At 39.8% G+C, this 115,343-nt stretch carries 96 protein-coding genes, 2 tRNA genes and 1 pseudogene (2 of these 99 cut by a window edge); 16 read left to right on the forward strand and 83 right to left on the reverse strand.

Annotated features, from left to right (window positions below):
* The 6 genes from NFR51_RS00510 to sdaAB all read right to left on the reverse strand — a co-directional run.
* Window positions 1-139, reverse strand: the start of a protein-coding gene (locus tag NFR51_RS00510; protein ID WP_251711822.1) for a heavy metal translocating P-type ATPase. 1,949 nt of this gene lie to the left of the window's left edge; the window shows 139 of its 2,088 coding nt (coding positions 1-139); its start codon is at window positions 137-139; its stop codon lies off the left edge, out of view.
* A gap of 71 nt (window positions 140-210) precedes the next feature.
* The gene (locus NFR51_RS00515; RefSeq protein ID WP_251711823.1) at window positions 211-420 is read right to left on the reverse strand and encodes a heavy-metal-associated domain-containing protein; all 210 of its coding nucleotides are present in this window, start codon (window positions 418-420) and stop codon (window positions 211-213) included.
* A 15-nt stretch (window positions 421-435) separates the two neighbouring features.
* Complete coding sequence (locus tag NFR51_RS00520) at window positions 436-876, reverse strand: CopY/TcrY family copper transport repressor (protein ID WP_251711824.1); 441 nt, start codon at window positions 874-876, stop codon at window positions 436-438.
* A gap of 956 nt (window positions 877-1,832) precedes the next feature.
* Window positions 1,833-2,030 (reverse strand): hypothetical protein, encoded by a 198-nt coding sequence (locus tag NFR51_RS00525; RefSeq protein ID WP_251711825.1) that lies wholly within the window; start codon window positions 2,028-2,030, stop codon window positions 1,833-1,835.
* Between the two features lie 122 nt (window positions 2,031-2,152).
* On the reverse strand, window positions 2,153-3,025 hold the full coding sequence (gene sdaAA / locus NFR51_RS00530) for an L-serine ammonia-lyase, iron-sulfur-dependent, subunit alpha (RefSeq protein WP_251711826.1): 873 nt from the start codon (window positions 3,023-3,025) through the stop codon (window positions 2,153-2,155).
* 9 nt (window positions 3,026-3,034) lie between these two features.
* Window positions 3,035-3,706 carry an L-serine ammonia-lyase, iron-sulfur-dependent subunit beta gene (sdaAB, locus tag NFR51_RS00535; protein ID WP_251711827.1) on the reverse strand — a complete coding sequence of 224 codons (672 nt, stop codon included), beginning with the start codon at window positions 3,704-3,706 and terminating at the stop codon, window positions 3,035-3,037.
* Window positions 3,707-3,984: 278 nt separating this feature from the next.
* Between sdaAB and NFR51_RS00540 the strand changes: the two genes are divergently transcribed.
* A complete protein-coding gene (locus NFR51_RS00540) occupies window positions 3,985-5,517 on the forward strand; it encodes a class I adenylate-forming enzyme family protein (RefSeq protein ID WP_251711828.1) in 1,533 nt (510 codons plus the stop codon).
* Between the two features lie 272 nt (window positions 5,518-5,789).
* Here the strand turns inward: NFR51_RS00540 and NFR51_RS00545 are convergent, their stop codons facing one another.
* The gene (locus tag NFR51_RS00545) at window positions 5,790-6,884 is read right to left on the reverse strand and encodes a low temperature requirement protein A (RefSeq protein WP_251711829.1); all 1,095 of its coding nucleotides are present in this window, start codon (window positions 6,882-6,884) and stop codon (window positions 5,790-5,792) included.
* 478 nt (window positions 6,885-7,362) lie between these two features.
* On the opposite strand from NFR51_RS00545, the gene NFR51_RS00550 reads away from it, so the two are divergent.
* Genes NFR51_RS00550 through NFR51_RS00560 form a run of 3 tightly spaced genes read left to right on the forward strand, consistent with a single transcriptional unit; the run spans window position 7,363 to window position 8,470 of the window.
* On the forward strand, window positions 7,363-8,034 hold the full coding sequence (locus tag NFR51_RS00550) for a hypothetical protein (protein ID WP_251711830.1): 672 nt from the start codon (window positions 7,363-7,365) through the stop codon (window positions 8,032-8,034).
* Complete coding sequence (locus NFR51_RS00555) at window positions 8,034-8,255, forward strand: hypothetical protein (RefSeq protein WP_251711831.1); 222 nt, start codon at window positions 8,034-8,036, stop codon at window positions 8,253-8,255. The genes NFR51_RS00550 and NFR51_RS00555 overlap by 1 nt, the downstream gene beginning before the upstream one ends.
* Window positions 8,252-8,470 carry a hypothetical protein gene (locus NFR51_RS00560; protein WP_251711832.1) on the forward strand — a complete coding sequence of 73 codons (219 nt, stop codon included), beginning with the start codon at window positions 8,252-8,254 and terminating at the stop codon, window positions 8,468-8,470. The genes NFR51_RS00555 and NFR51_RS00560 overlap by 4 nt, the downstream gene beginning before the upstream one ends.
* 48 nt (window positions 8,471-8,518) lie before the next feature.
* On the opposite strand, the gene menA is transcribed toward NFR51_RS00560, so the two are convergent.
* Complete coding sequence (menA, locus tag NFR51_RS00565) at window positions 8,519-9,478, reverse strand: 1,4-dihydroxy-2-naphthoate polyprenyltransferase (protein WP_251711833.1); 960 nt, start codon at window positions 9,476-9,478, stop codon at window positions 8,519-8,521.
* Between the two features lie 172 nt (window positions 9,479-9,650).
* The gene (locus tag NFR51_RS00570) at window positions 9,651-11,633 is read right to left on the reverse strand and encodes an FAD-dependent oxidoreductase (RefSeq protein WP_251711834.1); all 1,983 of its coding nucleotides are present in this window, start codon (window positions 11,631-11,633) and stop codon (window positions 9,651-9,653) included.
* Between the two features lie 233 nt (window positions 11,634-11,866).
* Between NFR51_RS00570 and NFR51_RS00575 the strand changes: the two genes are divergently transcribed.
* The gene (locus NFR51_RS00575; protein ID WP_251711835.1) at window positions 11,867-12,220 is read left to right on the forward strand and encodes an iron-sulfur cluster biosynthesis family protein; all 354 of its coding nucleotides are present in this window, start codon (window positions 11,867-11,869) and stop codon (window positions 12,218-12,220) included.
* A 173-nt stretch (window positions 12,221-12,393) separates the two neighbouring features.
* Window positions 12,394-13,527 carry an AI-2E family transporter gene (locus tag NFR51_RS00580; RefSeq protein ID WP_251711836.1) on the forward strand — a complete coding sequence of 378 codons (1,134 nt, stop codon included), beginning with the start codon at window positions 12,394-12,396 and terminating at the stop codon, window positions 13,525-13,527.
* A gap of 122 nt (window positions 13,528-13,649) precedes the next feature.
* Here NFR51_RS00580 and NFR51_RS00585 read toward each other — a convergent pair whose 3' ends face one another.
* From NFR51_RS00585 to NFR51_RS00635, 11 genes are all read right to left on the reverse strand, one after another.
* Entirely contained in the window at window positions 13,650-14,447 is a 798-nt protein-coding gene (locus NFR51_RS00585; RefSeq protein WP_251711837.1) for an alpha/beta fold hydrolase, read from the reverse strand.
* Window positions 14,448-14,949: 502 nt separating this feature from the next.
* Window positions 14,950-17,430 carry a leucine--tRNA ligase gene (leuS, locus tag NFR51_RS00590; RefSeq protein WP_251711838.1) on the reverse strand — a complete coding sequence of 827 codons (2,481 nt, stop codon included), beginning with the start codon at window positions 17,428-17,430 and terminating at the stop codon, window positions 14,950-14,952.
* A gap of 220 nt (window positions 17,431-17,650) precedes the next feature.
* Window positions 17,651-18,334, reverse strand: a complete 684-nt coding sequence (locus NFR51_RS00595) for a helix-turn-helix domain-containing protein (protein ID WP_251711839.1) — start codon at window positions 18,332-18,334, stop codon at window positions 17,651-17,653.
* Window positions 18,335-18,368: 34 nt separating this feature from the next.
* A complete protein-coding gene (locus tag NFR51_RS00600; protein ID WP_251711840.1) occupies window positions 18,369-19,340 on the reverse strand; it encodes a ribose-phosphate diphosphokinase in 972 nt (323 codons plus the stop codon).
* Between the two features lie 236 nt (window positions 19,341-19,576).
* The gene (gene ftsY / locus NFR51_RS00605; protein WP_251711841.1) at window positions 19,577-20,884 is read right to left on the reverse strand and encodes a signal recognition particle-docking protein FtsY; all 1,308 of its coding nucleotides are present in this window, start codon (window positions 20,882-20,884) and stop codon (window positions 19,577-19,579) included.
* A gap of 8 nt (window positions 20,885-20,892) precedes the next feature.
* Window positions 20,893-21,693 carry a Cof-type HAD-IIB family hydrolase gene (locus tag NFR51_RS00610; protein ID WP_251711842.1) on the reverse strand — a complete coding sequence of 267 codons (801 nt, stop codon included), beginning with the start codon at window positions 21,691-21,693 and terminating at the stop codon, window positions 20,893-20,895.
* Window positions 21,694-21,889: 196 nt separating this feature from the next.
* Window positions 21,890-22,858 carry an AraC family transcriptional regulator gene (locus tag NFR51_RS00615; RefSeq protein WP_251711843.1) on the reverse strand — a complete coding sequence of 323 codons (969 nt, stop codon included), beginning with the start codon at window positions 22,856-22,858 and terminating at the stop codon, window positions 21,890-21,892.
* A 60-nt stretch (window positions 22,859-22,918) separates the two neighbouring features.
* Complete coding sequence (locus NFR51_RS00620) at window positions 22,919-23,737, reverse strand: oxidoreductase (protein WP_251711844.1); 819 nt, start codon at window positions 23,735-23,737, stop codon at window positions 22,919-22,921.
* A gap of 988 nt (window positions 23,738-24,725) precedes the next feature.
* Window positions 24,726-26,240 (reverse strand): hypothetical protein, encoded by a 1,515-nt coding sequence (locus NFR51_RS00625; RefSeq protein ID WP_439108846.1) that lies wholly within the window; start codon window positions 26,238-26,240, stop codon window positions 24,726-24,728.
* Between the two features lie 655 nt (window positions 26,241-26,895).
* Entirely contained in the window at window positions 26,896-30,333 is a 3,438-nt protein-coding gene (locus tag NFR51_RS00630) for an Ig-like domain-containing protein (RefSeq protein WP_251711846.1), read from the reverse strand.
* A 163-nt stretch (window positions 30,334-30,496) separates the two neighbouring features.
* The gene (locus tag NFR51_RS00635; protein ID WP_251711847.1) at window positions 30,497-31,759 is read right to left on the reverse strand and encodes an MFS transporter; all 1,263 of its coding nucleotides are present in this window, start codon (window positions 31,757-31,759) and stop codon (window positions 30,497-30,499) included.
* A 437-nt stretch (window positions 31,760-32,196) separates the two neighbouring features.
* Between NFR51_RS00635 and NFR51_RS00640 the strand changes: the two genes are divergently transcribed.
* Window positions 32,197-33,525, forward strand: coding sequence for a hypothetical protein (locus NFR51_RS00640; RefSeq protein ID WP_251711848.1), 1,329 nt, complete (start codon window positions 32,197-32,199; stop codon window positions 33,523-33,525).
* Window positions 33,526-33,962: 437 nt separating this feature from the next.
* Here NFR51_RS00640 and NFR51_RS00645 read toward each other — a convergent pair whose 3' ends face one another.
* From NFR51_RS00645 to udk, 11 genes are all read right to left on the reverse strand, one after another.
* On the reverse strand, window positions 33,963-34,724 hold the full coding sequence (locus NFR51_RS00645; RefSeq protein ID WP_251711849.1) for a YibE/F family protein: 762 nt from the start codon (window positions 34,722-34,724) through the stop codon (window positions 33,963-33,965).
* Window positions 34,721-35,821 (reverse strand): YibE/F family protein, encoded by a 1,101-nt coding sequence (locus tag NFR51_RS00650; RefSeq protein WP_251711850.1) that lies wholly within the window; start codon window positions 35,819-35,821, stop codon window positions 34,721-34,723. The genes NFR51_RS00645 and NFR51_RS00650 overlap by 4 nt, the downstream gene beginning before the upstream one ends.
* Window positions 35,814-37,907, reverse strand: a complete 2,094-nt coding sequence (locus tag NFR51_RS00655; RefSeq protein WP_251711851.1) for a hypothetical protein — start codon at window positions 37,905-37,907, stop codon at window positions 35,814-35,816. The genes NFR51_RS00650 and NFR51_RS00655 overlap by 8 nt, the downstream gene beginning before the upstream one ends.
* Entirely contained in the window at window positions 37,891-39,462 is a 1,572-nt protein-coding gene (locus tag NFR51_RS00660; protein WP_251711852.1) for an ArnT family glycosyltransferase, read from the reverse strand. The genes NFR51_RS00655 and NFR51_RS00660 overlap by 17 nt, the downstream gene beginning before the upstream one ends.
* Window positions 39,419-39,841 carry an EbsA family protein gene (locus tag NFR51_RS00665; protein ID WP_251711853.1) on the reverse strand — a complete coding sequence of 141 codons (423 nt, stop codon included), beginning with the start codon at window positions 39,839-39,841 and terminating at the stop codon, window positions 39,419-39,421. Before NFR51_RS00665 ends, NFR51_RS00660 begins: the two co-directional genes overlap by 44 nt.
* Before the next feature lie 6 nt (window positions 39,842-39,847).
* Window positions 39,848-42,076: an LTA synthase family protein gene (locus NFR51_RS00670; protein WP_338147360.1), complete on the reverse strand. Its 2,229-nt coding sequence runs from the start codon at window positions 42,074-42,076 to the stop codon at window positions 39,848-39,850.
* Window positions 42,077-42,169: 93 nt separating this feature from the next.
* On the reverse strand, window positions 42,170-45,688 hold the full coding sequence (smc, locus tag NFR51_RS00675; RefSeq protein WP_338147361.1) for a chromosome segregation protein SMC: 3,519 nt from the start codon (window positions 45,686-45,688) through the stop codon (window positions 42,170-42,172).
* Window positions 45,678-46,373, reverse strand: coding sequence for a ribonuclease III (gene rnc, locus NFR51_RS00680; protein ID WP_251711856.1), 696 nt, complete (start codon window positions 46,371-46,373; stop codon window positions 45,678-45,680). The genes smc and rnc overlap by 11 nt, the downstream gene beginning before the upstream one ends.
* A gap of 104 nt (window positions 46,374-46,477) precedes the next feature.
* Window positions 46,478-46,867, reverse strand: a complete 390-nt coding sequence (locus NFR51_RS00685; protein ID WP_251711857.1) for a hypothetical protein — start codon at window positions 46,865-46,867, stop codon at window positions 46,478-46,480.
* A gap of 307 nt (window positions 46,868-47,174) precedes the next feature.
* Window positions 47,175-48,155 (reverse strand): phosphate acetyltransferase, encoded by a 981-nt coding sequence (gene pta, locus NFR51_RS00690; protein ID WP_251711858.1) that lies wholly within the window; start codon window positions 48,153-48,155, stop codon window positions 47,175-47,177.
* Between the two features lie 1,274 nt (window positions 48,156-49,429).
* Complete coding sequence (udk, locus tag NFR51_RS00695) at window positions 49,430-50,059, reverse strand: uridine kinase (RefSeq protein ID WP_369948240.1); 630 nt, start codon at window positions 50,057-50,059, stop codon at window positions 49,430-49,432.
* A 329-nt stretch (window positions 50,060-50,388) separates the two neighbouring features.
* On the opposite strand from udk, the gene NFR51_RS00700 reads away from it, so the two are divergent.
* Both NFR51_RS00700 and NFR51_RS00705 read left to right on the forward strand, forming a co-directional pair.
* Complete coding sequence (locus NFR51_RS00700) at window positions 50,389-51,381, forward strand: Gfo/Idh/MocA family protein (protein WP_251711918.1); 993 nt, start codon at window positions 50,389-50,391, stop codon at window positions 51,379-51,381.
* Between the two features lie 26 nt (window positions 51,382-51,407).
* Window positions 51,408-51,480, forward strand: a tRNA-Arg gene (locus NFR51_RS00705).
* Window positions 51,481-51,647: 167 nt separating this feature from the next.
* Here the strand turns inward: NFR51_RS00705 and NFR51_RS00710 are convergent.
* The 10 genes from NFR51_RS00710 to rimP form a co-directional block, all read right to left on the reverse strand.
* Window positions 51,648-51,735, reverse strand: a tRNA-Ser gene (locus NFR51_RS00710).
* A 584-nt stretch (window positions 51,736-52,319) separates the two neighbouring features.
* Entirely contained in the window at window positions 52,320-52,574 is a 255-nt protein-coding gene (locus NFR51_RS00715) for a hypothetical protein (RefSeq protein WP_251711859.1), read from the reverse strand.
* Between the two features lie 5 nt (window positions 52,575-52,579).
* Window positions 52,580-53,221 (reverse strand): hypothetical protein, encoded by a 642-nt coding sequence (locus NFR51_RS00720; protein WP_251711860.1) that lies wholly within the window; start codon window positions 53,219-53,221, stop codon window positions 52,580-52,582.
* Window positions 53,222-53,479: 258 nt separating this feature from the next.
* Window positions 53,480-54,436: a mannose-6-phosphate isomerase, class I gene (gene manA, locus NFR51_RS00725; RefSeq protein WP_251711861.1), complete on the reverse strand. Its 957-nt coding sequence runs from the start codon at window positions 54,434-54,436 to the stop codon at window positions 53,480-53,482.
* 279 nt (window positions 54,437-54,715) lie between these two features.
* Window positions 54,716-55,072, reverse strand: coding sequence for a 30S ribosome-binding factor RbfA (gene rbfA / locus NFR51_RS00730; protein WP_202230538.1), 357 nt, complete (start codon window positions 55,070-55,072; stop codon window positions 54,716-54,718).
* A 37-nt stretch (window positions 55,073-55,109) separates the two neighbouring features.
* Window positions 55,110-57,809: a translation initiation factor IF-2 gene (gene infB / locus NFR51_RS00735; protein ID WP_251711862.1), complete on the reverse strand. Its 2,700-nt coding sequence runs from the start codon at window positions 57,807-57,809 to the stop codon at window positions 55,110-55,112.
* Between the two features lie 18 nt (window positions 57,810-57,827).
* Entirely contained in the window at window positions 57,828-58,133 is a 306-nt protein-coding gene (locus NFR51_RS00740; protein WP_251711863.1) for a YlxQ-related RNA-binding protein, read from the reverse strand.
* Window position 58,134: 1 nt separating this feature from the next.
* Entirely contained in the window at window positions 58,135-58,461 is a 327-nt protein-coding gene (rnpM, locus tag NFR51_RS00745) for an RNase P modulator RnpM (RefSeq protein WP_202230543.1), read from the reverse strand.
* 4 nt (window positions 58,462-58,465) lie between these two features.
* Window positions 58,466-59,590 (reverse strand): transcription termination factor NusA, encoded by a 1,125-nt coding sequence (gene nusA / locus NFR51_RS00750; RefSeq protein WP_251711864.1) that lies wholly within the window; start codon window positions 59,588-59,590, stop codon window positions 58,466-58,468.
* Between the two features lie 68 nt (window positions 59,591-59,658).
* Window positions 59,659-60,135, reverse strand: a complete 477-nt coding sequence (gene rimP, locus NFR51_RS00755) for a ribosome maturation factor RimP (RefSeq protein ID WP_251711865.1) — start codon at window positions 60,133-60,135, stop codon at window positions 59,659-59,661.
* 264 nt (window positions 60,136-60,399) lie between these two features.
* On the opposite strand from rimP, the gene NFR51_RS00760 reads away from it, so the two are divergent.
* Both NFR51_RS00760 and NFR51_RS00765 read left to right on the forward strand, forming a co-directional pair.
* Window positions 60,400-60,795, forward strand: a complete 396-nt coding sequence (locus NFR51_RS00760) for a CidA/LrgA family protein (protein ID WP_251711866.1) — start codon at window positions 60,400-60,402, stop codon at window positions 60,793-60,795.
* Complete coding sequence (locus tag NFR51_RS00765; RefSeq protein WP_251711867.1) at window positions 60,795-61,493, forward strand: LrgB family protein; 699 nt, start codon at window positions 60,795-60,797, stop codon at window positions 61,491-61,493. The genes NFR51_RS00760 and NFR51_RS00765 overlap by 1 nt, the downstream gene beginning before the upstream one ends.
* Before the next feature lie 169 nt (window positions 61,494-61,662).
* Here the strand turns inward: NFR51_RS00765 and der are convergent, their stop codons facing one another.
* From der to NFR51_RS00860, 18 genes and pseudogenes are all read right to left on the reverse strand, one after another.
* Window positions 61,663-62,973 (reverse strand): ribosome biogenesis GTPase Der, encoded by a 1,311-nt coding sequence (der, locus tag NFR51_RS00770; RefSeq protein WP_251711868.1) that lies wholly within the window; start codon window positions 62,971-62,973, stop codon window positions 61,663-61,665.
* Window positions 62,974-63,144: 171 nt separating this feature from the next.
* A complete protein-coding gene (locus NFR51_RS00775; RefSeq protein ID WP_251711869.1) occupies window positions 63,145-64,170 on the reverse strand; it encodes an AI-2E family transporter in 1,026 nt (341 codons plus the stop codon).
* A 967-nt stretch (window positions 64,171-65,137) separates the two neighbouring features.
* Window positions 65,138-65,758: a hypothetical protein gene (locus tag NFR51_RS00780; protein ID WP_251711870.1), complete on the reverse strand. Its 621-nt coding sequence runs from the start codon at window positions 65,756-65,758 to the stop codon at window positions 65,138-65,140.
* Between the two features lie 576 nt (window positions 65,759-66,334).
* Window positions 66,335-67,891 (reverse strand): signal recognition particle protein, encoded by a 1,557-nt coding sequence (gene ffh, locus NFR51_RS00785; protein WP_251711871.1) that lies wholly within the window; start codon window positions 67,889-67,891, stop codon window positions 66,335-66,337.
* A gap of 111 nt (window positions 67,892-68,002) precedes the next feature.
* The gene (locus NFR51_RS00790; protein WP_251711872.1) at window positions 68,003-68,656 is read right to left on the reverse strand and encodes a potassium channel family protein; all 654 of its coding nucleotides are present in this window, start codon (window positions 68,654-68,656) and stop codon (window positions 68,003-68,005) included.
* A 1-nt stretch (window position 68,657) separates the two neighbouring features.
* Entirely contained in the window at window positions 68,658-69,980 is a 1,323-nt protein-coding gene (locus NFR51_RS00795) for a TrkH family potassium uptake protein (protein ID WP_251711873.1), read from the reverse strand.
* A gap of 141 nt (window positions 69,981-70,121) precedes the next feature.
* Window positions 70,122-71,858: a ribonuclease J gene (locus tag NFR51_RS00800; protein ID WP_251711874.1), complete on the reverse strand. Its 1,737-nt coding sequence runs from the start codon at window positions 71,856-71,858 to the stop codon at window positions 70,122-70,124.
* A gap of 117 nt (window positions 71,859-71,975) precedes the next feature.
* On the reverse strand, window positions 71,976-72,377 hold the full coding sequence (locus NFR51_RS00805) for a DUF1801 domain-containing protein (protein WP_251711875.1): 402 nt from the start codon (window positions 72,375-72,377) through the stop codon (window positions 71,976-71,978).
* Window positions 72,378-72,398: 21 nt separating this feature from the next.
* Window positions 72,399-73,301, reverse strand: a complete 903-nt coding sequence (locus NFR51_RS00810) for an alpha/beta hydrolase (RefSeq protein ID WP_251711876.1) — start codon at window positions 73,299-73,301, stop codon at window positions 72,399-72,401.
* A gap of 144 nt (window positions 73,302-73,445) precedes the next feature.
* Complete coding sequence (locus tag NFR51_RS00815) at window positions 73,446-75,089, reverse strand: DUF6273 domain-containing protein (RefSeq protein WP_251711877.1); 1,644 nt, start codon at window positions 75,087-75,089, stop codon at window positions 73,446-73,448.
* Window positions 75,090-75,393: 304 nt separating this feature from the next.
* Window positions 75,394-76,500, reverse strand: coding sequence for a WxL domain-containing protein (locus tag NFR51_RS00820; RefSeq protein ID WP_251711878.1), 1,107 nt, complete (start codon window positions 76,498-76,500; stop codon window positions 75,394-75,396).
* Window positions 76,501-76,514: 14 nt separating this feature from the next.
* Complete coding sequence (locus tag NFR51_RS00825) at window positions 76,515-78,542, reverse strand: RTX toxin (protein ID WP_251711879.1); 2,028 nt, start codon at window positions 78,540-78,542, stop codon at window positions 76,515-76,517.
* A 12-nt stretch (window positions 78,543-78,554) separates the two neighbouring features.
* Window positions 78,555-79,127 carry a hypothetical protein gene (locus tag NFR51_RS00830; RefSeq protein ID WP_251711880.1) on the reverse strand — a complete coding sequence of 191 codons (573 nt, stop codon included), beginning with the start codon at window positions 79,125-79,127 and terminating at the stop codon, window positions 78,555-78,557.
* Window positions 79,124-80,149: a DUF916 domain-containing protein gene (locus NFR51_RS00835; protein ID WP_251711881.1), complete on the reverse strand. Its 1,026-nt coding sequence runs from the start codon at window positions 80,147-80,149 to the stop codon at window positions 79,124-79,126. Before NFR51_RS00835 ends, NFR51_RS00830 begins: the two co-directional genes overlap by 4 nt.
* 64 nt (window positions 80,150-80,213) lie before the next feature.
* A pseudogene (locus NFR51_RS10785) lies at window positions 80,214-81,351 on the reverse strand (WxLIP family cell surface protein).
* Between the two features lie 196 nt (window positions 81,352-81,547).
* A complete protein-coding gene (locus tag NFR51_RS00850) occupies window positions 81,548-82,267 on the reverse strand; it encodes a WxL domain-containing protein (protein WP_251711883.1) in 720 nt (239 codons plus the stop codon).
* Window positions 82,268-82,293: 26 nt separating this feature from the next.
* Complete coding sequence (locus tag NFR51_RS00855) at window positions 82,294-83,079, reverse strand: WxL domain-containing protein (RefSeq protein WP_251711884.1); 786 nt, start codon at window positions 83,077-83,079, stop codon at window positions 82,294-82,296.
* A 31-nt stretch (window positions 83,080-83,110) separates the two neighbouring features.
* Window positions 83,111-83,932, reverse strand: coding sequence for a WxL domain-containing protein (locus NFR51_RS00860; protein ID WP_251711885.1), 822 nt, complete (start codon window positions 83,930-83,932; stop codon window positions 83,111-83,113).
* A 730-nt stretch (window positions 83,933-84,662) separates the two neighbouring features.
* Between NFR51_RS00860 and NFR51_RS00865 the strand changes: the two genes are divergently transcribed.
* The gene (locus NFR51_RS00865) at window positions 84,663-85,286 is read left to right on the forward strand and encodes a class A sortase (protein ID WP_251711886.1); all 624 of its coding nucleotides are present in this window, start codon (window positions 84,663-84,665) and stop codon (window positions 85,284-85,286) included.
* Between the two features lie 153 nt (window positions 85,287-85,439).
* On the opposite strand, the gene NFR51_RS00870 is transcribed toward NFR51_RS00865, so the two are convergent.
* From NFR51_RS00870 to NFR51_RS00975, 22 genes are all read right to left on the reverse strand, one after another.
* The gene (locus tag NFR51_RS00870) at window positions 85,440-85,898 is read right to left on the reverse strand and encodes a hypothetical protein (protein WP_251711887.1); all 459 of its coding nucleotides are present in this window, start codon (window positions 85,896-85,898) and stop codon (window positions 85,440-85,442) included.
* A gap of 22 nt (window positions 85,899-85,920) precedes the next feature.
* Window positions 85,921-86,697 (reverse strand): WxL domain-containing protein, encoded by a 777-nt coding sequence (locus tag NFR51_RS00875; protein WP_251711888.1) that lies wholly within the window; start codon window positions 86,695-86,697, stop codon window positions 85,921-85,923.
* Between the two features lie 39 nt (window positions 86,698-86,736).
* Window positions 86,737-87,054 (reverse strand): EF2685/EF0750 family sortase-dependent surface protein, encoded by a 318-nt coding sequence (locus NFR51_RS00880; protein ID WP_251711889.1) that lies wholly within the window; start codon window positions 87,052-87,054, stop codon window positions 86,737-86,739.
* A gap of 142 nt (window positions 87,055-87,196) precedes the next feature.
* Entirely contained in the window at window positions 87,197-88,648 is a 1,452-nt protein-coding gene (locus NFR51_RS00885; RefSeq protein ID WP_251711890.1) for a helix-turn-helix domain-containing protein, read from the reverse strand.
* Between the two features lie 197 nt (window positions 88,649-88,845).
* Entirely contained in the window at window positions 88,846-90,183 is a 1,338-nt protein-coding gene (nox, locus tag NFR51_RS00890) for a H2O-forming NADH oxidase (RefSeq protein WP_251711891.1), read from the reverse strand.
* 524 nt (window positions 90,184-90,707) lie between these two features.
* Window positions 90,708-92,711: a transketolase gene (tkt, locus tag NFR51_RS00895; RefSeq protein ID WP_251711892.1), complete on the reverse strand. Its 2,004-nt coding sequence runs from the start codon at window positions 92,709-92,711 to the stop codon at window positions 90,708-90,710.
* 129 nt (window positions 92,712-92,840) lie between these two features.
* A complete protein-coding gene (gene ulaA, locus NFR51_RS00900; RefSeq protein ID WP_251711893.1) occupies window positions 92,841-94,208 on the reverse strand; it encodes a PTS ascorbate transporter subunit IIC in 1,368 nt (455 codons plus the stop codon).
* Window positions 94,209-94,259: 51 nt separating this feature from the next.
* Window positions 94,260-94,559 carry a PTS sugar transporter subunit IIB gene (locus NFR51_RS00905; RefSeq protein WP_251711894.1) on the reverse strand — a complete coding sequence of 100 codons (300 nt, stop codon included), beginning with the start codon at window positions 94,557-94,559 and terminating at the stop codon, window positions 94,260-94,262.
* A 1-nt stretch (window position 94,560) separates the two neighbouring features.
* Window positions 94,561-96,489 carry a BglG family transcription antiterminator gene (locus NFR51_RS00910; protein WP_251711895.1) on the reverse strand — a complete coding sequence of 643 codons (1,929 nt, stop codon included), beginning with the start codon at window positions 96,487-96,489 and terminating at the stop codon, window positions 94,561-94,563.
* A 194-nt stretch (window positions 96,490-96,683) separates the two neighbouring features.
* A complete protein-coding gene (locus NFR51_RS00915; RefSeq protein WP_251711896.1) occupies window positions 96,684-97,304 on the reverse strand; it encodes a pentapeptide repeat-containing protein in 621 nt (206 codons plus the stop codon).
* On the reverse strand, window positions 97,301-98,017 hold the full coding sequence (locus tag NFR51_RS00920; protein WP_251711897.1) for an NADPH-dependent oxidoreductase: 717 nt from the start codon (window positions 98,015-98,017) through the stop codon (window positions 97,301-97,303). Before NFR51_RS00920 ends, NFR51_RS00915 begins: the two co-directional genes overlap by 4 nt.
* Entirely contained in the window at window positions 98,010-98,894 is an 885-nt protein-coding gene (gene dnaI / locus NFR51_RS00925; RefSeq protein ID WP_251711898.1) for a primosomal protein DnaI, read from the reverse strand. The genes NFR51_RS00920 and dnaI overlap by 8 nt, the downstream gene beginning before the upstream one ends.
* Before the next feature lie 2 nt (window positions 98,895-98,896).
* Entirely contained in the window at window positions 98,897-100,060 is a 1,164-nt protein-coding gene (locus NFR51_RS00930) for a DnaD domain protein (protein ID WP_251711899.1), read from the reverse strand.
* Between the two features lie 30 nt (window positions 100,061-100,090).
* A complete protein-coding gene (gene nrdR / locus NFR51_RS00935; protein ID WP_202230941.1) occupies window positions 100,091-100,540 on the reverse strand; it encodes a transcriptional regulator NrdR in 450 nt (149 codons plus the stop codon).
* 3 nt (window positions 100,541-100,543) lie between these two features.
* Window positions 100,544-101,197: a tRNA (guanosine(46)-N7)-methyltransferase TrmB gene (gene trmB / locus NFR51_RS00940; protein WP_251711900.1), complete on the reverse strand. Its 654-nt coding sequence runs from the start codon at window positions 101,195-101,197 to the stop codon at window positions 100,544-100,546.
* 60 nt (window positions 101,198-101,257) lie between these two features.
* On the reverse strand, window positions 101,258-102,031 hold the full coding sequence (locus tag NFR51_RS00945; protein WP_251711901.1) for a phosphotransferase family protein: 774 nt from the start codon (window positions 102,029-102,031) through the stop codon (window positions 101,258-101,260).
* A 305-nt stretch (window positions 102,032-102,336) separates the two neighbouring features.
* Window positions 102,337-102,600 (reverse strand): Veg family protein, encoded by a 264-nt coding sequence (locus NFR51_RS00950; protein WP_251711902.1) that lies wholly within the window; start codon window positions 102,598-102,600, stop codon window positions 102,337-102,339.
* Between the two features lie 108 nt (window positions 102,601-102,708).
* Window positions 102,709-104,082 carry a replicative DNA helicase gene (dnaB, locus tag NFR51_RS00955; RefSeq protein WP_251711903.1) on the reverse strand — a complete coding sequence of 458 codons (1,374 nt, stop codon included), beginning with the start codon at window positions 104,080-104,082 and terminating at the stop codon, window positions 102,709-102,711.
* Window positions 104,083-104,085: 3 nt separating this feature from the next.
* Window positions 104,086-104,538 carry a 50S ribosomal protein L9 gene (gene rplI / locus NFR51_RS00960; RefSeq protein ID WP_251711904.1) on the reverse strand — a complete coding sequence of 151 codons (453 nt, stop codon included), beginning with the start codon at window positions 104,536-104,538 and terminating at the stop codon, window positions 104,086-104,088.
* Window positions 104,535-106,502, reverse strand: a complete 1,968-nt coding sequence (locus NFR51_RS00965; RefSeq protein ID WP_251711905.1) for a DHH family phosphoesterase — start codon at window positions 106,500-106,502, stop codon at window positions 104,535-104,537. The genes rplI and NFR51_RS00965 overlap by 4 nt, the downstream gene beginning before the upstream one ends.
* Before the next feature lie 70 nt (window positions 106,503-106,572).
* On the reverse strand, window positions 106,573-107,226 hold the full coding sequence (locus NFR51_RS00970; protein WP_251711920.1) for an HAD family hydrolase: 654 nt from the start codon (window positions 107,224-107,226) through the stop codon (window positions 106,573-106,575).
* A gap of 102 nt (window positions 107,227-107,328) precedes the next feature.
* Window positions 107,329-108,741: a Cof-type HAD-IIB family hydrolase gene (locus NFR51_RS00975; RefSeq protein WP_251711906.1), complete on the reverse strand. Its 1,413-nt coding sequence runs from the start codon at window positions 108,739-108,741 to the stop codon at window positions 107,329-107,331.
* 267 nt (window positions 108,742-109,008) lie between these two features.
* Between NFR51_RS00975 and NFR51_RS00980 the strand changes: the two genes are divergently transcribed.
* The gene (locus tag NFR51_RS00980; RefSeq protein ID WP_251711907.1) at window positions 109,009-109,974 is read left to right on the forward strand and encodes an asparaginase; all 966 of its coding nucleotides are present in this window, start codon (window positions 109,009-109,011) and stop codon (window positions 109,972-109,974) included.
* A gap of 247 nt (window positions 109,975-110,221) precedes the next feature.
* Window positions 110,222-110,515, forward strand: coding sequence for a hypothetical protein (locus NFR51_RS00985; RefSeq protein WP_251711908.1), 294 nt, complete (start codon window positions 110,222-110,224; stop codon window positions 110,513-110,515).
* Between the two features lie 103 nt (window positions 110,516-110,618).
* Here the strand turns inward: NFR51_RS00985 and scrK are convergent, their stop codons facing one another.
* Together scrK and NFR51_RS00995 are read right to left on the reverse strand one after the other, a co-directional pair.
* Window positions 110,619-111,494, reverse strand: a complete 876-nt coding sequence (gene scrK, locus NFR51_RS00990; RefSeq protein ID WP_251711909.1) for a fructokinase ScrK — start codon at window positions 111,492-111,494, stop codon at window positions 110,619-110,621.
* An 8-nt stretch (window positions 111,495-111,502) separates the two neighbouring features.
* On the reverse strand, window positions 111,503-113,449 hold the full coding sequence (locus NFR51_RS00995) for a sucrose-specific PTS transporter subunit IIBC (protein WP_251711910.1): 1,947 nt from the start codon (window positions 113,447-113,449) through the stop codon (window positions 111,503-111,505).
* 150 nt (window positions 113,450-113,599) lie between these two features.
* Between NFR51_RS00995 and NFR51_RS01000 the strand changes: the two genes are divergently transcribed.
* Both NFR51_RS01000 and NFR51_RS01005 read left to right on the forward strand, forming a co-directional pair.
* Window positions 113,600-115,009, forward strand: a complete 1,410-nt coding sequence (locus NFR51_RS01000; protein WP_251711911.1) for a sucrose-6-phosphate hydrolase — start codon at window positions 113,600-113,602, stop codon at window positions 115,007-115,009.
* A protein-coding gene (locus NFR51_RS01005; protein WP_439108847.1) for a LacI family DNA-binding transcriptional regulator crosses the window boundary here: on the forward strand, window positions 115,006-115,343 show its beginning. 622 nt of this gene lie beyond the right edge of the window; only the first 338 of its 960 coding nucleotides appear in the window; the start codon lies at window positions 115,006-115,008; its stop codon lies off the right edge, out of view. Before NFR51_RS01000 ends, NFR51_RS01005 begins: the two co-directional genes overlap by 4 nt.

The raw sequence follows: 115,343 nt of genomic DNA on the forward strand, positions 1-115,343 counted from the left end.
CAAAGATAACTTTTGCCTTTTCTGTGGCTAGATTTACGGTAGCTTCTTTAATCTTATCGGAACTGTTCAAAGCTTTAGATACCGTATTTGCACAGTTTGCACAAGTCATTCCAGTTATGACAAAGTTTTGGCTTTTCATTTTCTATCCCTCCATAGTTTACATATGTAAACTTATCTTCCCAGAGAAAACTGTCCTTCTGGACAGTTCTCTTATTTTACCAACTCATAGCCTGCTTCTTTAACAGCTGCTGCCATCTCCTCTACGGGAGTGACCTCAGCGTCAAATTTGACAAGTGCTTCATTCTTTTTTAAAGAAACTTTAGCTGATTTTACACCTGAAAGTCCTTCAAGTGCTGTAGTCACATGCATTGCACAGTGCTCACAGGTCATGCCTTTTATTGCAAATTTTTCTTTTTCCATTCTCTCTCCTCCCTATTAGCTGGCGTGTTGACAGCTGCAAGAATTAAAATTTTCTAAACAGGTGCACGTTGTTTCTTGAACTGTTTCTTTATTTTTTAACGCTTCTTGCAAACTTGCTATGTCTTCTGAAGTCAAGTTTGACAAGGCGATCATATCGGCTAAGAGCTTGACTTGCTTTGTTTCACAAACCTTTTCAAGTAAAGACTGTCCCATCATTTGAATAGCTGTACATTCAGCCATCAAAGGACGATAGACAAACTTGCGCCCTTCTTTTTCAGTACTCAGCATTCCCTTTTTTACCAGACGCCCCAGCAAGGTTTTGACCGTTGCCAAAGACCAATCCAAGTTAGGAGAAATCTGACAAGCAATCTCATCAACTCGTGCTTCACCAAGTGACCAGATAACACGCATCACAATCAATTCCGCGTTAGATATATTAAATTCTACTTCGTTCATTGGCACTCCTTATAAATATTTACTATAACTATAGTTTACATTCGTAAACTATAAAAGTCAAGCCAGAACTCTGCAGCATAAATAAAAAGCCCTCTTTAAGGCAGTAATGGCCTTAAAAAAGAACCTCTAGACTTGTAAATTTCGCCCTACTTTTGAGCGGGGAAAATTCTTTTTAGCTTCTGTTGACCTTATATAATTTCTGCTACTTTTGAAAAGAGCTAAAAGATATTGGTGATTGCCACTTCCGACTATTTCTCCAGCTCTTATGATTATAATTCTGTCAAACTCAGAAATTATAGAAAAGTGGTGACTCGCCCCGTCAGACCATTCCGATATTTCTCAGCGAGAGAAAAGCCCAACTATAGCACACACATGAGTTGAACAAATTCCCCTTAAACTTAGACTACATGCGCCTATCAAGATATTTAAGAGTAAAGTACTCAACCACGGGCTTCATCATTAAAAGATTAAAAGTAATCAACGATAGGCGCTCTAATATTGGAATACTAAGATCAGATGTAACAAGCAATCCTATAAAAAGTAGGTCCAAGCTTATCATCACCACCTCCATATAAGTGATTATCACTGATTTTTCCTCGTTTAAACTCCTACTTCTATCAAGAATTAAGATTTTTCCATTCTTCTCATGCTCCTTTCATAGTACCTCAACACAAGATACCCTAACAAACTTCTGGTAGTAAGAAGAAGGAAAAATATCATAATTACATCATTCGAGCGAATTAAAATTGAAATATCACCTAAAAAACCGGGTAATGTTGCAGTGATTAATACGACAGCTAGTATCACTAAAAATCCATCTGTAATATTAATGAGGACACTGTTTCTTTTCACTAATAAACTTTTATAGTGTGGATTATTCTTATTTTTTACTTTTTTGGTGCTCTCAAGTGAATTAATGAGTAAAAATATAAAAGTGCTCAATATCGTAATAAATATCATATCCAGTATTCCTCCGTATAGTATCCTTGACAAAAAACGAGATTTTTTTGAGTCAAATAAGAAACAGCCTCACTTCCATATTCCATATGGTTCTTGCTGTCCCCTTCATCCAGGTAGCTTATATCAATTTTTTCTTCGATTGTGCTGGCGGAGTCAACGAATAGTGCTTTTTCCTCAAATGTATTTCTTTTCATAAATCTCCTGATATATACTTTGATAACCAAAATTTTTTCGCAATGAGATTATTTCTTTATTTCCTCCTCTATTATAACTCAGGATTTACAGGCAAAATAAAACCGTGCCAAACATGGCACATTTATTTTCCATCACCAAAGATGCGCTCCATAATTTCACGTCCTGTTGGGGTTGCCGCAAGTCCACCTTCACCAGTTTCACGATGTGCAGAGGGTAATGAGCGCCCCACATTGTACATACATGTAATCACTTCATCTACTGGAATAACCGTTTTAACACCAGCCAAAGCCATGTCAGCGGAAATCATGGCTTGTGAAGCTCCCATAGCGTTACGGTGGACACAAGGGATTTCGACCAAGCCCGCTACCGGATCACAAATCAAGCCCAACATATTTTGAAGGGTCAGTGCTAAAGCCACACCTGCTTGCTCTCCCGTTCCTCCAGCCATGATAACCAGAGCTGCTGCCGACATGGCAGAGGCAGAACCCACCTCAGCCTGACAGCCGCCTTCAGCACCTGCAATCGTTGCATTGTTTGCGATAGCTAAACCAAAAGCACCAGCTGTAAAGATAAATTCTACCTGCTGCTCGTGCGTGAGGCCTAACTTCTTCGTTGCTGCGGAGAGCACTCCGGGTAAACATCCTGCTGAGCCGGCTGTCGGTGTTGCACAGATTAGTCCCATCTGAGCATTGACTTCGTTTACAGCCACACCATCACGCGCTGCCCCTAAAATAACATCACCAGATATTGCTTTCCCCGACTTAATGTATTCATCCATCTTCTTGGCATCGCCACCTGTAAGTCCTGTTGTTGACTTATTTCCTAGCAGACCCTCCTCAATTGATGACAGCATCGTTGCTAAGTTGTGTTCCATCATTTCAATGATTTGTTCACGACTCGCCCCAGTTTGTTCTATTTCTTCTGCAATCATCAATTCAGCAATTGATGGATATGCTTTTGCATCTTCAAGCAATTCTTTTACATTTGAAAACATAATTACCCCTTATTTAAAGAAATTTACAGCAGAAAGTTTAGGAATATGTTTCATTTCCTCAAAAGCTTCTTCGACATCAAGGCTATCCACTTCCATAATCATAATGGCTTTCTCACCTTTAGCTTCACGCGTCAAGTTCATCTGTGCCACGTTAATGTCATGCTTTTCAAAAATAGCTCCCAGACGTGCCAATATCCCTGGTGCATCTTGATGAACAATAACAAAGGTTGGCATCCCCGCGGAAATAGAAATATCAAAGCCATTGAGTTCGGTCACTTGAATCAACCCACCACCAATAGAAATTCCTGTAACACTCATATCACGATCGCCTTTTTTCAAAATCAGGCGCGCTGTATTTGGATGATCAGCCTTATCTTCTGGGTGAGGAATATAAGTCACTTCCATGCCTTCTTCATGGGCAATACGTGGCGCATCACGTAAACGCGGATCATCAGGATCCATGCCTAAAACACCTGCAACCAAAGCGACATCTGTTCCATGCCCACGATAAGTTTTAGCAAAGCTTTCGTACAGGTGAATTTCTACTTTTTCCGGTAACTCACCAAAAATTGAACGAATAATCTTGCCTATACGTGCTGCACCAGCAGTATGTGAACTACTGGGACCAACCATTACAGGGCCAATAATGTCAAATACACTTTTGTAACGTAAATTTTCCATATTTCCTCCGCAGCTTTGCTCAGCAAAGCTTTTTCGTAAATTTTTCCCTCATTAACGAAACGACTTCTTCCAAAAATAATTATAACATTAATGCGCTTTCATATCTATCTATAACTGCCTTTTAAGTAAAAAGATAAGTTTGTTAATTTTCCCGTTTTACGCGGACTTTTCAGACTATTCTTGCATGATTAAAAAAATAAAATAAGTCATTTTTTCTTCATTTCTCTCCGTGAGTTTGTGATATAATAAACTTTAGAAAAATAGAAAGAGAGATTTCAATGAAATTCAATCACAAACCTCTGAATCTTTATGTAAATTTCAAAGAATCCGCTGAAAAGTTCCCCCAAAGTCGTTTTATTTTTGATAAAAAGTTAAACGCTTTCCCTGAGTTAGAGCTTGAGACCAGCTATCAAAAAGTCCATGAAGCCATTTTGCAAAAAGCTTATAATCTAGCGGCTCTAGGGATAAAAAAAGAAGACAAGGTAATTATTTTCAAGTCAAGCGCCTTTGATACTTACCTTCTTGCTGTTGCTGTGTCCTATCTTGGAGCAGTTCCTGCAATGATTTCTCATCACTTTTCTACACCTGTTATGGATACCTTAGCAGCTCGCCTAGAGAATCCTTGGCTCATTTTTGATGAAGATACAGCTTCTGTCGTTCAAGAATTGGAAAATGTTAAAGAAGACCATAAACTTTTCGTTTCTGACTTTGCCTCAATCACCAATAGTCCTGAGGTAAATAATCAACAATTGGCTACTGATGAGATTGCTTATCTCACACACACTTCGGGCACAACTGGGATTCCGAAGCTGATTGCACACTCTGCTCAATCTATGGGCTGGCGTTGGGTCTTGCAACGTACTGTTATGGATTGGATGCCAGACAAATCTTCTCTTTTGGCCTTCCATATTTCACCCGTTCATTCCCGCTTCAACATTGGTATATCATCAGCCATGACTTTTGGGTTTGACCTTATGCCCCTTTCTAATTTGGAAAAAAATACAGTGTTGACCATGTTTGAAAAATACCGTCCCACGGCTTTTGAAACACACCGCAACCATTTTGTTCGTTTGGCAAATGTCGTGAAAGAAACACCGGAAGCCTTTGCTTCTATTCGTTATCTCCACTCCACTTTTGATGCGATCAACAAAGATACGATGCATACTTTCCTCGCTGCTTCTAAAGAGGAAAATCCTGTTTTCTTGCAAATCTATGGTCAGTCTGAATGCGGCCCAATGATTTGGAAAAAACATCGCCTTAGTACCTTACCAACGACAAATGCACGTGAAATGGGCATCGGCATGCCAGGTCTCTCCCAAGCGCGTGTGACAGATGCTGAAGGAAATGTTGTTCCTGCTGGAACTCCCGGTCATATTCACTTCCTCTCTAAAGGACGGGCACTTACCTACTATAAAGAAGATGAGCGCTTTGCTGAGGAAGTTTATGGCGACTGGTGGGACACAGGTGACTGGGGAATTATGGATGAAGACGGTGTACTCTTCCTCTATGACCGTCAAGTCGATCTCATCGACAAGGTGGAGTCAAACTTAGCCATTGAAGATATTCTCCTCGACCAACACGATTTCCTTGACGAAGTGATTATTATCCGTGATGCTTCTGGCCATCCCCAGCCTATTTTGGCGCTTGCTGAGGGCAAAGAGATGGACTGGCAAGCTTGGTGGTCTTCTATCATTGACATGCCTTTCTTAAATGAGCCTATCCTTATGGACTATGATGAGATACCACGTACAGCCACGATGAAAGTTCAAAGATTAGCTCTTGAGCGTGAGTTAGCAAAGAGCCACAAATAAAATAAGAAAAATCGGAAGTCTTTTGGACTCACCGATTTTTTATTAGATTTTTCCATGGAGGAAGAAATTAAGATAGTTTTTCCCACATTATTAGGATAAAAAGGAATTATTCTCCTCAATGCAATAAATGTCGACTGCCCTCCTAAAAATTCTCACAAATTTCAGACTGTTCTTGAGTACCAGAATTATAGTGGAGCAGCTTGGGCAACATGGGGCTCATTTCATTCATTTAATAACCAAATTTCTTTAACAAGACACAAAGTTTAAGACATCTAGTTCTTCAGTCTTCTCTGTCTCTCATATATGAACAGCCAAGCGCTCATAACCATCGCAATCAAAAAGAATATTATAAAGGGAAGGAACTGTTCTCTTAGGATATAAAGAGTAAGTGAAACAAGACTTATCCAAAGAGCATATATCAGACTTCCCACTAAGGTCAGGCGATAGCGTTCTTGGTTGTAGGTGCTTGTCGCCATCAAAGCCAAATAAAAGATAGCTATTCCTATAATGATAAATGTCGCACCAAGCTCTCTATGATGCGAGTTTGATATCGCTTCAATACCAACAGTAAAGAGATTAAGCCCAATTAAAAGAGCATTGTGGACATAGCTAAGCAAGGTAACTCTGACTCTTTGGTCATGATTAATATTGAGAAAAGTTTGGGAGATATAAAGAAAAAATAGGCTTGCCATACCAAAAAAGAAAATTCCTCCAATAAGAATATTATCTTGATATGTTTTCAAAATAGCAACAACCGTTTCTCCAAACGTGATGATGGTAATAAGTTGCAGCCGCTCTAAAAAGTGAGGGAAATTGATAATCCGCGCTTGATCATAATTTCGATGTGAAACAAGTGGCAAAAATATAGGGGCTACAAAGAATAAAAGTGACAATTCATTGAAAAACCAAAATTTCGATAATATCGCTACGCAGCTAAGAGCAAAGATAAGGGTCAAACTTCCCATAAATCTAATAGCATGCTTAATCTCATGAGTAAAGCTACTTGCCCTCCCTCTTAAAACATATTGAAGCGCAATAATACCATAAGAAATCGTGACAAGAAAAGCAAAGGGAAGGGCATGAGCTCTGTAATCTGTGCTGATATGGAAGGAGAGATTACCAACCGCAAACATCAGAGCTGTAATCGTCAAAATATCACGTAAATCACGTTCTCCAAAACTATTCATATAAAAGGTTTCAAAGATCCAGATTGACATGATAACAAGATTTGCAGCAATAAAAGTAAAAAAACTCTTTGAAGTTAGTTCTCCATGTAAAAGTCCAGTTAAATTTGACACTGCAAGTACAAAAACTAAGTCAAAAAACAATTCATAATTAGAAACACGTTTGGCAACTAAGTTTGACATAAGTCCTCCTATTTTTATGTTATAAAATTTTAAAATAGTAACAAAGGCAATCACTGTCTTACAGCGTACGTCACCTCTGCCTAATCTCTAATTTTAACAAATCTTTCATAAAGTAGTCAATAGAGTAACTCAACAGTCTTTCTTTATATAGAGTTAGAAATATCTAAAGTCTTTCACACGGAGTCGGAAATTTTCCTCTGTCTCACTTTAAAGAGCGGTATATGACCGACCAAGCAGATTTGAAACCATTACCTCAAAAAAATTGACACAAATTTTTTTGCTTCTCGTCAAATGTGCCAAAAACGGCACAAAACATTCTGAATATTACAAACAATTCAGTTTCGCTTAAGCCTAACTTGTTAACATTTTTATAAAGCGAAATGAAAGCCTTTTCTAGAAGGGAGAACAATTTTTTAAAGGCAGTTGCAACTAAAGTCTGCTAGAAAAACTCTAGTATAGAATTGAAAGGAAAAAATTTATGAATAAAAAAGTAAAAAAATTTATCATGGTACTTGTAGCAATCCTAGTTTTATTTACAGCTGTTGGTCCCCCTGTTGTTGGAGTCGTACAGGCGAATGATGTGAAAGTTGATGAACAAATTAATTTAGAAACTTCAAATGAAGCTGAAATTTATCAACCGATACAATTGCCAAGTGAGTATGTGGCGCAGGAACAAAAATCAAACCAAGCCCTTGACTATATCAAAGAAAAATATGGGCACAGCGAAATTGAAGTTGCTGAAATTGAATCATTGACAATCACCCCTGAAGATGAAGAAAGAGTTTCAAAAGCTTTGGAAGAGTATTTAAGTCTTACTGGATATAATCCTCTTCTTCGCAGACTCGGAAGAAATTGGTGGAATTCCCGTCGTTTTATAGGTACTGTTATAGATGTAGGACTCATTGCCGTTGGGATTGGTGCAGCTGCCCGAAGCCGTGCTGCACTGGCCTCTCTCCTCCAAACTCACCGCACTCTCATCACTCGTGTAGTCCAAGGCCAAATATTACGTAGAGTGGGAATAGGAGTTTCAGGGATAATCATGTCTGCAATCAGGTTAGCTACCACACTTGCAGGAATTTCCATTGGTGGTGCCATTGCTTGGGGACTTGACCGCGCTGATGGTCGCTTAGACGGATATATTTTAGCCTAATGAAAGTGGAAATAAAACAAAACATACTCTTGTATATAGGTAGCCTTATCCTTTCACTTGGTATAATGGTAATGTCCATTTTTATGTTTGAAACCCTAGTTTTAAATCTTACTGTAGGGCTGTCTCTTTGTGGCATTGGTGGATTCATTTCCTCCAAAACAGTCACATCGGTGATTTTGAAAGCGATGAAAGAGAAGGGGAAAAGTAACGAAAAGAAATGAAAAAAAGCAAAAACAATTGGTTTCTTGTGTCAGGTCCTCTCATTGCTTATGGCGGAATGAAGCTGACTTCACTGAAAATTATCCAGCCTTGGCTTTTGAACTTCGTTGTCGGATGGGTTATTGTTTTCATCGGTGTCCACTTGAGCTGGATGTCTTGGCTGAGTATTGTACAAGAAATCAAGGAAGACAAGTATGATTATAACGTTATTGACTGAATTTCTGTCAAACTAAAAAGTAATCCCCAAATGGAGATTACCTTCTTTTTATTTTACTAATATTTGCCAAAAAATCGACAAAAGTAAAGACAGGGCATAAAAGCTGTTAAAAGTCACCATGTTCTTCAAAGAATAAACAAAGCTATGAGGAGCTGGAACTTCTGCTGCATGCCGTTTTAAATTTTTCTTGATTATAGGAAATGAAAGTAAAGTCAATAGTGTAGGCCACTCAAAAATTCCAATGATAAAGCCTAAAATAAGGAAAAGATACGCACTGTACATGAGAAGCTGAAAAAGCTGAATCCCTTGTTTCCTTCCAATATAGTAAACTAAAGTGTAGCGATGGTTTTTAATATCTGTATCCAGATCACGTAAGTTATTAGCCAGCATAATGTTCGCAATTGTGAAGACCAGAGGTAAACTCGCAACAATCATCGCTACTGCCCCCACCATACTTCCAGAAAAAGTAAAGGAATCACTCGAAAAGTTAAGAGCAAGCTTGAAAGTGGGATATTGTGCACTGTTCACGAGCACGACCATCGCAAAAATTCCAAACCCCATCGTCCCCCCAGAAAATATTTCACCCAAAGGCATGCGAGAAAGAGGGATGGGGCCGTATGTATAAAAGACTCCAATAAAGAAAACAATTCCTCCTAATAATAAAAAGAGCCAGCCTGTGAAATAGGCAAGGAAAAAACCTAAGGCAAGACTTAGAGCAAGCATAAATAAGATGAGATTCCTAACAAACATGGGGTCCAGCTTAGCTCTACCAATAATATTTTCTTGTCTCTTATACACTTCATCATTGGCTTTTTGAAAATCTTGATAGTTATTAATTGCTGTTACCGTCATGTCAAAAATTAACATGGCAAGAAAAAACAAAAGAGATAAGCCAAGATTAAAGACTTTGAAATAACTCAAACTGAAAAGCAAGCCAATGATATAGGGAAAAACACTTGCGATTTTTGTTTTAATTTCCACAAGTTCTAAAAAAGTTTTAAATGTCATAAGGTATGTTGGATGTCCTTCGATAAATATTTGCGTAACTTCTGAGAAATAGGGTATCACATGTATGAGATAACTCCTCTATTATTATATCTGATAAATGATTAAGAATCAATTTCAGGAGGAAGATTGCCACTAATGCAAATAAAAATAGCTCCTAAGAGCTATTCTAAAATTAACGTCCTTTATAGATGGAACGAGACTTGCCATACCATACTTGAGTAAGTAGTTTTTGAATCCAAGGTTGAACCCATTTGTCTAAACCGAAAGCACGTCCGGAACCATTCATCAAGGCAATTGCTACGGGAATAAACCAGATGTTTACCCAGAAGAACATTCCTGAAAGTGCAAACATCACTGTCAAGGCCGCAGTTACGCCTGATGCAATCCAAGTAAAGAGACCAAAGATAATTGCAAGAGCAAGTAAGACTTCAACAATGGACATGAATTTTTGCATGAACAAGGCGACATCACGGTTTGGAATCATGAACTTAAAGAAAGGTTCCATCCAGTTTGGTACTTTTTCAAAGACTGGCATTGGATCTGTTCCATAAGCATATGAAAGCCCCCATTCTGTTGCTTTATGCACTGCCTCAGCACCACCATTCGTTGCGGCATCTGTTGCACCAGCAGCGACTTCAGCTGCCTTACTTGCTGCTTCACCTGTTGCGCCAGCAGCAGCATCTGCATGTTTAGGTGCTTCTTGCAACCAAGCAAATGGGAATTTAAGTTCGTCCGTGAACCAAGAGCCTTTACCGAACCAAGTTGTCGGGTTAAAGAGTTGACCTTCACCCACAATTTTCTTCATCGCTTCTGTCAACCAAACGAGACCGTAGAAGATACGAAGTGGTACAGCCCAGAGAACGTTCCCTAAACGTGAAGTATGACCGCGCATAAAGTTGCGGCCATCTTTTGTACGGAAAACTTCATCTAATGCATAACGCCAGAAATAGTGTGCTGAACGAATTTGCAATGTGTAGATAAAGTAGACGATATTTTTCATCAGCATCGCCCAGAAGCCTGTCAAACGCATATTTCCGACTTTAGCTACACCCCAAGTTGAACCGATAGAGACCATTGTCCCTTGGTATTTACTTACGTGTTTGTGTTTGCTACCACCGTTAATATCAGCGATGATATTTGAAGCTGCTGTATGGGCTGTTTGCTCTGCTGCTTCAACGATTTGTGGTGTTGGACGACCTGTATCTGGTTCGATATAACCTGATACGTCTCCAGCTACATAGATGCCCTTATCTTCAAAACCAACAGCTTCCATAAATTCGTTGGCTTGAAGGCGGTGTCCACGTTCTGTCTCGTTAAGATTAGTCTGAGCTGCTGTATTCCCTTGAACACCTGTTGTCCAGATTAATGTGTGTGTTGGGATTTCTTTTAAAACTTTTTCTTCATCTCGTCCGCCAACATTTACCTTAATGTGGTCTTCTGCAACTTCAACAATACCGTGGTTTGTCAATACATTAACATTTTTCTTTTCAAGATATGCATGTGCACGGTCTGCTTGCTTACGGTCCAATGTATTCAAGATTGTTGGCATCATTTCAACAACATTGATTGTGATTTCTTCCTCAGGAATCTTCCAATCTGTTGAAACTTTCTTACGCCAGTCAATCAGTTCACCGGCCATTTCGATCCCTGTGAAGCCTGAACCTGCAACTGAGATAGTCAAAAGTGCTCGACGTTTTTCATCATTAACTTCTGTCGAACCGTATTGGACAACGGTTTCAAGTTGACGTTTGATGCGCATAGCATCCTCAAGGGACCAAAGTGTGAAACCATGTTCTTTAACACCAGGTACACCAAAGTCATTAGGTTCACCACCCAGAGCGACAATGACGTAATCATAATCATAGCTTCCATGCTCTGTAATAACTTTTTTGTTTTCTTTATCAAGACTTACAACAGCATCAGTTACAAGGCTCACATTTTTACGTTTTCCTAAAAGTTTTTGGAAGTCGTATTGAACTGTCGTGAATGGCACACGTCCTGCTGCAACTTCATGAAGCTGAGTCATAGATGTATGATAGCTGTGTTTGTCAATCAAAGTGATGTCAGCATTTGCCTTAAGCTTTTTCGAAAGCTCACGTGTTGCATGAACCCCAGCAACACCACCACCGATGACCACGATTTTTTTCTTAGTCATTTAAAATCGGTCTCCTACTTATTAGTATAATAATGAAAAAAATTTCCAACTAACATTATATCGCTTTCACGTCACTTTGTAAAGCACAGCACTATTATAAAAACTATGCTTTTTAAAATTTCGATAGTCCTATAAAAAAGGACAGAAATTTTTGTAGCCCACTTGGTGCTGTCTTGTGTTTAATTTCAATCCTCTTCTGTGCAATCTCTCACACTTAGTAGTAAAATAAACTTATGAAGATTACATTTGATGACACGATTACATGTAGACTTTCAGCCATGATTGAGGATAAGCCCGCTGATTTTGTCTTAGACTTTGACCATACTTTAAGTGATGAAACTGTTGCCAGTACTTGCTGCGGTATTACTCGTTATCGCATTGTTGCGGTAAATAAGGGTGAAGTGCCTGCTGTTTTTGATGGGAGGATAGGCTCCCCTCTAGGTGACTTCTATTGTAAGGCTTGGGGAATGATGTATTTTGACGAAAATATGTATGTTCGTATGACGCCTAACCATTTGATTGAAATCATGGGAGACGGGGAAAAAATAGCACTACATATTGAGATTGTTGACTATCGCAGCCACTAGTTTTTCTTCCCAAATTTATTGATAGACACAGACGGCTTTCTGTGTTTTTTTCTTAAAACAATTGACAGGATTTTCTAATGATATTACAATAAAAGAAAGGCTTTCTTTAAAAGTCAACCGAAAGGACAACTCTCCCTTGGAAAAAATAAAAATTAACTGGAACCTTTGGATTAATGGCTTACTTTTTTATTCTCACGGTCTTTTTACTTTTTAATATCTTGTCAAATATGAATCCCATTGCTAAAAGCATTGGGCATTTTTTGCAAATACTATCGCCCCTCTTCTTTGGCGCAATTTTTGCCTACTTCCTGAATAAACCTGTCACCAAACTGATGCTGCTTCTGAAACAAACAAACGCAAAGTTTATTCGTCGCCATGCAAGGCAGTTCAGTATTTTTATTGTCTATATCTTTGTTTTGCTCCTTCTCTTTTTTAGTTTTTATTATCTCTTTCCTCTTGTGGTGCGAAATTTGGCCGAATTTCTCCGCTTATTACCCAACATTTACCACAATATTTCCCAGTGGTTAAACAGCAATCAATTTCAAGAGCTGGACAATTTTCTCAACATTGAAGAATCTATCCGTTACTTCGTAAATAATTTTACAGCGCAAGATGCGGCGCGCTACATCAGCAGCGGGATTGAGTCCTTAAGCACTTTCACTTTGGGGTTAGCCGCACAGGTTTTTCGTTTGATTGTTGGTTTAATCATCTCTATTTATCTCTTGCTTTATAAAAAGAGCATTTTGCAACTCATCACACGGGTTGGGCGCATTTCAACAAAGGAGGAGCACTTAAGAACAATAAAATACTATCTTCGCCAAACAGATGTCATTTTCTATAAATTTATTTCTGCGCAGTTTCTTGATGCCTGTATCATTTGGGTGTTGTCGACTTTGTTACTGTCAATCATGCACTTCACCGGAATTGCTACCAATCCTTTCGCAGTCGGTTTAGGCTTGCTGATTGGTATCGGAAATATGATCCCTTATTTTGGTTCGATTTTTGCCTCTCTTCTTGCAATGCTTATTGCTTTTTTTACAGGTGGCTGGGAAGCAGCGCTTACCACAATCACCATGCTCATCATTCTGCAGCAAATCGATGGCAATATTATTGGTCCAAAATTAATGAGTGGAGCCTTAAACGTTAACCCTATCATTGTCATTATTTCTATTTCTATAGGTGGTGCTTATTTCGGAATCTTGGGAATGTTTGTTGCAGTCCCTGTGGCAGCCTTGCTTAAAATAATCTTTTTGGAGTACTTAGAAGCACGTGAAGATAAAATGCTGCTTACAGACAGGGAAAACTAAAGAAACTGAAAGAAGTTTAAAAACAAAAAATCGCTCTATTTTTCTAACCAAAATAGAACGATTTTTTTTGCTTATGTATTGTAGCTGCTCTCGGATAACTCCGCCCTTTTGTTCTAGTTATTTCACACTACTTTTTCAATAAAAACAAGGAGTTTTTCATTAAAAGCTTCAATATTCTCAACATGGAGAATATGCCCACAATCTTCAAAAATACTTACCTCTGATAGTGTATTCCTTTGGAGCTTGCGGGCAGCTTGTGCATGCTCTGGTGGAAAGATTGGGGAATGACCACCAGCAAGAAAGAGATGCGGCACGCGCTCTCTTGCAAGATTTTGCCGCCAGTCCTGCGTAATCACATTCTGCAATAAATCTTGGTGTTTTTGAAAATCAAAAGGAAGCATGCCTTTTCCAAGAACCCGTTTAACCTGATCTGTAAGTTGACGATTCGTTAATTTGGTACGTGGAAAATCCCTGATAAACTTTTCTAACTCGCCCAGTGTTTTTCCGGTATTTCCATCCATCCAATCCTTAGCTTTCATAAATGTCGGTGCCTGATCCTCTGTGACAATGGCCGTCAATTTAGCATCTGTAAAGAGTTCTTCATAGGCCATAATAGTTGCTGCACCCATCGAATGCCCGACTAATATGGGTTTCTCCAACTGTAGAAAAGTCATGAGTTCCTCTAAATCAGTAGCCAAGCGGTGAAGGGTCATTCCATAATCCACTTCCTGACTCCGCCCATGACTGCGATGGTCATAAGTGATAACACGGTAACCTGCGGAAACAAAAAAATCGATTTGAAAAGCCCAAGTCACTTCACTGGCAGAATAACCGTTAATAAAAACCAGAGCCTGCTTCCCTGCTTGACCATAACTGTGATAATTAATTTGAACGCCGTCGTTCGTTGTATAAAAAGGCATGACTTCTTCTTTCTCTCATTCAATCATTTACGGTTTTATCTCAAATCAAATCGCAAACTCACTAATTATTGTAGCAAAAAATGCACAAGTTTCCTGACTTTTTGCTTTCCCATATCTGTAAGGCATGTGAAAACAAGTGCGGTTTTGGACATGGTAAGCGCATGAAAAAAATTGTAAGTAGGAAATGAACTTTTTCGAGCTATTTCACTCTAAAAATACAGAGCAAACGCCATTAACACGGATAATTCTCATCAAAAATATCGTTCATGCAGTTGGCGTGAATTTGAGTCGAAGCTGTTGAAAAACTTTACATAATTTTTCTTAAACACGGTATCTTGCATAATAAGGGTAGAATTATATAAAAAGTCGGAAACAAAATTAAAAATAGACTAATTTCAGCCAACACACGTAAAAAAGCACTTAATCTATGCCTTTTTACATACATGATTAAGTGCTTTTGCTATTTTTGTTAGACTTTTATCCCAGTCTCTCTTGACTTGCTTTATTTTACCACAATATTTACCAATTTATTTGGAATGGCAATAACTTTAACGATGTTTCCTTCAACTTTCACTGCTTCTAGTGCAACTTTTTCTAACTCATCTTTCGGTAAGTCTTTTGCAATTTTTACTTTTGCCTTGAGTTTACCGTTAATTTGCACAACAATTTCTACCTCGTTTTCAACAAGTTTGCTTTCATCATATGTTGGCCACGATACGTAAGAAATTCCGGCTGCATTTCCAAGCTCTACCCAAAGTTCCTCTGCAAGGTGAGGCGCAAATGGCGCTAAAAGTTGGACAAAACCTTTGGCATATTCAAGCGGTAGAGTTTTGGCTTTATTGGCAGCATTCACAAAGATCATTAATTGAGAAATTGCAGTGTTGAACAGCATGTGGTCCAGACGTTCCGTAACGTTTTTAACTGTTTCATTATAAACCTTGTCTAAGCTGCCGTCATTTTCTTCTGTGATTGTGCTGTTGCTGAGCAAGCGTACCACACGATCCAAGAATTTGCGTGCACCTTCTAAGCCTTCTTCCGACCAAGGAATACTTGCATCCAATGGTCCCATGAACATTTCATAGACACGCAAGGTATCCGCACCATAACGTTTTACAACATCGTCAGGATTAACCACATTCTTCAATGATTTAGACATTTTCGCTGGTGCTTGTTCAAGTTCTTCCCCTGTTTCGATATGGAAATATGAATCCTCACGTTTTTCGACCTTATCTGTGGCAACTAAAGCACCACGACTGTCGCGATAAGAAGTTCCTAAAATCATTCCTTGGTTAAAAAGCTTTTGGAAGGGCTCTTTTGTTGGAACAATCCCCAAATCGTAGAGTACCTTATGCCAGAAGCGCGCATAAAGCAAGTGAAGAACAGCATGTTCTGCTCCTCCAACATAAATATCTACAGGAAGCCATTCTTTAATAAGTTCTGGGTCAGCGATAGCCTTGCTGTTCTTCGGATCTATATAGCGAAGATAGTACCATGAAGAACCAGCCCATTGTGGCATGGTATTTGTTTCACGTCGCCCTTTTACACCGTCTTCTCGGGTCACAGTCAACCAGTCCGTCAAGTTGGCCAAAGGTGACTCTCCTGTGCCTGATGGCTTGATATTCGAAGTTTTTGGTAAGACTAATGGAAGCTCATCTTCTGGAACTGCACTACTTGTACCATCTTCCCAGTGAATAATCGGAATTGGTTCCCCCCAATAGCGTTGGCGGCTAAAGAGCCAGTCACGCAGACGATAAGTGACCTTACGAGAACCGATGCCTCTTTCTTCAAGATAAGCAACTATTTTTTCAAGAGCTTCTTCCTTCGCCAGACCATTCAAGAAGTCCGAGTTAATCATCTTGCCGCCTTCTGTATAGCAAGCTTCCTGAACATTTCCCCCATCGAAAACAGGGACAATCTCCAAATCATAGGCTTTAGCAAACTCCCAGTCACGTTCATCGTGCCCAGGTACTGCCATTACGGCCCCGTGACCATAGCTGGCAAGTACATAATCAGCAATCCAGATCGGCATTTTCTTACCGTTTACAGGGTTGATTGCATAAGCACCTGTCCACACCCCAGTCTTATCTTTTGCTAAGTCTGTACGCGCCAAGTCTGACTTCAGACTAGCTTGGTGTTGATACGCTTCAACAGCTTTTACTTGCGCTGCCGTCGTAATTTTATCTACCAATGGGTGTTCTGGTGCAAGAACGGCAAAAGTCGCTCCAAAGAGTGTTTCTGGGCGTGTCGTGAAGACAGTGAATGTTTCATCTGTACCTTCTACCTTAAAATTCACATCGGCACCCACTGATTTCCCAATCCAGTTGCGTTGCATCTCTTTGATCGACTCAGGCCAGTCGAGCTCTTCTAAGTCATTGAGCAAGCGTTCTGCATAAGCCGTAATCTTGAGCATCCATTGACGCATAGGTTTGCGGACAACAGGGTAGCCCCCACGTTCAGAAGTACCATCAGGGAGGACTTCCTCATTTGCAATAGCTGTTCCTAGTTCTTCTACCCAGTTCACAGGTACTTCTGCTTCGTAAGCTAACCCTTTTTCATAAAGTTTAATGAAAATCCACTGGGTCCACTTGTAAAACTCTGGGTCTGTCGTATTTATTTCCCGCTCCCAGTCATAGCTAAAGCCAAGGCTGTTAATTTGGCGTTTGAAGGTGGCGATATTTTTAGCTGTAAATTCAGCTGGATCATTTCCCGTATCAATTGCATACTGCTCTGCAGGCAAGCCAAAAGCATCCCAACCCATCGGATGAAGGACATTATAGCCTTGTGCACGCTTGTAACGGCTCAGAATGTCCGTTGCTGTATACCCCTCGGGATGACCCACATGAAGTCCTGCTCCTGAAGGGTAAGGAAACATATCCAATGCATAAAATTTTGGTTTGTTTTTGTCTGTGCCAGTGCGGAAAGTATTATTTTCAGCCCAATACTTTTGCCATTTGGCTTCAATCTCATTGTGTTTATATTCCATATTTTATTCCTTAAAATTTTTATGATGTATCTTTACAAATATTAAGCTTTATTATACCAAAAAAGTATTTTTTCTGCTTTTCTTCAGAGGATGACTTGATTACCGTCCCATAAGGTTCTTCACCCCGCCTCATAAAACTTGGCATTTCTCACTAGTACTTTTAAGGGCAGTGCGAACAGTCTATTAACCATAAAAAATCTCCTAAAAAGGGTGGAAATCTCTATCCATTCAAGCCCCCGATCAAGCTGTAAGCTAAAACAAGATCGCTTCCTATAAGTTGCAAGTCGTACTTCTGTTCATATTTTTTCATCTTATTAAGCAAGGTATTACGATGAACATAGAGAAGCTTTGCTGCAGCCACTTGGTTTCCCTTAGTTGTGTAAAGTGCTCGAACCAGTTCCATGTCGTCTGGACTTTGGAGCAGTTCTCGCTTTACATTACTGAGCAGTATGCTGTCGACTTGGCTTAAAGCACGAGCAAGTATAACTTCACTAAAGCTGGACCTTTGCTTAAAAAAGGCCGATTCTTCCGCATAAACCTTAGCCAAGTCCTCTCTCGGCGCAAAGCTCCCAATGTAACTCTCTAGCTTTTCTCCCATGTCCTGTGACAAAACACGCAGACTGTCAGAGAGTTCTGATTTGCTTAAGTTTTTTCCCGTATATTCTTCAATCACAAACTGTTTTTCGCTATCTTGACCGATCAAGTCAGGCAAGACAAAACGTAAGTTTTCTACAAATTCTGGAAAATCTGCGACTGAAAACTGTAAAATGCGAAAACGTCCTACAGGCAAGCTAGAAAAATCAGCAGAAGTCTTTGAAAGCAAGGCGACTAAAGTACGTTCTCGTGCTGTAAGTTCAGCCTCTGGAACATCACGATAAAGTTCTTTTATTTTTTCTATTTCCATTTTTCAAAAAAGTGACCGTTCGGCCACTTTGCTCTTAATTTTCAGTAGGGATATGCAATTCGAAAAGCGGTGATAGCGGACGTTTTTCGTGGATACGGATGATTGCATCTGCAAGCAAGGGAGCGATTGAAATTTCAACAATCTTTTTACTGCGACGTTCATCCGGTATCTCGATGGTGTCCAACACGACAAGCTTGTTAATCCCTGAACTCTCGATACGTTCAATAGCTGGCCCTGATAAAACAGCATGTGTACATGAAGCGTAAACTTCAGTAGCCCCAAGCTCTTTCAAAGCATTCGCTGCAAGTGTAATCGTACCAGCTGTATCAATCATATCATCAATCAAGATACATTTTTTTCCCTTAACATCACCAATGATGTTCATAATCTCTGCAACATTCGCACGTGGACGGCGCTTGTCAATAATAGCAATCGGTGCTTTCAAGAATGCTGCCAACTTACGCGCGCGCCCTACGCCACCGTGGTCAGGTGAAACGATAACGAGGTCGCCTCCCTGTACAAAGCCATGACGACGAAAATATTCCGCAATTAATGGCGCACCCATAAGATGGTCCACTGGAATATTGAAAAAACCTTGAATCTGAGCAGCGTGCAAATCAAAAGTAATCAAACGATCTGCACCTGCAATTTGAAGCATGTTGGCAACTAATTTGGATGTGATTGGTTCACGCGCTCGTGCTTTACGGTCTTGACGTGCGTAACCATAATAAGGCATTACCACATTGATTGAAGCAGCACTCGCACGTTTCAAAGCATCCATCATAATCAGCAGTTCCATCAAGTTTTCATTGACTGGAGCACTTGTTGATTGGAGGATAAAAACATGTTCCCCACGGATGCTCTCATCAATCTTGACTTCGACTTCACCATCATCATAAGTGAGTACACGCGATTTCCCAACTTGGATACCAATTTCCCTTGCGACCTTTTCAGCCAACTTTTGATTAGATGAAAGCGCAAACAACTTCAAATTTGAATACGACATGACAGCCTTTCTATATAAAACAGTTTTATAACTAGACTCCTTCATTTTACCGTGAATTGCGTTTTTTTTCAAGTCCCGATGAGTTTTACCGAAAAGCAAACCTTCGACATTTCACAGTAAAAATGCTCTTTTTGAGGAATCAGCTCGACAAGACCACTCTACCCAAAAGTTACAAAAATGGAACCTCTCCATAGGAAGATTCCATTTTTCTCCTCATCGTTTAGAGGACTATCTGTTTAAATGAGTTCCTTAAACAAGCCACGTACAAAAAATTCTTCATCAAAATCAGCAAGATCGTCAATGCTCTCGCCTAATCCTACTAATTTGACAGGTATTTTCAAGCTCTGAACGATAGACAAAACAATTCCCCCTTTTGCTGAACCGTCCAGTTTGGTTAAAGCAATCCCTGATATCGGTGTCACTGCACTGAATTCTTTAGCTTGCTGAATCGCATTTTGACCTGTGGTTGCATCTAGGGCTAAGATAACTTCATGTGGCGCTGTAGGCAGTTCACGCTTGATAATTTTTCCTATTTTTTCAAGCTCTTTCATCAAATTATCTTTATTTTGAAGGCGCCCAGCTGTATCAATAAGTAAAATATCGTAATTTTCAGTCTTGGCTTTTTCTACAGCATCAAAAACAACACTGGCAGGGTCAGCCCCCGCAGCTTTTGTCACAACAGGAACATCTGAACGCTTGCCCCACTCTACAAGCTGGTCAATAGCACCTGCTCGGAAAGTATCAGCTGCAGCAAGAAGTACTTTTTTGCCTTCTTCTTTATAACGATGGGCAAGTTTACCGATGGTCGTTGTTTTACCAACTCCATTCACTCCCACAAAGAGAAAGACGGTCAAATCTTCTTGAAGATTCAAATCAGAAGGTACTTTTTCATCATCAAATTTATCAACAATTTTTTCAACAATGAGTTGGCGCAGGGCTTCTTGCGATTTTGCATTTGCTAGCTTTGCTTCATGCCGCAATTCCTCTGTAACTTCCAAGGCTAGGTCAACCCCAACATCTGACATGATAAGCGTTTCTTCAAGCTCTTCGAAAAATTCCTCATCCACAGAGCGAAAGTTTGCTAAAAAGGCATTGAAGCGCTCCCCGAAGGTCTTTCGCGTTTTTTCCAAGGACTTGTCGTATTTTTCCTCAAGATTATGAGCTGTCTTTTCTTCTTGAGCTTCTACAGGTGCAGAAGCCTCAGAAAGCTGTTCATCGTTCTTTTTTTCCAAAGAAGCAACTTCTTCAGCAAGTTCTGAACTTTCAATCTCCTTAATCTCTTCTTCAAGCACATCAGACTCTTCTTGAAATTTTTCTCTTTCTTCATCTGAAGGTGAACTTTCTGAGCCAAGTTCTGCAAGAATTTCAGGCATTGTTTCGTTCAGGAGTTCTCCTGCTTGCTCAGAAAAAATGACATCTTCTACAGGCTCCGAATGCTCCTCAGATTCATCATTTCCCCCAGCGACTTCTTCCTTAACTTCAACTTCTTCAACAACTTTTTCGGTTTCTTTTTTCTTACCAAATAAACGGTCAAATAATCCCATATTTCCTCCTATAAGACATATTCTTGAATCACTTGGGCGACTGCATGCTGGTCATTTGTAAAGTCTGAAATGATATTGGCTGCTTGCTTAACTTTTGGCACGGCATTTTTCATGGCTACACCATAGCCTGCCCACGAAATCATGCTCAGGTCATTTTCCTCATCTCCCATGGCCATGACATTATCAGGTGTGAGCGCTAACTGTTCGATGAGCTTGGATAGACCAAAAGCTTTATTTATCCCCTTGGGCATGAACTCTAATAAGATATCACGTGTCTTAAAAATTTCAAACCGCTCAAATAATTCCTTTGGAAACTTTCGAATCTGCGCATCAAGAAAGTCAGCATCTGTACAGGAAACGATTTTGTTGTAAATCCCATCTTGTGGCAGTTGTTCAAAGGTTACTGGATGAAATTCCAGAAGGCTGTTAAGAGAAGTATACTGTGAGGGACGCGCGCTTTTGGTGACATACACGATATCGTCACTCAAAATGTCACAAGGGATTTCCAGAGCAGAAGTTTCTTGTTTAATCAAACGTACATCCTCGTAACTCAGTACCTTTTTAGAGAGGATTTCACCTGTGTTGCGCTGGACCAGCCCACCATTGAAAGTAATGCTGAAATCATCAAAATCCAGCATTTCCAATGTCTCCAAAAAAGGTTGAATGGCTGCCAGAGGTCGTCCTGTTGTCAAAACAACCTCCACACCCTTTTGCCTTGCTGCTTGTATGGCTTCAATATTTTGAGCGGAAATCTTCTTTTTACTGTTAAGTAGGGTTCCGTCAAGATCTAAAGCGATTAATTTTATCATACAATTTCTCCTTATTTCGGTTTGGGGGCGCAAAAAGCTCTAAAGGTGTGAATCTTTTAACGTTTTGGTTTTATCGTATAATTATATCATTTTTTAGCATTTCTTTTCCAATGATAAAAATAAGCCACATCACATGGATATGACTTTGCCATCAGTAAAAAGATAATTTTCGAACATCTTTTTAAACTTTGTTTCATCAGAACATTTCTTTTCTATATTCTGTTACTGTTTTACCTGTCCATTTTTTAAAGGCTCGACTAAATGCATTTACCTCGCTATACCCAACTAAATATGAAATTTCCTCTGTTGGTAGCCCCATTTTTATATAGGAAAAAGCCATTGCTTTCTGAACAGCCTGTAATTCCTGTTTAAAAGTTGTATTTTCTGATGTCAAGTTTCGTTGTAGTGTTCGAACACTGACACCTAAATGGCGTGATATGTCCGCCACCGAAAAAAATCCACTTGGTATGGCTTTGTAAAGTTCCTGTTGAACATGACCAGTAAAACTCTGCTCTCTTTCCTGACGAGCCAAGTGTTGATTCAGCTCTGGTTCCAAGTATTGCCACATGATATTGTTCTGGGTTAGAAATGGCTTGAACAAATCAGTCTTATCAAAAATCAGACGGTTGGTTTCCCCTTTCTGAACCTGAGCTCCAATGGTTTCCAGTGTCACGTCATCATAATCATAAGGACTTTCGACAACTAAGGACAAGTGCTGAGCTCCAACACCAGTTCGCAACAAGCTCAGCACTAACAACTGCTCATTAAGAACAGAAAACTTAGGCAAGGCCATGTTAGCATGGATAAACTTAAAGCTGACTTCGACGGTATTTTCTAATTCAATACTATCCACAACAATTGGACCTGTAATTTTTTTAAAGCGGGCAAAACGCTTGAGGGCTTCTAACCCATTTGGAGAAGATAAAGCGGCAAAAAATGCTGGTACAAACATCTGAATATGAGAAAACTGACTAAGTTGTCGGATATTTTCTTCCGTCATGACTTGATCGAATTCTTGCAAGAGCCGATAATATTCCAAATCGGTTAGACTAATCTCTTCCTTCCAGAGTTTATTAGGTACATTTGCTCTTTCTAAAAGCAAAGGTAGGTCTACACCAATAGATTGCAAAAAATCTTGAAATTGATTAGTAATGTTAAGTTTCATTTTCCTTGTTTTCCTTATTTAGATAATCGTTATACCATGAAAGATTTATTAGTGCCTCATCTATCTCATTGCCGCCATCATCATCATATCAAAGAATTTATCTCCGAAGATACGGCGGATTCCAACAAGAAGTTTTCCTCCACGACCAACAAGATAGCGAGTTCTAGGGTTACGAGCGTTGATGATTTTCAAAACAGTTCGTGAAATAACCTCTGGTTTTGAACCTGGTGTTGGGTTATTTTCCATCTGTTTAATGTAACCATTGACTAACCGTTTATAAGGTCCATTTTTTGATTCATAAGAGAAGTTTTGAGCAACAGTCGCATTAAAGCCTGTGTTAATCATACCTGGCTCAAGGACAACCACCTTGATATCGAACTCTTTGACTTCCATACGGAGGCAATCGCTGAAACCTTCAATTGCATGTTTACTTGCATGATACCAAGCTCCAAGTGGTGTGTAGATTTTTCCACCCATTGATGAGGTATTGATAATCAAACCTTCACGTCGCTCACGCATATAAGGAAGAACTTTCTTTGTCAAACGAGCAACACCATAGACGTTGACTTCAAATTGTTGTTGAACTTTCTCCATAGACAAATCTTCAACTGGACCGTAAAGACCATAGCCAGCGTTATTCCAAAGAACATCAATACGACCTTGCTCTTCAATTACTTTTTTGACTACCGCCTCAATGTCAGCTTCATCTGTCACATCCATTTTCATGATATGTCCACCTAGCGCTTCCAAGTCTTTCATCTTATCAACACTTCGTGCCACGGCGTAAACCGTGTGACCTGCTTTAATCAAATCTTGAGCTGACAATTTTCCCATACCTGATGATGCACCTGTAATCAAAATCACTTTTTTGTTAGACATATTTATAACCTCTTTTGCTTTATTTGATTTATGTATTTATTATAAGGGATTGTTGCGGCAATTGCCACAACATTTCACGCCAATCATTTACCATTTTGTGCCAAAGTATCATCACCTACTGAGGACTGTTCATAAAAAAGGCCCAGTTTCCTGAACCTCCTGTATTTATTCTTATAGAATTTGATAAAACTATTCTATTTTCCAATAGGTGGATAATATAGTCGTGTCATCTTTGGACAATCTATCATTCCTACGCTTACTGACTCTGATGTCAGTAACTGGCCGATTAACTTCATTAACAATAATTAATCAAAGAGCCTAGGACAAAAAACTAGGGACGCCAGATAGATTATTTTCGTTGCAGAAGGAGAAAATAGGCTCAAATTCTGATTCTGCGATATTTTCACAACAACTTTAAATACTCTTGATATAGTCTTTTAGGACTATCAGACCTAAACATTCATCTTTTACCCTCGCTCTGATAGCTGCCCCCTATACGATAAAAAGCCTTGAAAGCAAGGCTTTTCACTATTCAAATGTGCCAAAGGTTTCAAGAAAACATATCATTTAACGATTACCAACCTTTTAACGATAATTAACTACGTAACAATTTCAGTTTTTATACTTAATCACTTATAATTCAAAAAAATATCGCTTAACGAGCTTCTCAATATTTCAAGCTTAAAAACTACCAATATCTCTTTTATTACCGCTATTTATTTCGTTAGATTGTATCCACTAATTGTTTGCCATTTCTAAAGCGATTAATTTTATATCCTTTGTCATGCTTATATTATAACATACTCCGTTACTGGGCACGGACTAATTATGACCCCGAAGCGATAACTTTGCTTTTCTGAAGAAGGAAAGATGCTCTAGCACATATCTTTTCACTCTCTTCTTATTCTAGCAGGCTATCACTATCGAATGCCGAGACAAAAGCAACATAAAAAACCAAGCAATCTTAAACATCGCTTGGTTATGGCTTCTATATGTTTGATGTCCATGCGCCGTCTTGGTCGCGGAGGATGAGGGCGGGCCAATATGGTGCTACTGCTGTGTTGATAGCGCTCACATGATTGAGTACAGTAAATGATCCTGTTACGGCACCTACTGTCATTACTATCCAAGGATGCCATTCCCCAAATGGTGTTCGTGTGAACCCTACATTAGCACGTGAAGCCATCGTTGGGAAAGCTTTGCCTGGGCCCGAAAGATGATTGAGTTCTGCTACAGAAAGGGCAAAGGCCTTCTTCTCGCCATTAGGGTCAACTGCCGCAAAGTCATTTTTCAAAGCAGCCGTAAAGGCTGGGTTTTCAAGGTTTAAAATAAAGGCTCGAGGTGTACCTATGATGGGTATTGCTCCATTGACCACTTCTGAGTTATTAGTAAACCAATTTGCACTGATATGTACATCTGGACCCACTCCAACAAATTCTTTTTGCACAGGTTGAACTTGACGGCGAATAACACTTGGCATATTATTATGCCAATTCTTCATATTATTATCTAAAGTTGAACCATTATAGCTGTCTACACCCGCATTGGTGTTCCACGCACTATTAAACTGAGGAGCTGTTGCCATGACCAAATGATTCCCACCGCCCTTGTTTTCAAGATAGCGGTACTGCGTGCCACGCATAGAGAATGTTTGACCCGGTGTCATTTCACCTAGGATTGGCATACCGCTGCGGACTTCATCCACCAGCTGTTTGGCGAGGGCGCTGTGCTCCTCGTTGCTGCCTTCCCACAGGGCTGCCACATCGCCATCTGTGTTGGCAACCATGTTGGCAACAGCCTTAATCCCGTAATACAAGTCCCCTCTGAGCCCTCCTATGGCAAGAGTGGCTTGGTCAAGGAGGAAGGCTGTCGCTTCCTCTGGGAAGAGCAGATTGGCCCAGTAAGCCCAACCTGTTTGGGGATCCACCACCCAGAAGTTCCCCACACGGTCTTGCACTGGTAAGGCATTCCACTGGCTGAGCAACATGACCGGCTGGTCTTGGATGACGGTTTGACGAGCCGTGTGTGTCCCGTCTTCTGTATCAGGCGGTGTCCCTAAAATAGAAGTGGCTGTACTGCCGTTGGTCCAGTAGCCATCTGTCCCATTTCCGGGATGAGTGACCCCTGTGGCATCTGCTCCGGCATTGGTTCCGTTGGCGCTGACAGAGGTATCGGCCTCTTCGCCCGACTGGGTCCAGTCACGTCCGTCGCCTGCAGCAGCTGTCTTGTGGTTGTCGCGGGCACGGTTAAAGGTCGGCATGAAGTAAGGAGCATTCAGCTGACCTGAGCCGTCTGTGGCTGCGCGGGGCTGCCAACCGACAGTCCAGCGGGCACGGGCGTTGAAGACGGCACCCGGTCCGACACGTTGGCCAACTGTGTTGCCCGAGGCTTCTGGTGTCCAAGGGGTCCATGTCCCGGTGTCTTCCTTGATGGGTTGAACCGCGTTGCCTTCTGCCACCTCTTGTGGGTCGGCTTGGACCAGAGACTCGCCATTGATTTCCATGTATTCGAGGAGCTTAACGCGCACCAAGATAGGCGCATCGCCAAAGTTCTCCGCGAAGACATCCTTGTTACCTGAGGCGCGGTCAAAGTAGTCGTGCAGGCGCCCAACTTCTTCAAAGTTGACACTGACACTGCGGTCATTGATGGCCCGCTGTGTGAAGGAGAACCATGCGAAGGTTCCTGAGATGAGCAGCAAGACTGACAATATGGCTAAAAGGATTCCTAGTTTTTTCCTGTTTCTGTTTGTTGCGTGCATTTTATTTCTTCCTTGTATTTCAAATTTTATGGATATGAGAAGTTTTATGACTTTGGGGTCAAAAACGATTATTTTTTAGCTTTAGTGCAGGGCAAAAAACGTCCCAGTTATCCGGAACGTTTTGGTGCATGCGAAAAAGAAGGGGAATCTACCGCCTGTTGTTGTGTTGTGTTGTGTTGTGTTGTGTTGTGTTGCCTGATTATAAGTCATTGGGGGTGTTTCTCCAAATACAATGGTATCTCTCATCATATTTTAACATGTTGCTTAATATTTATGAAATGTTATCATAATGTTTTGTTATGATAATGACTTTGAGAAAAGTTTTATTAAAAAAGCAACACCGATACCCGCTTATTACAAAAAATCAATCCCTTGATTTCGGATTGATTTTTGAAGTTTTCTAAACTTTGTGTTTATCTGATTCCAAGGATTTTTTCTTCTTCATGAGAGCCACTAGAGCAAGAAGCAAGATACCTGATGCAGTTAAAGTCAAGTCCAAAGTTTCCCCTGTTTTAGGGAGCTCCTTATCTTTCTCTGCAACTGAAGGTTTTTCAGAAATAACCTCCAGTACAAAAGGTTCCCCACTTTCTTGCGGAACTGCTATAAGCTGCGACGGTGGAAGAGGGCTGTCTTTTTCTAATCTTTCCTGAGTTTTTTCCTCTGGAATCAGCAGCTCTTCATCGATACTATAAGCTCTTAACTGAGTGATAGTACCACTATTTCCCGCTTGGTCAATCACAGATAAAACTGCAGTCACAAGTCGATCTGAATCCGCCAATAAGTCTGCCATATGCACAGTTACTCGCCAAGAACCATCTTCTTGTAACGCTACCAGATAGGTCGTATTACCGACAAGCACTGCTAGACTGGCTTCTTTAACATCTGCTGGCAAGCTGAAATGTCCTTCTATCACAGCAATAGCCTGCGCCTGCTCAGTCAGTGAAACACGGTCATCTTGGGCCACATGAAGAATTTCTAACGTAGCACCTTCTAGCGCTTCTGTATCGTGATCCACTGTATATCTTAAACTGTCTGAACTCATGGCACTATTATTGGCGCTATCCTTAGAAGTCAAGATAGCCTCAATAATCAAATCTTCATCTTGCAGTAAATCTGCCGTTGAAATTTCTAAAGACCATGAGCCGTCTGCCGCGACAATTGCACTATAAGTTTGATCGTAAATTTTGAGCAGCAAGCTATATTCAGCCGTATCCGTAGGCAGCATAGCGTGACCTTTAACTGTTATTTTTTCTTGGGCTTGCTCTAGGAGTGTCAAGTGATTGTCTGTCGCAATGCTTTCGATAATCACGCTGTTGCTATGTTCCCCATCCTCCAAAACATCGTCGTCTAAAATAATCTCATTCGCCGGTGGTAGGATACGAATAGGCAAGTCCATCTCTGAAATAGATGCATCACCATCTAAGTCCAAATGTGCTGTTAAGATGATAACTGTAAAGTTTTCATCTGATTCAACGATCGAATCTTGTGTGGTATTGACAAAAACCGTTACCTGCTTTTGCCCTGCTCTAATCCAAATCCCGCCTGAGAGATTTTCAAAATCATCACCCGCACCAGCACTGCCGCCTAAGCTTGTAAATGTCAAATAGACATCATAAGGCTGTTCTTGATCCAGACTAAAGGTGAACTCAGCTTGTTCTCCCTCTTTAATGGTAGGGTTATCGGTGACACGCACAGTTGGTAATGGCAAGATGGCGAATACTTCTCCGTCTGATGCTGTGTTCCCTGCCTGATCTGTAGCAACAGCTGTGACTCCAACTGAAACCGTATAGTCCTCTAAAAACTGGCTGTAGTCGATGTTGGAGAGCGACCATTGGCCATTTACAATGGTAACTCGATACTCCTTGACGCCTCCGAGGGCAGAGGAGAGACTTACAATGATTTCTTGTCCATCTTCAATATCTTCCACATAGCCTGTGATGTTCAAAACTTGACTTTCATAGATGGCGCTGACTGGATTAATGTGAACAACAGCTCGAGTGTCTACGACAAACCCTCTATCGTTATCCTTAATTGTTGCTTTGGCCTCTGTCTTTCCGAGCGTTAGTGCTAAAAGTTGGTTCCCAATATGTGCTTTTGCTGAAATCAACTGCAAACTATAATGCTCCTCATCTGCCTCGTCAAAAGTATCATCAAGCGTCGCGACATCAACAATAACAAAACTTTGACCAGCTTTAAGAACAATCACTCCTGTTTTCCCGATAAAGTCTGAGCTTTCACTGGCTGTACCAGACTTCGTTTGGTAGGTAATCTCAACATCATACGCAAGGGCTGTTTCTAAACTAATAACGAACTGACTACTTTCGCCTTCAACAACAGTCATAGCATCAAGAACCTCAATATTTGGAGGAGTGAAGACAGCTGTCACCCAAACATTGCTTGTTTGATTTCCCGCCTGATCAACTGTTGCAACAGATATACCGAGAGAACCAAGATTAAGGTCTGAGGAGTCAATATCGAAAACTTTCCACTTGCCATTCTCGACAATCGTCTTAAAAACTTTTGCAGTTCCGGTACCACCACTGATTATAAGTGTAACCGTTTGTCCATCTTCAACATCTGTAACTGTACCAGAAACATCAAAAAGTTGGCCTTTATAAATGATGTTGGTTGAGTTTATTGGCTCTGCATCAAAATCAATTCCTGCATAATCATCCGCTTGCCACGGAGCAACTGCCTCTGGACTTGTATTTCCAGAAGGATCAACTGCTTGCGCCACGATATTTCCTGAAGGTTGCCGCGTATCACTCTCTATAGTCCAATGACCGGCTGCATCTAGAGGCACGCCAGCAGTCATCGTTCCATTAGGCCAAGTAACCGTAATCGTCGTCCCAGCCTGAAACGCTCCAACCATATCCCCTGATGCTGTAGGAAACTGGTCATTATCGGCATCCGAAACATAGATAATCGGTTTTCCTGGTGCAGTGATATCCGTATATTGCGTGCTGACTATTGGACTCGCATTCCCCGCAAGGTCGATAGCAGTCACACTTAACGTACCGCTAGTTTGAGGAGTTGGGCTCTCTACAGTCCAAACTCCTGTTGCATCGACAGGAATATTAAATGTTTTTGTACCGTCTGGCCAGGTGACCGTGACAGTCGTGTCTGGTGCAGATGTACCTGTGGCGTTGATTCGATCATTTCCGTCTGGATCAGCAGCAACGATAGTGGGGATTTCAGACACTTGTGCCAGTAGTGGTTCTATCTGCTGCTGCTCTCCACTCAAAGTTTGTTCAGAAACAGAGAGCACTTCTCCCGTTTGGACCTTATAAGTTACTGCAGTAGGAAGATTACTCATATCTGCATCCAAATTTTCTTGAGCAGGTGCTTGGTCAAATAAGACAAAGTGATTATCTTCAAGGAAGGCCTGCGTATCATCATAGACGAAGATTTCAAGATTGAAAGCAATATCATGCCCGTCAATGGCAACAACGGCTGACATATCATTCACTCCGACAGGTGTACCCGCCTCACGCAGTTGTACAAATAATGCTTCGACAATTTCATCAACATAGCCATCAATAATCGTTTCCGATGTGTTGGCGTAAATAGCAGCCGAAGCAGAAATCAAAAGTGAACGCTCAATCTCTGCCCGTAAGGCAGTATCATCAGCCCTGTTTGATATGGAAAAATTATTGAGTTGCTTCGCAATAATCTCTTGACTGCTTTGTTCTGCTGAAACCTTCTTAACTGGCCAAGCTGTCCCAACGGCAGCACCTAAGCCTGCAGCGACTGTGGCAGTCATCACGACATTGCCAAATTTTTTCAAGCGTTCCAGTCTTGCCTCTGGACTGGAATAGCGTGTGTGTGTTGTGTGCATAAAAACTCCGTTCTAATTTTATTTTAACTTTGCAATCATTATCTCATAATTATCGAAAGTAAAAAAACGATATAAGGCTTGAACATTTTTCGGAGCAAATCAAAACACTATCTTTGAAACGTAAAAAAAAAACTCCTGAGGAGCTTTTTCATTTATAAAATTACTATTTTGTTTTTTCTCTTAATTTTTTTTGCAAAAATTTATCGTAATTTCGCACGGACGGGGTGAAATAAAGAAGGAAAGCTGATAATATGCCACCAAATCCTGCAATGATAAGCATATTTTGTACACCGATAGTATCTGCAACAGGCGCTGCAAAAATAAGGCCTATTGGTCCAGCAAAACTCATCAAGGCAGAAACAATCCCCATGACACGCCCTAGATATTGCGGTTCAAAAGACTGCTGTGTCAGCGCCATATTCATCGTATTAAAAATCTGTCCGACAACACCTGCTAAAACGTTAAGGACGAGGAAAATCCAAAATCCCGTCATGTTCCCGGGAAGGAACCCAGAGCCCCCAATGGTTAAACCTACTACAAGATAGGCCATGATAATCCAAGGCATCCGGTCTTTAACCTTACCAAAGACACCCACAGCAAAAGAGCCGACAAGCATTGCTGCCGCATAAAGAACTTCTACCCAGCCCGCATGAACAATCGTACCACCAAAATATTTCGTCGTGACCAAAGGATAGAGGCTCATGGCTGGCATAAAGAGAAGCATGAAGAGCCCCCCGATAAGTGTCATTTTCCACATCGGCTTATTGTTCCTTAGGATATTGAAGCCTTCTTTGGCATCTCTGAACACAGCAATTTTTTCACCCTGAGTAGAAACTTCAGGAATTTTAACCAGAAGCAGCATACCTGCCCCTAAAATAAAGCCAATGACATCAAGTAGAATAACCCAGTGGATAGGAAAGGCAGCGACCATGAAAGCCCCAATACCCGGGGAAACGATGAAAACCAAAGACTGAATCATCCCAAACTGCCCGTTTACTCTAGTAATTTCGTGCTTAGGTACCATGGTAGGCATGATAGACTGGACCGTTGGCATTTGAGCGGTTTGTGCCACTGCACGAATCCCGATAGTAATAAAAACCATCCAGAGTGGATATACCTCATGGTTAATCCCATAAATAAAGAGCCCTAGGGCGATAACAGCAACAATGGCATCATAAAAAATTAAAAGAAATTTCTTGTTTATACGATCGATGAAAGGCCCGACCAAGGGACTAAGAATAGCCATCGGTAACATACCAACCAAGGTTGCGATAGCAAGGACAGATTCTTCCCCAGATTCGAGAGTAAGATACCAAATAATTGCATATTGGACAATCATCGATGTTACACCAGTTAAGAGCTGCCCTATCAAAAACAAGTAAAAATTCTTTCGCCAGTTTTCTGGTTTGATTGTAGTTGTATTCAAATTATATTTTCCTTCTTAATAAAATCAAGTATTCTTTTGCAGTTATAGCAACTTTTATTATTAATTCTTCTTCAAAGCGCTTTATTATTCTATCATATTCGTCTCATATAACCAAAAGGAATGAAAAAAGATATTTTTCCGGAAAAAATTTAGTGAAAAAACAAATCTCTTTACGTACTAATATATGGAGAGGATTTATGAGCTTTATCAGGAATAAATAATTTTGTTTTTTGAGGTCTTTTTATGTTTATTTTTCCAACACAAACAGATTTCAAAAGAGAGGAGGGTCACTAGAAAGTTCATAAAACTTAGGGAAAAAACAAAGAGTTATAAGCAGTCTTTTTCCAAAACCATCAGACACTGGATAGGAGAAAGACTTGTCAAGTAGAAATGCTGTGGAAATTTCCGCATAAATGTCGCTAAAGGAGACAACAACAATGATAAAAAGCAGAACAAAATTTTTTACAACAATAGGGATTCTAATCTTAAGTGCAGTGCTTGCAGGATGTTCAAAAGGAGACACAAACAAATCAAGCACAACAAAGCCAGAACAAAGTAAGACAGAAGAAAAATCAACATCTTTTAATTTTATTGCCAGTAAAAATCAACCTGAAACAGTCAAGGACTTTCTCCCTGTATTTGCACAACAGCTAAAGAAATATAATGAGGTTGCCGAAAAAATCTGGCCTAATAGTGCCGTTACTCAGGTTCCTGTTGTCTTAGAAGACACAGACAGTAAAAAGATGTGGAAAATCACCCCAGATGGGCAAATCAGTGATTTTTCTGACAAAGAAGCTGAAGAAATGAATGTCGATCGTTCAGAGTCACCCGGTACCTGGGGCTATTACGGCAAGCAGTTTGGAAAGTTCGGGGTTGATGCAAACTATAATGTGCATGGTAAGGATCTTAAGGATGGAGGAATGTATTTTTCTCTGGATGATGCTACACTCAAAGACAAGGAACTTTTTAATCGCTATCCACATTTAGGCTCTTACGATGCCTTGGTCTTTGTCTTACATGAAAATTTTCATATCTTTGAACAAGAAAAATGGGACAAGTTACCTGAAGAAGAAATTGCAAAAATTGGCTCTAAAAAAGACCAACATCTTGATGAAGTAGATGCTCGAGTTATCCGTTACCAGTTGATTCAAGAGTTAATGAAAGCTGTTGCTCAGCCAAAAGACAAGTCCTTAGTTTTGCAAGCAATTGCCACTTATAATGAGTATAAATCAAAGCATAAAACCGACTTTGACCATGCCCAATATTGGGATCGTACAGAAGGTTCTGCTCAGTATATGGAAATTATGGCAGCATTATATACTTACTTCCCAGATCAACTTCGCACAGATGAGGATATCACTCAAGCCATCCAAACCTTAGGAAAGCAAACTAAAGGGTACGGAACCTCTACTGGAAATGTAGAGGAAGCGTATGATGTTGGTGCTTTTGCAAGTCTTTTATTGGATCGCTATGACACGTCATGGAAAACGAAGCTCATGAAAGATAAAGACACTACACCAATGAGTTTATTAGCCGATTATTTCCAGAATGACAAACTTCCTGATTACACCCCCCTTGATGAAGGTGATAAAAACAAGCTTATAGAGAAAATATCAAGTAAGAAAAAAGAACTTGTTACTTATCAAAAAGAATCATTGGAACAAATGAAAAAAGATCTCCAGTCCGCCCAAGATCCCCAGCAAAAAGCAACATTAGAAAAAGAAATCAAAGCTCTTGAAGAGAAAATTGCAGCCCTAGAAAAATAATCGAAATAAAGAAGACAAAATCATATCTCTTGAGTAAACATTTAAGAGATATGATTTTTCATTTTATAATCTATTTCCATTCCTGCATTTGATGTATTTCCTGCTCATCCTCCCTAATGGCACAAAATACTTCAACAGCTTAAAAATTTTTTTAAATCAGCGATATAACAAACAATACTGCAATGAGTACAACTAACAACAAAAGTGATTCCCATATGATGAGAGAAAGCAAGGGATTCAAGCCTTTGATATGTAGCCGATCCGCAATCCCATCCAATAAATTCTTATTCATATGTATAATATATCAAAAAGTTTAATGTTTTGCAATACGATTTCTTTATTTTTTCGTAAATATTTCCTAAAATTACATTTTTCCTTTGTGCTTCTTTCTTTAGCTCACATAAAAAGCGAGGCGTTCAACATGAAGGAGGCAACTTTTATACTCCTCCATGCCTTTTTTCAAATTCTTTTTCCACAAAATATCCCGACAAGAAAATCGCGAAGAGTATTCCTATCATCCCCAAGAGCATTGCGGCCATGTCTGCCAGAAGCAGCTTGGAATTTATTATTTCTGCAAAGCTATAATGAAGTCTTACAAACCAAAGAATAAGACTAAGCGATGAACCTAATAATCCAAAAAACAATGTATTTACAGCAGTGCCAAGAATTTGTTGAGAAATTATAAAGCGTTGCTCTCTAAACTGAGACAGTGTCATCTGCGCATCTTGTTCTACAACTTCGGATAAGCTAGCAACAAGTGCCATGGCTGCCTCTGCTACTGCTCCCAACATCGAGATAACCATAACCACAACTGCAACATTGGAAAAGTTCAAGCCAATAGCTAAAGACAGTTCTTCTAGCTCCTCCGTATCTTCAATTGCAAAGCCTTGGAGATTGCCCAAATATTGTACAAGAATCGCTAAAATCATCAGCGAAAAAACAACAATAAAACTTGCTTTGAAAGAGATGTTGGTCACCATATTGTCATCTGAGGACATATAAATAGCAACTGCTAAAATTAAGACAGAGACGACACATAAAAGAATAAATGTATTCGCCCCCCATGACAGGAGCGTTATCATAAGAAAAATCAGGACAAAGTTGATCAATAATCCGAAAAGGTTGCGTAGCCCTTCCCATCCTGAAACGAGAACAAGTAAAAGCGCTAAAATGAGAAAGAGAACCATTAAACTATTCATTTTATTGTCTCCCTTCTTAAAGCAAAGCTTGTCACCAAAGCCGTTATGGGAACTGCAAGAACAATACCGATAGCAGAGATAATCGTCTGTAAGAGCCCTAAGTTAAGCGCCGTTCCAGCAATATAATCCCATGTGTTCCCGTTTCTCAATAAGAGCAAGGTCATCGGAATCGTTTCTGCCATAAAAATCATAAACAGAACATTAGTCAATGTCCCGATAATCTCTTTCCCAATTTCCATGCCTGACTTTATATAATCCTTCTGGCTCATGTTAATATCATTGGCCTTGTTTTGACGATAAAGGCCAAATAAACCCGCAACAATATCTCCTGTACCATCCATAATTGCTCCGAGCACACTTATGATTGCTCCAACAAAGAAAAACAAGATGGGATTTTGTGTCACATAGCTCATGTTTTCAAAATGTACACCTGAATTTCCTGTAGCTTTCAAAATAGAAAGTGTCAGTAAGAAGGTTATGATACTTGTTAAAATAGTCGTCAATAAGGTAAGGAACATCTGCCGTGTAAAGCCAAGTACAAAACTCAAAGAACTGAATGCGAAAAGAAAGGCTAAACAAGAAAAAGTAATCAGAGCATTGACAGAGGTAAAATGAATGTCAAAAGCAAGAGCTAAGACAAAGTAAAGAAGGTTTAATGCGAGCGAAACAGTTAAAAATAGTGAAGCACGCCAGCGAATAAAACTTAGCAGCAGCCCAATAAAAAGCACTGCTAAGCTTACAATGACTGCATCGCGTTTTTGTCCGACAATCTGCATTTTACCTGCGCTTTTTCGTAGAAGAATTTTTTGATTTTTACGAAAAATTTGCCCTGTTACCTGAGACTGATGTGTGCTATTTTGTAAATGTAAAATTTCATTTTTTTGAGCTGTATTGAGCAGTTTAACCGTAAGGTTTTGCTGTATCTCAGTGTCCTTGTTACCAAAATTATCATCCAATGTTGCCTTTTCAACATGCTTTACTTCTTCAATGATGCCCAAGGGTTCTTGATAAAATTGAGCATTATTATCCATGATAAGAAAAGCTGCCACTGCAGCCAAGCAGGGCAGAAGAATTTTTTTCAAAAAGAATTTAATCATTATCTTTTACCACAGCTAAGACAACAAAGTAGCCCAGCAAATAAATCACAGCAAAGCCTAAAATCAACCCCAAGGGGAATTTTGTCTTAGGCTGTCTTTGCGAGATAGAAAATCCAAACGAAGCCTGCTTGTCGTTAGGAAGCTCAATCAAATAAGGATAATCTAAATTTTCAGTATTGGTCATCAGAGACATGGTAACAGGAACTTTTTGTATGTTTTGAACCTGCATGCGGTACTGACCGGCGGTCATGTCTGTTCTTAACACAGTTATCGCATCTTCTGGAAGTATGGCTTGCTCAGCCACTTTTTTCCATCCTCCTGCTTCCTTTTTCTCGATAATCAACTTCATTTCCATAGTCGCATAGGATTTGAAATCAATATGATTGGCAGAGGTAGCAAGCTCAAAAGGCTGGGAAAGACTTTCCCCCGCACCAAGTTCAATACTCCCCTTACTGTAGCCAAAGTGATTGAGAGAATGTTGTTGCGCATTGACGGTAATCTTCTGCTTAGGCTGTACCTGCATTAGGGTAAGCATCAATCCTAATGACAAAAATGCCATTACTGGATAAGCTATTTTTAAAAACTTCTTTCTTCCCTTTTCAGGTTTAAAGGAGGCCTTTTCAGAAAAAATCTTATCAAAACTCAGCGCAGCAGCAAGTATAATCAGCGCAATCGTCATAAATTGATAACGCGGTTTAACTTCCCAAAGTAACGTGTGAAAGAGCGTAATCCCCATCGTTGTCAAAATAGACAAAGAAAAAACTGAGATTTCTTCCTCTTTTGATTTCCAAAGGCGATAAACAATGGCCAGGAGGAAGAGGGTCATAAGTGCTTTGGCATAGGTTGAAATAAGGATATTAACAGCCCCGATATTATCAATCAGCCAGCCAGGCCCTTTGGTCCAGTTATAATGTCCAGAGAAAAGTTGATAATCTGTTGCTGTAGCAAATGTTCCACAAGACCATAGCTGCCCAAATTTTCCAAGGAGAAGCACTGGAATCATCCAAGGCTTTTGTCCCAGATATGCGAGTCTTTCTTTTATCCCTGCAATATTTGCATCTTTTGCTGTCTCGAAACCAAAGTGATTGAGTGTATAGTCACGATCAGCAGGAGTCCAAGTTCCCATCGAGTCCGTGTTAATCCCTTCATAAATCCAGTTGAGAGTTGGAAAAACGTCTGGACCTTTGAGATCGTATTGCATCACACTCGCTAAACCACGAGTCACTCCCATCGCTAAAATAATTCCTACAAGAGAAGCTAAAAGGAGTTTAGTGATAGAAAGCCATAATTTTTTGTATTTTTGACGCTGGCTAAAAGCTACCAAGCCGAGTATGGCCAAAGCAACTAAAACGATAATAATATTGGGGCGCGCCAAGTATCCTACTGCAAAGAGGAACGCTGTACTGATAAATTGCCAAACGCCAAACGTCTCTGTTTTTTGTAGTTTATCAAACTTAAGTGCAATAATCAGTAAGACTAAAATCGCAAAACCGTCAGAGTAACCTACTCTTAGAAGAAAATCGTAATTCATTGGAAGAATGACCATGAGTAAGGCAACAAAGGCTGCAAGAGCTGCTCTTTTCTTCCAAAGAAAACGAATCATCAAGATCCAAATGCTCGTATTAATAAAAATATTGAAAGCATAAAAAATCACATAATAAGACACATGAAGCAATTGAGCAAGTTTCATAAATCCGACGTTCAGAGCCACTAAGGGAAGGAGGTTAGGATATTGTCGAATCCAAACATCCCAAACCATATCTCCCTGCATAATGCGTGTCGCTTGAGCTTGTATGTGCCAAGGGTCTCCGAAAACCATCATATGAATCTGAGTAACAGAAATAATCTGAAACAAAATAAATACCGCAAAAAAGGCGAAAATAAATATTTTCAGGCCTTTTTTATTCATCTTATGGAATTTTTGATAGGCAAAACGGAGAAGGAAAAAGAGCAAACCAGCCAACAATAATACAGAAATTGGTTCTAAAAAACCCACATCCGTATAGGGCTGTATAGCCATAAGCACCAAAGCTGCAGCAAAGAGTCCGAGCAAAATGCGATACATGCTTTTATTCAGAAAGTCCATTTTTCCTCCTATAAGATTTGATAAAGTCAACCAAGCCCATAGTTGCTAAGACAAGCATTACTGGCGCAAAGTTATAAAGATAACGCGAGTTGGCTTCCCAAAGTAAGAGAAAGCCTGTGAGACCTACCATTGAAAGTCCAACAATAAACCACTCTGTTTTATGTTTTTTGAAAATCCCCAAAAAGATTTCATACCACATAAGTGGAACAATAGCCAACCAATAAAGGGTTTGGGCCGCTTTGAGCAATAGCCAGCCCGTGATATTGCCTTCTTCTGGAGCAAAACTTGTCCAGTCAAAGTAACGGAAAACAAAGGGATTAGAATGACGATAGGTGTAAAAGAAGCTACTCAAATCACCATTAAACCATGTATACATAATCTTACGCCAGAGTTGTAATAGAATATCAAAAACACTCATCTCTCTCAGATTATTCTTAAGGCGCTGTGCAATTCCCTCTTTTTTAGATTCTACGTCTGTAAATGATTGGGAATAGGCCAAAACGTCTGGATTAAAGCCCCCGTATCTATTGATGGGATCAAAGGACATTGTGATCCAGTGAATCATCGGCAAATTGTAACGGTCATTGGCTGCCTCTGAAAATGCGGGATCTGAGGAAACCACAGACTTGACCCCTTGCTGAACACCAACAAAGAGAAGTGCGGCAATAGGCAGCATGATGAGAAGCTTCTTCCATTTGCGATTAAGAATGAGGAAACAAAAGACAGCAATCATCGGAATAAAAACTGTTGGCTTTATGCTAAATCCGAGAAATACAACCAAGCAGGCAGCAACCCACCACATCATCATCTTGCTTGTTTTCTCTGCTTTAAGTGCGTAAACCATAAAGAGCAGACCAAAAATGACAAATGGCAAAGTGGCTGTATCAGTATAGAGCTGAGCACCATAGATATAAAAAGGGAAAAATCCAAAGGCCACCAAATTATAGAGCAGGGCCATTTTAACATCGGATATCTTTTTAATCAAGAGTGAACCACCTAAGACGGAAAGGCTGGTAAGAACTGCTGCTACAGCTGTCGTTGCTAAAATAAGAGAAGAATAGGTCCTAAAAGGGGCAAAAATCGTATTATAAACTATCCCAAAAAATTGGTTATTAGGGTAGCGCAAGAAATACAAGAGCTGATCTTCTGTCATTGGCAGATTTATAAAGGAACGTCCCCCCAAGTAAAGACTGTTTCTCAAGATGACAAAGAAATCCCAATCATGTGCCGAATCAGGGACATGAATAATAAAGAAAAAAGGAACAAGCAATACTGCAAGTCCTAAAATCCACATTGACATTTTATAGTAACGTTGGATTTTATTTTCTGTCAGGGTAGCTATTTTTTTGAATGAGCGATAAACGAAAACCATGTAGGCGGCTGCGATAAACATGCAGACATTCCCTAAAATGAAAGCTGTAATATACTTCTCATTCCAAGCGGGCGTTTCCATGATTACATAGATATTTGTTCCGAGCCAAAGAAGGCCAAAAATACTTGACCAAAAAATCTTAAACTTTTTCGGATCTTTTAAGTGCTGATGTAGTGTATTCAACTTTATTTTCCTTTAGTACATTTTGTAGAAGTTGATTGGATTTTCCCAATACAACAAACTGATATTCCTTGCCGATATAAATAAATCGAAGCGTCCTTGGCGTAACTTTAACTGAGCTCATATAAGCGAAATCTATTTTGAGCATCCCTAAACGAAAATCCCGAGAAAAATGCAAGGCATCCTCTGCAGCAAAAAATCGACGTTGTCTCACTAAAAAGTAAAAAGCAAAAACCAGAAAGACAAGGATAGAGATTTGAAACCAATTCGTCCGAAGATTATTTTCATAGAAAAGCACTTGCTGGAAAGAAAGAAGAATAACCCACCATGTCCAAGCTATTTTATAAGCATTTGTCAAAGGCTGAAAATATCCTGATTTCATAAAAGTTTACTTTCCTTTCTCAACTTTTTTAGCTGTGGAAGATGTTCTACTGGTGCCATTCTTTTCCGCATTTTTCACTGCTTCAGCTTCTTCTTGTGCTTTTTGGGCTGCCAATACAGGGTCATTAAAGAGACTCACAGAAGAAACGCCTTGGTTTTCTGACAGCAGTGATGTCGAACGTGCTTTCAGCACATCTTGTTCTTTTCTCAAACGTTCTCGTGTTGAGTTTACACCATAGCTAAAGCTTCCTGGTTGTACTGGCTTAAAGCCTGGTGGCGTATAGAAGCGCAGCAAGTCTTCTGTATTGAAAGTATCAGACATGTCTAACATCTGATTAACTTTTTCCTGAATACTGTCCACATACTTTTGCTGCTGCTCTGTTAGCGTCAAAACTTTTCCTGTTTTTGTATCATAATAAACAGAGCTTGTTGCACTTGACTTAGTGATTGTAGGCGTAACAAAACCACGATTTCGAAGCGCTACAAATTTCTCACGGTTGGGTGCAAATGCATCTTGACCAAACTGGATGTAATCTTTAGTTGAAATTCCCAACAAGTGTTCCAAGGTTGGCATAACATCAATTTCACCGATGTACTCATCACTGATATGTCCAGTTGTTTGTCCCGGAATATCAATCATGAATGGTGTACGCTGCATCATTGTGTTATCGTATTCTGTCCAGTCTTCTGCATTTTTACCAATAAATGGTGCATAGTATTTAGTATCTGAGCCAGAAATGCCATAGTGGTCGCCATAAAGGACAATAATTGATTTTTCATAAAGTCCTGATTTCTTCAAATAATCAAAGAAATCTTTAACTGATGAATCTAAATAATTTGCAGTTACAAAATAATTATCAACGACTGAGTTGCCAGATCCTCCCTCTAAAAGTTTTGGATTTATCTCAAAATCTTTCAATCCTGTATAGGGTGTGTGATTCGTAACAGTCAGATATTTCACATAAAAAGGTTGTTGTAACTGTTCAAGATACGGAATAGAATCCTTAAAGAAATACTTGTCCTTTACGCCCCAAGCTGTCGAGTTATCCGGTGTAAGATTAAAGAAAGATTGGTCGAAGAAATTTTGATAACCCATATTGCGGTAAACATTGTTACGGCTATAGAAGGAACCAACGTTTCCGTGAAAGACTGCACTAGAGTAACCTTCTTTTTGCTGCAAGATTGCGGGCATGGCTTGGAAGGTCTGTGTGCTGCCCAGACTTGAAAAAAGTGAACCTGACGCTAAGCCAAATGTGGACGTTTCAAGCATCGTTTCCGCATCTGATGTTTTCCCTTGTCCAACTTGATTAAAGAAATTAGAAAAGGAATAAACAGAAGGATTATTGTTATAAAGTGAATTTAGGAAAGGTGTAACTTCTTCACCATTTACTTTCATATTGATAACATCTTGCTGTAGGGACTCGAGATGAATGACAATGACATTGCGATTTTTAGCAATACCGAACATTTCATCATTGGGAGCAAGATAACGTTCTTCTTGGATATAATTTTGAACCTTAGTAAAGTCCGTTTTTGAAGCCATTGCTCGCGTTTCATTAGATACGTGCGTATACCAACTGTTTGTCGCTAACCATGGGCCTAGACCCAGATAACGTACAATATAAGTCGCATCATATTGTGCTTGTCGCGAAACTAAGCGATGTTCTGTCAAGTCTGCCATCCAAAAATTCAAACCGAAAATCATGACAGATACGCTGAAGATTTTGAAAGCATAGAGCGTTGTTGGACGTCGCTCATCCATTTTAATCTTTTTCGTAAGGAAAAGAATGAGGATAAGGACAAAATCAATCCAGAAAACAAGGTCAACCCATGAAACAGCAATTGCTCCTAGGTCAAAACCTTTACCCACCATACCTGCTCCACCTGTCAGTGTATTTAGAGTAAGAAAATCCGAAAATTCTCGGTAATAGAGAACATTCCCATAAACGAGCAGATTCCCGATGAGGTTCATAAGGAGCAGACCCAAGTAGAAAAGTTGCTTTCTTTTAACAAACAATACTAAGCTAAAGAAAATTGCTGTGAAGCCTATCGGATTAACAATGACTAGCAAATAATCTGCAAGCTTTGAAGAGTTTAAACCCTTAAAAACAGAGAAATAAGCAATCATGGTTTTGACCCAAATAAAGAAGGTCGACCAGCAAACTAAACCTAGTCGTGTATTAAAACTGTTGAATAATTTTTTCAAGGTTAACCTCAATTTATTTTTTATTTGCACAAGAGTAGATTCCTTTTTTTTTACATTAGGAATAATTTTACCAGATAAGTCTTGAGTTAAGCTTAAGTTTTTTTATGACCTATCCATTTCCCACTAAATATCATCCTCTAAGCGCACAGAAATAACTTTGGAGACACCTGCATCGGCCATTGTTACGCCGTACATAGTACCAGCTGCTGCCATTGTCCCTCGACGATGTGTGACGACAATAAATTGATTAGAGTTGTCAAAATGATTCATATAATCACCAAAACGTTTTACATTCGCCTCATCCAAAGCTGCTTCAACCTCATCCAGAACGACAAAAGGAACGGTTCTGACACGCAAGATAGCAAAAATTAAGGCGAGCGCTGTCAACGCTTTTTCGCCCCCAGACATGAGGTTTAGACTTGCTAATTTTTTACCCGGTGGTTGCACTTTAATCTCCACACCAGCTTCAAGTAAGTTCGTGCTGGTCAGTTCTAGGTTTGCCTCCCCGCCCACAAACATTTGTGAAAAAGTCAGTTGGAAACTTTCCCTAATCTGCTCAAAGGTTGATTTGAAACGAATTTCAACTTCTTCGTTCATCTCTTGGATAGTTCCAAGAAGCATGTCTTTTGCTTCTAGGAGATCATCTTTCTGCCCACTTAAAAATGTGTGACGCTTGTTTACTTCCTCAAATTGCGTAATAGAGTCCAAATTAATTGGACCCAGTGCACGGATTTGCCGTTCAAGTTGGCGAAGTTGTTGCTCTGACTCTGCTAGATTATCAAGTGAATTAGCCCTTGCTTTGGCCTCATCAAAACTCATCTCATATTCAGTAAAAAGCATGTTTTGACGGTTTTTTAAAAGCTTTTCTGCCTGTTCAATTTTTACTTCTAAACGCGCTTTTTGGTTATTAAGCGTCTGGTTTTGCTCAAGCAACTCATGATTTTGTTCTTCTAGCTCCTCCACTTGCGCTTGTAAATCATCACGTTCAAAGCGCAAGCTGACCAATGTCACATTGCAGTCTTGAAGTTTTGTCTCTGCTTCCTCCAGTTGCTTGGCATAGCGATTGCGACTCTCTTCATCAACCTGAGTGGAGTTTACAGCTTCCAGCTTATTCATCTCTGATTGAACAAGGACTTGCTCCTCACTCAAGCGGTCAACCTCCGTTTGCACAAAGCGCAATTCATTTTCCAGATTTGAAAGTAGCATTTTACTCTCGTGATAAGCATTGCTTTTCTGTGTCTTAAGTGCATTGAAACTTTGACTGCTTGATTTCACTTCCTCTAGCTGACCATCCAGAGCTTGCTTTTCTTCATCAATTTTTTTCAACTCCAGCGAAATTTTTTCATTTTCTTCTGTCAGCTCTTGCAGTGCTTGATGTGATTCTGTACTTTCAGCTCCAGCCACCAAGGCTTCAAGGTCTGATTTTTGCTCTGACAGTTGTTTGAGCTGCAGTTGCAGTGCTTGTTCAGACAGGCGTTTTTCTTGAATATCTGAGCGCAATGCCGCCACTTGGTTTCTCAAACTTTGTCTTGCAGCTTGTTGTTGTTGCAATTTGCTCTCCGCTGCTTTGAGCTTGCTTTCTGCTAAGGCGATGACTTCAGTCAGGTGCTCAATTTCGGTACTTATAAACGTTGTAGTGTTACGCTTTGCCGCTCCTCCTGAGTAAGAACCTCCTGGATTAATCTGCGTGCCGTCTAGAGTTACAATACGAATCGTGTAGTTCATCGCTCTTGCAATTTGACTGGCATGTTCTGCTGTATCAACAATTGCTGTGGTTGCCAGCAAATTAGACATAGCGCGCTGCAAGCGCGGCTCAAAATGAACGAGATTTAAGGCTGTGTCAATAAAGCCTTCCATGTTTATGAGGCGCTCATAATTATGAAACTCACGTGGTTTAATCGTTGTCAAAGGCAAGAAAGTAGCACGTCCCAAACGTTTTTCACGTAAGTAGGCAATGGCTGCTTTTGCTGCCCCTTCGTCTTCAACAATAATATTTTGACTTCCAGCCCCTAAGGCAATATCAATAGCTGTTGTATATTTCTTATCAAAAGTCAGTAGTTCAGCAACAACTCCAACTATCCCACCCAGGTTTGAAGCTTGTGTCATTACAGCACGAACACCTTGAAAGAGGTTACTGTGACTCTCACGGATATTTTCCATACTTGCAAGATTGGCTTTGTATTTACTCAGCTCTTGCATGTGGTCATACATGATGTTCTGCATGTGACGTTCACTTTCAGCATGCTGTGTTTCTTCCTCGGCCTTTTCTTCCAATTCTTTTTCTAAAAGATGTATAAGCCGCGTTAAATCGCTCAAGGATTTCTCAATTTTGGTTAGTTCTGCAGACACAGCTTGGAACTTTTCCGTATTTTCTCGTGCATGTTCATCAGATTCCATGAGACGGCGTGAAATATTTTCAAATTCCATCTTATTTTTAGTCAGTTGATTGGAGAGCTCTGCTTCATGATGGACAAGTTTCAAATACTCTTCACGAAGACGTTCAGACAAGCTTTCTGGATCCTCAGAAAAACGTGCCAATTCTTTTTCTAACTGCTGGAGTTGAAGCTGAGCTTTAGCTTCTCGTTCTTTCAAATGCGTTTTTTTCTGCTCTGCTTCTTCTCTCTTGTTCGTTACTTCAAGGAGTTTTACACCAAGCTCATCTATCCGATTTTTCCGCTCTGCTTCTGATTTTTCAGAAGTTGATTTTTGTAAATCAAAAACCTCTATTTTATGTTGCAGCTCTGCTTTTAGCTCGGTTAAAGTCAAACTATTATGCTGAAGTTTTTCTTGATCGCTCTCTACTTTCAAACGTAATTTTTTCAGCTGAGCAAGCTCTACCTCATAGTTGTTTTGTTGTCCCTTTAATCTTTCCAGATCTAGCTCGGTTGTTCTGAGTTCTTTCTTGGCTTTTTCGTATTTTTCTTTTTCATCTAAAAGCTGGGCAACAAGAACAGAAAGAGCGAGCTCCGAACGCTCTGCTTCTAAATCTTGAAAGCGCAATGCAACATCACGTTGTGCCCGGAGAGGTGTCAGCTGACCATTCAGCTCAAAGATGATGTCTTCTAACCGGTCAAGATTATCTTGTGTTGTCTTTAACTTACTTTCTGTCTCAGTTCGACGTGTCTTATATTTAAGTACTCCTGCTGCTTCCTCAAAGATAGCACGTCGCTCTTCTGGCTTAGAATTAAAAACCGATTCGATGCGCCCTTGAGAAATGATGGAAAGCGAGTCTCGACCTAAGCCCGTATCCGTAAAAAGTTCATGAATATCTTTCAAACGGCATTTTCGTCCATTGATTAAAAACTCAGAATCTCCATTGCGATACAAACGCCGTGTAATTGTTACTTCACTTTCTTCTTCATAGCCAACAAGATATTGATCTGAATTATCAAAGGTAACAATGACTTCTGTATAATTCAATGCTTTTCTTTTAGCCGTTCCAGAAAAAATAACATCAGGCATTTTTCCACCGCGAAGAGACTTGGCAGACTGTTCTCCCAAGGTCCAGCGTAATGCCTCAACAATGTTTGACTTTCCTGATCCGTTGGGACCTACAACCGCTGTGACACCCTGATCAAATTCGATTTTTGTACGGTCAGCAAAAGACTTAAAACCGACGATTTCCATTTTCTTAAGATACATGAATTTGACCTTTTATTGCATTTTCTGCTGCTTTTTGTTCAGCAAGTTTCTTCGACTTTCCACGACCACGACCAAGTTCTTCCCCATTATTGTAAACTGCGGACACAAATTCGCGCGCATGAGCGGGACCCGTTTCTTCCAAAATTTTATATTCAATTACGGTCTCACCATTTGCCTGTAAGACTTCCTGTAAAGTGGTCTTATAATCAATCACTTTAAAATAATCATCTGCTTTCACATGCGGGATAACAACACGGTTGATAAAACGTCTTACTTCTTCCATCCCTGCATCAAGAAAAAGAGCACCAAGAAATGCTTCAAATAAATTTTCCAAATTTGTGTCACGATTGCGACCACCTGTTTTTTCTTCACCATTTCCTAGGCGTAAAAAACGACCAAATTCACACTGGCGTGAAAAGTTAGCTAAAGATTCTGTGCGGACAATGCTAGAACGCATCTTCGATAATTCACCTTCAAGTTTATCTGGATAGGTACGGTAAAGATATTCTGAGATGATTAAAGACAGTGCGACGTCTCCCAAAAACTCCAAACGTTCATTGTTTGCAACCTTTGGGAGGCGTTCTTCATTCGTGTAGCTCGAGTGAGTAAAAGCTATTTTTAATAACTCTTCATCGGCAAATTTTATACCGAATTCGTCTTTAAGCTTAGTTTGAAGCTCAAACATAAAAATCCCTCCTAATTTTTAGTATTAACTTAGTTATTATACCAAAATTTTGTTTATTTTTGGTATTAGCCACAAAGGAAAAGAGAGCTTAATCCAATAAGCTCTCATACACTGTCCATACGGGCTAAAACAAAAGACAATACAAAGCAAAGTCCTAAAGGTAAAGTCACCACCATAACATGCAAGTCCACAAGTGAAACCAAAATATAAAAACTACCAATGATCAACTGATAAAACTGCCATATACCGCCAGTTGGACGGTCCATACGGATAAAAGCAATCCAATTTACAATCATAATGGACATGACAATAACAAGAAGTAAAGCAAAGAGTTTCAGCAAGAAAATCCCACTATGCCCCGCAATAGACAGGGTCACTTCTAAGTCTTTGACCTCCCAATTAACTATGAATCGAATAAAGGCAAACATCATCAATACAGCAATAAGGGTCGTAAAAACACTCCCAATTAAGGCACAAATTTTCGCTCGTTTCATCTTTTCTCCGTTGTTCTGATGACTGTATTTTATAACTATAAGCTTAAATTAATACTAAAGCAGTAACTTATATTTTAAATAAGAGCACACATCTTATGCGCCATTCTTGCTAAAAAGAATGCAAAGCGAGGTACCACTCGCTGCGCGCCTTGCGTATTATCATTCTATTTTGCTAAAGCAAAAAGAATGTAAAGCGGAACACCACTCGCTGCCCTCCTTGCGTATTATCATTCTATTTTGCTAAAGCAAAAAGAATGATAATAAAAAACCACAACAAGGTCATGATTTTTTTTAGAAAACTTCTGTGTTATTTGAGGGCTTGCGCTGCTGTAATAATGGCAAGTTTATAGACATCTTCTTCGTTACTTCCACGAGAAAGGTCAGAGATAGGTGCATTCAAACCTTGTAAGATTGGGCCAATCGCTTCAAAGTTCCCCAAGCGTTGCGCAATCTTATAACCGATATTTCCAGATTGGATATCCGGGAAGATAAAGACATTTGAATGTCCAGCAACTGAACTTTCTGGTGCTTTTTGTCGTGCTACAGCAGGAGAGAAAGCCGCATCAAACTGAAGTTCACCATCAACATCAATTTCTGGATGTGCTTCTTTTACCAGAGCAGTTGCCTCAACTACTTTCGTCACATCGTCTGACTTCCCTGAACCTTTTGTTGAGAACGAAAGCATTGCAACTTTTGGCTCAATATTGAAAAGCTTTGCTGTTTCTGCAGAAGCGACAGCAATATCTGCCAAAGTTTTCGCATCTGGATTAATATTAATCGCACAGTCTCCGAAGATATATTTTTCATTGTCATCGCGACCACGAACCATGATAAAAGCCCCAGATACTGATTTCACCCCTGGTTTCGTCTTGATGATTTGCAAAGCGGGACGTACAGTGTCTGCCGTTGAGTGTACTGCTCCCGAAACCATACCGTCTGCGATTCCCATGTGAACAAGCATTGTTCCAAAATAATTTGGGTCTTTCAAAATTTCACGTGCCTGCTCCTCAGTCACCTTACCCTTACGACGTTCAATAAAAATCTCCACCATCTTTTCAAAACGACTACAGTTCAGTGGGTCATAGATTTGGAAACCTTCTGGATTAATTCCACGAGAAATCAACGTTCCTGTTACTTCGGAAATATTTCCAATAAACACGGGCGTAATAAGCTTATCTGCATAGAGACGGTTAGCAGCGCCGAGGACACGTGCATCAGTTCCCTCTGGAAAGACAATTTGTAGACCTTTGCCAGAAATTTTTTGTTTGAGCGATTCAAAGAGTTCCATAATTCTTCCTTTTACTATTTTTAGAATTTCATTATTGATTATATCACAAAGTCACAAAAAATGCCTACTTATGTAAACGTTTTTTTGGTTCATTATGATGTGATTGTAAAAATTCAAAATGAATAAACTTGATGAAACGCCCAAAAATCAAAGAATCATTCAAAGACACACTCTTATCCCATCATTTTTTAAGAAATATTTACTCGTCTTTGTCAATGCACTGCTAAGTTTGCCCCCAACCGCGCTCGAGAATCATGTGAGCAGGCAACTTGCTCTCTCGCACAGGGAATATTTCTTTCTTACATTCATCACACTTTGAAAAACTATTTCCAAGCAATACTCCCTTTTATTAAAAAATCGAAACACTCTCAACTCCCTTACGCTTATTTTGTGAAAGATAAGCAACTTAACGCCTTGACAGTTGACTGTGGTGTCGCTAAAATAAAATTTGAAGAGAGCCCTATTTTCTATAATAGAGCTCTCTAAACAATTACACTGCATTTAAAAACAATAGATGTCGTTAAATTGTATATACAATCCATCATACGCCATATCAGCACCAGCAACCTATTTACCGACAACATCTGTATTTTTTGATAGTATTCTTCGTGTAGACATGCGCCATTTCTCGCAGATGTTTAAAAACTCTCTTTAGAATGTCACATCTACTCCCGTTATACACAAAAAGGGAAGTTTTCTTGACAAATGACAATGTTTATAAATAGCAATGTAAGTTGCCAATTTTCTGATGACTATTTTGCAAATCCAGTTGTACTCCAACTGTAATATGTTGGGCATCCTGCTTTAGCAGAATTAAAGAGTTTTGCTTTTTTCATTTTTTCTCCTTTCTATTTCTACAAAAAGAATAAATGCGCAACTCTAGAAGCCTATTGTGTCATTCATTCTTAAATTTTAAGTGATGAAAGTATAAATACAATTCAGTAGCTTCGTCTCTGATTGTGCAATGCCGATAATAGTATTATCATGTTTTAGTTGAAAAGTTTCAAGTGCAAAAAGTTGCGTATATATGGCTATTTAAACAATCATTCATTATAAAAATAGCCATTTCCAATAAAAATACATTCGATAAGGGAAACTCTTTCTACATCATTGACAATTTAAGAATAAATTAATACCATAGCACTCTCCTCAAAAAAAAGATACCAAATATCCTGTCGTATTTCATATCTTTTATTCTATATCCTTTGATTTACAACTGCACAAAACCCGACTAAAATAAATAGCACCTTAGGTAAAATCCTTTTGTCTCTATATTATTCTTCATGTAAGATACTCGCTATCTTCGTCGTTAAAATATCTACTCCGACAGTATTTGACACTCCTTCAGGAATAATCACGTCAGCATAACGTTTTGTTGGTTCAATAAACTGGTGATACATTGGTTTAACAGCTGTCATGTATTGCGTGATTACGGAATCTAAAGTTCTTCCGCGCTCCTCAATATCACGGCGAATACGCCGGATAATACGCACATCATCATCCGTATCTACAAAGACTTTAATGTCCATCAAATTACGTAATTTTTCATTCTCTAAAACCAAGATTCCCTCTACAATCAGGACATCCACAGGTTCTTGACGATAGGTCTTTTCACTTCGTGTGTGCTTGGCATAATCATAGGTCGGAATATCAACGGCACGCCCATTTTGAAGCTCTTTCAACTGAGCAATCAGATAGTCCGTATCAAAGGCTAAGGGATGATCATAGTTTGTTTTTGTGCGTTCTTCAAATGTCAGCTGTGATTGATCTTTATAGTAACTGTCATGCTCAATCATAGCAATGTTTTCATCCTTGAACATAGATAAAATAGCATGGGAGACACTGGTTTTTCCACTTGCCGATCCCCCTGTCACACCGATAATCAATGGTTTTTTCAAAATCATTTCTCCATACTTTACATATCCACTTTAGCTTTTTTTCAGGGATATTATGTTATTCTACTTCATTTTATCACAAAACCAAAGTTCATTCAGTTTTGAAAATCATTCTAACATCCTATTCATTTTTTATCTACGCAACATCACTCTATAGCGTTGTTATTGTAATCCAAGTTCCTAACGAAAAGCAACACTCTTAATAATGGCTTTCCCCCTTTTATCCCTTGAAATTAAAAAAGACATTTTTCATATTCAGCATCACAAATTTTACATGAGTTTTACGAAAAAATTTGCTATAATGGTTTTAGTAAATTTCAGATAGGAAATGGAGTATGATGCTTAAACTTGGAATTATCGGTACAGGGTGGATCAGCAGCTCTTTTGTAGAAGCGGCCCACCTCACAAAAAAATATAGCCTTGAAGCTGTTTACTCACGTAATCTTGAAAGTGCAGTGTCATTTACTGAAGACTTTGATGACGTTGAACTTTATGATGACTTAGATGATTTTTTTAAACATGATTTAGATATTGTCTATATCGCAAGCCCCAATGCTATCCACTTTGAACAGGCCAAAGCAGCAATCTTAGCTGGAAAGAATATTATTGTAGAAAAACCAGCTTTTTCAAATCCACGAGAGCTCACTGAAATCATTAGGCTTTCAGATGAAAACAATGTTCTCTTTTTTGAAGCTGCACGAAACATTCATGAAAAATCCTTTGAGACAATCAACCTGTTCTTGGCGGACAAAAAAATAGTGGGCGCTGATTTTACCTATTCAAAATATTCTTCTAAAATGCCTGCTCTCTTAGCTGGAAAACTTCCTAATAAATTTAACAGTAAATTTTCTGGTGGTTTGCTTGCTGATTTGGGTGTTTATTTGCTCTATGCAGCTATCTACTGGTTTGATAAACCGCAATCTGCCTGCTATGATGCCGTAATCTTACCAAGTGGTGTAGATATTTCTGGTATTGGTAGTTTGGACTATGGGGACTTTAAAGTTGCTATCAAATGTGCCGGAAATCTAACAAGCTACCTCTCATGTGAGATTTATACAGATCAAGGAACTTTGATTTTGGATGGTGTTCATGCCATTACCTCTGCCAAATTTATCAAATATGATGGCAGCAAAGAAGTTCTTAAAATTACCCCTCCAAAACACACTCTCTATGATGAGGCGTTTCACTTTGCTGAAATTATCGAAACGAAGTCAACACCAGCTGCACATGCGCTTTATAAATCTTTGCATCAACTGGCCCAAGATGTTTCAGAAACAAGTTATATGATGCGTCAAAGTGCTGGAATTGTCTTTGAAGCAGATAAAAATTAATCTCTGGCTCCTTGAAGGAGTCTTCTGATCCCTTAGTTAAATTGGATATAACCCGGACCTCCTAAGTCTGAATCGCCAGTTCGAATCTGGCAGGGATCATCAAAAGCAAGTGTTTCGAAAAAGCTACCAATAAATCATGAAAATAAAAAATGAGTTCTATAATAAATCCTGTGGGATTTGACAAAGAACCAAAAAATGGAACCTCGGGAGTTGAGGTTCCATTTTTGTAATTTTTGAATTGTTCTTCTTCAGAAATCCAATATAGAAGGAGAATATGGGATTCGAACCCATGCGCGGTTTTACCCGCCTATACACTTTCCAAGCGTACCTCTTCAGCCTCTTGAGTAATTCTCCAAATAGAAGCAAAACACTTCAGAACATATTATATTATATCATATTATCATTATAAATGTGAAACTAAACTCATCTAATCAGGAAAAACTTTCGGACTGTTCTAGGATAATGATGTGTTTATATGTGCATCATGTGCGGCTTGATTTCATGAAAATATTTTGTTATAAAATCTCCCCTTCAATATATTTTTTATTTTACTCCTCGCTCTATCATGCTTCTTGTAAAACCACATTTTATCCTCATAATTTCGAGGAGTTGAATTCAAGAAAAAACTCTCCCATATTGTCACGGAAGAGTAAGGAGTTTTATGAAAAAATTTTATCGGAATATATGTATTGTACTGCTTACTTCTTAAAAATGGCTCAAATCAAAATAAAGTGAAACAAAAATGATTTATTTAGTCCTGAAGTATCGTGTTGAAAACAAAAAGATAAAACAGTTTTCAATGCTGATGAAAAGCTCTGCTTATCCAAAATCTATAAAAATAGAACTGTGTGGTTGAAGCTATTCCACTGTTTTGTTTTCATGATTTAGTATTGATTTTCAGCGGTTTCAGACCCTACAACCTCTTTTCTTAATTCCTCTTACTTCATTTCATTATTTAATTTTCCTGAGCGCTCTTCTTCATCTTTTCGTTCTTGAGCTTTTTTTGTGCGGTGTAATGCTCTGAGCCTTTGTTTCTTTTTGCCATGATAGATTCCTAAAGCATATATGGGAATAGAGATAAAGAAGAGAAGAACCATCTCTATAAGTGTCATCCGCTCAGAAAAGAAAAGCAACACAGAAAAAATCACTACAAATGTAAAGACATAATAAGCACGGTTTTTATTTTTACTCATAGGCATTATGGAAGTGATACTGTTCGAGACAGAGAGACACGTGGAATGTAGACACCGACACTTACACGGCGAACTCTATTTTGTACCGCCCATCGAACAGCTCCTACAACACCTCCTGCAATAATAGCAACGACACCTGCCGTATGTGGGGTTGTTGCAAAAATTTTTAATGCAAAGCCAACCCTTCCACCAGCGTATACTCCTGCTGCCCAAGCATTCATTGACCGAACTCTTGGTCCTAAGTTAATATGTAGCCCTACAAATCCTCGAGCACGCAACGGGCTTTCTTTTATTTCGTTGGCATCCTCAATCATCAACTTCGCATCTTTTTCTGAAATACCAAGGGCAGTTAAATCCTTAACCGTTGCATTAAACTGAACCTTACCCTCTTTATCAAATGAATAAAAATCTGAGAGAGCATCGGCTATTTTTTGATCTTGGTCAGATAAGGTAACATCAGTTTTTGTATCTTCTGTAATATCGAGGTGTACGGTATCATTGTAAATCTCAAATTTTTCTGGAGCTCGCTCTTGCACTAAATTTACATCATTTGCTTGAACTACACCAACTGCTGAGGGTAAAGTTGCTGATAACAAAGTCAACCCTGAAACAGTCCCAATGATTACTTTTTTGATTTTTTTGTTCAATAAGTTCTTCCTTTCTCAACTTTGAATTGAACTATTTTTTTCTAGCTCACTCATTTGCAAATCCCTCTTCTAAATTTTCTGCTCCTTTCACGAAAAGGCTTTTATCTATGTTCTTGAGAAAAGCTTAACAAGCCAACCTTAAGCAAAGCTGAATTTAACACAATATTCAGATGATTCTGAAAGCCAAATATGGCATGCTTTCTTTAAAATCTAAAATTATACATAAAAAAACGTCCGTGAAGACGTTTCGCTTTTCTATTAGTGAGAGACTGGATTACTTGCAATAATTTCCATATTTCCTGAAAGTTCCCATTTATCAATGCCTGTAGGAAGAATAAAGTGGTCTCCCTTCGATAGTGGATAAGTATTGTCTGCCACAATAAGTTCCCCTTGTCCCTCAAGAACTGAAACCAGCATATAGTCTGCTCTTGCTTCAAAAGCTTGTCTACCATGAATTGACCATTTGTAAACATCAAAGAAATCTGAGTTGACCAAGGTGCTTAAGTCCGCGTTTTCTCCCTTAACAACTTGAATCTTGTTTTCTGGTGTTTGGTCTCCTGGGATATGTAGCACATCAATAGACTGCTGGATGTGCAACTCACGAAGATTTCCTTGATCATCTTTGCGGTCAAAGTCATATACACGGTAAGTTGTATCACTAGATTGTTGCGTTTCCAGGATAACAATGCCCGCACCAATAGCGTGCATCGTTCCCGCGGGTACATAGAAAAAGTCTCCGGCTTTGACTTTCACTTTGCGAAGTAAGTGATCCCAGTCAGCCGATTGAATCATTTTCTCAAGTTCTTCCCGGGATGTCGCATTATGACCATAAATGATTTCAGAATCCTCTTCTGCAGAAATGATATACCAGCATTCGGTTTTTCCGAGCTCTCCCTCATGTTTCATACCATATTCGTCATTCGGATGAACTTGGACAGAAAGCCAATCGTTAGCATCCAAAATTTTTGTCAGGAGTGGAAAGACTTTCTCATCAGTATTACCAAAAAGTTCACGATGCTGATCAAATACCTTATCAAGCTTTTGACCAGAAAATTGACCATTTTTTATGGTTGATACACCATGGGGGTGAGCCGAAATTGCCCAATATTCTCCAATTTTATCAGAAGGTAAATCATAGCCAAAAGTTTTAAGATGTTCTCCCCCCCAAAGTTTCTCTTGCAATACAGAATCTAGAAATAAAGGTTCTACTGACATTTTTTCTCCTCAATTGTTTATTATCACTTCGTTCATTATAGCACATATTTGGAGATTTCCGGTATCTATATCATAGAGATAGATTGTTCTATAACTTTAGATGTACCATTTTTATGTGTCTCTCCTTCGCTAAAAAGGCTTATTTTCAAGTTAGAGTACTCTTATGAAATAGCGTAAACTAATGGACAGGATAATTTTTAAGTCTTAGGTTCTTTTATTTTTTTAAATTTTTCTCTAAAAAAATAAGCACTCAAAAGAACTTGAGGCTTATTTTTTGTATTACTCTTCTGATTTATTCAAATTACGGAGAAGTTCGTCGATTTTTGAACCATATTCGACAGATTCATCTTTGGCAAACTTCAAATCCGGGATACGATACATGGTCATACGTTGCGCCAATTCGCGCTTAATAAGACCCGTAGCTTTTTCCAGACCTTTCTTAGCTTTTTCATTGTCACTGGCAAGAGTTGAAAGCAGACTGTAATAAACGGTAGCTTGACTCAAATCGCCAGTCACCTGAACATCTGTGATATTCACTTCTTGAACGCGGGGGTCGCGAATCTTGTGACGTAAAATGTCATTGATTTCACGTTGAATTTCAACAGCCACACGATCACTACGGAAGGAAGTGCCCATACTTATTCTCCTTTTTTATTTTTTATAGAAATTATCCTTAACGTTTAATTTCAACCATTTTATAGACTTCGAAAGTATCGTCGACAAGAATATCATTGTAGTTTTCAATCATCAGACCACCCTCTTGTGCATTGCCAACTTCTTTCACATCATCTTTATAGTGTTTCAAGCTAGCAATAGCTCCGTCATGGATAACAACACCATCACGGATTACGCGAACGCTAGCATCACGTTGAACTTTACCACGAATAACCATAAAGCCGGCAATAGTACCAACTTTAGAAACATTAAATGTTTCACGGACAACTGCTTCACCGATGATTTCTTCTTTGTATTCAGGATCAAGCATACCACGCATAGCTGTTTCGATTTCTTCAATAACTTTATAGATGATGCTGTGAAGACGAATATCCACATCTTCATGTTCTGCTTGCTCACGCGCGAGACCTGTTGGACGTACGTTGAAACCGATAATAATCGCATTTGAGGCTGCAGCTAGTGACACATCTGACTCACTGATAGCACCTACAGCAGCGTGAACGATATCCACTTTTACACCTTCAACATCAATTTTTTGAAGAGAGGCTGCCAAGGCTTCAGCCGTACCTTGAACGTCCGCCTTAATAATGATATTAACAGTCTTAACTTGTCCCTCTTTAAGAGTGTCAAAAAGATTGTCCAGACTGACACGGCGCGTGCTTTGACGTTTGATTAATTGGGCACGTTTGGCACGTTCTTCACCGGCTGCTCGTGCAGATTTTTCATCTTCAAAAACAGCGAAGTGATCACCAGCTTGTGGTACATCAGATAAACCTGTCAATTCGACTGGCGTTGACGGTGAGGCTTCTTTGATACGGCGGCCAAGATCATTCGTCATTGTACGTACACGACCGTAAGTATTACCAACAACGATTGGGTCTTGCATATGGAGTGTCCCTTGTTGTACTAAGAGTGTTGCAATAGCGCCACGTCCTTGATCCAGACGTGCTTCAACTACTGTACCAATCGCACGTACTGTTGGGTCTGCTTTGAGTTCTTGTATTTCAGCAACAAGCAAGATGGTTTCCAAAAGGGCATCAAGGTTTTGATTGAACTTGGCTGAAATTTCAACAAACTCAGATTCCCCCCCCCAAGCTTGTGACATTACACCGTGTTCAGCCAACTCTTGAATAACACGCTGCGGGTTCGCACCTGGCTTATCGATTTTATTAATCGCAACGATGATTGGAACTCCAGCGGCTTTTGAGTGGTTGATGGCTTCAATCGTTTGCGGCATAACACCATCATCAGCAGCAACAACCAAAATCGTAATATCTGTTACTGAGGCACCACGTGCACGCATGCTTGTGAAAGCTTCGTGTCCAGGTGTATCCAAGAAGGTAATCTTCTTATCTCCTGCTTTGATTTGGTAGGCACCAATATGCTGTGTGATACCTCCAGCTTCACCCTCAGTTACACGTGACTCGCGGAAACGGTCAAGCAAGGTTGTTTTACCATGATCGACGTGACCCATAATCGTAACAACTGCTGGTCGTTCCACCATCTCCTCTTCGTTCAGATAGCCTTCTTCAACAAAGAGACGTTCAATATCAGATGCATCTTCTTCAACTTTTTTAATAGGTGTAATACCATAATCCATGAGAATCAATTCTAAGGTATCTTCGTCAAGAGATTGATTTTGATTAACCATTGTTCCCATCATGAAAAGTTTTTTGATGATTTCTGCTGGTTCACGTTTGATTGCTTTAGCGATGTCTTGAACATTCATACCTTCAGCATATTCTACTGATTCTGGTAATTCATGGAATTTACGCGTAGATACTGGAGCAGCTGATTGTTGATTTTTTCCTCGACGACCTTTTTGGTTCCAATTGGAGTTACGGGCATTACGGACTTGATTTCGGCTGTCATTAACGCGAAGTGGTCCACCTGGACGACGGCCCTCTGAAGATTTGTTATGCTCATTTTTCTTGCGCTCACGGTCTCGACGGCTATTGCTCTTAGCTGGAGTTACTGGAGCAGAGAATACTTCTGCTGAAGGGGTGCTTTCAAACTTACCTCCGCGATTTTGGTTATCATTTTTGCGGCGGTTATCGTTTTGGTTGCGTCCTTGTCCTCCACGACGGTTATCATTACTACGGCGGTCATTTTGACGGCGTTCTTGACGGGCAGCATCTTTCTTCGCTGCTTCTTTTTTGATGTCTTCTGCACGTTTTACGACTTTGATCTGAATCCTTGGTTTTTTATCCAATGCTTTTTTCGGTTCTTCTTTCACTGGCTCAGTAGTTTTATCTTCTTGCTTTTTCGTTGCTGGGGCTTCTGATTTTTTCTCTACTTTTGGCACGGTTTGTTCTTGTTTTACTGCTTTGGTTTCCTCTGCTTTTGGCTCAATTTTAGCTTCCGCTTCGAGTTTCGCAGCCTTTTCTGCTTCTTCTTTAGCTTTGATGCGCGCTAGGATTGCAGGGTCTTCAACAACCGCTTTCCCCGCAAATGTGCGCGGAGCATCTTCTTTTTTCTTCACAGCTTTTGAGTCCGCATTTTTCACTGAGAGTGAAGCATTTTCAGTTGTCATCACGCCTGATTTGACATGTGCAATGATTTTTTCTGCTTCGGCTTCTGTTACCGAACTTGAGTGAGCTTTAACAGCCATACCCAAAGCTTGTGCTGCTGATACAAGATCAGCATTTTTCAATCCTGTTTCTTTTGCGATTTGATTAATTCGTTTTTTATCAGACAATGTTGTCCTCCTTATTTTTTAGTTAGTCATAAGGCTCTCCATTTTCTTTGCAAATCCATCATCAACAATAGCTAATACCTTTCGGTTAGCTCCAATTGCCGCTGACAGTTCATTTACTGAGAACGTTTGTAACACGCTTACCTCATAGTAACTCGATTTATCGGTGATTTTTTTGATTAAATTCTCTGAAGCATCATGAGCGACGAAAACCAGACTTGCTCTACCCGTTTGAATGGCTTTGACTACTAGTTCTTCGCCTGTGATAACTTTTCCTGCGCGCTTGGCAAGACCGAGTAAGTTTGACATTTGTTTTGTAGTATCCATATTAGTCGTAATCCGGTGCTAAGTCTACCGAGTATGTAGCTCCTGCTAACTCACGGCGTGCAACTTGGTGTTCAACATAATTGATCAGTTCATCATAAAACTCATCTGCGATTTTTGTACTGAATGTACGATCAAAGACACGTCTTTTTTTGGCAAGTTGTGCTTCTTCATTGGATAAAGCAATGTAAGCCCCTCGTCCATGTGCCTTTCCTGTCGGGTCAATAGAAATTTCCCCTTCCTTGTTAAAAGCAATGCGTAACAGGTCTCGTTTCGCGATTTGTTCACCAGATACTACTGATTTTCTCATGGGAGTTTTTCTTTGTTTCATAGGCTTATTCTTCGCTTGCTTCTTCTAAAACAGTTTCAGCAACTTCCTCTGTAAATTCATCTACTTCTTCAACAAGTGCATCAAGCTCAACCATTTCTTTTTGGAAATCTTCTTCTGACTTGATGTCGATTTTACAATTGGTAACATGGGCTGCAAGACGTACGTTTTGGCCTCGTTTACCGATAGCCAATGACAATTGATCTTGAGCAACAACAGCAATTGCTGAACCATCTTCACGAATCGCCACCTGTTCGATACGTGCAGGTTTGAGCGCATTAGCAATCAGCGTTGCTTTGTCAGCATTGTATTCGATGATATCCATCTTTTCACCTGAAAGCTCACGGATAATGCCTTGAATACGCGCACCTTTTGTACCAACCATAGTACCTATAGCATCCACATTCTCATCATGACTTTCAACGATAACTTTTGCACGATCGCCTGCATCCCGCGCAACCGATTTGATTTCCACTGTTCCATCGTAAACTTCAGGAATTTCTTTTTCAAACATGCGTTTGAGCATATCTGGTGCTGTCCGGCTAATAAATACACGCGTACCTTTGGGAGTCAAAAGAACATCTGTCACATAGACTTTGACCTTGTCTCCAACATGATAACTTTCTTGACTGATACGATCTTTTGCTGTTAAGAGTGCATCAACGCGTCCCAAGTTAACATAAACGGCACGTGCATCAACTTTTTCAACTGTTCCTGTGATAATTTCATCTTTATAACGGCTATACTCGTTATAGATGATTGTGCGTTCTTCTTCACGCATTTTTTGCATAATTACTTGCTTGGCCGCACCAGCTGCTGTACGTGCAAAATCTTTTGGTTTTTCTTCAAACATGATTTTGTCGCCAATTTCATAATGCGGGTTAAGTTCTTGGGCATCTTCAAGCGAAATTTCAAGACGACTGTCAAAGACTTCATCAACCACTTCACGTGTCGAATAAACATTGAAGTTCCCTTTTTTTTCATCAAAAATAACTTTTACATTTTGCGCTTGACCATATTGGCGTTTATAAGCTGCCGTGATAGCTTGCTCAATAGCTTCAATAACTATCTCTTGTTTAATGCCTTTTTCTTCTTCTAGCATTGCAAAGGCGTTAAGCATTTCCTTGCTCATTTTGCTTTTTCCTCTTTCTTGCGTTTTTTGGAAAATATTTTATTTTTTCTTTTTAGTGTCAAGACTTCTTAAAGCTTAACCAAAGTCGTTGCTTTTGAAATCTTATCTGCTGGAATTTCAACTGTTTTCTTACGGGCTTTGTCCATATACTCAACAGTTAAGATACTATCCTCATACTTCACCAAATCACCAACGAATTCTTTTTCGCCTTCAATTTTTTGATAAAGCTTTACAAGAATATAGTCACCAACAGCATCTTGAAAATGCTCAGCCTTTTTAAGTGGACGTTCGGCACCAGGGCTGGCTACTTCAAGCATATAACCTTCTGCTGGGAAGGGGTCTGGTGAAATAGTATCCAGCAAGGGTGAAAGAATTTCACTTAAGTCTGCTGTATCTTGAATGGTAATTCCTCCTGCCTTGTCTACCAAGAGCCGCAAAACCATATCTCCACCAAGTTTCTCCCACTCGACATCGACAAGTTCAAACTCCTCTGGTAAGTGAGGCAAGATGAATTCCTCCACTGTTTTCACAAGTGTTTCTGACATCTCTTCTCCTTTCAGAAAACAACACAGAAAGAGCGCTCCCTCGAACGCTCCTTTCTAGTAGTTTTTATTTAGACTTATTATAACATATTTTAACGTGATGTCAAGCCCCATGATTATAAAAAAATTTCCCTCGGCTATCTGCTCAAATGCTGCTCTTATTTCCATGAAATGTACTCCATATATCTTGTGGCTCCTTCTTAAAATTCTTGAAAATCTGGCATTAAAGGTCTATGATAAAAAGAGTGTGATTTATAGGAGATTTTTATGAAAATTTATTTTCAGTTACTTATTATTTTTGGTTTTTCTTTCGTGGGAGATACGCTGTCAAACAGTTTGCATCTTCCTGTTCCCGGAAGTATCTTAGGAATGATTTTCTTATTCCTTGCACTGCAATTTAAAGTTTTAAAATTCACCGATGTAGATGAGGTTGGGAGCTTCTTAATCAATAACATGACGATTTTATTTTTACCCGCTGGTGTAGGAATCATGGCCAAATGGTCCTTAATTTCCGACTTTTGGTGGCAAATCGCCTTGATTGTTCTCCTTGCTCTTACCGTGAATGTCTTTGTTCTGGGTCATTTGGTTCAATTTATCAAAGTCAAATATGAGGGAGATTACCTTGATCCTGAATTGTTAAAAAATAAAAGAGAGGTTCACTGATGGATGCCATTACTTCTAACCCTCTGTTTGGTCTAACCCTTACGCTCCTGATATTTATTGTTGGTGTACGTCTTAATGAAAATATACGTAAACCTTGGACAAATCCTCTGCTTTTTGCAACTCTGGTTATTATCCTGATTTTGGTTGTAGCCAAAATACCCTATGAGAATTATTACAAAGGCGGGGGCATCTTAAATGATTTGATTGGTCCTTCAACTGTTGCCTTAGGTATTCCTTTGTATAAAACCTTTCAGCTCATGAAACACCATGCACGCTCTATTTTAATCAGTATCGCTGCTGCTGCGCTTATCAATACAGTTATTACGGCCGTATTATTAAAATTTTTCGGTTTATCAAAATTAGCTTCCTTGTCCCTCTTTCCAAAATCTGTAACCACTGCTATGGCCATCGGCATCACTGAAAAGATGCAAGGTGTTACGACAATCACTGTTGTCGTCGTTGTCGCTACCGGAATTCTGACAAGTGTCCTTGGCGTGCCGTTGATGAAATGCTTTAAAATTAAAGTTCCTGTTGCCCAAGGTGTTGTGCTTGGCGGCACTGGACATGCTGTTGGTACAGGAACTGCCATTGAGCTAGGAAAAGTTCAAGGTGCAATGGGAGCTTTGGCTATTGGTGTAACCGGGATTATGTATGTGATTTTCGCACCTCTAGTGGCTCATCTTATTCTTGGTTATTAAGTCCTACTTTCTTGAAGTTCTAAAAAATAATAAAGAAGCTGGGACAAAAGTCCGAATTTGGATACTATTAACCATAATCGTAAAAGTAAAATCGCTCAACCACGGCATTCTTATTTGCCGAAATCGAGCGATTTTTCATTATTTTGGACTTTTGTCCCAGTCTTTTTTATTATTTACGTTTACGTGCAATCAAATGAATCGGTGTGCCTTCAAAGACAAAGGCTTTACGGATTTGATTTTCTAAGAAGCGCATATAAGAGAAATGCATCAGTTCTTCTTCATTAACGAAAACCACAAATGTTGGTGGTTTCACTGCAACTTGTGTTGCATAGAAAATCTTCAAACGTTTCCCTTTATCTGTCGGTGTTGGATTAATCGCTACTGCATCCATAATAACATCATTCAAGACAGAACTTGAAATACGAAGATTTTGTGAATGATGAATTTCCTTAATCATATCTGGAAGTTTATGGAGACGTTGACCTGTTTTAGCTGAAACATAGACAATCGGTGCATAATCAAGGAATTTAAATTTCCAGCGAATATCTTCTTCAAATTTTTTCATGGTGTAATTATCTTTTTCAAGTGTGTCCCACTTGTTGACCACGAGAAGAATTCCCTTACCTGCATCATGAGCGAAACCTGCGATACGCATGTCGTATTCACGAATTCCCTCCTCTGCATTAATAACCATAAGAACAATGTCGCTCCGGTCAATGGCACGCATGGCGCGCATCACAGAATATTTTTCTGTATTTTCGTAGATTTTCCCAGATTTACGCATCCCTGCTGTATCAATCATGAGGAACTCTTGGCCTTCAGCATCCGTAAAACTTGTATCAATCGCATCACGTGTCGTACCTGCAACAGGGCTGGCAATGACACGTTCTTCTCCAAGAATGGCATTGATTAAACTTGATTTACCAACATTTGGTCGACCAATCAAACTGAACTTGATAACATCTGGGTTTTCTTCTTCTGTTTCTGTTGGCAGGTTTTCAATAATTGCATCAAGAAGATCCCCTGTCCCTAAACCGTGAACAGCAGATACCGGATAAGGTTCCCCAAGTCCGAGTGAGTAGAAGTCGAAGATTTCCATACGACGCTCAGGGTTATCTACTTTATTGACAACGAGGATAATTGGTTTGTCTGTTCGATAAAGAATTTGCGCCACATGTTCGTCAGCATCTGTAATCCCTGTTTCTCCATCTACAACGGCAACGATGACATCGGCTTCTTCCATCGCAATCTCTGCTTGAGCACGGATCTGTGTCATGAAAGGCTCATCCGAAAGTTCAATCCCCCCCGTATCAATAAGTGAGAATTTTTTGTTCAGCCACTCTCCTGTGGCATAAATACGGTCACGTGTCACTCCAGGAACATCTTCAACAATTGAGATACGCTCCCCAGCAATACGGTTAAAGATTGTTGACTTACCAACATTCGGTCGGCCAACAATAGCTACTGTAGGTAGTGTCATTTATTTTTTTATCCTTTTCTTATCAGTAATAAGCTCTTTTCTCTTATTCCCTCTCTTTTTTTCATACGAAAGAGAAAGAGCATATACTGTAATTGTAACATTTTACTGACTTTTTTTATAGCTCTGCCCTTTCACTTCAAAAATGGGACAAAAAATCCAGAGTACTCAAAGTTATTTTTCAATGTTTTTAATCGGAATCTCCTTAACCCCGAGTAAATCTAAAGCAAAGTTAAAAATCGGAATACCCACAATTAATCCCCAAACGCCAAAGAAATGTTCCCCTAAAAAAAGAATGACAAAGGTATAAAACATCGGCAGTTTTGCCTTATGGGCCATAAGATGTGGATTAAGCACATAAGATTCCAGAGCATGGATCAGGGCTATAATCAGTAAAACCAAAATAACATCCTTAATTCCACCAATAGAATAGCCAATAATCGCTAAAGGCACACAAGAGATTAGAACTCCAGCAACAGGAATAAGACTAAGCAGGAAAATCATCACTCCTAGACTCAAAAGTTCAGGAAATCCCATGAAACTTAGTGCTACAACAGTTAAGAGGGTGTTAACCACTGCGATAATAAACTGTGTTTCCAACACTACACCAAATCCAGTGAAGAATTTGCTGACAAGATAGTAGGTGTCTTCAAAGAACCACGCAAAATCACTTTTTAGGAAAAGTTTTGAAAACTTGTTGGTTTCCCTACGGTCAATCGTAAAAAAGAAACTCATTAAAAAGGCAAAAAGAACTATCAATAATCCTTTTCCAAAACTGGTCACATAGTTAACAAGCGTTCCCAAACTGCTTTGAAGTTTATCTGCAAGATTGTATTCCTTGAAAAGCGTATACAGCGAATTCATCAGAGCGCTGCCGCCATGACTGTTGCTCTGATAAAACTTGTTCACTGCATTGATTAAGTGTGTAAGCTGATTGACCAATACAGGAATATACTCTGTAATTCCCCAATACGCTAAAAAGAGAATTACTCCATAAAGGATAAAACCACTTATTTTTCCGGGGAGTTTTATTTTTCTCTCAGCAAAACTTACAAATCGATAAGCGAGATAGCTAAACACAAAGGTCAAAATCGTGAGTGGGAGAATGCTTCTCAAAAAATAGAGCATAGAGACCAAAAATGCTAAAACCATCCATCTGCGCAACTTCTCATTTTTTATAAACTTTTGGTAGTATTCCATGATTCTTCCTTCATTCCTTATTAAGTTAAACAACTTGAGTTTAAAATTTTCAGACATCTAAATTATATCATGTTCAACATATAAAAAGATACATCCAAAGACGTATCTCAGCTATAGAGTGTGAGACACAGGTCCCTCCTCCTTCTTAAAATGACTAAAATCTGCTTACCCAAGTCTTGATCTGCCTGCCGTGAAAGAAAAATTAGGCTCACACCTCCCTGCTTTCTCCCTATAATAGATTGAATAAAAAAGCATGTGACTCCCTCCCACAGGAACACATACACTTCCCCAGTCAAAGCATAAACCTTTATCTCTTTCAATCTTAGAGTAGCATCATTCGAGCTCTATTGTCTTCTGGTGGTCTTTCTTAATATTTTTCAGATTGGGTGTCAAAAAGCAGTTCAACAATTCGCGAGCCTCTTAACGTAATGCCATCATAAAAGTACTGTTTGTCTACAGTCTGAGATTAAAATGTTACTCTTGATTTTTGATACTCACATAGCGTTTGGCTATTTTTTATTTTTTTTGTCTAAAATAATACCTATAATATTTATTATCACAACTGTTGCTAACAGTATATTTAATATCAATTGCCCCCAAAAACTACTGTTCAACACAAAAGAGATAAATAAGCTAACTAAAATTAGAATTATTGCAACACATTTATAAATTCGGTTATAACTGTTCATTGAAAACCTACTCCCCAGACTATGGCTCCTGAGCCTGCAATAGGAACAAAAGTATTTTTTGACAAGTTATTATACACTTTTATCATTTTTGGAGGTGTCTTATTGGTATTTCCGTCTTTATTTTCTCTTGTATGGAAGCCATAAAGACAATAAAAATATGAGTAAAAACGGGATGTATAACCATTTGAAATCTGGAAATACAAAAGGAATAGCAAAAATCAATATACAAAGAATAGTTTGAAAGATTTTAAGCTTCATAAATAAGACTCCTCATTATTTTATTGGAATTCAGCTCCCCAGAAAACTGCAATAGGCGGAGTGGAATTGAAAACAATACCACCAGGAGAGGCTGCTGCAAGAATGCCCAAAGAAGCTAAAACCTTAGATACAGTAGGTTCAGGAATCCATACTCCACCGATAGCAACCCCAGTTCCTATTCCATTTACAGTTGACTTAGATAGACCGATACGTAACCCCCACCAATAAACATGGACGTAATTGCTGCCTTCTCTAAATCTTAATAATCCGCTATTTCCAGAATTTGAAATAATGGTTACAGAGTTATTATTTTGTTCAATTCTTGTTCCATTTTTCAAATTTTCAGAATCCGAAATAATTTCATTTTTTTGAGAAATTAGTGCTTTTAATTTTGATAACTCCTCTGAAGCAGTATCTTTGGGTAATTTATTGGCATCAATAATAAATTTATTCCCTGATAATTTGATAGCTTGGTCAAATTTATTAATAAAATCTGAAGAAAGTGGATGCTCTAAACTTTTTTGTACATCTGTAGTTATAGATGTGTTAGCTTGATCTGCCGACGCACTGTTTACCCTCAAAGATGCTGTAGCAGAAAATAAAATAGGTGCTATCGCTAAGATGGCAATCAATTTTTTCACACGAATCTCCTTATGCCTTGATGCCCCCATTAAATCACTTTAACAACCGAAAGTAAAGCGCTATCATGAAATTAGTAAGACTATTTTTTTATTACTTGCATTTGTGGCAAGAATCATTAGTGCTGCAAAAAGACTCTATAATTATAGGACAAAGCACAAACAAAACACCTGCCACAATGATAAACGTGGCAGGTGTTTTGTTGGTATTTCCAACCTTTATTTTTTAGATTTTAACAAGCTAAGGTAAGCTTGCCCCAAGTAGTAAACTAAGCTATGAACTGGTAGTTACTACTTTAGATAATGTCCTTTTTGACTGAGGGATTCAGATCCCCTCCTGTCACAGCAGCAGTACTTTCCATTTTTGTCAAATCAGAAACTAATTTTTAAAGCTCATCTTTGTCTTCACTCTGGCGGTGAACAGCTTGTGTGATTGTACGACAGTCAACGCTTGATTTTCCTCTCAGGTGAGTGCTGAAGTGCCGTCAATAACAGTGTATCTGATTGGGTGTATGTCACATCTATACATGTGTCTTCACTCCCAGATACATCCGAAAAGATATCTGCTTCTTTTATATGCTATTTCTTTCTGCCTTTTTTCATTTTTTTCTGCGCGCGTTTCATGGCCTGCTTCATGGCAAATTGGGTAGCTTTTCCTTTAAGACCACCACCGAACATGGCACTCATATCAGGCGTGCCAGAAGATGCTCCGCCTCCCATAAGGCCTTGCAAATCTCCTAGGGAAGACATGTCTGGCATTCCGTTAGGCATCTTTTTCATGTTTGGCATTTTACCGCCAGTGCCGCCCATCATTTGCTGCATCATTGCATCCATATCACCATTCATAATGCCTTGCATCATGTCTTTGGACTGATTAAACTGCTTGATGAACTTGTTTACTTCGATGAAACTATTCCCTGAACCTGCAGCGATACGACGACGACGTGCTGGTGAAAGCTCCACCTCTAATTGACGTTCCGCTGGTGTCATCGAAAGAACAATGGCACGTTTACGCGCGATATCTTTCGGATCAACTTTGACATTTTCGATACCAGGCACTTGTGACATCCCCGGAATCATTTTCATAATTTCTTCCATCGGTCCCATGTTTGTCACTTGGTCAAGTTGTTCCACAAAGTCACTGTAGTCAAAACGATTTTCCGCCATCTTGGCAGCCATCTTCATGGATTGTTCTTCGTCAAACTGTGCCTGTGCTTTTTCAATCAGCGTCAGCATATCCCCCATACCAAGGATACGCGAGCTCATGCGGTCTGGGTAAAAGATTTCCAAATCTGTCAGCTTTTCCCCTGTACCAGTAAACTTAATGGGTTTCCCCGTAATCTCACGAATAGATAAGGCTGCACCACCACGTGTATCCCCATCAAGTTTAGTGATGATGACACCACTAATATCTAACTTTTCATCAAAGGTTTTAGCCACTTGTGCGGCAACTTGACCTGTCATCGCATCAACAACCAAAAGGATTTCGGTTGGTTGGGCAAGAGCTTTAATCTCTTGCAGCTCATTCATCAGCCTATCGTCAATTTCTAGGCGTCCTGCCGTATCAATCAACACATAGTCTTTACGTTCTTCACGCGCTCGCGCTAGACCGTTCTTGACGATATTTACAGGACTTTCAGCTGTTCCCTCATCATATACAGGAATGTCAAGCTGTTCACCTAGAGTTTTTAATTGATCAATGGCTGCTGGACGATAAACGTCAGCTGCAATCATGAGAGGACGGGCATTTTGCTCTTCTTTGAGTTTTTTAGCAAGTTTACCTGCAAAGGTTGTTTTACCTGCCCCCTGCAAACCAACCATCATGATGATTGTTGGAATTTTAGGCGACTTCAGAAGCTCAGCCTCTCCGCCACCCAAAATTGCTGTCAGTTCTTCATTGACAATGGAGATAACTTGTTGCGCTGGATTAAGTGCTTCTGAGACTTCTGTCCCAATCGCTCGCTCGCGAATCGCTTTGATGAACTTTTTCACGACAGGAAGAGCTACGTCAGCTTCAAGAAGGGCCACACGTATTTCTTTCGTAATTTCTGTTACATCTTGTTCTGTGATTTTCTTTTTGCCGCGCAAATTTTTGAAGACATTTTGCAAACGTTCTGTTAGATTTTCAAAAGCCATTTTTATATTCCAGTCCTATTATTTTATTCAGATAGTTTTATTATATCACATTCTGTCAAAGGCTAATCATTGACTGTGTCTTCGTACAATGAAAGTATGCCACTGTAAATTTTAGTTTTGCTCAGATAGTTTCTTGATGTCCTCTGGACGACCAATGACAAACAAGGAGTCACCAATCATCAAACGCGTATCTCCTGAAGCAATTTCTACTCCACCATGGATATGTTTGACATAACTGATATTCAAATCATAGCCATTTAACTCTGAAATTTCAGAGATGAGACGGTTGTTCATCTTACGCGAACATACCTTCACTTCGGCAAACTCAATGTTTTCTGCAATATCCACGACATTACTAATATTTTCAAAAATTAAACTTTCAGCAATCTTACGCCCCATCTCAACCTCGGGAAGAACAACACGGTCTGCACCGATTTTTTCTAACAGGCGATAGTGATTTTTATCGACGGCCTTCGTGATGACTTGCGGTACTCCCGCATCTTTAGCAAGCATGGTCACCAGTACAGAAGACTGAATGTCTTCGCCGATAGCAACGATAGCAACATCAAAATCTTGAATACCAATCTCATCCAAAACACGTTCATCCTTTGCATCCGCAATGATTGCATTAGGTACTATATCTTTAAAGAGATTGACCCGGTCCTCATTTTGATCCATGACGAGCAAGTCGGCTTCTGTTTCTGCGATGGTTTTGGCAACCGCAGAGCCAAAACGTCCAAGACCTATAACAACAAATGATTTCATATTAGCCCACCATTACCTTTTCTTCTGGATATTTATAGAGAGATTCATGATTATCTTTCGCATTAAGTGAATAAATAATCGTAAACACACCAACACGGCCAATGAACATAAGAATGCCTACAATGATTTTTCCGAGCACATTTAACTCCGGTGTAACTCCCATACTTAAGCCCACAGTAGACAAGGCTGAGATAACTTCAAAAAGAATTTGATCTACACGAAATTTTGGATTCGTCAAAAGGAGGATAAATGTTGCAATAACCATCATAAAGAAATAGAGAAAGACTGATTCGTATGCTTGTTTGACTACACTTTGTGGAATTGTTCTATTTTTAAAGCTTGTGTGTTTATCGCGCTTAATAATCGAGCGCACGTTGAGCGCTAGAACACCTATTGTCGTCGTTTTCAAACCTCCGGCTGTTGACCCTGATGTTCCTCCGATAACCATTAATATTATGGTGAGAAAAATACTTGCTTGGCTGAACAAATTATACTCTTGGATAGAAAAACCAGCTGTCCGCTGAGAAATAGATAGAAAAAGGCTCTGCATGACAAATATAAATGGATTGTTACTTACACTTTCAAAGTCAGAAATTAGGAAGAGCAACATTCCACCAAAGACAAGAAATGCTGTCGTTGTAAGAGCTAATCGGGTATGAAGGGATAACCTTCTCTGCTTCCTATAGTTCAGTATATCCATAATAACGATGAACCCTAAACTTCCGCAAACAACCATTGATGCAATAACCATCAAGACGTATGGCGAGTGCTCATAAAGCATAAGTGAATTGCCAAACAGATCAAAACCTGCATTGCAATAGGCCGAAATGGTATGGAAAACACTATACCAAATTCCTTTGACTAGTCCAAACCTTGGTACAAAGGAAAAGGACAAAAGAACACTGCCACAAAATTGAATCAAAAGCGAAATAATCAGTACGTTAATGACTACCCGAACGCTTGAACTCATATCTGATAAACTATAGGATTCCTGAATAATCAGTCGAGATTTGAGCGACATTTTTTGATTGAGGAGGAGGAAAATACTGACAACCAATGTCATAAAACCCAGCCCGCCCACCTCAATCAAAAGCAATAAAATAACCTGTCCGAAAAGAGACCAGTGGGCACCGGTATCAATTACAGTTAAACCTGTGACACAGACAGCAGAAACAGCAGTAAATAGCGCATCTATCGGATGTGTAAACTGTCCTGTACTCGAAGAAATCGGTAAACTAAGCAAAGTTCCCCCTCCAATCACGAGCATCAAAAATGCGATAAAAATAATCTGCAGCGCTGTTAATTTTTTTAAGTTTTTTAGCATGAAGTGCTTACTCTATTTCTCCTGTTTATATTTTGTCTAACACGCTTCTCTTTTCAAAAAAATATAGCAAAAGACAGGCCTTTACTATATAATGTTTTGCCATGTTTATCTGGGAAGTAATCTTAAGCAATGGAAGAGAGCCTATCCAGCCTTTCCACTAGCTTTACTTGACTTCTTCTTATTGCCTTTATAGCGGCGGGTCAACTCTTGTGGAGCGCGTGCTTCCATGACTACTGGCAGAACAACTGGTTTACGACGGGTTTGAGTATAAAGGAATTTACCTAGAGCATCACGGATGGCTCCCTTGAGGTCTGCCCAATCAAAATCAGTTCCTGCAAGATACTTTTCAACCGTTTCATTTACCAAGTTTCCCGCATCTTTCATCAAATCTCGTGAAGTTTTGACATAAACAAAACCGCGTGTATGTACACGTGTTTGGCTGATGATTTTACGTTCAGCTTTATTGATGGTTATGACAGCAATAAAAATTCCGTCTTCAGATAATACTTTACGGTCACGTAAAACCACTGAACCAATATCTCCAATACCCGAACCGTCAATCATCACGTTTTCCGCTGGAACAACTCCTGCTGGAATCATTTCGTCTTCTTTATTGAAAGATACAGACTCACCTTTTTTAGCGATAAAGATATGTTCTGGAAGCACGCCCAGCTCCATAGCTAACTCTGCATGAGCACGTAACTCACGATATTCGCCTTGGATAGGGATAAGGTTTTTCGGACGTAAAATATCGATCATAAATTGTAAATCGCGTGCGTTGGCATGTCCAGAAACCTTCAAACTTGCCCCCAGCATCTTCATGACACCACCGGCACGATAGACATCATTTTCAATGCGCGCAATCAGGGTTTCATAAGCGATGGAAGGTGTTGTTACTGCAAAAGCAACATCTCCTTCTTTGATTTTCACCCACTTATGACGTTTATGAGCCATATCTCCGAGAACTTTTAGCGGTTCACCCATGCGGCCTGTTTCGATAATAACCAGTTCTTCATCCGCATATTTACTGATTTCACTTGGCTTAATAATGGCCTTTTTATCTTCAATTTTCAGCTTCTTCAAACGTGTCGCTGTCTCGACGATTTGGTCCATGTCTTGACCCGTAAAGACAATACGCCGACCAAGTTTGAGCGCCGCTCCAACAACTTGTTGAATACGTCCGAGGTTACCAGCGTTACAAGCGATAATTACACGTCCTTGCGCTTCATCAATTGTATCGTAGATTTTCTCATAAATTTCATGCTCACTTGCTGATTGTTCGCTTGACAAAGCATTAGGCGAGCTTGAAAGTAGAGCCAGCACCTTACTGTTTCCGATTTCTGCAAGACGTCGCATGTTTGTCCGATAGCCTTGTGCAACAGCTGGGTCAAAACGGAAATCACCCGTATAAACAATATTCCCCGAATCTGTGCCAACGACGATACCCATTGATTCTGGAATGGTATGTGTTGTTGAGAAAAAGGAAATGACTGCTTGACCGAAATCAATTTCTGTTTCCTCAGTTACAACATAGAAGTCCTTGAATTTTTTGCTGCCCTCATAGTTACGCACGTTGATTTTAGCAAGCTCTATCGTCAACTCACTTCCAAATACAGGGACACGTAATTCTGAAACAATATAAGGCAAGGCACCGATAGAATCTGCATGACCGTGTGTCAAGAAAATTCCCGCAACGCGGTCTGCATTTTCTACAAGATAATCAATATCCGGAATCACAAAGTCAATCCCTAACATATCACTGTCTGCATACTTCAAACCTGCATCAAGAACGAAAATTTGCTCGTTCACCTCCACCAGGTACATATTTTTACCAAATTCGCGTACACCACCTAAAGGTGTAATTTTTATATCTGCCATTTATTAATTAAAAAACCTTTCTTTTTTCGTAATAAAAGGGATTGGCATTCCAATCCCCACCGAGAATACTTACTACAAGTATAACTCAAAGCTACAAAAAAATCAATCAGCTGTTCCTTAATTCCTCTTACCATGCGGCTTATGCAATTTTACATTTTGAAAAAATTTCCTTATTTCAACTTCATATTTTTCCATAAATTTTGAATTTTTGATACGTAAACACCCTTTGCCCATTGCTGATTTGGGAAAGTTGTTTTGCCATGAGATATTTTCACCATAAAAATAGACTGCTACATAATTTTTTTGTGAAGCAATATTAATGGTGCCTGCTTCTTCATAGCCTGGACTGGGATAGGGGTTTTGCCCCAGAGCAATAGCAGAAAAAGTCTTGCCATTGTCAAAATAGCGCAGTTCTTCTTCTGGAAAGGTACTGTGAACCATGTGCAAGACCTGTCTCAAAAGTTGCGAGTCCTGAGCTTGCGCGATGTACTCTTCGATATTTTCAGCAGCATTATACATTTAAGATTCTCTCTTTCTGCATTAGAAGTATTTGTTCAAAAAAACTTGCACAACTTCTTTGTATTTTTCCTTATCCATTTCATAAGACCTAATGTGACGAGCGCCTTTGGCAATATAGATTTCTCTTGGCCCTTGGGTTGCCTCATAGTTTCGATAGGCCATTTCTAGGGGGACAAAAGTATCCTGATCGCCGTGTATGAAAAGGAAGGGCTTATTATTTTTCGCCAGCTGACGAAGTGCAGAGGCTTCTTTCCAGCTGTAGCCTGCAAAAAGCTTGGACCAAAAAGAAAGGAGGTGTATCAAGGGAAACTGAGGCAAATGAAAATCATGTTTCGCCTTATAAGATAACTCATTCCACACGCTATCATAGCCACAGTCTTCAATAAAGCACTTGACATTTTCCGGGAGTGTTTCACCTGAGAGCATCATCGTTGCAGAAGCGCCCATCGATATGCCAAACAAAGCAATCTGGCTCTGTGCATTTTTCTCAATAATTTTTTCAATCCATCCCTTATTGTCCTTAAGGTCCAACCAGCCAAAGCCAATAAATGTCCCCTGACTCCTAGCCCCAGCACGGTAGTCGGGCATCAGTACGTTATATCCCAGCGCATGAAAAAGCCAGCCAAATGCACCGTAACGCTCTCTTACAGACTTATAGCCATTGAACAGCAAAATTGTCTTATCTGTTGCCACTCTAGCTGGGAGATACCAAGCTTTAAGTACAAGATTGTCATGTGTCTGTAACTGCCATTCCTCCTTTTCAGCCTGCATAAATGCAGACCATTCAGAGTATAATGCTGCGCCTTCTTTAGGCTGTTTTACCCAGATACTTCTATTTTTACTTTCAATAAAAACAAAAAGTCCTAAACTAACAACAAGGATGAAAAATATGGGGACCAATAAGAATATTAAGAAGGAAACCATGGTCTTATTATAGCATGATTTCTGTCTTTGTTTTTCAAATATGAAAAAGTGAGGAGGCACTTGACTAACGGAATCTCAGGCTATAAATAAACAGCCCCGAATTGCGGAGCTGTTTGGATATAATTTGCTAGGCCTGAGTGCTTTTTAGTTGGAGGGTTGGTGGATGATGAGGGCGGGGCGGACGCCGCCATTATAAAGGCTAAACGTGCGAGGACCCTCGCCATGCAAGTTTCCACCAGCGGCAGTCAAACGCCAAGCAGCCGTGTCAGTCGCAGGAGTACGTAACCACCACCAAGCGCGACCATGAACAGAGAAGACACGTTGCGTATGGTTAGGGAAGGCTAAACCTCCTCCAGATAAACGTGTGACATCCGCAAGAGAAAGAGCAAAAGCTCTAGCCGTTCCTCCCGGAACAACTTGTGTGATGTCTGCCGCAACATCTCCTCCTAAGTTGTTAGGAATCCATCTGTACCCACCCGTAAAAGTAACAGAAGCATCCTCAACTTCGCCAGTTGTAAAGTTATTTGCCACTGGCTGAACAATGTCTTGAACTGATGAATCAAGAGCATCATACCAATCAACCAAAACTGTACCTTGTGCATTCCAAGAGACATTCCGTATCGCATCATTCCGAATAATCATATGATTCCCAGAACCTTGATTCTCTAGATAACGATACTCCTCCCCGGCCATGGTAAAGATACGCCCCGGGCGCATGGTCGAAAAGTCAAAGGCTGCTGGTGCACTGTCTTCGTTAGGCAGTGGGTTCGGGCCGTCATCGTACATCACTCCGTTCTGGATGCCACGGAGGAATTCTTCTAACTCCGCATGGTGTTGCTCTCCATCATTGAGGAACTCCTCATGCTGGTCAGGGTGTACCAGTCCACTCTCAACATGGATCCCATAGTAGTAAAAGCCGTTAAAAACCTTGTCCTCAATGGCAGCTGTCATCTCTGCTGCATCAAGCAGGTAAGAGCTGGCTTGCTCACTGTCCAGTCTGTTGGCCCAGTAAGCCCAACCTGTGTTGTGGTCAACCACCCAGAAGTTGCCTATCTTGTCTTCGTTAGGTAAGTTGCTCCACTGGTTCATGGTCATTGGCGCACGGTCCTGTTGTAAGTTTTGAGCAGTTTGGTTGGTCACTTCTTCTCCCGGCCAGATTGGACCACTGTTGTCAAAGTTTTCGTTTGCTGACCAGTAAGCATCAATTCCGTCTCCCGGGTGTGTCGCGCCGTCTGTGACCCCATCTGTAGCGCCGTTCCCTTCGATCCAGTCCCGTGCATGACCAGCCGCTGCTGTTCTTAAGTCCAGGTTGTCATGGTTGAAGGTGGGCATATACCATGGGGCATCTTGACCGGAACGTTCCCAACCAAAGATGAGTGTGGCATACTGGTCGAAGGCATTTGAGGCATTGCTATTTTCTCGGTCATTGATATTGCCTGCGCTTGGAATCCATGTGGTCCAGTTTTCTACATCGTCACGGCTGGTCCCTGCGACCAGAGGCGTGAAGTCCGTTTCGTCACGCTGGCGGGTTTCGAGGAACTCGGACAGGCGTATCCGTGCCATGATTGGGCGTTCCCCGTAGTTTTCCACGAAGACGTCCTTGTTTTCGGTGTCTCGGTTGTAGTAGTCGTGGACACGGCCACCGACATTGATGTCCACTTCATTCAACCGGTCATTGATGGCCCGTTGGTTGAAGGCTTGGAAGGCGAAGGTGCCGCCTACTGCGAGTAACAAGAGCGACAGGAGTGCGAGGTTGCGCAGCCGCCGTTTTTTCTTTTCTGGTGTCATAAACTCCTCCTTTGGCGTAACATTTACTTTTGAGTTTTCATCACAAGAACATTTCTAATGTTACGTTTACTTTCTGAGTCTATAGTATAAAAAAAGGTCAAATGAAATGAGTGTTTGATGAGAAAAGCGAGGGAGACTTTCACTTAACCTTGCTTTCAGCTTCCGTGGTCAGCGCCTGAAAAGTGGACAAAAAAGAAGCTCCTGCCTAAGCTTGAGCTTCTTCACTTCACGAAAGTCCTTTTCACTTTCTCTTTTTACACTCCTCTATCGTCTTTTATTTTCAAGTCGTTCATCACAGATTTACCTAATTACTTGGTACGTCAGATAAGGTCCAAGTCAGCCCGCCTTGATATTTTGCTGCATATTGTTGGGGAACAGGTACATCTAGATAAATACCTTTCTGAGTTGTTGCTTTCCAGTTTTGGCTTAGATTAAACGTCCCACCTTTTGTGTCTGTAGGCTCACTCTGAACGAGTATGTTATGGTCTGACAGCATTGTTTTGCTTAAGCCATCAGCACTAAACCAAAGCGCCCCGACTAACGAACGTCCTCCTGCAAGAGCTGCTCCTGACTCATCCACCTCAACCAAAGGATGATTTTCTTTTACAAACATTGCCCATCCTGTATTTTTAGAGGTCAGTCTGGTATCGGTTACCACAACATCCTGATCGTAGCTTGGAAATGCTCTTAGGCTGGTTGGTTTAACTTTCAATTGTCCAAAACTCATTATCGATGGTGCACTTGTAAAGTTAAGGCTTCCGCTAAAAATTGTGACATCTACAGACTTAGAGAGTGTTTTATCCGCAGCAGAGAAGTTATAAGTAATGGGAACAACGTCATTTGATGCAGCATTCTTTAAAGTAGAAAAATAGTCGTTCGCATTGGCTAAGGCTGCTGAAGAAACGGTGCCATCTGCATGATAAGCTTTCGCACGTGTATAAAAGTCAAGTTTTTCTTGATTACTGCTCGCTCCGATTTCATTGGCTATATCTTGTCCTAATGTCACAGGGTAAGCATTCACAGACTTTTGTCTGTCTGAAGATATGACTGCTTCATCTGCCACAAGGACGAGATGTGCCTGTGCCTTTTCATGTTTTGTCGTCCATGTGACAGGAATGTCAAGATAGTCTCGACCTTCTAAACCAGCATTTGTTGCCTTGATTGTATTCGCATCTAGTTGGAGGTCTGTCAGATCTCCTCCCACAACATCCATAAGAGATTTCAACTGACTTTCAGTGAGACTTTTTGCGATAGTTTCGGAAATAATTATATTTTTGGCCGACAGTTTCAATGTGATAGTGATTGTAGCTTTTGGGGAAATGTTCGGCACTGCTGCAGAAATTTTATTTGTAGCCATACTATTTAGAAAAGCAAGTAATAAAACTGCACTTATTATCAAAAGACGTTTCATTTTTCTCCTCTTCCTTATGACGGACCATCTACAATGGTGTATTTAAAGGTACCAGCTCGTTTTCCTGTTTGTGAAAGTAATGTGTTTTTGGCTTTAATCTTTATCCCAGCTGAGCTTGGAATATTCAAGGTATAATTTTGACCAGCATTAGCCATCGAAATATAAGACGGAAGATTTGCATCCGATGTAACAGGTACAATGGGAAGCGCTATTCCTTTCTTAAATTCTGTCGTATTCCTCATATTTGCCGGATCATTCCAATAATAGCTTAGACGGTCAGAAAAATTATTTTCCAGCATGGTTACAGTAAGATGAAAATTAGGTGCCTGTCCTCTATCATCGCCCAAAACGAGCCGTTGAGTTGCGTTACCATTAATCAAATTGGACCATGAACCATTAGCTGGTGTCCCATTAGCGTCATTGGGGTTGAGTGAGACATTAAAAGTCCGTGCCATAGCGGATTGTCCTGCATCTAACCAGAGTCCGATTGGCTTGTACCAAGAGATGTAGCGGGCGTTATTCATATTAACTAAATCCACTCTGGAATAGTTATTCGGCGTTAATGCAGAGTCTGTAATAGCACCCAAACCTGTTATTCGACCTGTATTTTGCCTGTACCAAACATCACGCGTTCCTAAATTATTTTGATTAGGCGTTGCCAAATCCAAGTTTTCTGGATTAAAACGCGCTGCTGTCGTTGAGGTATGCGTTCTCAATCCCTTTCCTGTAATCGTGATTGGAAAATTATTATTTGCATTCACAGTATAATCAAACACCGAACCCCCAGCCGTGTTTAAGGTTACAACCTTAGAATCATTAAGCACTATACCGCTTCCCACTCCTGGACTCCCAGCAACGAGACTCGCCGTTGTTTTCAAGTTATTCAAGAGCAAGCTCGCATTTTGCCCAATGTTCCAGCGCACAATTCCTGTCCCGACAAAACCATTGAGATTGATATTTCCACCACCAGTAGTTACAGCAAGTCGCCCGTTATTTCCGATATTCATTGTCCACGAATTATTAGCTACTGCTAAAAACCAGCCTCCGCTATTTCTTGCAGCTGTATTTTCTGTTCCTTTGATATCAAAGGAAGCATTATCGCCAATATCCCAAACCATCGGTCCACTATTGCCATCATCATAATACATACAGAAGGTATCATTAAGGTTCCAAATCAAACGTGCATTATCCGCAACTTTCAGTGTATGAGCGTTATTATTATAGGTGTAAAAAGGTTGATCCCAACCCCAGTTTTGGTTTAGGGTTGTTGTGCCCGAGACAACTTCAACCCATTTCCCACCTTGAATCCACTCCCCTTGATTATCAGCGCCAGTCAAACCTACCGTGGTCATGTTATTATTTTGTCGGATATTAAAAGTATTGTTGCCGAAAAACAATATTCGACCATTGTCATTACGGATAGGTTGTGCTCCAGTTGTTGGTGCCCCATTGCTCACTGTAACATCTTGATAGATAAAGGTTGGTTCAGAACCACCCCTTCCGACAGACTGAAAAATTCCCCCAGTAATGTTATTGGTGATATAGGCATTTTTTACTTCTAATACCGTTGCACTTGAAACCCCTGAGTTTGGCACACGGAAAGGACCTCGGATATAGCCAGCTCCTGCGCCAGAACCCGCCCCTGCTGTTGTGTAGTTGGTGTCTGTATCAAGATAAAGTCGGCGTCCATTCCCATTGATGGATAAACTTTTGCCCTCAACAATCGAAACGCCATTATTGGTATTTCCTGTATTTGCGTAATTATAACCGCCAATATCAGGAGAGCCCGGAACATCTCGAACAACGTTAAAATAGACTGTTCTGTTCGAAGCAGCATTAGGTCTAACATGATGGTAGGTATCCATCATGTCTTTCCAACTGTCCGTATCATAGTAAGTCGCTCCTGCTTGACCTGTGATTGCCCCAGTGGTATCAATACGGCCGATTAACACCGCTGCATCTGCACTTCTTCCGATTCCGAGCAGTATCAAAATCATAGCTATTATAAAGAATGGAGCAAGATATTTTTTACTTAATGTCATAAATTCATTTCCCTATAGTCCTTGAACAAGTGTATTTGTGATTGTTGCTTGATAAGCGCCAGGCTTTATTTCTCGTGTGGTGTCCAATTGAATTTCAGCAGTGGCACCCCCACTTGTTTGGTTTCCCTGAGCGTTTCTCTGTCCAGTTAAGACCCTTCCAGCCTGCCCAAGGATATTGACAGCGTTACTTCCTCTTATCGTACCCGAAGCATTGTCCGCAACGCTAATCTTGAAATATTTCAAGGGTAAAACCGTTGGCTTACCATTAATATTTCCGGTAAACTCACTTATCTTTTGCTGCAAATTATAGCCATTAGAATTCCCTGTGATATTGAGGATAGTATAGGCTGCCGTTCCTTTAGTGCTTATAGCGCCAGTTGTCGTAGCTTCTGTATTTGAAAAATTGAAGTCTGGAGCTTGAGTAAGATACAAGTTATCTGTCGCAGGTGCAGTAACATTGATATATGTATCCGCACTGCCATTATTTGTGTCAATCTGTACATCTGCATGAACAGGTGAAATAAATATTACGTTAGCTATAAGCGTCAAAGCTGTATAAGAAATGAGTTTCATTTTTCTTTTCACTTTTTCTCCTTTCTTTGCTTTAGACTATAACCAATAAACCCAGTCATTCCCCCAGCTAGAACCAAAGCACCTAGCCCTAGAAAGTTTGTCTGGGCATTTTGTTTAGCGCCTTGAGGGCTGACTTGAACCTTGCTTTCACTGTCCACTCTAAGTATATAGGCTTCTTTTAATGTTTCGTTCCCCTGCCTTGCTTCAATATCTAGTTTATACTCTCCGCCTTTGTTCAACGCTTTTTTCACCTGTAAAGGTAAAGTAATGTCGGCATAGGGTACTACTGTTCCAGAAGGATAATCTAAGCTTGAATAAAGATTTCCTTTTTTATCTTTTATCGATACCTTGAGTTGAGTTTTCTCTTGCAATACACCCTTATTATTTTTAAGACGAATGGATTGTTCGTCTGTTTTTATCTCATCAGGTGAAAGCGAAAGAGAGGCTGACTTGTCTCGTTCACCGGACTGCAAAATCAGAGCAACGGCTGAACTATAAATGTTTAATAAGCTTTGTTCTTTCTCTACCTCATTCGCACGTCGTGTCACATTGATTCCTCCTATTGCAATCTTATTTGTCCAAGAGCTAGGAATTCTAACTTTAAGAGGAATTTTTTTAGACTCTCCCGGCTGCAATACTACTGTAGCACTTCCTGAGTCCTTATTTTCTCCGATTGAAATGTTTTTGTAAAAGTCAAAGACTTTTGTATGTGAAAGAAATTTTTTAGCTTCGTCTTCTTTCAGACCATAATCTATAATAAAATTTGAATTCGTGATGGCTTGATTTGAAGTAATATCAAATGTATTTTTCTGCTTGCCGTTGTTTATTTGAATATATAAAGTGAGTTCTTCACCACTTTTGACATTCAACCACCAGTAACCTAATTTATCGTCTATCTGATGTTTTTCAAGTAGTGGACGTGCTGAGAAGTCTGCTCCTGCATTTTCTTGGGCAGCAATGTTTTCTCCCTTTAGCATCAAACCCAAAAAGCTTGTTAGGAATAAGAGTGAGCATAGTGCAATTTTCTTCTTCATTTCTTTCATCCTTAATATCTAAATTACAGCACGTTCGGCTAATAATAGAAACAATACTGCTTCCTTAATCTTCGATATCTTTTTCATTCAATCTTTTCTCAAGTTCAGCTATACGCGCTGTTTTCTCATCCTCCTCTTGGTCCTTTTTGCGTCGTTTCCAAAGGATGAAGAAGAAGATAAGAATGAGGAACAAGAAGAGAAGAGCAATGATTAACCACTTGATCCAAGAACTGTCTTGCTTTATGGTGACATCTTTCGCATTAAGCTCCCGTGCTTTGTCCGCTGTAATTTCAAAATCTTGTACGAATGTCCATTCATATTTATATCTTGTTTCATTGCCTTTTTCGTCTTTGACTACATAGGCTCCATTTTCATCCTTTTGTCCGTGCACAACCATCTTCATTTGATATTTACCCGGTTGTAACTTCTCCCCATTCAATGCCAAAGGGTAATCAAAGTTGGAATTGGGAGCCATCTGCATCATCTCTTTGCTTGACTTATATTCAAGCTTAGGGTTGTCAATACCTTTGACAGTTGATGAAAGCTGCATTTGGTTCAGATAACCCATACTTGGGTTTTGCAGGTTAGCATTAATCACATTTCGATAATTGACTTGACCCGCTGAAACTTTTGTTAGTTTGAGATCTGGAGCCACTTTTTCATTTGATTGACTCAGCAGAAGGGCAATAACATAGGCATATTCATTTTGGATACTGATTCCTTTTGTGTCTGTTGTTTTTTTTTGAACTTTGCTTTTCTTTGTAGGTAAGCCCTCCAGCCATATAACCTTTAAATGCAGATGAAGGCATCTTGACAGTAACTTTTACAGTTTTTGTACTTTTTGGCTCTAGGACTATTTCTTCATCAAGTTTCACATAGTCCTTCATGTTATATTTTAAAGAAGAATCAGGTTTTATACTGTTCGGAGAGTATTCTACTACACCATTCAAGTTTGTTGTTGCACTGGCTAGTCCTTGCTCAACAGTAACCGATTTATCTGTTGAATTGCTCAACTCAACTGTAAGCGTCTGTGTTTGATTAGGATTCATTAAGAGGTCAAAATACGAAGCCTTACTCGCCTGATTGTCAGGGAGTATGGCTTTAACACTAAAGTTAAATTGGTTGGCAAAAGCTGGCTTTACAAAGATAAACATCCCTGCGAGAGCCAATATAAAAACGGCCCATTTTTTAAAGTTTTTCATTTTTTGTTTAACCTCGATAAGAATCTGTTGAATACAGATAGTAATTTATAAATAATGCCTTATTCTCTTCTCTCTTGTGGAACAAAGAGAGAAGAGAATATAATTTGCTGAAAAATTTAGAGTGATGTCATCTTTTTAAGGGAAGTTGTTTCAGCTTAAGCTTTTCACCCGGAACAAAGTTCCTAACGTTCAAAGGCTAATTTGCGGGAGTGTCTGTTAGTGTCCAAGTAATCGTAGATTTATAAGTCGTAGCTAACTTTGTCGTTTTACCCGGAACAAACAGGGATACTGATGAACCTTTACTTGTGTCATCTCCCCATACGAGCAAGTTTGTCCCTGCACCCTTACCAGAACTTGCCCCAAGTATCGTACCTGACGAAGCCCCCGGTGTTAAAGTTACTGAAGAAAGCGACTTATTTGCAGGTGCATCAGAGATGGAAACAAGACGACCGTTCGCAAGTGTCAGTTGAGCACCAGTCAAAGTTGAGCCTGTCCCGGATGAACCCGTTGTAAATTCTGTCGCTTTAACAGAAAGAGACCATCCTGCAAGCGTTCCACGATTATCCGTCACTTGAACCCAGTTAGGACGAGTTGAACCATCAGAAATTGGATTTGCGGCAGCATTATATGTTCTATCTGCTGAAGTGATTTCCTGACTCCCAAAATCAAAGCTGGAAGCATAGTCAATAGAGAGAGGGCCATTAGTACCAGGATTGGGTCCGTTTGGATCGGTAGGATCAACGGGTTTAATTGGTTTTGTGGGATCAACAGGATCCGTTGGTTTAGTTGAAGGAGTGTAGGTAACCTCTCCTTTTGAATTATAAACAGCTTCATCGGCAGCAAAGACTGTCGATACTCCAGCAGATGAAGCAAGTAAAGTCAGTAATGTGAAAGAAAGAATTTTTTTCGTTTTCAATATTTATTTTCCTTATTTTTATCTCTCTAACTGTTCTGAGGAAGCTCAGACAGTATCCATTTCAATTGTGTTGTATAGAAGGCTGAGTCTTTAAACGTTTTTCCCGGGACGAAAAGTTGAACATCTGTGTTAAAGCTTTCTTTTACCCATTGGCCCTCTTTGTTAAGTGTCCTTTGCTCTACAAGTTTACTGCCCCAACGTATCATCCAAGTTCCTGCTCCTGCACCCTTATCTGCTGCGGCCACAAGAGTTTCTTTCCCGGGGACAAGATCAATTACTTCTTGAGCTCGGGGGGCTGTATCTGTATTTTCTGATACTGCTTCTGGTTTTTTCAAGGAAAGCATCGCTCCTTTCAGAACAGGGTATTTTGCTCCTGGCTTTCCTTGATGAAACTGAGACACTTCTAAGACTTTCAGCGTCCAGCCTCCCAGTGTCCCTCGGTTGTCTGTCACTTGGACATAATTAGGTGTTTCAAGTGTTGAAGCATTGTATTTTTGCGATTTGGCATAATAGATTTTATCTTGAGCTGAGACAGCATTAAACCCAAAGTCAAAAGAGGAGGCATAATCTATCGATAAAGGACCTGCTGTTCCTGGAGCAGGAGTAACTCCTCCCGGCCAAATGGGAGAAACAGGAACTCCTGGTTGCTCTGGACCTGGGCTAGTCGGTGGGGTTATCTTGCTTCCTGCAAGAAAACTAATTTGTCCCAATGCTGGATAGCGTTCAGAGTCAGCTTTGCTCTTCTCTGAAAAACTTGTGAAAATTATGGAAACTAGAAGTAAAGCTACACTGTATACAGATTTTTTTCTCATTCCACCTGCCTTTCGTTAGCCAGTGCATCCTCTAGTTTCCTGGTGTATCTGAAAGTTTCCAGATAAGAGTTGTCGTGTAAGCTGCTGCCTTTTTAGAAGTGCTTCCTGGAACAGTAAGCGTAATCGGAGATTGAGCCGCTACAGCATCCTGAGAGACCGCACTCGAATCGTAATCTGCTGTAGAACCTAGAGCGTATGTCCAGGTGCCCATCCCTTCATTTGCTTTGGCTGACATCAGAACTTGATCAGAAGTACTTAAAGAAAATGTTGCCGCATTAACATTAGAAGGTTTTGCAGGAGTTACTGTACCATTTGTTACACCCTTGCTGAACTTGAGGTCGGCGCCCGTCAAGTATGTTCCAAGAGGTGCACCTTTTTCGGGTGTACTTGTGATATTCGTCCCTTTTTCTCTAAATTGTCCATCTGTTGCCACAGAAAGTGTCCATCCTGCAAAGTTTCCACGTACATCAGTAACCTGTGCATAGTTTGGCACAATGCCAGAAACTGCTCCATTCCCATTAAGTATCTTTTGCCCATGAGCATAGTATGTTTCACTTTTCGCGCTAATTTTTTGCTTACCAAATGCCAAACTAGAAGCAAAGTCTAGACTCAACCCCTTTGTTACTTCAACAGGAGGTTTTACTGGGTCTGTTGGATCGGGATTTTCTGGCGTTACTGGTTTCTCAGGATCTGTTGGGTCTACTGGTTTGGTCCCCGTATCTCCTGTTACGAACTCCACATCCCCTGAAGTATCATAGTTCGCGTTTGCAGCAAAAACTGGAGGCGCAATAAGTGGTGCAGCAAGCATCAGTGCTGCAAGCGTTGCTGCTGATTTGATATAAATTTTATTCATAAGTTTATGGTATTCCTTTGGTTCTTTGTAATTTGTGACAGCCATGAATTTGAGTAATGTTCACTGTCAAAGTGTCGTTAGTTCGCTTCCTAGAAGAGTACTTCCAAGATGTTCTTTTTAAAACATTGTTCAAGTATTATTCATTTCCTGATTATTCGAAGCCTGTTTTTCAACCCAGCACCATGTTCTTGCACGTTATCGTATCCACTGTTTGCTTGGGGTTTAGACATTATAGGCTCAAAGATAGTCATGAAAGTAATAAAAACTTTTTTAACATCCCCTCTCCAATTCTTTTAAGGTTTTATTAAAATGAGGTAATAAAGTTAGACGTCAATCACCTTAAACCACAAATCTATTTAAGCACACCCCTCATTCTTTAGTCAATATTATTTTGAGAATTTTGTTTTTTATTATTTTTTTCAAAAAAAATTTTAAAAAAAATTCACTTAAAAACCAGTAACAGTGCTACTCTATTTCTTCCAAACTGAAAACACAAACTCTTGCTTTATTCAATATTAATTTCAGAAAAAAGGAATCATTTGCAAATTTTTTTCATTTTGTTATGATTGAAAAAATGAGAAATGGACTAACAATGAAGAAAAAGCACCTAAAAATCCTAATTACTTTACTCACTCTTTTAATGCTCGGAGTTCTCTCCATTCCCTTTTCAAAATATTTTGGACTGGCAAGTCATTCCCAACTGATAAAAAAGCCAGATATAAAAAATAGCTTGCCTGAGAGAATCCCGAATCCTGAGCCTATTAAAGCGCCTAATCTGAGGGAAGTGATAAAATCCTACAACACTCCAGATACAACTGCTGTTGGGCAAGTAATCGTGCCGAGTGTTTCTGTCAACCAACCAATTTTTATAGGTTTGACAAAGGAAAATATGACTCGTGGTGCTGTGAGTCTCTTTCCAAAACGTCAGCCAGATCAACAAAGCTTAACGCTCATTGGACATCATGTTCAGTATGACTCTAGTCTTCTCTTTGGTGGTGTCCAGTCCTTAAAAAAACATGCAGATGTTTATGTGCGCTATCTTGATGAGTATTACAACTATAAAGTTGAGTCAAATCGTATCATCAAAGAAACAGACCTGGCCGCTCTCGAAGATAAGGGCCCTAATTATCTGCTTCTCGTGACTTGCAACAGCGCGACAACAACTCCCTATCGTGTTCTTGTCACTGCTAAAAAGGTAACCACACCTTCTAAAAAAGCTCACGCTTCTTTTACTCAGCAGAAAGAGATTATTCAAAAAGCGCATACTAAAACCTACTGGATAAAATTTCTACTTCCGTTGTTTCTTGTTATCTTTTTATCAGGGATATTTTTAATATATATTTGGAAATTATGAGTAGACTACTGAAAGTGAAAATAAATGGTGAAAATAAAAAGAAAGTCCAATCTTGCGCTTCATTTTGATAGACTCTCGATAAACAGAACTTTTAAAAACCCCCTTCACGATGGGGTTATTTTTTTGTTTAATCTCGTATAATACTTTATACAGTTATTTTTCTCCGAAAAGTAACCGCCCTGACATGCTGGAGAGAACTCTTCCAGTGTTGGTTGACTGTAAAGCTTCTCCATCCAATATTCTCACTTTTTGTGAACTCTGCAGGGCAACAGCAGTATCTGGTGCAAAGAAATATTTGGCTTTCTTTTTCTTTCTGTTTTCCTTTTCACTTTTTTCTTTTTCACTTTTTTCTTTTTCACTTTTTTCTTTTTTAATTGGTTCAGACGACTTAGAAGGAGATTGTTTTGATTCCTCTGTTCTTGTTTCTTGAGGAGCAGGTATCGTTTCTGGATTCTCGGGGCTTACCGTCGTATCTGGCGAAATGGGATTTAGCACTTCAGCAGCCTCAGCAGGTGTTTGAGATGTTAGTCCTGTCGAACTAAAAGACAATAAGATCAGACCACAAACAAGCCAAGAAGACATCTTAGCTGCTTTTATATTTATTTTTTTCATCGAAGATAGTCCTTTTTGTAATTTATTGGTTGTCAGGGAGTTCACTGAGTATCCAAGTTAATTTTGTACGATAGTCAGCAGCATCTTTAGGAGTAATTCCGGGAACATACAAGCTAACAGAGGAGCTAAAGTATTTTTCAAGCTTTTCTTTACCCGCGAATAACTTCTTTTTAAACAAATCCTCTTTTCCTCCCCAGCGAATGATCCATGTCCCAGCTCCTTCACCTCTTTCTGCTTGAGCAACCATGGTTTCTACTCCTGGTGTCAAATCAAGAACTTCATACGATTTAGGGTGTTTTGAATCGCCATTCGTAACTGATGTTGCTTTTAGAAAAGACAGAGAAGCCCCTTTCAGCTCCTCATACCTCGATGATTTTCTTGTTTTAAACTGTTTTTCTTCATAAACTTTTAAAGTCCAACCCTTAAGTGTCCCTCTATTGTCTGTTATTTGAATAAAATTTGGTGTCACAAGCGAGGAATTAGAGTAGCGTTGAGCTTGTGCAAAATAAATTTGATTTTTATTCGAAATTTCATTCATCCCAAAATCAAAACTGCTTGCAAAATCAATAGAAAGATTACCACCGGTGCCTTTATTGGGCTTAGTATCGTCTGGATTAATCGGTTCAACAGGGTCATCTGGATTTTCCGGATTTACGGGCGGCGAGATTGCATCAGATGGGGTATAGGCAAGTTCAGCGTTTCCTTTGTAAGGCCCCGTTTTATCTTCGGCTGCTCCTATTAGCGCGAACTGTAGGGAAAGAAAAAGCCACAGTGAAAAAATTATAATTTTTATATACATCTTCCCTCCCTACTTGGATTGACTTTGAGTTCTTATTTTTCAGAAAATTGTCTTTTCTTCTTTCAAAGTTTTCATCAAGAAGACAGCCACCAAAAAAGGAAAGAGAGCAAAAACTATAAATTTTACATTTGAGGCATCACCTGCATCTGGTATTTTCCCACTTTTTGCCATTCCTGCTTCATTTTTTTCTTCAGACGACAGAGTATTATCTTCATCTTTTGGAGGATGATATTCTCCATAAAATCCTGTCTGCCCATATCCTTCATAGGACACAGCTGCCACAGAAAAATTTATAAAGCTAAAGGATATTAAAATTGATAAAAGCAGAGCGGATAAATTTCTCCTTGTTTTCTTCATTCAGCCTTCCTCCTAGATAGTCATTGTATTTACTAATTCTAACATTTCACATTAAAGAAATCATTTTTATTTTTTTTTTCAAAAATAAAAATAAAACAAAAAAATCGAAAAAATGAATTTACGATTTTTTAACAATATAATATTAAGAATCTAAGCTGTCTTTCTTTATCCTTACCACACTATTTCCAAAAAATTCCCAGTCATAAGAGGTGGGAGGAGAAGCCCAGATGATTTGCTCTGCTTCAACGTCTAGAGAAGGCAAGTTGGACAAATAAATATCAATGTTTTCTCTGCCCCCACCAATACTTGCTTCAATATTTAAAAAGCCCAAAGATTTTATGTTTCTCAAAATATACTGGTTATAAGATATACCATAGGAAAAATCAATGCATATTTTGACTGTTTTTCGCGTTTTGTGAACGGAGGTATAGCAGAGCAACAAAAACATATATTCACGCGCAAGTGCTTCATGTTTTTCTTGAAATAAATCCCCATCTTCAGAAGACGTCATCTTTTGATTGACGAAATCATAGCAAAATATTTCTATTTCTTCATAATTTTCTCCCATAAATTTAAAGTCATTGAGGCTAGAAGAATCAAAATTTGCCCTTAAGGAAATGAGTAATCTCAAGTGAATGTTGTTTAATTCTCTTTGGGCTTCGACTTTTTCAAATTCAGATTCATGCTCCCCAAATTTTTCACTGAATGTCTCTGTAAATTCCTTTGTCAGTTGAAGCACCTTATCTGGTAACTTGAAGCTACACTCTTCCGTCATCCCCTCACTTTCAAGAAAGTAGAGGAGCTCATGAGCTTCTTCTAATATTTCATGTTCTGTCCCCTCGAGAAAATCTTTTAGGAGTTCTTGGATAGGTGGGATAAAAGGACTCTCTCCTTTCATAAAATCTTCAGCTTTTGTTTTATTTCCAAGATAATTTCTCGTATAAATGACAAAGAGACGATACGATAGTTTCGTTTTATCTGTTAAGGATAGGTTCTGCGTAAAAAGCCCGTTTATTTTTTCTAAGCCAGTAATCATCAGACTAAGCTCTTCTGCAACAGCACTCGAAAAAACTTTATAGAAATCACCATAGAGAGAGAAATAAAAGTTATAAACAAACTCTCGAATCATCCATTCTTCACCTGAAAACCTCATATTTTTATCAATGGAAATCCCGTACTCTACTGTCAAGTCAGAAAACTTTTTCACAAGCTTATAGGTTGATGATTTGGATAAAAAAACTATTTCTTCCAACTCCGCAATTTTGGTGACTTCCTCAGTAAATATGGCTCTTACAAGTGATTGCATCTGGGATCTTTGCACATAATGGTTCAAAAGGACCATTATGTTACCTTGAGTTTTCCTTTCATAACGTACGTAACTTTTCTTGGTTTGCAAATCGATGAGATAATAGTGCTCTAACTTCCAAGTCTTGATTTCCGCCTTTATTTCTGAGAGCAGTTTTTTCACTTGATAGTTATTAATCTTAACTTCTTCCATCAACTCATCAAAAAGAATTGTAGAAAGATGGTGGTTTTCAAGATAATAGAGTATCTTCAGTTTTTTTAAATCATCTTCGTCTAAATATTTTAACAAGCAACACTTCCTCCAACTCAAATTTTTTTATTTATATAATATTACATTATATTGAATAAAAGTCAAATAACCTAATAGAAAAAGAGCCATGCCGCATTTTTTAATTTTCTATCTGATTGTTTATAGATTATGGCTTAAGACTTGAATTTAACAAAAAAATCGTAAAGATAAATCTTCACGATTTTTTATATGAGCAATTACTTTGCGTTCAAAGCAGCAACAGTCATGTAATTATACGGACTGTTGAAGTGCGGTAAAAAGAAAAGGTCAAGCAGCGCAAGTTCGTCAATTGTTTTCTGCTCCTGAATTGCTAAACTAAACATATTAATGTTTCCGGCAATAATCTCACTATAACTGGCCAATTGAGCCCCGACAATACGACGACTTTCTTTTTCATAAACAATACGAATCTTGACTGTATCGTTGTCTTCGTGCAAGAACCATGCTTTTTGTTTATCCTCAAAATCCGTGTAGCTAACATCGAGCCCAAACTTCTCTGCTGCCTTAACTGAAAATCCTGTTGAAGTCATGTTATAGCCAAAGATAGAAATCCCATTTGAACCCTGAACACCTGCTGATTCCAGCGGCTGTCCGCCAATATTATGACCTGCAACAATTCCTGAGCGAACAGCATTTGAAGCGAGTGCAATATAGGTAAAGTCTTGCAAAGCATTTGAATAGATACTTGCCACATCTCCTACAGCGTAGACATCTGGATCACTTGTTTGTTGATGTTTGTCTACTTTAATCGCTCCGTTTCTTAATGTTTCAAGTTGATCACTTGCCAGAGCGCTGTTTGCTGTAAAGCCGATACAGTTGATTACCATATCAACGTCATAACTGTCCTTATTGGTCACAATCTGTGAAACACGACCATTTGTGCCCTTAAATTCTTGGGCAATTTCCCCAAAGTGTAATTCAATACCCTGTTTTGCAAGATTTTCATCCATTCCTTTGGCAAAGTCTTCGTCGTAATATGAAGCGAGAGAGGTAGCCTCTGCATCAAATAGTAACACTTCCTTGCCGCGGCGTTTTGCAGCTTCAGCAATTTCTGTCCCAATGTACCCTGCTCCAATAACAGCAATGCGTTTCACACTCTCTTTAGCAAATTCTTCATCAACCGCTTGCCCTTCTTGGAAAAGCTTCAGAAAATGAATTCCGTCTAACTCATTGCCTAAAATTTTAGGAATAATCGGTCTTGAACCCATAGCAAGAATGAGCTTATCATAATTTTCCACTAAAGCTTCCCCAGTTTTGCTTGTAGCCTGTACTTGCTTCTTCTGAAAATCAATAGCGGAAACTTCTGTTTCAGTGAGAACTGTCGCGCCTTTTGCTTCAAAATCTTCTGGACGAGCATAAAATAACTCATGAGGCTGGTCAATCTGACGTCCTACCCAAAGTGCGGTACCACAACCAAGATAGCTCATATTGCTGTTGCGATCGATCATAACAATTTCATGACCTGGATACTTGTCTAATAATGTATTTGCAGCGGCAATACCGGCGTGATTTGTACCTATGATAACGATTTTCATATTGGAAAATCTCCTTTTTTACATTTATTACATTAACACAACCATACTATCACATATATTTCGATGTATCAAATAATATGTCTTGAGATTGCAATTTATAAAGTAAATAGTAAATAAAAGTTTCTCATGCCCTTATTTCATTGGTCTCATCTTTACCTTCTGCTAAATTCATTTTGCAGACTTTAGGAGATATGGCCAAACAGCTATACTTTCGATATCAGCCCTCTCAAAAGTTTCACCACTTTGTCCTTAAGAAACTCTTCTAGATTCTTAGAGGGGAAATAAATAGTGTTCTTTAAACGAAAAAACCTCCCAAATGGGAGGTAATTTTTCAGGCAACTTTCGCTGTGTCAGCGCGGTTCACACACACTGACAAGTTCTCATGCTTCCTGCACGAACAACTTAATGCTCCAGAACTCCTGTGCTTCAATAATCTACCAAAGTAGAACATCGACTCATCGCATGAAACTATTATAACATAATATGCTCCCTTAGGGGCAACTAAAATTTTTCACAAGAGTGCCTTATTGACAGCACCCTTTAGGACAATTGTCCTTCATTTCTTTATATGTTTTTACAACATTTTCTACTGTAAAGCCGTATTCTGGCAAAATAACATTTGCAGGTGCTGAAGCGCCCCATTTGTCTACTGTTACAGTAGCTCCAGCTAAACCGATGTATTTGGCCCAGCCGAAGCTTGTACCTGCTTCGACAGCCAAGCGGCAGCATACATTTTTCGGAAGAATTTCTTCTTTGTACTCTGCAGATTGTTCATCAAAGATATTCATTGAAGGCATCGACACGACACGGACACCTTTTCCAAGTTCTTTCTTCGCTTCAAGTGCAAGTGCAACTTCTGAACCTGTAGCGATGATAATTCCTTCAAGCTCACCTTCTTCTTTAGAGAGAATGTAGGCACCACGATTTAGACCTTCTTCAGCCAGCTGTGCTGTTCCTTCAAGTACTGGTAAGTTTTGACGTGTCAAAACCAGTGCAGTTGGGCGTTTTTTACTTGAAACTGCACGACGCCATGCGGCAACAACTTCGTTGCCATCTGCAGGACGAATAGTGTCTAAGTTTGGCATCGCACGCACTGAAGCCAGCTGCTCAACAGGTTCATGTGTTGGGCCATCTTCACCAACAGCGATGGAATCATGTGTCCAAACATATGTGACAGGCAGTTCTTGCAAGGCAGCCATACGTACTGCTGGGAGCATGTAATTGCTAAAGACGAAGAAGGTACCACCATAAACACGTGTTCCCCCATGAAGGGCAATACCGTTCATGATTGCACCCATGGCAAACTCACGGACACCAAACCAGATGTTACGGCCTGCATAGTTATCTGGCATGAAGTCTGTATCGTTTTTAGCCATTGTATTGTTGGACGCTGACAAGTCAGCGGAACCGCCCCAAAAGTTCGGCATTTGTGCTGAAAGTTCTTGGATAGCTTCTTGTGATGTGACACGTGATGCTTTGCTTGTTCCCAACTCATGTTTACTTAACTCAAGTTCAGGTGTTTCATTTTCAAATGCTTTTGCATATTGCTCTGCAAGTTCTGGATATTTTTCAGCATAAGCTTTAAAGGTATCATTCCAGACTTGTTCTAGTGCCTCACCACGGGCATTGAGTGTTTGACGGAAACGTTCAGTGACTCCCTCAGGCACAGTGAATTCTGGGTAATCCCAGCCGTAAGCTTTCTTGGCAAATTCGATGCCTTCTGCGCCAAGTGGTGCACCGTGTACTGCTGAAGTTCCTTGTTTTTCAGCACCATAACCAATTATCGTTTTCACCTCAATAATTGTTGGTTTCTCTGTTTCTGCTTTTGCTTGTTCTACTGCTGCCGCAATCTCAGTCAAGTCGTTGCCATCCTTAACCAAAATATGTTGCCAGCCATAGCTTTCAAAACGCATCTTAATGTCGTCAATAAATGATTTGTCCAAGTCACCATCAAGCGAGATATTGTTTGAATCGTAGAAAAGAATAAGTTTTCCAAGTTTCAGTTTCCCAGCCAATGAAGCTGCTTCCTGCGAAACCCCTTCCATAAGGTCGCCATCTCCATTGAGGGCGTAAGTATAGTGGTCCACAATGTCAAAACCAGGTTTGTTGTAGGTTGCTGCCAAATGCGCCTCAGCCATTGCCATACCAACCGCATTTGCAATACCTTGTCCCAAAGGACCTGTGGTAGCTTCTACACCGTCTGTCCAGTCAACTTCTGGGTGACCAGGAGTTTTTGATTGCCACTGACGGAAATTTTTCAAATCATCCATTGATACTTTATAGCCTGCTAAGTGTAAAAGGCTGTAGAGCATTGCTGAACCATGACCCGCGGAAAGAACAAAACGATCACGGTTAGACCACTTACGTCCTGTTTGTGGATTTACATTCAAGAATTTGCTCCAAAGTACATAAGCCATTGGCGCTGCCCCCATGGGTAAACCTGGGTGTCCAGAGTTTGCCTTTTGGATTGCATCCATTGACAATGTACGGATTGAATTTACAGCCAACTGATCAGTGTAGTCGAACATACTTATCTCCATTTTATCTTTTAATCATACATCTTATTATAACATAATTGAAAACGTTTTTTATTTTCACCTTATTAAAAAATCAGATTTCCTCAATGGAAACTGATTTTTGTGTGCATTTGCAAGAGTTTAAGCTTTTGATTTATCACGGGCATTTAAAACTGCGCTAAGGATTAAAACAACAGCTAAGAAACCGAGAATGAGTGTAGCAATAGCTGCTGTTCCCATTTCTCCAACACGGCCAATAATAATACCTGGAATCAGATAGTCCGTATCGGCAAAAGTTGCTGATGCTCCAGCGCCAAAGGCGCCCAATGATGGAATGATGAAAAGCGGAAGCCATGACAAGAGTAAGCCATTCGCAAATGATCCAATCACTGCACCACGACGGCCCCCATGGGCATTACCAAAGATTGCAGCAGCAGCCCCGCAGAAGAAATGTCCAACAACACCTGGAATAATAACTGTTGTTCCCATGACCAGCATGGCAGCCATTGACAAGCATCCTGTAATAAATGAAACGAAGAAGCCAATCAATACAGCATTAGGTGCGTAAGGGAAGACGATAGGAACATCCAAAGCAGGCTTTGAGTTAGGGACTAACTTTTGCGCGATTCCTTGGAAGGCTGGAACTATTTCTGCCAAAATCATACGTACCCCTTGGAGGACTACAACGAAACCAGCTGCAAAAGTCCCTGCTTGAACGAGTGAAAAGATTACAAAGTTTGTCCCACCAGAGAGCTCACCCTCAACATAAGCTGGTCCTGCAGCAATTGCGAGAAGAATGTAAACCACGGCCATCAATAAGGAAATTGATACAGTTGAGTCACGTAAAAACCCAAGTGATTTAGGAATGTTAAGTTTTTCTGTTGATTTTTCAGGATCTGGGTTGCCCAGTGTCTTTCCTAACCAACCCGCAAGAGCATAACCAATATTTCCTGTATGCCCCATAGCAACATTGTCTGTTCCTGTAATTTTGCGCATGAAAGGCTGACAAAGCGCTGGAGTTACAGTCAAGAGTGTTCCTTCAAAGATACCCCCAAGAAGGATGGTTTGCCAACTTTGCCCCATTCCTGCTGAAACAAGAATAACCGCTGCCATACAAGAAACATAGAGCATAGCCTGACCTGTTAAGAAGATGTACTTAAATCTTGTAAAGCGGGCCAGCAAGATATTGACAATCATTCCAACAAGCATGATTAAAGCCGTTGGTGTTCCATACTCAACCAAAGCCAGAGCAACGACACCTTCGTTTGTTGGGACAATCCCTTTAACATTAAAGGCATGTTGAAACATGTCCGCAAATGGTGCGAGAGCACCAACTAAAATTCCAGCACCACCGACCAAAACTAAGAATCCAGCAAAAGTTTTTACAGAACCCTGAATAACAGCTGTAGCTGGTTTCTTTTGCAAAATAAGGCCAAGCATCGCGATCAGCCCAACAAGAAGTGCGGGAGTTGTCGCAACAGAGACAATAAAGTTTAAAACGCCATTCATTTTGTTTGTTCTCCTAAGTTAATTTTTTACTAATTTTTACTGCATATTCTCTCAATTGTGAGGAATTCCTCTTTCATCCAGAACTTTGACCAAAGCTTCACGCGCTGCATCACGATCAATAATTGAAGTTAAGGGTACGATTTTTTCTTCCGGAAGATTAGGCAATGCTGTCGTTAAAGTGGACTCTACAAAGAAATAATCAGCTGCATCAGGTGTTGCAGAGCCTACATCCATATGGTCGAGTTCAAATTCATTGGCATCTAATCCCATCTCTTGTAAAAGTGCTTGTAGGTTCATTTGTACCATAAAGCTTGTTCCTAGTCCTGATTGACATACGCATGCGATTTTCATATTATTCTCCTTCTTTCTCTGAAAAAATTTGTTCTAGTTCTTCTACCGTTTCTGCTCTTAGCATTTTATTGAGTTCTTCTTTATTTGACAAAATTTGTGTCAAGGTCGATAAAGCCCTAAGATGCGTTTCGTTATCTATGGCCGCAAGAACGATAAATATTTTTATTTCATGTTTGGGATCGTCTTGCAAATATACGGGTTTGTCACATTTTAAAAGAGACATGCCCAACTTATTGACCCCATCTTCTGGACGCGCATGTGGCAGCGCAATTCCCATCCCTAAGTCAATATAAGGTCCAAACTCGTCTACACGATTGATAATAGCTGAAATGTAAGACTCCTCGATTTCGCCTTGGTGAAGTAAGGGTTGTGCAGCAAGCGTAATCGCGGATTTCCAGTCTAATTTTTCATCTGTAAAATGGATTTTTTCTTTAGTTAATAAATCTGAAAGCATTACCCCTAATGCCTCACTTTCTGTCTTTTTATTGTTTAACTTGCGGTCTATAATCCGCGTTAACTGTTTTTTTGTTGCATTACTTTTAATGTCAACATAAGGTTCAATAGCACGCAAGATAGCTTGAGCACTCGGTTTATAGAAACCTGGAAGATTGAAATCTTGTGAAACTTTATTATAAAGTTTTGTTTCTTCCTCAATATCTGGAAATGCAGACATGACATATAGTTTCTTGTCTGTCATAACAGGGACTGTGGAAAAGATAATGTCATAGGAATGCGCAGGAATATTGTCTAAGTCAGAGCTGGCTGTGCTGAGAAGAAAAGTCATATTAGGAAACATGTTTTCTAAACGTTTACGCATGATTAAGCTTGAGCTCACTCCATTGACACATAAGACAATGGCACGAAGATTTTGTGCATGCTTCTTCTTATAAATTTCTCCACCAAAGAGAATAACAAAGTAAGCACGCTCATCTTCTGAAATTTTGCCACAGACTTCGCGTAGAGGGGCTAAGGCAAGCTCCATTAATTCAAAGAGTGAGGCATACTCTGCTTTTATTTTAGGCAAAAGTACATTGTCTATCTCATAATGATATTTCAAACGAAAATATGCTGGTACAAGATGAGCCCGTAAAGCTGCAAAGGTCTTTGTAAAGTCTTCGAACTCCACAGCTGCGAGTTTCATAACATTTTCCATGATTTCAAAACCGATACGATAGAGAAAATCAAAACCAGATTTGTCAAAGTTTCCATCGCTCATGCCGATAACAAGGGCTTCAACTTCTTGAACATTTTGTTTAAGGCTTCCGAGACGTGCTTGAAGCAGAGCCAGATAAATCAACATTGAAACATAACGACTATGTACAACTTCAACTTTCAGTTCTCTGATTAATCGATTTGTCTCTTGCCCCACCTCATAAATAAAGAGCTTATTTTCTTGATTAAGATATTTTGATAAAACATAGTAATCTTTATCGTCATGGAGCTCTTGTAAAAAGCGCCAAGCTATTCGCCGAAGTTCAAGCTCCTCACCTTTCAGATAAAAGCCTGACTTTCGAGAATATTCTAGACTTACCGTCCCTTTGTTTATTTGTTGTCGTAACTTTTTTATGTCAGATAAGACGGTGTTTCGACTCACATTGAGCAGTGTCTGGAAGTTACTTGTGGATAGTGCGGAAAGTTTGGAGAAGACCAGCAGGTAAATCAGACATTGCCTTTTAGACTCACTTAAGGTAAGTGCATATTCATCTATATTGAATCGGACAGCTTCAAAATTTTCCAAGCGCTCTGGAAGGGCCAAGACATCGTCTCTAAATTCCAGTGGTCTTTGTTTTTGAGCTTGCAACGCACGATTCAACTCACGAAGCTGCCTGTGAAATTCCTGACTTTTAAGGCCCGTAAGTTCAAGAATTTTTTTCAGTTTCCAAAAACGTCTTTCTGAAAACAATAGGATATCTAAGTTATAACTAAGCATCTTTTTTCCTCACATCTAAATTATAACGCACTTTAAGTTCATAAAATGACAACTTCAGCCCAAAACAAGAAAACGTTTTCTTTGTGCATTGGACTCTTCTATCAAAAATTATGTTTTCCTCTATGTTAAAAATCGCTTTTCATCAAAGCGATTTGATTTTTATTATGAAATAAAAAGTTTTAAAAAGCTAAAGCTTAAACAATATCAATACCATGTAAAGCTGCAAAAAATGGTACTTGACTCAGATTGACTTTAATATTTTTGGTCAGTTCTGGACTGATATCCAGCCTTTCAAATTGATTGGTTGAAAAGTCAATACCTGCTAAGGAAGTCTCCCAAAAATTAGCCTTTTCTAAATCATTTCCCTCAAACCTCACGTGCTTAAATTGACTCGCAATAAAGAGACTTTCTTTTAACACACTGTCAGAAAAACACACATTTTTCAAACGGGCACTTGAAAAATTTACATAGTTAAGTAAACTGTTCTGAAATTGAACATCTTGCAAAAAAGACTGGGCAAACTCTGTCCCAAGGAGTTTACAATCCTTAAATACACAGCGGTAAAAACCAAACTTGGAAAACTTAAGGTTTGAAAAGTCACATTTTTCAAATATACAGTCTGTAAACTCTAGATCTGCTCCCACAGACAGCTCAAAGCCTACATTTTGCAAATGACAGCTGCTGAATAATTGTCTGTGAGCGATGTCTATTTCTTGGTTTTTTAAGTGCACTTGATAAGCTTCATTATCTTCCAAATCTTTAAAATCTACAGCTTCAAGTTCAGTGGGTAGTTTTGGAGGCAGGATTCCTTTCATAAAAGTCCCTTCTCCGTCAGATTTTCTCTTGTTGAAGGATTTTCTGGTTTTCCCCATTGGTCAATCATTCGACTCGACCAAGTTGAGTTTAAGCGGCGCGCTCCAGCATAATCATCTTGGACCTTATCATATTGGCGAAGGACTTCTTCATCTTGCTCAATATATTTTTCTGGGAAAACAAGAGCATCATAAGGCAAGCGAGGCTTGACTGCGTTTACACGTGCTGGTTTCCCCAAGGCAATAGCAAAAATCGGATAGGTATAGTCTGGGAGATTCAAAAGTTCAGAAATCTCGCTGGATTGCTCTCGAATCAGACCAACCATGACACCACCATAGCCAAGCGACTGTGCAGCAAGTAAGGTGTTTTGTCCCGCCACGGCAGCATCAACTGACGTGATAAGAAGTGACTCTACACCTTCTGGTTGGAACACTCCGCCATTCATTTCTACAGCTGTTTTGGCACGATGAAGATCACCTACAAAAACCAAAAAAGCTGCACAGTTCTTAATTGCTTTTTGTGGTTGTTGCGCGAAGATAGCATCTTTTTGTTCTTGAGATTGCACAACGACAATGGAATAAGACTGAAAGTTTTTCCAGTTTGGCGCTGCACGTCCTGCATCAATAATTGTTTTTAATACTTGTTCAGGAATCTTTTCTTCTGTAAAATTACGGACAGAACTGTGTTGCATCATCAGATTAATCGTTTCATTCATGTCGTCGATTTGCTCCTTCCAAACGAACTTCATTCGCCAAATATTTTACACGTTCCATCACACGCTTGGCCGGCCATATCTCATCTGCTTTTTTTGTTTCGGCCAAATGCAGCTCAAGTTCTGCCATATTTAAGTTTGATGTGAAAAATGTTGGTAAGTTTTCTTGCATCCGGTGCTGTAAAATAACTTGCAGGATACTGTCACGCACCCAAGCATTGTTCAGCTCAGCCCCAATGTCATCCAAGACCAAGACTTCTACTTTTTTGACTTCGTTCACCCAGTATTTGGCATTATCAAAGTCTAGGTCAGAAATAAAGGTCGGATAATGGAGTAGGGTTGTTGAAACACCTTTTTTTGCTAACTCATTCGCCATGGCGGCCATGAGGTATGATTTTCCAACACCAAAATCCCCATAGATGTAAATGCCTTTTTCTTGTGGATAGTTGTCGATAAAGTTTTCTACTTTGCGGAAAAGGTCAAACTGATTTTGGTTGTCGGTCAATACATCCGCATAAAAATCAATCTGTTTCAGCTCCCTAGGCAGGCCAATGATTTGGACGCGGCGGAGCTGGTTACTTACCTCTTGCCGGCGTGCCAGCTCAGCTGTAGTTTGATAAGAAACATCCGCATAACCGTGATTCATAATCAAGACAGGCTCATAGCCATCAGCCGCCATCTTCTCATGCTTTTCAAATTTTTTTCGCTCTTTGACAAATTCATAAAATTTAGAATAGCTGCGCTGTATTTCATCCTCAGTCATTTGATTTTCTAAAATAAAAGCTTGAACCTGTTCATTTTTCATGACTTCAGACACAAGTTTATCAAAATTTCCACGTACATCTGGGCGCTTACTTAAAAGTTCTCCGATTGATTCCATGCTCACTTCTCCTCTCTGTCCTTGCGACGTGAAGCCTTGTACTGCTCAAATTTTGCAATATCTTCCGCACTGGTCGTATTTACATAGCTGGCATTCGACCATTCAGGTGCTTTTTTCACCAATTTTCTCTGATTTTTGTGATTTTTATTGTTTTTTTGTTTTTCTTCTGCCTTTTGCTGATGTTCTAAGATACGTTTTACCGCTGCTTCAGCATTATAAACTTTATGGCGCAGCCAGTCATTGGCCAGCGTGTTCACAAAGCTTGAATTAAGGCTTGATTTTTCCTGCTGAATAAGCACATAATGGATCAAAATATTTTGAACTTGATCTGCTATGTTTTGCTTGGTCAAGTGATTAAGAATTTTCATTTCTTCTTGTGAGGCGAAGCCCCCCGTTTGCTGTTTCAGCTTGCTTAAAAAATCGGCAGGAGTTACTTCTTTACTGATGACGATCAAGTCCTGAAAACCTTTAGGAAATTCGGCCAAAGACGGTACAGGTTCAGACTTTCCAGCCAGCGTTCTTGCAAGGTTGGCTATATTTAAAGTTTTATCTGCATTGGCAGTTTGTTCTGCGGCTTTAAACAGTTCATACCAATTTAGGTCAAATTTTTCAGCTAGACTGTAGAGCGATAAAATATCCTGATTTTCATTAGAAAAAGTCAGATGCTGACTTTCCATGATGCTCTTAAAGGAAGTGAGATCAAATTTTTCTGGTTGGTCAAGCTTACTGCTTCTTTCAAATTTGACAGAATAAACTTCATGAAATTTTTTAGTAACTTCCAGAGCATTGGGTTCATTTTTCTGAGCAAGTGCTTGAACTTTATTTTCACCAATTCGCGAAATGAGTAACTGTTTATAGAAATCGTCTGCCAAAAATTCCTCAAAGCTCAGCGGACTTTTAACCTCTAAAAAATAGCCAGGCTGTTGGTCAAAAACTCGCACCAGTCCAATTCCTGAAAGCTTGTCTAAGGCATCAATGAAAGGGTTGAGTCCAAAATCAAGGTACTCTAAAAAATGAGAAATCTTGCCCGTCGAAAAAACGCGCAAGAGTTGATAAAGTCCAAATGCATCTCGACCAATAATGGGCAAGTAAAGCAGCGAAAAAGTATCAGCATCAAAACTGACTTTTCCTCGATTTAGAATAGAAAATGAATCGCCTGGTCTCATAGTTCATCCTTTTGTTTCTCTTTTTAACCGTTAGTCTTTTTTGGTAATCTTTTTAAGCAAATCTTCGATTTCACTCACGTCTTTAAACGAGCGATAAACACTGGCAAAACGCACATAAGTAATGTCATCCAAATTCATCAATTCCTCCATGACAAATTCGCCAATAACTTCTGTACGTACTTCATTTTTTTCTAACTGGCGTACTCTTTGTTCAACACGATCAACCAGTTTTTCGATAGCTTCGCTGCTCACTGGGCGTTTTCGTGCACTGCGGACGACTCCTGTGATGATTTTATCACGGTTAAAGACTTCACGTGTATCGTCTCGTTTAATGACCAAAAGCGGCATTTCTTCAATACGCTCAAAAGTTGTGAAGCGATTGCCACAGCTTTCACATTCACGGCGACGACGAATCATATTATCTGCTTGGCGTGAATCCACTACTCGTGACGATTCAGATTGACATTTTGGACATCTCATAGCTTAACCTCTCTTTGGGAATTTTGCTTCTAAACGGTAAATCACCTGCCCCTTACTTGAGAATTTTGCTTCATACTCTGTCATTACATTGACTTTGGCAAATTCCTCATCTGCATGCAAGTCTAACCATACTTTTTCTAAAATCATACCATACTGGCTCATGCTTGCCAAAGAATATTCGAAAAGCCCACGATTATCTGTTTTAAAGTGAATTTTTCCTTCTTCAGGCAGTATTTGCTCATAAGTCTCCAAGAAAGACTTATAAGTCAAACGGCGTTTTTCATGACGTTTCTTAGGCCATGGATCACTGAAGTTAAGATAAACGCGTGACACCTCCGCATCTTCAAAATACTCTGTCAGAGCTGCACCATCAACTAACATCATCTGTACATTAGGAAGATTAGCTTCTAAAGCCTTATCCAAGGCATATGACAACACAGACAGTTGCATATCAATGGCAATATAGTTTATGTCTGGATGTTGCGCAGCCATCCCTGTAATAAAAGCCCCTTTACCACATCCAACTTCAATATGGATGGGATGATTATTTCCAAAGCGTTCTGCCCAGCGTCCCTTAAAGTCTGCCGGGTTTTCTACAACAACATGTGCGTTATTTTCTAAGTGCTCCGCAGCACCCTTACGATTTCTTACGCGCATTTTTTCTCCTATTTTTTGAAAAAATAAGAAGGCAAGCCTCCTGATTTTATTCTCTAATTTTTAAAACAAGCGACAAAAATCCTGAAAACGTGATATTTCTTGTTCCGTTTCCTTAATTTGGTCTCTCGCCATATACTCTGATATTTGGCGCAAAAACGAAAGTTTCCCATACCATATCAACTCATTTTTAATATTCGTTGCCCCATCATAACCTGAATCAAGCAGCCATTTTTCCCACTCTTCCGGTTTTATATAATGTGTCAAAACATGAGCGATATCGACAAGAGGACTGCTCAAAAGTACCGTGTCCCAATCTACAAGATACACTTTATCACTTTCGTCATCAACCAGCCAGTTCTTGTGGTTTACATCCCCGTGAACTACAGCAATGTCTGTTGTTTTTAATTCCGGAAGATTTTCCGATAGCTCAATAACAACATTTGCCAAGAAACCATTCGTCTCAAAAATCGAGCTCTTGCTCAGCACTTGCTCCAAAAGGTCTGCAGGAAACAAGATCTCGTTGTCTAACTTTCTACAGGCTTCAATAAGCTTTTCACTTTGGTGCAGATGCCGCAAGATTTGGCCAATACGAGAATCATTCATCTCATTCGGTTTCAAAGTATGGCCATTAATCCAAGGCTGGGCAGCTAACATGTCACCTTCTGCCGTACGCTTCGTCCACAAGACCTGTGGCGTAATACCTTCAAGGTAGACACTTGTCAAAAACGGACTGCAGTTTTTTTTGATAAAGATACGTTTATTGTCACTTTCAGCGACATAAGCGTTTCCAGAACTCCCCTTGACAGGCATCATTGATAGACTTGAAGATGTCATGTTTACTCCTTTCTTTGGATTTTGGATGTTTTTTATTTGAGAAGTGTTCTAGTAGTGCGTACTCATGAAGCTGTCTGCAACACTGTCTAATACCTGCTTCGCCTCCTCCAGAGCCATTACATTCGCAAGACATTGTAAGCAGTGGTTTTCCATTCTGCAGATTGCACAGCGCTAAAGTGCTGGCACTCTCACTACTAGAAACTTCATCATCCCCCCTCCGGGGTGAGCCGCTCATTGGGCTTTCATCAAGCGTTTCACGCATCAAATAATGCTATAAAAAACTTCTCAAATAAATTGTAACTCAATTATTTATTTGGATAGTGAATCAAAATTGTTTGTGTCAAAATATCCGCGTACTGATAAGACTCTGTTGTTTTTGGCCCACGTGTCGGAATGTTTTCAATCACAAAGTGTGTCGCATAAGTTTCAATCAAGTTGACTTTGTGACGGTTTTCACGTTTACGTCCAAATTGTGATGTGATTTCAATGGTTTGCCCAACATGTTCTTCAACTTGTTTTCTGATATCTACGATTTTTCCTACTTCTTGACTTTGATTTTGGTTATCCATTTTACTCTCCAATTTTTCTCTAGAAATGCAAAGGCAGGCGTTTTCCGCCTAGCCTACCATTTTAAATTTTAAATCTTATCCATTATAACACGAATACCACTAGAAATGCTAGTCTGCATATCGATTATCAATGCTGGCAAATTTATTGTATTCCTTTAGGAAGAGCAGCTCAACTGTACCACGACTTCCCGAACGGTTTTTTTCGATAATCACTTCAACTTTATTATCCACTTCTGCGACCTCATTAAAGTCATCATCATCTTCTCCTCCTGCACGCTCATAATAATCGTCTCGATAGAGAAAGGCAACAATATCCGCATCCTGTTCAATGGATCCCGATTCACGAATGTCAGACAGTACAGGGCGCTTGTCTTGACGTTGCTCAACACCACGTGAGAGCTGACTGAGAGCTATCACAGGTACCTTCAACTCTTTTGCTAAAATTTTCAGCTGACGAGAAATTTCCGAAACTTCTTGTTGACGGTTTTCACGTCCTGTACCTGAAATGAGCTGCAAATAGTCAATCACAATAAGTCCCAAATTTCCTGTTTCTTGAGCCAACTTACGTGAGCGTGCACGAATCTCGGTGATTTTAATACCAGGTGTATCATCGATGTAAATACTGGCTTTTGAGAGTGTCCCCATAGCAATAAAGTATTGGTTCCACTCTTCATCATTGAGTTGGCCTGTACGCAGATTATGGGATTCAATCGTTCCTTCAGCAGCCAACATCCGGTTAACTAAGCTTTCAGCCCCCATCTCTAATGAAAAGATAGCGACTGTCTTGTCCTGTTTGGTCCCAATGTTCTGTGCAATATTAAGAGCAAAGGCTGTTTTACCAACGGCGGGACGCGCAGCAAGAATAATCAGTTCTTCTTCATGCAAGCCCGTTGTCATCGCATCCAAAGCTGGGTAACCTGTTGCAATACCTGTAATAGTTGATTTTTGCTTCGCTCGTTCTTCCAGCTCATCCAGATTCATTGACAGGACTTCAGAGATACGTCGAAAACTTGACGTGTTCCGTCCTTGCTGAACATCAATCAATGATTTTTCAGCTTCCGCCAGAACATCTTCTGCAGAATCTTCTTGACTATAAGCTCTCTCCACACTCTGTGTCAATTTATTAATCAACTGACGTAAAAGTGACTTCTCAGCAACAATTTTTGCATAATAGGCAGCATTAGCAGCGGTTGGAGTAGCCGTTGCAAGTTCAGCAATATAAGAAATCCCACCAATCGTATCCAAATCATTTTGATTTTCTAAAAGGGAACGAACTGTTAGAACATCAATAGCTTCACGGTTATCCGACAAATGCTCCATCGCGCGAAAAATAATCTTATGCGCATTTTTATAAAAATCATCCACAGATAGGAATTCTTTTACTTCAATCAAGCGGTCACTATCAAGGAAAATAGCCCCCAGAACAGCTTGTTCGGCGGCTAAATCTTGTGGTGGAGCTTTGACAATATCAATATCAGGCATTTCTTATCTCTCACTTACTTTGACCTTGACTGTAGCAGTCACATCGCGGTGCAGCTTGATAGGAACATCTTTAACACCAAGGGCTTGAATTTTATTGATCAGCTGAATTTTACGTTTATCCACTTTCACATCCAGTTGACTTTGGAGTGCTTTTGCGATATCAGCCTTATCCACAGCACCAAACGTATGACCTGTCGCTCCAACCTTCATCTTGATTTCCACCATGACACCGTCTTGCTCAAGGCGTTCTTTCAACATTTTAGCTGCAGCGAGTTCCTCAGCCTCTTCTTTCTCTTTCGCCTTAGTCTTGCCTTGGAGCTCGGCTATAGCTGCACTCGTTGCAACTTTCGCTAACTTCCTCTTTAGGAGAAAATTATTGGCATAACCTGTTGGTACTTCTTTGATTTCTCCTTTTTTTCCTTGTCCTTTTACATCTGCTAAAAATACTACTTTCATTGTTCTTTCTCTCTTTCCTTAATAATTTTTACTAAATCTTCTTTAACTTCATCAATATTTCGTTCATATATTTGGGTAGCAGCTGCGTTAAAGTGTCCGCCACCGCCCATAGCTTCCATGATTGTCTGAACATTGTAATCTTTGAATGACCGCGCAGAGATGGAAATATAACCGTTTTGATGATTAGTAATCGCAAAAGCAGCTTGAACGCCCGCCATATCAAGCAAAGTATCTGCTGCTTTAGCTGTAGCAACATTATCATATTTATGTTCAGGTTTCCCAAGAGCAACGACAATACTCGGGGCAACATATTCAGAATTGAGAATAATTTCATTAATCTTTTTATATTTCTCAAACTCTGTTGCTAAGATGCTTTTGATTAGGTTGTTATCTGCGCCTTGTGAACGGAGGTAAGCTGCAACTTCAAATGTACGTGACGTTGTTGCTTTTGTAAAGTGCTTCGTGTCAAGCTCAATACCTGCCAGAGCAATACTGGCATCTGTTACGGTCATTTTAGAGTTATACTCATGGAATTGCAAAAGCTCAACAGCTAACTCACTGGCTGAACTTGCACTCGATTCGATGTAAGAAAGTAGGGCGTGCTCTGGGAAATCATCATCACGTCTATGATGGTCAATAACAATCAACTTGTTAAAGGACTTATAAAAATCAAGATTTAGAGTTTGACTTATCTTCGAATGGTCAACCATGATGAGTAAAGAGTTGGCTGTTTTCATATCAAAAGCTTTCTCTAACTTAACGATATGTGCAAAGCCTTCCTCTGTTTCATTGATCAAGTCAATCGCCCGACTGACCTCTGGCATGAGCTGTTCGGGATCGTAAACCACATAAGCTTCCTTGCCTGATAAGTTGACAAAATTTTTCATCGTAATCGCAGCGCCCAGTGCATCCATATCGGGAAAACGGTGCCCTACAATGAAGACATCCTCACTCTCACTAATAATCGTTTGGAGAGCTGTTGAGATAGCTCGAGCACGTGTTCTTGACTTTTGGGTACGGCTTTCAGAATTTCCACCAAAATAAATCGTCTTGGCTTGAGGTGTATTTTCCCTGAGAACAGCTTGGTCTCCCCCCCGAACTAAAGCAAGCTCTAAGTTGTTGAGTGAGATTTTTCCGATACTCGGAAAATCATTCCAACCATAGGAGACCCCCACAGATAAGGTCAATGGAATTTTACTTTCGGCTGAATTTTTACGGAAGTCTTTCAGCAGAGAAAACTTATCCTCAATCATTCTACTCAAAATACCGTAATCACAGAAAAAATAGTAACGACTGCTTGATACACGGCGAAGATAAAAACCATATTTACTCGCAAAACTCTCCAAGTTACTCGCAATCAAGCTATTTACTTTGGTACGCTCGCTGTCTGTAATCAAATCTGTAACATCATCATAGTTATCTACCGAGATACTGCCAATAACTGCACGACTTTCTTGCAAGCTTTCTCGGCTGTTTGCTTCTGATGTAGCATCTGCCAGATATAAAAGATTTTTTTCATCGTCTAAAGTGATAAAGTATTTCTTTTTCTCTATCGTAAAAAACTGATTTCTTTCCTCATGGTATTTTTGAATGATTGACTTGACTTCGTTTTTATCTAATACACGGTCATCACCATGATAAATCAAGTCAATAAATGGATTAAACCATTCAGGTTCATAGGTTTCTTTGTTATAACGTATAACACCTATGGGCATGTTGTCCAAGGTTGCATTGAGTGAATTTTCAGCTTCATCATTTATTTTTCTGATAAACTCAACCCTTCTCAAACGATAGTTTCGGGCCTGGAGTAAGATAACAGCTGTTATAATGACATTCATAAGAAAAAGATAGAGCACTGCTATCCATCGTGAACCCGAAAAGACCAGCAAGAGACTTTCCAGTGCTTGTACGATAACCATGGCTGATACAATCGCCACTGGTGAAAATCTCTGTACAATTTTCATTTTCTTCTCCTTTTGTGCATTTGACTCAACTCATGTGTCAGTAATTTATAATGGCCTTGGAACCACAATTTTACTGTGTTCCTTCCAGTGCTTCTTTGACTGCTGTTAGGTTAGGAAACCAGGCATCTGCAGCAGACTGTTCCATTCCAAAGCGTGTATCTTTAATAGCCCAAACCGTAGCACCAGCAGCTTTACCAGCTGTAATCCCCTTTTCAGAATCCTCAATAATCAAAGTTTCCTCCGCCTTGACCTCTAAGGCCTTCATGCTCAATTGATAAATCTCTGGATGAGGTTTTGTTGCTTTCAAGTCATTTCCTGAAAGAATGGATTCAAAATATGGTCGTAAACCATGTATATCAAGCATCTCTTCAATTTCTTGCATAGCAGAACTCGAAGCCAGACCAATTTTGAACTTGTCTGCTCGTAAGGACTCCAAAACATCCTTGACATCTGGGAAAAGTAGTTCTTTATAGGGAAGAGGCTTCTTATCTTTCAATTCTAGATAGGCTGCCTGTAAAACTTCTGCTTCTTCATGGTCAAAATCTACACCTAAAATTTGCGGCCAGATTTCCCGCATGTTTCCACCAATAAAATCCGAGTGTCTCATATGGTGAATTGGAATATTGTGGCTACTAAAAAATTCTTCACGCCTTTGAGCATAGAATTGTTCCGTATCAACTAAAACACCATCCATGTCAAAAATCACCGCTTTATACTTGTTTATATTCACCTAAAACTCCCTAGTCCTCTGCTTGTATCTGCTCCATTATAACATATTTTTTAATTGAAGATTATGCAGAAAAGGCAAAAGCTAGCTCAGAGCGCCTTATTTTTCTTTCTTCCTGTTATCTGCTTCTCTTAATCTTGCTTTTCGTAGAGCAATTCTTTTCTGTCTTTCTAACTCTCGCTCAATCTTTCCTTCTGGAGCATATTTGTCTTCCCAGTCCTCAGGTTTAAGTATTTTATGCGTCTCAGGATCAAAATGGGGCTGACCATCTGGGAAGATTTTACCCATATTTGCATCATGGACAAAGTTAAAAATATCGTAAGGATCCACTCCAGCTAGCACCAAGCTTCCATAAGTAAAATAAAGAAGATCAACCAGTGCATCAACTTCACCAATCAGAGGAGGTTCAGCTTTGGCTTTACGCTTCACTTTGTCGACTGCTTTATCAACATCTGTATGCAGATTTGCAGCCAGTTCGTCAAACTTATCCCTGTCACCATTTGCTGAAGCATAAAGAAATTCTACAATCTCTTCTACTTTGAATCCTGCACGATATCCTGCTTCCATAGGAGGGAAAGCTCGTGGAATTTCCTGACTCCGTCCATCCATCATCCTATGAAACTCTTTGACCTTATTAAAGTTTTGGTCCCGGGAGATGAAGTTATTCGTTGTTGAAAAGTCAATGAGACCGTAATATGCAAGGGCCTTGGCAATACCGTCATGGTTATTGCTCGCTGTAACATGTGTTGCTTTTTCCTTAACGGCTTTTGAAGCATTTCCCATTGCAATACCATACTCCACATGTGTCAACATGTCCAAGTCGTTTTCTGAATCCCCAAAAGCCATGACTTGCTGAAAGTCAAAGCCATAATGCTCACCAACTTTTTTAATCCCACGTAGTTTTCCTGAGTCGCAGGGAATCATGTCTACAGAATAAGGGTTACTCCGTGTAATCATCAAATTTGGAAATTCTTTTTCAAGCATCGGTGTTTCTGACTGGGTAGCAACCATCATCACCTGATATATCGGCTCACGCAGGATATTCAAGAAATTTGACTGAGGCACAACACGGCGCACAATATGTTTGAAGCTGTTCCGTGCTATGTCTGAAGTACCCGATGGCAGTATCCCTGAAATAATACCTGCCATGCGTGTTTCACCAAATTTCAAAAGCTTTGAACCATTAACGCCATGGGCGGTACCAAGGGAAATATCTCGGTGATGATCCTTTGCAAAACGAACAATCTGGCGCAACGTCTTCTTATCAATCTCCTCGGCATGCAAAATATCCTTTGGTGTAAAAATATATTGCCCATTGTAAGTTACAGCAAAATCTAAGTGGAGCTCCTCCATCAAGGGCAAAGTAAAAGCAGGCCCTCGCCCTGTGGCAATTCCAACTAATATATCTTTACGTTTTAATTCATCAATAGCTACCCTTGTACTTGGAGCAATTGCTCTTGTTCCTGTAAAAAGAGTGCCATCTAAGTCGAAAAATACTGCTTTTATATCCATTTTCCTATTTCTTGCCCTATACTTATATGATTTCTATACTTGCCCTTGTTTTCTGCTTAACTTTTTATGCTGTTCAAGGACTCTATCCTACTAATTATACAAGTTTTCCCCTTGAATTTCCATGAATGATAAATATTTTGCACACAAATTTTCGATGTTCCTATGGAGGTTACTCTTTTCAAAATAAAAATAATCGTTTCACTTGGCACCTTGCAATTATGCTATAATAGAGTTGTTTTGATAGGAGCTTGGAAAGGAAAATGACTGATGAAAAAGATTTTAGTGTTGCATACTGGGGGAACTATTTCTATGGCTGAGGATGCCAGCGGTCGCGTAGCCCCGAACGCAGTGAATCCTATGAATGCTGTAAATATGCCTCTTGACTCGATTCACATGGTCTCCGAGGATATCTTTAACCTCCCCAGTCCCCACATTACTCCCAATGAAATGCTGTTGCTTAAGAATCGGATTAATAAAGCTTTTGCTCAAGAAGATTTTGACGGTGTTGTTATCACACACGGGACAGATACGCTTGAAGAAACAGCTTTTTTCTTGGACTCAACTATTCCACGAGGTAAACCAATCGTCCTAACAGGAGCAATGCGGTCAAGTAACGAACTTGGTACTGACGGTATTTACAACTTCCTCAGCGCCCTCCGTGTCGCTGCTGATGATGCTTCTCATGACCGGGGTGTATTGGTTGTGATGAATGATGAGATACACTCTGCACGCTATGTCACCAAGACACACACAACTAATGTTTCGACTTTCCAAACCCCAACACACGGTCCTGTTGGTTTAGCAACAAAACACAAACTTTTTTATTTCCATACTGACAGTGAAAACCAGCATCTTGACATCTCTTCTGTTCAAGGAAAAGTCCTCATTGTTAAAGCTTATGCCGGCATGACTGGTGAGGTCTTTGATCTTTTTGACCTAAGCAGTCTTGATGGTCTGGTGATTGAAGCACTTGGTGCGGGCAATCTTCCTCCAACAGCTGCACAAAAATTGGAGCATATCCTTGCTATGGACATCCCTGTTGTTCTGGTGTCCCGCTGTTTTAATGGTATCGCTGAACCTGTTTATGCTTATGAAGGCGGTGGCTCTAAGTTAGCGGAGGCTGGTGTCATGTTTGCACCCGAAGTCAATTCACAAAAGGCGCGTATCAAGCTTCTCATTGGTCTAAATGGTGGTCTCCATGGCGAGCAGCTCAAAAATTTTGTTGAAAATTAAGAAAAGAGGAGCTGTGAAAAGATAAAGCAGCCTTTCTCTCCACTCTATAAGACTCACCATATAAAATGAACTCTAACAATATTTAGAAAAGTTACTTTTTAGTAACTTTTTTTGCTTGCCCCCTACTCACTAAAGCAAATCCCTTTGGTTTAAGCTAATATTAGGACACCGCTTAGATTCATTAAAGGTGAGTATTGTAAAATGCTATCAAGCTAGCTTAAAAAACACAACAATGGAGGACAACAAAGTGAAATTAAAAGCAATCGTATTAGGGGCAAGCCTGCTCTCTGTATTGGGCGTCAGTTCAATAGTGGCACATGCTAATATGCAAGAACAAGGAGCATCCGTAAGCTCAAATGAAGAAATTTTCAAAAAATTTGATGAAATCAAAGCAACAGCGCCCAAAGTTGATATTCAAGAAACTTTGAAAGAAAGCAATGCCCAAGAAATTAGTGGCATGACTGAATATGGAGCAAATGGTGAAGAAACATCGGTTTACTCCCTAGACGGCGAAAAAACATGGGTACAAGACAACAAGTAATAGAATAAACATCTTCTAGTAGAAATATGGGAAAGATATAAAAACGCTCAACGACTGCCTTCATGTGCACATCGTTAAGCGTTTTTTCAAGTTCTGGATAAAATCAATCTTTTTCCGTTAGCATTTCGCTTGCTAGAGCAAAATTCCCTAGAGTTGCTGAACCATTATTTTTAATACTTGGTGTAACAATATATTCTTCTATCTTGCAAGGAAGGTTCACATAGTTATTCAGCAGCTGTTCAAATTGCTTATGTACGCGCTCAAGCATATGTTCTTGCCCCATCACACCACCACCAAAAACAATTTTTTCTGGTGCTAATGTCAACGTTGCATTGACCGCAAGCTGTGCAATGTAATAGGCTTGAATATCCCAAACCGGTGAATCTGCTGGAACGTGCTCTCCGCGAATTCCCAATCGTGCTTCAACTGACGGGCCTGCTGCCAAACCTTCAGCACAGTCTTTGTGAAATGGACAAATGCCCGCAAAATCCACATCATCTGGATGACGTTTGACAAACTGATGGCCCATTTCAGCGTGAGAAACAGCTCCAATAAACTTGCCGTCCTGTACTGCTCCTCCCCCAATTCCGGTACCAATCGTAAAGTAAACCAGTGATTTTCTCCCTGTCATAAACATTTCACCATAGGCTGAACTATTGACATCAGTGGTGAATGCCATCGGAATAGCAAGCGCGGCTTTCAGCTTACCCAGCAAATCAAAGTTTGCCCAGCCTTCTTTTGGAGTTGTGGTAATGTAGCCATAGGTCGCACTGTTCGGATTGACATCGATGGGACCAAAAGAGCCGATTGCGAGGGATACAACAGGATTTTGCTTAAAAAATTCAATCGTTTTTTCAACGGTTTCATCTGGATTTGTCGTTGGAATTTGTAGAGATTTGACAACTTGATAACCTTCATTTCCAACAGCTAAGACAAATTTTGTTCCTCCTGCTTCAATCGAACCATAATATTTCGTCATAAAACCTCCTATTTAGTCAGTGCGAGTAGAGCCTCACCCACTTTGACTTCTGTGTTTTCCTTAAGTGGCTGAACTTCAGAAAATTCTGCAGTATTTGTGACAATAACCATGACAGTATCATCAAGCCCTGCTTCTTCAATAGCCTTTCTATCAAAGCTTCCCAATAAATCGCCTTTTTTGACAGTCTGACCCGCAGTTACTTTTTGCTCAAAGCCTTTTCCAGCCATCGAAACTGTATCAATTCCGATATGGAGCAAAATTTCAGCACCTTGCGCTGTTTTTATTCCATAAGCGTGTCCTGTTTCATAAGCAATCACAATCTCACCATCAGCAGGTGCAAAAATTTGACCTTCAGAGGGTTTAACCGCAATTCCTTTTCCCATCACTTCTTTCGAAAAGACAGGGTCATTGACAGCATTGAGCGGAAGAGCTTCACCGTTTACGGGAGCTGCTATTTCTTGACTCTCACCTTTTGAGGCTGTTACTGTTTCAACAGTTTCGTCCTTCTTTTCTTGTGTTTCAACTGCTGCCTTTTTCGCTTCAATAGGTTTTCCGTAAATATATGTTACCACAAAGGCTAATACAAAACTAATCAGAATTCCAACAAGAAACATTGGAATGCTGCCGGCCTTGATGGAAATGAAGCCCAAAATACCAGCAGATCCTAGACTTGCAGCAAGCACATGGAAAAGTCCCATAAACAAGCTGGCAATACCTGATGCTCCTAGCGCAATGAAGAACGGATATTTGTACTTCAAATTCACGCCAAATAGTGCAGGCTCAGTGATACCAAGTAAGGCAGATACACCTGATGGTGCTGCAAGAGCCTTAGTTTTCTTGTTTTTTGTGATAAAGAAGATGGCAAATGTCGCTCCAGCCTGCGCCATGTTAGCAGCGGAAGCTACAACGAAGATAAAATCTCCTCCCTGACCTGTTTTTTGAAGATTCGCAATCAACATGGTTTCGATAGCCGGGAAACTTTGGTGAAGTCCTGTAATAACAATAGCTGAATAGAAAGAACCAAAAATTCCCATTCCAAGCCAACCTGCTATATTATAAAAGCTAACTAAACCATTTGTTAAAGCATCCGCAACCGTACGTAGAACTGGCCCCACAATTGTAAAAGATAAAAATCCAGTAATAATAACAGAAAGTAAGGGAGTAAAAGTAAAGTCAACCGCATCATTCAAATGTTTGTGGAAGAATTTTTCCAACTTAGCCAAGATGTAGGCAATGGCGATGACAGGTAAAACCTGTCCTTGGTAACCTGCTTGTGCAATGTTAAGCCCAAAAATATTCCAGTAAGGCATCGTATTATTTGCCACAGCTTCAGCAACATTGTAACCATTGACGAGACTCGGCATAACAAGAATCATCCCCATCACTGCACCGAGATAAGGGTTCCCTCCAAAGCGTTTTGTCGCAGAATAACCGATCAGGATAGGAAGGAAAGTAAATGGCGCAGCTGCCATTGTATTAATAATTCCTGCTACATCTTTCCAAGCCGGATACATCTCAATCAGAGATTTTGGTCCGAAAAGTCCAGCACTTGTAAATACATTGTTAAGTGCCATAAGAAGACCGCCCGCAACTAAGGCTGGAATCAAGGGAACAAAAATGTCTGACAAGAGTTTAACGAGAGCCATCAATGGACTTTGCCGTTTTTGGCTCGCTGCAATCTCTTTCAAATCTGTTGTAGACACCTTAGAAACTCCGGTCATTTTGACAAGTTCGTCATAAACAACGTTAACATCCCCAGGCCCTACAATAATTTGATATTGTCCGGCAGTTTCAAATGTTCCTTTCAAATCTGGGTCATTGTCTAAGGCTTCTTGGTCAATTGTGCCACTGTCTTTTACAACCAAGCGCAATCTTGTCGCGCAATGCGCAGCAGCTTGTAAATTATCTCTGCCAACAGCTTTGAGCACCCGCTCTGCAACTTCTTTGTGGTTCATATGTTTATCCTTTCAAAATTCTTTTCATTTACAAAGCTTAGTTTAGCATTTTTCATTTTTTATGTCAAACGTTTATCATATTTAAATTAATCCACCAATCTACAACTTGATTTTATGCGAGAAAACGTTTATCATAAGTATATGGAAAATATGGAAAACACTCAAACTTGGACAAGAAATGAACGTTACAGAAGTTATGACAGCTATTCTGCTGATTATTTAGAAGCTTTGAAGAAGAGCGTTTCTCGATCTCCTTGGCGCGCTCGTTTTCACATCGAAGCGGAAACAGGACTTCTCAATGATCCCAATGGCTTTTCTTACTATAATGGGAAATGGCATTTATTTTATCAGTGGTTCCCATTTGGTGCGGTTCACGGACTGAAATCATGGGTTCATTTGACAAGTGAGGATCTGGTGCATTTCGAAAAGGACGATGTCCTTTTGTTACCAGACACCACCTTTGACAATGCCGGCGCATACTCTGGATCTGCCTTGCCTATTGATGGAAAACTCTTTCTCATGTACACAGGCAACCATCGTACAAAAGATTGGACGCGCATTCCTTATCAACTGGGGGCATTTTTAAACGAAAAAAATGAGCTCAATAAATTAGAGAAGCCAATCATCGCGCCTGATTTTTCCGAGGTTACTGAACATTTTCGTGATCCCCAAATTTTTAGACATGACGGCTGTATTTATGCTATAATCGGTGGACAAGATTTGCAGGAAAACGGGATTATTAAGCTCTATAAAAATGAAAACAAGGACTTAAGAAGTTGGCAAAAAGTAGACAACTTGAAATTTACAAGTGATAAAATGGGCTATATGATTGAATGCCCAAACTTAGTGTTTATTGATGAAAAACCTGTTTTGATTTTCTGCCCGCAAGGACTGGACAAGACAATCAGCGCTTATGACAACATCTACCCAAATATGTACATAGCAGCCGAACATTTTGATGCTAACAGTGCAGAGTTGGTCAATCCCTCAAGGTTAATAAACTTGGATGATGGCTTTGATTGTTATGCGACTCAGGCTTTCAATGCACCAGATGGTCGGGTTCTGGCTATTTCTTGGCTGGGATTACCTGACACAAACTATGCAACAGATGCTTACGGCTATCAAGGTGCCTTATCCCTTGTCAAAGAGTTGAGCTTAAAAAATGGTAAGCTCTATCAATACCCTGTAGAAGCTCTTAAAAGCCTGCGGCAAGAGGAACAAGATTTAAACTTATCAAAAGTAAGCCTAAAGGAAAATGCCTATGAGTTAGAAATTGATTTTGCTGCGCAAGAGTCAACCGAACTTAACCTAATGGATGGTGCACTTTTGATTAAATTTGATAAGGAAAACAAAAAAGTCACCGTGATTCGTGGCAGTGAAAAACGGCAGGTTGAGGTCAACATTCATCAAGTGAACATTTTTGTTGATGAATCTATTTTTGAGATTTTTATCAATAAAGGGGAAAAAGTCTTATCAGGACGCGTTTTTCCAGATAAAGACCTCAAAACAATTTCTGCGAGTCGTCCAACACAAGTCAAACTTTGGAATTTAGGAAAATAATGGTAAAACTAGAAGACGTTGCAAAAAAAGCGGGAGTAAGTTTAACAACAGCTTCGCGCGTGATTAACCGCAAGGGGTATCTGAGCAGTAATACGATTCAAAAGGTGGAGGATGCTATAGCAGAGTTGCACTATACGCCAAACGCTGCAGCACGAAGCTTGCAAGGGAAATCTTTGAAACTCATTGGTTTGGTTTTCCCAAATATTCAGAATATCTTTTATGCCGAGCTGATTGAAAAAATTGAGCAAGAGCTCTTTAAAAAAGGCTATAAGTCCATGCTTGCCTTGACTGAACACGACAAGCAAAAAGAACGCGATTACCTGTCCCTTCTCTT

This window comes from Lactococcus ileimucosae, assembly GCF_943193185.1.
Taxonomy (GTDB): domain Bacteria; phylum Bacillota; class Bacilli; order Lactobacillales; family Streptococcaceae; genus Lactococcus; species Lactococcus ileimucosae.

Coding starts and splice junctions, on each gene's coding strand:
- NFR51_RS00515 (WP_251711823.1), bottom strand. CDS start 420: ATGGAAAAAGAAAAATTTGCAATAAAAGGCATGACCTGTGAGCACTGT.
- NFR51_RS00520 (WP_251711824.1), bottom strand. CDS start 876: ATGAACGAAGTAGAATTTAATATATCTAACGCGGAATTGATTGTGATG.
- NFR51_RS00525 (WP_251711825.1), bottom strand. CDS start 2,030: ATGAAAAGAAATACATTTGAGGAAAAAGCACTATTCGTTGACTCCGCC.
- sdaAA (WP_251711826.1), bottom strand. CDS start 3,025: ATGTTTTCAAATGTAAAAGAATTGCTTGAAGATGCAAAAGCATATCCA.
- sdaAB (WP_251711827.1), bottom strand. CDS start 3,706: ATGGAAAATTTACGTTACAAAAGTGTATTTGACATTATTGGCCCTGTA.
- NFR51_RS00540 (WP_251711828.1), top strand. CDS start 3,985: ATGAAATTCAATCACAAACCTCTGAATCTTTATGTAAATTTCAAAGAA.
- NFR51_RS00545 (WP_251711829.1), bottom strand. CDS start 6,884: ATGTCAAACTTAGTTGCCAAACGTGTTTCTAATTATGAATTGTTTTTT.
- NFR51_RS00550 (WP_251711830.1), top strand. CDS start 7,363: ATGAATAAAAAAGTAAAAAAATTTATCATGGTACTTGTAGCAATCCTA.
- NFR51_RS00555 (WP_251711831.1), top strand. CDS start 8,034: ATGAAAGTGGAAATAAAACAAAACATACTCTTGTATATAGGTAGCCTT.
- NFR51_RS00560 (WP_251711832.1), top strand. CDS start 8,252: ATGAAAAAAAGCAAAAACAATTGGTTTCTTGTGTCAGGTCCTCTCATT.
- menA (WP_251711833.1), bottom strand. CDS start 9,478: ATGACATTTAAAACTTTTTTAGAACTTGTGGAAATTAAAACAAAAATC.
- NFR51_RS00570 (WP_251711834.1), bottom strand. CDS start 11,633: ATGACTAAGAAAAAAATCGTGGTCATCGGTGGTGGTGTTGCTGGGGTT.
- NFR51_RS00575 (WP_251711835.1), top strand. CDS start 11,867: ATGAAGATTACATTTGATGACACGATTACATGTAGACTTTCAGCCATG.
- NFR51_RS00580 (WP_251711836.1), top strand. CDS start 12,394: ATGGCTTACTTTTTTATTCTCACGGTCTTTTTACTTTTTAATATCTTG.
- NFR51_RS00585 (WP_251711837.1), bottom strand. CDS start 14,447: ATGCCTTTTTATACAACGAACGACGGCGTTCAAATTAATTATCACAGT.
- leuS (WP_251711838.1), bottom strand. CDS start 17,430: ATGGAATATAAACACAATGAGATTGAAGCCAAATGGCAAAAGTATTGG.
- NFR51_RS00595 (WP_251711839.1), bottom strand. CDS start 18,334: ATGGAAATAGAAAAAATAAAAGAACTTTATCGTGATGTTCCAGAGGCT.
- NFR51_RS00600 (WP_251711840.1), bottom strand. CDS start 19,340: ATGTCGTATTCAAATTTGAAGTTGTTTGCGCTTTCATCTAATCAAAAG.
- ftsY (WP_251711841.1), bottom strand. CDS start 20,884: ATGGGATTATTTGACCGTTTATTTGGTAAGAAAAAAGAAACCGAAAAA.
- NFR51_RS00610 (WP_251711842.1), bottom strand. CDS start 21,693: ATGATAAAATTAATCGCTTTAGATCTTGACGGAACCCTACTTAACAGT.
- NFR51_RS00615 (WP_251711843.1), bottom strand. CDS start 22,858: ATGAAACTTAACATTACTAATCAATTTCAAGATTTTTTGCAATCTATT.
- NFR51_RS00620 (WP_251711844.1), bottom strand. CDS start 23,737: ATGTCTAACAAAAAAGTGATTTTGATTACAGGTGCATCATCAGGTATG.
- NFR51_RS00625 (WP_439108846.1), bottom strand. CDS start 26,240: ATGGAAATCAATGGCGAGTCTCTGGTCCAAGCCGACCCACAAGAGGTG.
- NFR51_RS00630 (WP_251711846.1), bottom strand. CDS start 30,333: ATGCACACAACACACACACGCTATTCCAGTCCAGAGGCAAGACTGGAA.
- NFR51_RS00640 (WP_251711848.1), top strand. CDS start 32,197: ATGATAAAAAGCAGAACAAAATTTTTTACAACAATAGGGATTCTAATC.
- NFR51_RS00645 (WP_251711849.1), bottom strand. CDS start 34,724: ATGAATAGTTTAATGGTTCTCTTTCTCATTTTAGCGCTTTTACTTGTT.
- NFR51_RS00650 (WP_251711850.1), bottom strand. CDS start 35,821: ATGATTAAATTCTTTTTGAAAAAAATTCTTCTGCCCTGCTTGGCTGCA.
- NFR51_RS00655 (WP_251711851.1), bottom strand. CDS start 37,907: ATGGACTTTCTGAATAAAAGCATGTATCGCATTTTGCTCGGACTCTTT.
- NFR51_RS00665 (WP_251711853.1), bottom strand. CDS start 39,841: ATGAAATCAGGATATTTTCAGCCTTTGACAAATGCTTATAAAATAGCT.
- smc (WP_338147361.1), bottom strand. CDS start 45,688: ATGTATCTTAAGAAAATGGAAATCGTCGGTTTTAAGTCTTTTGCTGAC.
- rnc (WP_251711856.1), bottom strand. CDS start 46,373: ATGTTTGAGCTTCAAACTAAGCTTAAAGACGAATTCGGTATAAAATTT.
- NFR51_RS00685 (WP_251711857.1), bottom strand. CDS start 46,867: ATGAAACGAGCGAAAATTTGTGCCTTAATTGGGAGTGTTTTTACGACC.
- pta (WP_251711858.1), bottom strand. CDS start 48,155: ATGGAACTCTTTGAATCGCTCAAACAAAAAATTTCTGGCAAAGGTCTA.
- udk (WP_369948240.1), bottom strand. CDS start 50,059: ATGATTTTGAAAAAACCATTGATTATCGGTGTGACAGGGGGATCGGCA.
- NFR51_RS00700 (WP_251711918.1), top strand. CDS start 50,389: ATGCTTAAACTTGGAATTATCGGTACAGGGTGGATCAGCAGCTCTTTT.
- NFR51_RS00715 (WP_251711859.1), bottom strand. CDS start 52,574: ATGAGTAAAAATAAAAACCGTGCTTATTATGTCTTTACATTTGTAGTG.
- manA (WP_251711861.1), bottom strand. CDS start 54,436: ATGTCAGTAGAACCTTTATTTCTAGATTCTGTATTGCAAGAGAAACTT.
- rbfA (WP_202230538.1), bottom strand. CDS start 55,072: ATGGGCACTTCCTTCCGTAGTGATCGTGTGGCTGTTGAAATTCAACGT.
- NFR51_RS00740 (WP_251711863.1), bottom strand. CDS start 58,133: ATGGATACTACAAAACAAATGTCAAACTTACTCGGTCTTGCCAAGCGC.
- rnpM (WP_202230543.1), bottom strand. CDS start 58,461: ATGAAACAAAGAAAAACTCCCATGAGAAAATCAGTAGTATCTGGTGAA.
- nusA (WP_251711864.1), bottom strand. CDS start 59,590: ATGAGCAAGGAAATGCTTAACGCCTTTGCAATGCTAGAAGAAGAAAAA.
- rimP (WP_251711865.1), bottom strand. CDS start 60,135: ATGTCAGAAACACTTGTGAAAACAGTGGAGGAATTCATCTTGCCTCAC.
- NFR51_RS00760 (WP_251711866.1), top strand. CDS start 60,400: ATGAAAATTTATTTTCAGTTACTTATTATTTTTGGTTTTTCTTTCGTG.
- NFR51_RS00765 (WP_251711867.1), top strand. CDS start 60,795: ATGGATGCCATTACTTCTAACCCTCTGTTTGGTCTAACCCTTACGCTC.
- der (WP_251711868.1), bottom strand. CDS start 62,973: ATGACACTACCTACAGTAGCTATTGTTGGCCGACCGAATGTTGGTAAG.
- NFR51_RS00775 (WP_251711869.1), bottom strand. CDS start 64,170: ATGGAATACTACCAAAAGTTTATAAAAAATGAGAAGTTGCGCAGATGG.
- ffh (WP_251711871.1), bottom strand. CDS start 67,891: ATGGCTTTTGAAAATCTAACAGAACGTTTGCAAAATGTCTTCAAAAAT.
- NFR51_RS00790 (WP_251711872.1), bottom strand. CDS start 68,656: ATGAAATCATTTGTTGTTATAGGTCTTGGACGTTTTGGCTCTGCGGTT.
- NFR51_RS00795 (WP_251711873.1), bottom strand. CDS start 69,980: ATGCTAAAAAACTTAAAAAAATTAACAGCGCTGCAGATTATTTTTATC.
- NFR51_RS00800 (WP_251711874.1), bottom strand. CDS start 71,858: ATGGCAGATATAAAAATTACACCTTTAGGTGGTGTACGCGAATTTGGT.
- NFR51_RS00805 (WP_251711875.1), bottom strand. CDS start 72,377: ATGTATAATGCTGCTGAAAATATCGAAGAGTACATCGCGCAAGCTCAG.
- NFR51_RS00810 (WP_251711876.1), bottom strand. CDS start 73,301: ATGGTTTCCTTCTTAATATTCTTATTGGTCCCCATATTTTTCATCCTT.
- NFR51_RS00815 (WP_251711877.1), bottom strand. CDS start 75,089: ATGACACCAGAAAAGAAAAAACGGCGGCTGCGCAACCTCGCACTCCTG.
- NFR51_RS00820 (WP_251711878.1), bottom strand. CDS start 76,500: ATGAAACGTCTTTTGATAATAAGTGCAGTTTTATTACTTGCTTTTCTA.
- NFR51_RS00825 (WP_251711879.1), bottom strand. CDS start 78,542: ATGACATTAAGTAAAAAATATCTTGCTCCATTCTTTATAATAGCTATG.
- NFR51_RS00835 (WP_251711881.1), bottom strand. CDS start 80,149: ATGAAGAAGAAAATTGCACTATGCTCACTCTTATTCCTAACAAGCTTT.
- NFR51_RS00855 (WP_251711884.1), bottom strand. CDS start 83,079: ATGAGAAAAAAATCTGTATACAGTGTAGCTTTACTTCTAGTTTCCATA.
- NFR51_RS00860 (WP_251711885.1), bottom strand. CDS start 83,932: ATGAATAAAATTTATATCAAATCAGCAGCAACGCTTGCAGCACTGATG.
- NFR51_RS00870 (WP_251711887.1), bottom strand. CDS start 85,898: ATGAAAAAAATAAATATAAAAGCAGCTAAGATGTCTTCTTGGCTTGTT.
- NFR51_RS00875 (WP_251711888.1), bottom strand. CDS start 86,697: ATGTATATAAAAATTATAATTTTTTCACTGTGGCTTTTTCTTTCCCTA.
- NFR51_RS00880 (WP_251711889.1), bottom strand. CDS start 87,054: ATGAAGAAAACAAGGAGAAATTTATCCGCTCTGCTTTTATCAATTTTA.
- nox (WP_251711891.1), bottom strand. CDS start 90,183: ATGAAAATCGTTATCATAGGTACAAATCACGCCGGTATTGCCGCTGCA.
- tkt (WP_251711892.1), bottom strand. CDS start 92,711: ATGTTCGACTACACTGATCAGTTGGCTGTAAATTCAATCCGTACATTG.
- ulaA (WP_251711893.1), bottom strand. CDS start 94,208: ATGAATGGCGTTTTAAACTTTATTGTCTCTGTTGCGACAACTCCCGCA.
- NFR51_RS00905 (WP_251711894.1), bottom strand. CDS start 94,559: ATGAAAATCGCATGCGTATGTCAATCAGGACTAGGAACAAGCTTTATG.
- NFR51_RS00910 (WP_251711895.1), bottom strand. CDS start 96,489: ATGCTTAGTTATAACTTAGATATCCTATTGTTTTCAGAAAGACGTTTT.
- NFR51_RS00915 (WP_251711896.1), bottom strand. CDS start 97,304: ATGAAAGGAATCCTGCCTCCAAAACTACCCACTGAACTTGAAGCTGTA.
- NFR51_RS00920 (WP_251711897.1), bottom strand. CDS start 98,017: ATGAATGAAACGATTAATCTGATGATGCAACACAGTTCTGTCCGTAAT.
- dnaI (WP_251711898.1), bottom strand. CDS start 98,894: ATGGAATCAATCGGAGAACTTTTAAGTAAGCGCCCAGATGTACGTGGA.
- NFR51_RS00930 (WP_251711899.1), bottom strand. CDS start 100,060: ATGAGACCAGGCGATTCATTTTCTATTCTAAATCGAGGAAAAGTCAGT.
- nrdR (WP_202230941.1), bottom strand. CDS start 100,540: ATGAGATGTCCAAAATGTCAATCTGAATCGTCACGAGTAGTGGATTCA.
- trmB (WP_251711900.1), bottom strand. CDS start 101,197: ATGCGCGTAAGAAATCGTAAGGGTGCTGCGGAGCACTTAGAAAATAAC.
- NFR51_RS00945 (WP_251711901.1), bottom strand. CDS start 102,031: ATGACATCTTCAAGTCTATCAATGATGCCTGTCAAGGGGAGTTCTGGA.
- NFR51_RS00950 (WP_251711902.1), bottom strand. CDS start 102,600: ATGGATAACCAAAATCAAAGTCAAGAAGTAGGAAAAATCGTAGATATC.
- dnaB (WP_251711903.1), bottom strand. CDS start 104,082: ATGCCTGATATTGATATTGTCAAAGCTCCACCACAAGATTTAGCCGCC.
- rplI (WP_251711904.1), bottom strand. CDS start 104,538: ATGAAAGTAGTATTTTTAGCAGATGTAAAAGGACAAGGAAAAAAAGGA.
- NFR51_RS00965 (WP_251711905.1), bottom strand. CDS start 106,502: ATGAAAATTGTACAGAGATTTTCACCAGTGGCGATTGTATCAGCCATG.
- NFR51_RS00975 (WP_251711906.1), bottom strand. CDS start 108,741: ATGGATATAAAAGCAGTATTTTTCGACTTAGATGGCACTCTTTTTACA.
- NFR51_RS00980 (WP_251711907.1), top strand. CDS start 109,009: ATGAAAAAGATTTTAGTGTTGCATACTGGGGGAACTATTTCTATGGCT.
- scrK (WP_251711909.1), bottom strand. CDS start 111,494: ATGACGAAATATTATGGTTCGATTGAAGCAGGAGGAACAAAATTTGTC.
- NFR51_RS00995 (WP_251711910.1), bottom strand. CDS start 113,449: ATGAACCACAAAGAAGTTGCAGAGCGGGTGCTCAAAGCTGTTGGCAGA.
- NFR51_RS01000 (WP_251711911.1), top strand. CDS start 113,600: ATGGAAAACACTCAAACTTGGACAAGAAATGAACGTTACAGAAGTTAT.